We start from the raw sequence: 115343 nt of genomic DNA on the forward strand, positions 1-115343 counted from the left end.
GTGCGGCCTGATGCCCTCACCCCGGCCCTCTCCCACAGGGAGAGGGGGAAAACATAAAAGGGCCTTACGGCCCTTTTGTTTTATTTCGCGTCCAGGAACTGCACCGCTTTATCCGGGAAATCGGTAAACAAGCCGTCGACGTCCGCCTGGTGATACAGCAGGTCATAGAGCTGATTAACGTTAGTCGCGTACTCCGGCAGCTGATCCGCACGCACGGTGTACGGATGCACCTGCAGATGGCTGGCATGCGCCTCTTTCACCATCGCCGTCAGCTTCACCGCCCCCGGCTTCGAGCCTGCCGCCACCAGCATATGGTAATCCGGGCCAATACCGTCGGCGTACTGCGCAATCTGCGCCATCGCACCCGGCTGGAACATCCAGTCGTAGCTGTAGTTCACCCATTTGCCATCTGCCTGTTTCTGCTGGGTTTCATTCCAGTCGGTATAGGCGATGAGCTGCACCAGATTGAGATCCATACCCATCTTCGGTTCCAGCTCATTTTTAATGCGCTTCAGCTCGTTGGCGTCAAAACACTGCAGATAGATCTTATCCTGCTTGCTGGTATAGCCATATTCCTTCAGCACTTTCAGCGTGCTGGCAGCAATATCTTTGCCTTCCTGATGGTGGAACCACGGCGCTTTGATTTCCGGGTAGATACCGATATTTTTGCCGGTCGAGTGGTTCAGCCCCTGGACAAACTCAATCTCTTCTTCAAAGGTATGAATGCGGAAATCAGATTTTCCCATCGGGAAACGGCCAGGATAGGTTTGCACGTTCTTGCCCTCTTTCGGCTCAAAACCTTCGGTAAACTTCAACGACTTAATCTCGGCCAGGGTAAAGTCGATGGCGTAGAAACGGCCATCTTTACGCGCCCGCTGTGGGAAACGCTGGGCCACGTCAGTCACCCGATCGAGATAGTGGTCGTGCAACACCACCAGCCGGTCGTCTTTGGTCATCACCAGGTCTTGCTCAAGGTAATCCGCTCCCTGGGCGTAGGCCATCGCCTTCGCCGGCAGGGTATGTTCCGGCAGATAGCCGCTGGCCCCGCGGTGCGCGATGACCATTTTCTCTGCTGCGACGACACTGGAGCACAGCGCCGAACCGGCGAGGATCATGCCGCTCATCAGCGCGGTTAATTTCATGTTCATCATCGCCCCTTAAGCTTGTTTCAGCTGTTGGTGATGGCGACGTTCACCGAGCATCACGATAACCAGCAGGATAACCGCCAGCACGCTGCCGCCGATCATCACCATAAAACCGCCGTCCCAGCCAAAGAAGTCGACGGTATAGCCGACGATGGCGCTCGCCGCCACGGAACCGCCGAGATAACCGAACAGACCGGTGAAGCCCGCAGCGGTGCCGGCAGCTTTTTTCGGCGCCAGTTCCAGCGCATGCAGACCGATCAGCATAACCGGGCCGTAAATCAGGAAGCCAATGACGATCATACAGGCCATATCGACGCCCGGATTCCCCGGCGGGTTGAGCCAGTAAACAACGGTGGCGATGGTCACCAGGGTCATAAAGAACACGCCGGTGGCGCCGCGGTTGCCTTTAAACACTTTGTCCGACATCCAGCCGCACAGCAGCGTGCCCGGGATCCCAGCGTATTCATAGAGGAAGTAGGCCCAGGAGGATTTATCCAGCGCGAAGTGCTTCACCTCTTTCAGGTAGGTTGGCGACCAGTCCAGAATGCCGTAGCGCAGCAGATAAACGAAGACGTTAGCCACCGCGATGTACCACAGCAGCTTGTTCGGCAGAATGTATTGCATAAAGATCTGCTTCGCCGTCAGCTCTTCTTCGTGCTTTTCGCTATAGTCATCCGGATAGTCGTTTTTATACTCTTCAATCGGCGGCAGACCGCAGGACTGCGGGGTATCGCGCATCATCGCAAAGGCAAAAATCGCCAGCAGGATCGCGCCGAACGCCGGCATATACAGCGCCGCGTGCCAGTCGTTAAACCACGCCATCCCCAGCAGGAACAGCAGCGGCGGAATACCGCCGCCGACGTTATGCGCACAGTTCCACACCGAGACAATTCCGCCGCGCTCTTTCTGCGACCACCAGTGCACCATGGTCCGCCCGCACGGCGGCCAACCCATCCCCTGGAACCAGCCGCACAGGAACAGCAGCACGAACATGATCATGATGCTGGAGGTGGCCCACGGGACAAAGCCCATCACCAGCATCACCAGCGCGGCGAGGATCAAGCCGGCCGGCAGGAAAATGCGCGGATTCGAACGGTCAGAGACCGAGCCCATGATGAATTTCGAAAATCCGTAGGCGATGGAGATGCCGGAAAGGGCGAAACCGAGGTCGCCACGGGAGAAGCCCTGCTCAATCAGATAAGGCATCGCCAGGGCAAAGTTCTTACGAACCAGATAGTAAGCGGCATAACCAAAAAAGATGCCAATGAAAATCTGCCAGCGTAATCGACGATACAGCGGGTCGATCTCCGCTGCTGGCAAACGCGCTTTATGCGCGGCGGGTTTAAAAATACTTAACATATCAGCCTCCGTGGCCCTTGCTGTTTTCTACTGACGTCACGACAAAATCCCAGATTAATCACCCACTTCAAATATGGTCGCGATGGTAGGCAATACGTAGAGTTGATACTGTGAAACATCGCACAATTTGTTACAGAAATATGACAAAACGTTCCATTGTGAGCACAAAATCACATAACACGCTCAAATAACGCGCGAATATGCTCGAAATCAAACAATAACCTTACCGATTGTGGCTAAATGGCGTTAAACGAAAGCAGAGGAGCTGAAGATGACGGGACGCCTTGATAGCGAGGTCATTATCATCGGCGGCGGGGCAACCGGCGCCGGCATTGCCCGCGACTGCGCCCGACGCGGATTACGGACGCTATTAATTGAGCGCCATGATATCGCCACCGGGGCCACTGGCCGTAATCATGGGCTGCTGCACAGCGGCGCTCGCTATGCGGTGACCGACAACGAATCTGCCCGCGAATGCATCAGCGAGAACCGTATCCTGCGCCGCATCGCCCGCCACTGCATCGAACCGTCCGGCGGTCTGTTTATTACCCTGCCTGAAGATGACCTGGCGTATCAGCAGACTTTTATCAGCGCCTGCCAGCAGGCCGGCATTGAAGCTACCCCGCTCTCCCCGCAGGAAGCGCTGCGCCGGGAGCCCGCCGTCAACCCGACGCTGCTGGGCGCGGTGCAGGTTCCGGACGGCACCATCGACCCGTTTCGCCTCACGGCGGCCAATATGCTCGACGCCCGCGAACACGGCGCGCAGATCCTCACCGGCTGCGAAGTGACCGGCCTGCTGCGCCAGGGCGATCGCGTCTGCGGCGTCCAGGTATATGACCGTCAACTTCACCAGGCGCGTACCCTACACGCCGGGGTGGTGGTCAATGCCGCCGGGATCTGGGGACAGCGCATTGCGGAATATGCCGACCTGCGCATCACCATGTTCCCGGCGAAGGGATCGCTGTTGATCCTCGACCACCGGATTAACAACCTGGTGATCAACCGCTGCCGTAAGCCGGCCGACGCCGATATTCTGGTGCCCGGGGATACCATCTCGCTGATCGGTACCACCTCAATGCATATTCCTTATGACGACATTGACGACAACCGGGTAACGACGGCGGAAGTCGATACCCTGCTGCGCGAAGGCGAAAAGCTGGCGCCGGTCATGGGCCGCACCCGGATCCTCCGCGCCTACTCCGGCGTCCGCCCGCTGGTGGCCAGCGATAACGATCCCAGCGGGCGCAGCGTCAGCCGCGGCATCGTCCTGCTGGACCATGCCCAGCGTGACGGTATGGAAGGCTTCATTACCATCACCGGCGGCAAGCTGATGACCTATCGCCTGATGGCCGAGTGGGCCAGCGACGCCGTCTGTCGTAAGCTGGGAAACACCACCCCTTGTTCCACGGCCGAGACGCCGCTGCCCGGTTCACAGGAGCCAACGGAAAGTACCCTGCAAAAAATTATCTCCCTCCCCACCCCGCTGCGCGGCTCCGCCGTCTACCGTCACGGCGATCGCACTCCGGCCTGGCTTGGCGACAGCCGCCAGCACCGTAGCCTGGTCTGCGAATGCGAAGCCGTTACCGCTGGCGAAGTGAAATACGCGGTGGAAAACCTGGCGGTCAACACCCTGCTCGACCTGCGCCGCCGCACCCGGATTGGCATGGGCACCTGCCAGGGGGAACTCTGCGCCTGCCGCGCTGCCGGACTGTTGCAGCGCTTTAACGTCACCACGCCCGCGCAGTCATTAACCCAGCTATCGGCGTTTCTCAATGAACGCTGGAAGGGCGTTCAGCCCATCGCCTGGGGCGACGCGCTGCGCGAAAGCGAATTTACCCGCTGGGTCTATCTCGGCCTGTGCGGACTGCCACAGGAGCACCAGGATGAAGTTTGATTGCGCAATTGTCGGCGGCGGGCTCGCCGGCCTGTTGTGCGGGCTGGCGCTGAATCAGTACGGCCTGCGCAGCGTCATCATCAGCCGCGGGCAGAGCGCGCTGCATTTTTCCTCCGCGTCGTTAGACCTGCTCTCGGTGCTGCCCAACGGCGATAACGTTACTGACGTCGCGCAGGGGCTTCAGCAACTCGCTGAACAGCTTCCTGAACACCCTTATTCCCGGCTCGGCGCCGAGGCGGTACTCGAATACGCGACACAGACCGAAGCGCTGTTGGCCGCCTGCGGCGCGGTGATGCAGGGCGACGCGCGCCAGCCTCACCGACGGGTGACGCCGCTGGGGACGTTGCGCCCGGCATGGTTGTCACCACAAGAGGTTCCGCTGGCGCCACTGCCGCAGCAAGGCGTCTGCCTGGTGGGGATCAGCGGCTTTGCCGATTTTCAGCCGCATCTCGCCGCCGCTGCACTCGGGCAAACCGGCATCACCGCCGTGGCGGCGGAAATCGAACTACCGCTGCTGGATGTGTTGCGTGACAACCCCACCGAGTTTCGCGCCGCTAACATCGCCCGCGTGCTGGATGATGAGAATCTATGGCCGGCCCTGCATGCAGCGCTGCTGCCGCTGGCGCAGCAGCATGACCTGCTGATCATGCCCGCCTGTTTTGGCCTCGCCGACGATCGCCTGTACCGCTGGCTGCAGACGCGTCTGCCCTGCCCGCTGCGTCTGCTGCCGACGCTGCCGCCTTCGGTTCCCGGAATGCGTTTGCATTCTCAGCTGCAACGCCAGTTCATTCGCAGCGGCGGCACCTGGCTTGCTGGCGATGAAGTGGTGAAAATCAGCCATCGACAGGGCGCCGTCGAGGCCGTTTGGACGCGAAATCACGGCGATGTCGCGCTGCGTCCGCGTTTCACCGTGCTGGCCAGCGGCAGCTTTTTCAGCAACGGTCTTGTCGCCACTCGCGATAGCGTGCGCGAGCCGATCCTCGGCCTCGATCTACAGCAGACCCTGCCACGGGAAAGCTGGTACCAACGCGATTTCTTCGCCTCACAACCGTGGCAGCGCTTCGGCGTGAAAACCGATGCCCTGCTGCGCCCCCTGCTGGGCGGGCAGCCGTTCCATAATCTGTTTGCCATCGGCTCATTGCTCGGCGGGTTCGATGCCATTCAGCTCGGCTGTGGCGGCGGTGTCTGCGCCGTTACCGCGCTGCACGCCGCCGGACAGATCCACGCCCTTGCCGGAGGCCGGCCATGAACGATACCCGTTTTGAAAGCTGCATTAAGTGCACGGTCTGTACCACCACCTGCCCGGTAAGTCGGGTCAATCCACGCTATCCCGGCCCGAAACAGGCGGGGCCGGACGGCGAACGCCTGCGTCTGAAGGATGGTGCGCTGTACGACGAGGCGCTGAAGTACTGCATTAACTGCAAGCGCTGCGAGGTTGCCTGCCCGTCGGATGTGAAAATTGGCGATATCATTCAACGCGCCCGGGCACAGTACGGCCAGCAAAAGCCAACCCTGCGCGACGCCATCCTCAGCCATACCGACCTGATGGGCACCCTTTCCACTCCCTTTGCCCCCCTGGTCAACGCCACGACCGGTTTAAAACCGGTGCGCCGCCTGCTCGACGCGGCGCTTAACATCGATCACCGGCGTACGCTGCCGAAATATGGCTTCGGCACCTTCCGCCGCGCTTACCGCCAGCTCGCGGCCAGACAGGCGCAGTACCCTGAGCAGGTGGTCTTCTTTCATGGCTGCTACGTCAACTATAACCATCCGCAGCTGGGTAAGGATCTGATCCGCGTCGTCAACGCGCTGGGTACCGGCGTGCAGTTGTTATCGAAGGAAAAATGCTGCGGCGTGCCGCTGATCGCCAACGGCTTTTTTGACAAGGCGCGTAAACAGGCGCAGAGCAACGTCGCCGCGATGCGGGAAAACACGCTGCCGATCATCGCCACCTCCTCGACCTGTACCTTTACGCTACGTGATGAATACCCCCATCTCCTCGATGTCGACAACAGCGATCTCCGCGATCGGGTGGAGCTGGCCACCCGCTGGATCTGGAAACAGCTGGATGCCGGCAAGACGCTACCGCTGCGCCGGCTGCCGCTGAAGGTGGTCTATCACACCCCGTGTCATATGGAGAAAATGGGCTGGTCGCTGTATACCCTTGAGCTGCTGCGGCTGATCCCCGGCCTGCAGCTGGAGGTGCTGGATTCACAGTGCTGCGGCATCGCGGGCACCTACGGGTTTAAAACTGAGAATTATGCGGTATCCCAGGCTATCGGCGCCCCACTGTTCAAACAGATTGAGGAGAGCGGGGCCGACATCGTCGTGACCGACTGCGAGACCTGCAAATGGCAGATTGAGATGTCCACCAGCAAACGCTGCGAGCATCCGCTGACGGTACTGGCGCAGGCGCTCGCCTGAGCCCAGCGCCAGCCTCCGCCATCAATAGCTAATAGCTCGCTTTCTCCTGCGGCTGGGCGCTGACAGCTTTAAACATCGCCAGCCGGCGGTCCAACGCCTGGGTATACAGCATGGTATCCACCCCGACGGCGACGAAGTTGGCCCCCCAGGCAAGGCATTTTTCCGCCATCGCCGGGTCGACCGCCAGAAATCCGGCCGCTTTCCCCGCCGCGCGAATGCGCCGGATGCTCTGCTCGATCACCCGCTGCACGTCAGGATGGCTGGCATCGTCCGGGTGACCCAGCGAGGCGGAGAGATCCGCCGGACCGATAAACACCCCGTCAATGCCGTCAACCTCGAGAATCGCGTCCAGATTCTCCAGCGCGGTTCGGCTCTCAACCTGAATCAGCAGACAGAGTTCGTCATTCGCCTCCGCCATATAATTCTCCACCCTTCCCCAGCGCGCCGCTCTCGCCACGCCGGCGCCAACACCGCGGCTACCGATGGGCGGATAACGGGTCGCCGAGACCACTTCCCGCGCCTGCTCGGCGGTATCGACCATCGGCACCAGCAACGTTCTGGCGCCAATATCCAGCACCTGTTTTATCAGGCTGCGGTTGCCCTCGACCGGACGAATGACCGGCTGGCTGGCGTAGGGGGCGATAGCCTGGAGCTGATGATAAAGGTCCTGAATCGTGTTCGGCGCATGCTCGCCGTCGATCAGCAACCAGTCGTATCCCGAGGTCGCGGCGATCTCGGCCATGTAGGAGGAGGTCGAGCTCAGCCACAGGCCGATTTGCGTCTCGCCGCGCAATAGTCCCCGTTTAAAGGGGTTAGATAACAGTGCGTTCATCGCGATTCCTTAAATTAATGCTGTACGCTGCCGCGCTGGGGGACCGCGCGGGTGAGGCTTAATGAGAAGATGATGATCACTCCGACGATAGCGACGCCGGCCAGAGTTAACAGTCCGGCGGCGCTGCTGGCGAACAGGGTTTCGGCCTGCACGCGCACGATCGGCGCCAGAAAGCCGCCGATAGCGCCAAAGAGGTTAACGAAGCCAATCCCGGCGGCCAGCGCCGTGCCGGACAGCAGTTGCGTCGGCATCGTCCAGAAGACCGGCTGCACGGCAATCACCCCAACCGCCGCCACGCACAGCGCGATGATAGCCAGCACCGGCGCCACCAGTCCGGAAACCGCAATCCCGACCGCCGCCGCCAACAGCGTCAGCGCGGCAATATTGCGCCGCTCGCCGGTGCGATCGGAGTAGCGAGGGATAAGCCAGGTGCCAAACAGCGCTGCCACCCACGGGATAGCCGTCACCACCGAGGCAACGAAGCCAACTTTAGTGCCCAGCAGCGCAGCAACCTGGGTGGGCAGGAAGAAAATCAGGCCATAGACCGCCACCTGAATGGTCAGATAAATCAGCGCCAGCTGCCAGACCCGCCCGTTACGTAATGCATCGGACAGGCGCGAGGTGATCTTTTTCTCCTCCTCACGCGCCAGCTCGCCGATCAGCGCCTGTTTCTCCTCCATGCTCAGGAAGCGGGCACGCTGCGGCGAGTCGTCCAGCCAGAAGAACGTGAACGCTCCCGCGGCGACGGCGAGCAGGCCTTCAATCACAAACATCCAGAACCAGCCAGGATGGCCCATCAACCCATGCATCTCCAGCAGCGCACCGGATAAAGGCGATCCCAGCGTCAGGGCCAGCGGTGCCCCCATATAAAACAGCCCCATAATGCTGGCGCGGTTTTGCTGGGGAAACCACTGCGAAGTGAGGTAGATCATCCCGGGAAAGAAGCCCGCCTCCGCCGCGCCAAGCAGGGTACGCACCAGAAGAAACTTCGCTTCAGTGTCCGCCCAGGCCATCGCCGCCGACAGCACGCCCCACAGCAGCGTGGTGCAGCCGATCCATCTCCTGGCGCCAAATTTGCGCATCAGCAAATTGGCAGGCACCCCGAGAAAGGCATAAACCACAAAGAAAATCCCTGCCCCCAGCGCGTAGGCTTCGTTACTGAGTCCGGTATCGAGCTGGTACGTCTCCTTGGCAAAACCAATATTGGAACGGTCAAGAAACGCCAGCACGTACAGCGCCAGCATAAAGGGGATTAAGCGGGCGCGGTTTTTCTTCACCACGCTCTCCAGCAGAGTGTTACTCATCATAATATCCTCAGGCGCGGGCCGCCCGGCGGCCCGATGCAATCAGTGTTGATAAGGACGCTTCAGGTTGCAGTCGCGATTGAGCTCGACGCCAAAACCGGGTTTATCCAGGACCGATTTATGAATGCGCCCTCTCTCCGGCACCGGCTCGCCGAGCAGGATCGGGTCGAACTGCGGACGCAGCGTGGCGCAGTCCGGGCTGGTCATCAGAAACTCGCTGAACGGCGTGTTGGTGAAGGTGATCACCGCATGATGTGAGTACACCGACGAGCCGTGAGGCACCACCAGCTGCCCGCGCGCTTTGGCGATGGCCGCGATCTCCACCAGGGTGGTTAAGCCGCCGCACCAGCCGACGTCGGGCTGCATAATATCGATGCCGGTTTCCGACAGGGTGCGGAAGGACTGCAGTGTGCCGTGGTGCTCGCCGCTGGTCACCATCATCCCGGCCGGCGCCTGGCGCTTCAGCTCGCGATAGCCTTCATACTGCTGCGGCGGCAGGCACTCTTCGATCCACTTGAGGTTATAAGGGGCACAGGCATGGGCAAGTTTGGTGGCATAGTTAACGTCCTGGCTCATCCAGCAGTCCAGCATTAACCAGAAATCCGGGCCGCACTTTTCACGCATGTCAGCCACCATGGCGACGTCTTTGCGGATCCCGGCGTCACCATCGTGCGGCCCCCAGTGGCTGGGCATTTTACCGCCGATAAAGCCCATCTCCTGCGCCAGGTCCGGACGCGCGCCGGTAGCATAGAACTGAATTTCGTCGCGCACCGCCCCGCCCAGCAGTTTGTAGACCGGCAAGCCGACCACTTTACCGAACAGATCCCACAGCGCCAGGTCGACACAGGAGATGGTGTTCATCACCAGGCCGCCGGATCCCGCGTAGTAAAGGGTGGCGTTAAGCATCTGGTCATGGATCAGCTTGATATCGCTGACGCATTTGCCTTCGATAAAGCGGTTGAGATGTTTTTCCACGATAAAGCAGCCCATCTCCCCGGCCGTCGACACCGCAAAGCCGGTCTGTCCGTTGTCGGCTTCCACTTCCACAATCAGCGTGCCCAGCACGTTGATGCCAAAAGACTGGCGGGACTGCTCATACTCTTTATATTTGCTCATCGGGGTGGCGATATGATCGTCAATCCAGTGGTTAGCCCCCTGGTCGTGGTAATCGCCGCCGCCGGCGCCCTGCTCTGCCGTCGCGCCGCCAATAAACCAGGCGCGGACATGTTTAATTTTCGGTAGGGTCATGGTGTTCTCCTTATGATGAGGCGTGTTGTTCAAAGGGGCTTTTCCACCCCAGCAGACGGGAAATATCTTTCGCGCAGGCAATCGCCTTACCGGCCAGATAATCGCGATTGTCTTCATTGATTTGCAGACGGGTGCCCACCACCGAGATGGCGGCGGTCAGGTCGTTATTGGCGTTAAACACCGGCGCGGCCACGCAGCGCACATCGGGATAGTCCTCGCCATTATCAAAGCTCCAGCCTCGGGCGCGAATGCGCCCCAGCTCCTCCCGCAGCTGTTGAGCATCGGTGATGGTCGTTGGCGTGGCCCGCTCCCATTGCAGGTCTTCGATAATCGACGCCTGAACGCTGGCGGGCTGCCAGGCCAGCAAACATTTGCCGATCCCGGAGCGGTAAAGCGACAGGCTCTTACCTTCGTGCGAACGCACGCTAATGGTGGCGGGGGATTCAATTTTCAGAATGTAGTAGGCGTTACCCTGATCGATGATGCCCAGATGGCAAAGCAGGCCGCACTCGTCCATCAGCCGGGTGAGGCGCGGACGCGCCAGCTCGCGCAGGTCCATTTTGCTCAGCGCCTGCCCGGCCAGCTCCACCAGCTTGGTCCACAGGCAGTAGTTATCCTGATTATCCATACTGATGAAGCGCTGTTTTTTCAGCTCGCCCAGCAGCAGATAAACCGTGCTTTTCGGGATCCCCAGTTCGGCAATGATGGTGGCTGCGCTGCAGGGGCCAATGCGGCTGATTAAATTGAGGATCTCAATCGCGCGGGTCAGCGCCGGGACTTTCGTTGATTCCAACATACTGGACTCCAATCCTGAATACTGGAATCAGTGTTGCGATTGTGCGGGCGGTAAAGTGTGAGCGATATCGCGGGGCAATCGTTTTCCCGTATGCTGGACCATCCGCTGTAGATTATTGCGACTTAACGCACAGAATTTTTTCAGGAGAGTACAACAGGCTGGACGACCGACGCCCCGGTAAAACCAGGGCGCCGGGGGAATGACTTACAGCGAGAGGGAATCCACCACGTTAATCCAGCCGTGTTCGCTGGCCAGCGGTTGACCATTCAGCCAGCGACGCAGCATATTTAATGCCATCATGGCGCAGACTTCCTGGCGTACCGCCAGGCTGTGGCGGGTGACGCTAAACTTCACGCGCAGCGCGAAGGTGCCGTCAGGGGTGGCAAGGGCCACATTGAGGTGATTGTTCTCCTGGCCGCTCACCGCCAGGGCCAGACCGGCAAAATGGTTTATGCGCCGCTCGGCCGCCCAGCGAGCCGCCTGCGCCAGCGTCTCCTCCTGCGCCGGGACCACTTCGCTGGCCAGCAGCGGCGCACCGGCGCGGGATAGCTGTAGCGCCAGCAGGCCGCCGGTAAACTGCTCGCTGAGCGTCAGACTTAGCTGTCGCTCCTGCAGGCAGCGCGCAATCTGCGCCGGTAATCCTTCTGTTCCTTCGAAAATCAGGCTGTCGCCAGCCACCTTGCGGACTTCCGGCCACAGGGCCAGCATAGCGTCGCGCTGGTCAGCCGGTCCGGTTAGCTTGAGTTCAATAATCGGCATCGACGAGCGGTAGCCCATCACCACGCCCGGGGGCAGCGTCAACGGATTGAGGCTTTGCGCCAGCTCGCTCTCCGAGCGGCCAAAGGTGGTCAAACGCAGGCATACCGGTGGATCTGGCAGCGTAAAGCGCTGACGCAGACGCGGTAAAATCTCCTGCTCGACCATCACCTTAAATTCAGAAGGTACACCGGGGGTGAAAAACATCAGGCAGCGGTTGAGCTGGATAGCAAAGCCACAGGCCGTGCCGACCGGGTTATTGATCATCTCGGCGCTGGCGGGGATTTCCGCCTGCTTGCGGTTACTTTCCGCCATCGGCCGCCCGCGTTCGGCAAAGAAGCGGGTTATCGTCTCCAGCCACTCCGGATGCAAAATAAGCCCTTCGCCTTTCGCGGTAGCCGCGGCCAGCGCGCTCAGGTCGTCGCTGGTCGGCCCGAGGCCGCCGTTGACGATCAGCACATCGGCTTGTTCGCTGCGTTCGCGCAGAATCGCCACCAGCGCATCGAGATCGTCACCGACGGTATTGCGGCGCGTTAACGGTAACCCCTGATTAAAAAAGAAATCCGCCAGCCATGCTGCATTGGTATCAACGATTTGACCATGCAACACTTCATCGCCAGTGGACAGCATTTCCACATTCAACATTGCTCACTCCTTGCCTGCCAGATGGCAAATACTATAACGCAAAGCGGGATGCTGACGAGGAGGAAAATCTGGCGCGGCAAGAGGATACCGCGCCGGAGGAGATTAGAAGCTGGCGCTGGCGCCGATGTACGGGCCGTCGGCGATGGTGTTATCGCGGTTGCCATCTTTGCCCGCCAGGTTCAGATAGCGATAGCCTGCCTGGATGCTGAGCGGACGCATGATGGTCCAGCTGGCGCCGACGTTAGCTTCCTGATAGCTGTCAATGCCGCTGGAGAGGGAATCCGGAGAGTAGTAGTAATCGCCGTACAGGCGGAAGCTGTCGCCGATTTTCCACTGCAGGCCGCCGCCGACCGCTGCCGCATAGCCTTCATCGCCCTGTTTCGGATTGGTGTAAACGCCTTTGCCGCCTACGGTCGCGAGGAACGGCCCCAGCGGAATATTGAGTCCCAGGCCTAAACCCGCGGCGTCGCCGTCGTTATCGCTGTGCAGCCAGTTACCGGAGATGGCAAGGCCGGTAGACTCCGTGCCAAACCCGACGCCAAGATTGGTGTAATGCTCGCCTGCTTCACCGGTAACGCTAATCGCATGGGCCGCGGAAGAAACCAGCATGACGCCAGCCAGCGCCATAAAAATGCTTTTTTTCATTATTTACTCTATCCAGAAAATTAAAATCAAAGAAGTCCCGAAAAAACCTGAAAATTCTACTGCGCACCCGTCAGGAATCAATGACCTGGCGAAATGATTTTTCACAAGAGTGTAACCAGGTGCGTTTTTTTACGGCATCGGGCGTTGCCAGAATGACGAACAGCCCATTCAGCGCCATGAATATTCATGTTTATTATGATTAACGCTGATGCATTGACGAAAACAGGGAACTGACGCCGCACGATCGGCGCGGCGCGGTTGAAAAGGAAATAATTAATGCTGCAGCAGAGCCAGGCGCTCAGGTGCCAGACCGGTCAGTTTCGCTACCAGGGGCAGGTCAAGCCCGTTAGCGATCATCGCCCGGGCGATACGCTCCGCGGTCTGCTGCTCACCTTGCTCGATACCCTGCTCGATACCCTGCTGTAGGCCTTGTTCGAGGCCTTGCTTTAACCCTTGCTGATGGCCGCGATCTTCCAGAAACTGGGCAATATTCATGAGCGTCTCCTTATGCGGCCGCCGGGGTACGCTTTGCGCAAGATGGCGCAAAAAAGCGACCGGATCGGCGGCATTTCCTGCCTGTAACAGATAGTGCAGCAGCGTCTTTAGCTGCCTGCGGCTAGTGTATCCCAGTGCTAACAAGCTGACCAGTTGCTCGTGCAGGTCCATCATGTCACGCTGGCGAATATGCTTTTGCAGTAGCTCCAGCATCGCGACTCGCCGGTGGCGCATGATTTCATTGTCCGGAGTGGTCGTGATGTCGATTACGTGAAAATCCTTGCTATAAATCTGTCGCGCAACGTCCGGATCGGCAAAGCCTGCCAGCCAGCACATCGGGTAAGGCCAGGGCGAAACGCTGCCATGATAAAACAGCAGAGGGATAACCAGCGGCAGCTGCGTATGCCCCTTATCCAGATGGCGCTGCATCGCGGCGATGGCATAGCGCATCAGGCGAAACGCCATGTGGCGGTCCGCTGAACTTTGATGCTCAATCAGCAGATAGATATAGCCCTCACCCACCTGGGTGTGTAGCGAATAGAGGATATCGGAATGACTCGCCCGTAGCTCATCGTCAATAAAGCTCCCTGACTCCAGTTGCAGCGTATTCAGGTTGCATAACGCGCGCAGCGGTGCGGGGAGATGAATGTCAAGGAAGTCCTTTGCCGTCGCCCGGTGCGACAACAGGTGTTTAAATACGGCGTCATGCGGGGAATGGGGCGCCCTTTCCATGGCGAAACTCCATGCGATTATTTTCACCTAACTTAACACCCAACAGGGCCAGGGCCGCATTTCGCTTGCGGTTTACCGAGGCGGCTCGCAAACTATTTCATCGGCATACCGCCCCACCCCTGTGAAGGAGAAAAACCATGCGCCAAAGGACGATTGTTTGCCCGCTTATCCAGAATGAAGGCCATTATCTGCTCTGCAAAATGGCCGCCGACCGCGGGGTTTTTCCCGGGCAATGGGCCTTATCCGGCGGCGGCGTGGAGCCAGGGGAGCGTATTGAAGAGGCGCTGCGGCGGGAAATTCGCGAAGAGCTTGGCGAAAAACTCATCCTTACCCATATCGCGCCGTGGAGCTTCCGCGACGATACCCGCGTAAAAACTTACCCCGATGGTCGGCAGGAAACGATCTATATGATCTACCTGATCTTCGACTGTGTCAGCGCCAATCGCGACGTGACGATCAACGAGGAGTTTGACGAATACGCCTGGGTCAAAGCCGAAGATCTCAAAAACTACGATCTTAATGCCGCCACCCGCGTTACTCTCAGCCAGAAAGGGCTACTTTAGTCCAGCATACCGCGTTCAACCCACCCGGCGTTATGTCGCGGGATATGGCGGGTGGCTACGATACCGTAGTATACGTCTGCTGTCTGGCCCACTCGCGCAGCGCCTGGCGGGAAATCTTAATCCCACCGTTCTTTAACGTGTCCGGCAGCCGTAGCCAACGCACTGGCTGCTGAAAGCGCGCTAACCGCTCAGCGCTCCATGTCGCCAGCACGCTCAACTCGCAGCTGTCATCGCATTCCACCACCGCGACCGGGCATTGACCGTATTCGACATCATCCAGCGGTACAATGAACGCCTGTTGTACCTGCGGATGGGCGAGTATCACGCGCTCGACCTCTTCCGGTTGAATACCTTCGCCACCGCTAAAAAAAAGATTATCCAGTCGCCCAACAACCGTCAGCCGACCATTGTGTAACTCCCCGCGATCGCGCGTCGCAAACCAGCCTTCATCATTGGTTAATGGCAATAGCTGACCATCGCGCCAGTAACCCGCCGCCATACTCGACGCCCGCAGCCAGATCTCGCCGGCGACAATTTTCACCTCCCGCCCCGGCAGCGCTTCGCCCACATCCGCCTCGCCGTCGGCCTCCTTGGCACAGACCGTGGAAGCGAATTCGGTGAGGCCGTAGCCGCAGAAGCTGCGTATCCCCTGCGCTCGCGCCCTTTCGGTCAGGTCGACGGGGATCGCCGCGCCGCCAAGCAGCACCGCCTTGAGGGAAAGCGCAGCATCAGCATTCAGCAGGCGCCATAGCTGAGTCGGTACCAGTGAAGCATGGGTACAGCCCTGCAGCATCTGCGCCAGCGGTTGCTTGTCGCGCACCGTCAGCCGCGCGCCAGCCAGCAGCCAGCGCCAAATGATCCCCTGCCCGGAGACATGAAACAGCGGCAGCGACAGCAACCAGTCGTCTTCTGCGGCAAACGGCATCAGCGCCAGCACGCCAGCGGCGCTGGCCAAATGGGCGCGGGCGCTATGTACCGCCGCCTTCGGCAAGCCGGTTGAGCCGGAGGTCAACGTCATCGACACCAACCGTTCGCCATGCCAGCAAAGGGCATGGGCGCCTTCGGCCGCCTGCAGAGTTAACGCGGGTAAATCCCCCGGCAGCGCAGCGCCGTTAAGCACCAACTGATGCTGGACGGTTAACGCGGGCAGCAGCGCCTCCAGCAACACCGCTGGCAGCTGCGGATTCAGCGGCAGCACCCGCGCCCCGCACTGCAGCAATGCCAGCCAGGCGAGTAGCGTCTCCGGCTGGTTGTAGGCCCGGAGCGCCACGCCCTGACCTTCCATAACGCCCTGCGCGGCAAAGCCGGCCGCCAGCGCGTCAACCTGCGCGCATAGCTCACGCCAGGTAAGTAGCCGATCGTTCAGGCGTAACGCCTGCGCCTCACCGCGTAACTGCCGCCAGTGGCGCCAGGGCCAGTCGGAAAACATCACAGCAGTGGCTCCAGCGCATCAATGTCGATCATCGGCAGCGTACTTTCCGGCCACGGCCGTACCAGTTGGGCGCTCATCAGCGCCAGGGTGTCGAGTCCGGGGATGGTCTGCGGCGTCAGCCAGGCGGCAACCCGCGCCAGCTGGGTTAACCCGAGGCTGGACTCGATTGACGAGCTAATCACCGCGCTCAGCCCCAGGGCGTGTGCCGCGGCGACCTGTTGCTGGACCTTTTGTAAGCTGCCGGTCAGCGTCGGTTTGATGACCACCGCACGCACGCCAGGCTCGGCGACAAAGCGGAAATCCGCCTCGCGCAGGCTTTCATCCCAGGCGATAGCGATCCCCGTCTCTCGGCTAAAGGCCCGCGAGTCCTCCCGCGTTTTGCAGGGTTCTTCAAGAAACGCAATGCGTTGGCGATACGCGGGATTGACGTATTTGGCGAACTGCTGCGCTTTAAGCGGCGTCCACGCCCGGTTGGCATCCAGCCGCAGCTGGAGATCGGGGATGGCTTCCAGCAGCAGATTAACCACCATGCCGTCGCGTACCGCCTCCCACAGCCCCACTTTCACCTTAGCGACTTTCTCGCCGGGCATCGCCGCCAGTTTGGCGAACAGCTCATCCGGATCACCGGAACAGAGCGGCGCCGCGCGATAATCCGCTGCCTGCGGTAGTTCGCCGTAAAGCTCCGCCTGCGCGCAGCTAATACCAAAAGCGACAGAAGGCAGTGTGGGAAGCGGCGGTTCCGCGCCGTCGCGCCAGGGCTGCGCCCACGCCAGCAGCGCCGTTTGCGCGTCTTCCAGCGTCTCGTCACTGAATCCCGGCAGGGGAGAAATTTCCCCCCAGCCTTCGCGTTCATCCTCCTGCAGGCGGATGAACAGCCCGTCGCGGGTTTTTAACCGCCGTTCGCGTAGAACCACGCCCGCGTCCATTGGTATCTGCCAGCGGTAAACCTGCGAAACGCGCATTATGGATTCCGTTTAAATTTGCTGAAGTCCGGCTGACGTTTCTGGTTGAAGGCGTTGCGCCCTTCCTGCCCTTCTTCCGTCATGTAGAACAGCATGGTGGCGTTGCCCGCCAGCTCCTGCAGACCGGCCTGGCCGTCGCAGTCGGCGTTCAGCGCCGCTTTCAGGCAGCGCAGCGCCATTGGGCTGTTTTGAAGCATTTCACGACACCAGCGCACGGTCTCTTTTTCCAGATCCGCCAGCGGTACCACGGTGTTCACCAGCCCCATGTCCAGCGCCTGCTGGGCGTCATACTGACGGCACAGGAACCAGATTTCGCGTGCTTTTTTCTGCCCGACGATACGCGCCATATAAGAAGCGCCCCAGCCGCCATCAAAAGAGCCGACTTTTGGCCCGGTCTGGCCGAAGATGGCATTGTCCGCCGCGATGGTCAGATCGCACATCATCTGCAGCACGTGGCCGCCGCCGATAGAGTAGCCGGCCACCATCGCCACCACCGGTTTCGGGCAAGTGCGGATCTGGCGCTGGAAGTCGAGCACGTTGAGATGGTGAACGCCGGAGTCGTCCTGATAGCCGCCGTAGTCGCCGCGAACTTTCTGGTCGCCGCCGGCGCAGAAGGCTTTCTCGCCTTCACCGGTCAGCACGATGACCCCGATATTGTCGTCATAGCGGGCATCCGCCAGCGCCTGAATCATCTCTTTGACGGTCAGCGGGCGGAAGGCGTTGCGCACCTGCGGACGATTGATGGTGATTTTGGCAATCCCGTCAGTCGATTTTTGATAACGAATATCGGTATAGCCTTCTGAGCAATCGTGCCATTCAACGGGGGCGTAAAGCATTGCTTCATCAAGAGAGATCATAGAATGTCCTTCAGTTAACTTGCCAGAATCTGCGCCAGACAGGCAATCACCGCGGCGGGGTTGTCCCGGTGCGCGTTGTGTCCGGCATGGTGAATGATATGGGTATCGGCAGCGAGCGCTTGCGCGATGGCGCGAAACTTCGCGTCGCGTTCGCCGCAGAGGTAGTGAAAAGGAAAATCGCGAGCCTGCAGAGGCGCGCGCAGATCGGCCTGCCCGGCAAGGGAGGTTGCCTGCAGCATCGCCGCCAGCGTGGCGCCGTTATTGCGGCTACGTAAGGCAACCAATGACGCGCGCTGCACCGCATCCAGTGAGGCAAAAACCGGTTGCTGATACCAGTCGGCGAAGACCTGCGCTAACGGTTCGCGGCGAAAACGTTCTGCCCAGGCGCGGTCATTGCTGCGTCGCGCCAGCCGCGCCTCTTCATCCTGCAGGCCCGGGTGTCCGCCCTCGACAATCAGCCCGCGCAGTCCCGCACGCGGCTGGCAGGCGAAGTTCATCGCTACGCGGCCGCCCAGCGAGTAACCAATCAGCCAGTAGCTAAGGATGTTGTAACTATCAAGCGTACCCTGTAGCAGAATATTGACCCCGGCAAAGTCCTGTACCGCGATATCCGCGGAGCCGCCGTGGCCCGGCAGATCGAGATACAGACGCGGCCAGGCGGGAAAAGCGTCACCCACTTCACGCCACTCGTCGCGGTCGCCGGAAAACCCGTGCAGGAACACCAGCCAGGGATAGCCCGGCTGCCCGCCCTCAACCACTGCGTTTAGCGTCACAGGCGGCTTACCTGCGCCAGCAGCTGCTGGAGAGTCTGCGTGCCGTCGGTCTCGTTAACCGCCAGCTCAATCACCGTCGCCCCCGCCCTGCGCCAGGCGCCGGCTAGCGCTTCATCCAGCGACTGCCAGTCATCAGGGCAATGATAGGCCAGGCCGAACATCGCCGCCGCGTGGCTGAAATCAACATCCTGCGGCATTAAGTAGAACTGGCGACGCTCGTCCTCCGGCGTCGGTAGCATGGAGAAAATCTGTCCGCCGTTGTTATTCACCACGATCAGCACCAGCGGCGCCGACGCCTGGCGCAGCAGGGCCAGCGAGTTGAGATCGTATAAGGCCGACAGATCGCCGACGATCGCCAGCGTCGGCCGCGCACTGGCGCGCTGCACGCCGGCGGCGGTGGCGATTAAACCATCAATCCCGCTGGCGCCGCGGTTGCTGTAAACCGGATACCCGGCCGGTAGCTGCGCCAGGGCGTCGATCAGGCGCACCACCAGGCTGTTACCGACAAACAGTTGCCCCTGCTCCGGCAGATAGCGCCGAATACGCTGCGCCAGCTGCGCTTCGCCAAAAGGCTCATTGCTGGCAACCGCCGCCTCCCACGCCTGATGGGACAGCTCAGGGATCACCGTCGCCCACGGCTGACGTTTTTCCGCCGGATGCAGCTCAAGCCAGCGCTCAACGCTGGCGAGCAGACGGCGGCCGCGGTGCTGCGCCGGGTCGAGGCGGCCTGGCAGATTATCCACCAGCCAGTATTCATCCGGCTCGCAGGTGGCCTGCCACTGGAGGACGCGTTTGCCGGTCAGGCTGCTGCCGAGCTGCACCACGATCTGCGCCTGTGCCAGCTCGCCGACCGCTTTACCGTTGCCCAGCCACAGGTCGGCGCACGGCAGCGGCTGCCCGGTTTGCGACAGGACATCGCCAATCAGCGGCCAGCCCAGGGTTTGCGCCCACTCGGCCACTTTTTTACCTTCAGCCGCGCTCATTCTGCCCGCCACGACGACGCCGCGTTTTTGCCGCCAGAAGAACCAGTCGCGCTGTTTCTCACTCTCCATCTGTAGCGCCTGACGCAACCAGGGTTTATCGCTCTGCCACCAGTTGCCGAGCTGCTGCTGCCACTCCACGCCGGTCTCATCCATATCGCCATACAGCGGTTCGGCGAACGGGCAGTTGATATGCACCCCGCCGGCGTGCAGCTCGCCCAGCGCCTGGTCGATGGTCGAGACCAGCCAGCGGGCAGGAATATCCTGCGAGGGACGTGGCAAGGAGATCGTTTGCGAAGGGTGAGAAGCAAACATCCCCGGCTGGCGGATCGCCTGATTGGCGCCGCAGTCGATCAGCTCCGGCGGGCGATCGGCGGTCAACAGGATCAGCTTTTCACCGGTCAGCCCCGCCTCAATCAGCGCCGGATAGAGGTTCGCGGTGGCGGTGCCGGAGGTGACTATCACCGCCACCGGCTGCCGGCTGGCCTTCGCCAGGCCGAGCGCCAGATGGCCGAGACCACGTTCATCGAAATGGGTGTGATGGATAAAGGCGCGGTTTTCCGCCGCCGCCAGGGTTAAGGGTGTCGAGCGCGAGCCCGGCGCGATGCAGATATGCTGCACGCCATGGCGCGTTAAAGCTTCCAGGATCACCGCCGCCCAGCGTCGGTTAAATGCGCTTACTGACATGAAATTGTCCGGTATCAAATATTGATGCTAAGTATAGATAAGGCAAAGTGACGACGTTTTGATATGCATCGTCATTCCCGCCTTATGGACACAGCAGCGAGCGCAGCCCGGCCGCTTTGTTGTCAATCTCCTGCCACTCCTGCTGCGCATCGGAGCCGCTGACGATCCCCGCCCCGGCATACAACCGCAGGGTGTCGTGGTCCACTTTCGCCGAACGTAGCGCCACGCAAAACTCGCTTTGCGCCAGCGACAGATAGCCGGCGGACCCGGCATACCATTCGCGGGCAAAGGGTTCATGGCGCTGAATGAACGCCAGCGCCGCCCGACGCGGCAGGCCGGCCACCGCGGCGGTGGGCTGCAGCTGCAGCAGACAGCGGCTGTCGTCAGGCTCCGCCAGCTCGGTCCAGATACAGCGTCTGAGATGCTGTACCTTACGTAGCCTCACCACCTGCGGCGGCAGGACGTCCAGCGTCGAGGCCTCACTCTGCAGGCGCTGGCAGATATCCTCCACCACCAGCATGTTTTCCCGCTGGTTTTTGTCGTCTTTCATCAACCAGTCGGCCAGTTGCTGCGCCTTCGCGTCTTCCTGATGGTTCGCGACGGTTCCGGCCAGCGCTTCGGTGCGCAGCAGCGCGCCGCGCCGGCGCCACAGCCGTTCCGGCGTGGAACCGAAAAATGCCTGCCGGGCATTGAACGCCATCAGGAAATGAAAACAGTTAAGATTGCTGCGGCGGCTGGCCGCCATGATGCTCACGGCGTCCAGCGGGGCGGCAAACTGCAGGTCGGTTGCCCGCGCCAGCACTACTTTATCCATCTCACCGGCACTAATCGCTCGGGTCGCTCGCGTGATCATTGCCTGCCACTGAAGATAGTCGGATGAGTGGCGCTCGCTCAGCAGCGGCGGTATGGCGCCGGGTGTCGCCTGGGCGGTGGTCAGGCTGGCGAGAAAATCGCACGCCGTCGCGGCATCGTCGCGCAGAGAGATATCACTGTGGAGTACCAACCGCAGCACGGCCCTACCGCCGCACCGACGCCACTCCAGACGCGGCAGCACCAGGTTACCCTGCTGCGGTTCAAACGCATTCAGGCCGCAGATGCGCAGATCCTGCTGCCCGGTCTGGCGTAAAAAGCGGTTGGCCGCGTCGAGCGAGGGAAAGGTTTTTACCGCCCCCAGCGTCGCCAGCTCTTCATCGCCATTGCGCTGCTGCCAGTAAAACTGCGGCCACTGCGTCTGCTGGCCACACCACAGCAGCGGATCGAAGGCATCATTCAGCGGAAAGGTAATATCGATAATTCGCGTGCCGGGCGAGTCTGGAAAAGACTCACCCAGGCCGTCTTGCAAACGGGCCAGCGCAGTGGAAACAGACAGCACGCAAACCTCCACGGTAGTAAAACCCCACATTATAAGGGGTTCGACGGCGGAATAGCAGTACCCATGACGAGGGAGCGGATTTTATCTTACCCGCCCGCCAGGCCAGAATCGTATTCGGACGCAGGAATTAAGGGGTCAGACAGCGCGGTTTTCTCGCGCCATTCCGATGTGGGGGATGCCGTCCTCATCATAGACTTCGGTCACTGGCGTAAAACCGAAGTGGGCGTAAAAAGATTGCAGATGTGCCTGTGCCCCGAGGTAAATTGCCTTTTGTGGCCAGTGCTGCTGACAGCTGGCCAGCGCCTGCTCCATCAGCTGATAGCCAAGCTTCTCACCGCGGGCGGCCGGGCTGACGATGACCCGGCCAATCACCACCGGCGCAAACTCCTCTTCGCTTTTGAGGATCCGCGCGTAGGCCAGCAGTTCGCCATCGCGCCAGCCGAGCAGATGGCGATTTTCACCGACCAAATCATCGCCGTCGACATCCTGATAGGCGCACTGCTGCTCCACGACAAAGACTTCACTGCGCAATTTCAGCAGCGCATACAGCTGGGGAATGGAGAGTTCACTATGGTGGAGATCCTGCCAGGTCATCATCTGTAGCTCCTTATTGATATACTGATACTTTGCGACTCGCCCTGAGGACACTGGACGATGGAATTAACTTTTTTAGGAACATCCGCCGGGGTGCCGACCCGTACGCGTAATATGACGTCGATAATACTGAATTTGCAACAACCCACCAGCGCTGAAATGTGGTTGTTTGACTGCGGTGAAGGGACCCAACATCAGTTTCTTCGCACGCCCTATCACCCCGGCAAACTGAATAAAATTTTCATCACTCATCTGCACGGCGACCACCTGTTCGGCCTGCCCGGCCTGTTGTGCAGCCGCTCGATGCAGGGGAACTCTCTGCCCCTCACCCTCTACGGGCCAAAAGGGCTCAAAGAGTTTGTTGAGACCGCGCTGCGTCTGAGCGGTTCGTGGACCGATTATCCGCTCACCATCATCGAAGTCGGCCCCGGACTGGTGTTCGACGAAGAGGGCTATCGGGTGACCGCATTCCCGCTAAGCCATCCGGTGGAGTGCTACGGCTATCGCATTGAGCAGCATGACAAGCCCGGCACGCTCGACGCCGCCCAGCTGATTGCCGATGGCGTGCGCCCGGGACCGCTGTTCCATCAACTCAAGCTTGGTCAGCGCGTTGAGCTGGAGGATGGTCGGGTCATTGATGGCAGCCGCTATCTGGGGCCGTCGACGCCGGGTAAAACACTGGCGATTTTTGGCGATACCGCCCCCTGCCCGCAGGCGCTGGAGATGGCTCGCGGGGCGGATGTGATGGTCCACGAAACCACCCTTGAGCAGGCGATGGCGGAGAAAGCCAATAGTCGCGGCCACTCCTCAAGCCAGCAGACCGCGGCACTTGCCAAAGAAGCGGGGGTCGGCACGCTAATCGCTACCCACTTTAGCTCGCGCTACGATGCCGAAGGCTGCCTGCGTATGCTGGCGGAATGCCGGGAGATTTTCGCCAATACGCTACTGGCGGAAGACTTTATGGTCTATCGGCTGGCGTAAACCGCAGGCATAAAAAAACCGCCGACAAGTCGGCGGTTGATTCAGTTCACCAACAATTGATTACATCAGCGGCGTCGCCAGCTGCACGATACTAATCAGCGGCTGCGGCCAGATACCGAGCACCAGCACCAGCAGGGCAGAGATCAGCACCACGATACCGCCAGCGCTGTACTGCCAGTTCGACGGCGCATCGCGGTTCAGTTGCTCCGGTGCGCTCAGGTACAGACTCACCGCCACGCGCAGGTAGTAGTAGAGACCAATCGCCGAGCCGACAACCACCGCGGCAACCAGCCACCACAGGTGCGCATGCACACCGACGGCCAGCACGTAGAACTTACCGATAAAGCCGAGAGTCATCGGGATACCGGCGAGGGAAAGCATCATCACCGTCATTACCGCGGACAGAATCGGACGGTGCCAGAACAGACCGCGGTAGGAGAACAGCGAATCCGCATCCGGGCCGCGGTACGGGCTGGACATCAGGCTGACCACGCCGAACGCGCCGAGGCTGCTGAACAGGTAACCGGCCAGGTAAACGCCCACGGCTTCCATCGACATTTCACCGCTCTGCAGGGCGATCAGCGCCACCAGCAGATAACCGAGATGGGAGATGGAAGAGTAACCAAGCAGACGCTTAATGTTAGTCTGGCTCAGCGCCATCAGGTTACCGAAGATGATAGAGGCGAAGGCGATAAGCCCCAGCACCACGCGTACCGCTTCGCTGTTGCCCACCGGCATGTACAGGAACAGACGCATCACTACGCCGAAGATGGCAATCTTGCTGGCGGTCGCCAGGAAGGTGGATACCGGCGCAGGCGCGCCCTGGTAAACGTCCGGCGTCCACAGATGGAACGGCACCAGCGACAGTTTAAAGCCAAGACCGACAATCATCAGACCGAGGCCCGCCAGCAGCAGCGGCTCGTGCAGCGTATTGTCCGCCAGGCTTTTGCCCAGCGCGAGGAAGGACAGGTTGCCGGAATTCGCGTACACCAGCGCCATACCGAACAGCAGGAAAGACGAGGCTGCCGCGGAGAGGATGGTGTATTTGATGCTCGCTTCCAGCGAACGTTTCTGGCGGAAGGCGTAACCGACCAGGCCGAACAGCGGTAGCGAAATCAGTTCGATACCGAGGAACAGCGCCGCCAGATGATTCGCACCGGCCAGCAGAATGCCGCCCAGCGCGGCGATCAGCACCAGCAGGTAGAACTCTTCTTTGTTGTCCTTGTAACCCTCAAGCCACGGGTAGGCGAAAGTACAGGTCGCGAGGCTCGCCAGCAGCACCAGCCCGGTGTAGAGCATGGCGTAGCCGTCAACGCGGATCATCGGCGTGACGTCCATCGCCCCATTCTGGCCGACGAACCAGAGCGAGACCAGCGCAGCGTTAAGCCCGAGAACCGACAGCGTGGCATTGAGAAAATGATTGCGTCGCCACGCAATGGAGAGCATCACAACCACCACCGTCAAGCCGACGATCAGCAGCGGTAGCAGTGCGATCAGTTGTTGTGGAGTTATTGTCATGGCGAATTACGGCCTTGTAGTAGAAACAGAATTAACAAACCACTGCTGAATGTTGCTCATCGCAGCATGCGAGGTGTCGAGGATCGGCTGCGGGAAGAAGCCCAACAGCACCAGCAGCACCACCAGCAGCAGGATGATAGACAGTTCACGCAGGGACATCCCCGGCAGTTCTTTCGCCGCGATTTCGCTTTTCGCTTTACCGAAGTAAGCGCGATGCAGCATCGACAGCGAGTAAACGGAAGCGAATACCAGACCAAAGGTCGAGATAACAGTGATCACCGGCACCACTTTATAGCTGCCGAACAGGATCATAAATTCGCCGACAAAGTTACCGGTGCCCGGCATCCCCAGGGTGGCGACGGCGAAGAACATTGACATTGCCGGCAGCCATTTAATTTTGCTCCACAAACCGCCCATCTGACGCATATCGCGGGTGTGCAGACGTTCGTACAGCTGGCCGCACAGAATAAACAGACCGGCCGCGGACAGACCGTGGGCGATCATCTGAATCACCGCCCCCTGATAAGCCAGCTGGCTACCGGTGTAGATAGCAATCAGCACGAAACCCATGTGGGAAACGGAGGTATAAGCGATCAGACGTTTGATATCGGTCTGGGCGAAGGCCATCCACGCGCCGTAGAAGATACCAATCACGCCCAGCCACATGGCGATGGGCGCAAACTCGGCGGAGGCGTTCGGGAACAGCGGCAGCGCAAAGCGCAGCAGACCGTAGGCCGCGGTTTTCAGCAAGATGCCCGCGAGGTCGACGGAACCGGCGGTCGGCGCCTGGGAGTGGGCGTCCGGCAGCCAGCCGTGCAGCGGTACCACCGGCATTTTCACCGCGAAGGCGATGAAGAAGCCCAGCATCAGCAAGTATTCCACGCCGTGGGACATCGGCGTTTTCAGCAGATCTTCATAGTTGAAGGTCCACACGCCGGTGGCGTTGAAGTGGACGAAGGCCAGCGCCAGAATGGCGATCAGCATCACCAGACCGCTCGCCTGGGTATAGATGAAGAACTTGGTGGCCGCCGTGATACGCGTTTTACCGTCAGAGGCTTTGTGCCCCCACAGCGCGATCAGGAAGTACATCGGCACCAACATCATTTCCCAGAAGAAGAAGAACAGGAACATGTCGATGGCGAGGAATACGCCGATGACGCCGCCCAGGATCCACATCAGGTTGAGGTGGAAGAAGCCCTGGTATTTTTCGATTTCGCGCCAGGAACAGAGCACCGCCAACACGCCGAGCAGGCCGGTCAGCACCACCATCAGCAGCGACAGACCGTCAATCGCCAGATGGATGCTAATGCCGAAACGTGGGATCCACGGCAGCACGAATTCCGACTGCCACTGCGGAATACCCGCGGATTGCGTCAGAGAATAGCCGCCCTGCATCCACAGCTGCAGGCCAAGCACCAGCGTCAGTCCCATGGTAATCAGCGCAATCCAGCGCGGCATTTTCACGCCAAAGCGTTCAGTCTGCCAGCACAGGAAGCCGCCGATAAAGGGGATTAATATTAGCCAGGGTAATAACATGGCGATTTTTATTCCTTGTTAAAGTCCCGTTCAGGACCGATTTTCAACGAATTCGACTACATTCACGTTTGAGTGCGGTTTGTTGTGTCGGGTGGCGCTTCGCTTACCCGACCTACGGTTTCGTAGGCCCGGTAAGCGAAGCGCCACTGGGCAAAACCGCGCGCTCAAATCAACGCAGTACCATCAGCAGAGCCAGCACCACCACCGCGCCAATGCTCATTGAAGCCACATACCAGCGCAGATAGCCGTTCTCGCTCACCAGCAGACCTTTGCCTGCGAAGCGGGACAGAATCGCCGGGATATTCATCAACGAGTTCAGCGGATCGCTCTTCAGCAGCCAGGCAATGCCGAGGAATGGTTTCACGAACACTTTGTCGTATAACCAGTCGAAGCCCCAGGCATGGAACCACCAGGTACCGAAGAAGCGGCCAGGCGCGCTGTTGGCGATGGAGGTCACCAGGGTACGTTTACCCAGCCACAGCCATGCGGCGATCAGGATGCCGGCAATCGCGATAATCCCGGAGGCAATTTCCAGCGTCATGACACTACCGTGCGCAAGCTCAGTGGTCTGCGGCAGTACACCCTCCAGTGGCGGCACAATCAGCGCGCCAACGAAGGTGGACAGCACCAGCAGCACGATCAGCGGCAGATGATGGGTAATTCCCTTCCCTGCGTGCGCGTGAATTTGCTCTTTGCCGTGGAACACGATGAAAATCATACGGAAAGTGTACAGCGAGGTCATAAAGGCGCCGACCAGGCCCGCCACCATCAGATTGATATGGCCGTTGGCCATCGCGCCTGCCAGAATCTCATCCTTACTGAAGAAGCCTGCGGTGATAAGCGGCAGAGCGGACAGCGCCGCGCCCCCCACCAGGAAGCAGACATACACCAGCGGAATAGATTTGCGCAGACCGCCCATTTTGAAGATGTTCTGTTCGTGATGGCAGGCCAGAATGACCGAACCAGACGACAGGAACAGCAGCGCTTTAAAGAACGCGTGGGTCATCAGGTGGAAAATCGCCGCATCCCATGCCTGTACGCCCAGCGCGAGGAACATGTAGCCAATCTGACTCATGGTCGAGTAAGCCAGCACACGTTTGATGTCGGTCTGCACCAGCGCGGCGAAGCCTGCCAGCACCAGCGTTACCGCACCAACGATACCCACCAGATGCAGCACTTCCGGCGTCATCAGGAACAGGCCGTGGGTACGGGCAATCAGGTACACGCCCGCGGTCACCATGGTGGCGGCGTGGATCAGCGCGGAGACCGGCGTCGGGCCAGCCATCGCATCGGCAAGCCACGTTTGCAGCGGCAGCTGAGCGGATTTACCGACCGCGCCGCCGAGCAGCATCAGCGTCGCCCACTGCAGCGTGGTGCTGCCATTAGCGAAGTGCTGCGGCGCCAGCTCTACCATTTCACGGAAGTTCAGGGTGCCCAGTTCGTTATAAAGAATGAACAGCGCGAAGGCGAGGAACACGTCGCCGACGCGGGTGACCACGAACGCTTTCATCGCTGCGGCATTGTTCTTCGGATCGGTGTAGTAGAAACCGATCAGCAGGTAAGAACAGAGGCCCACACCTTCCCAGCCGAGGTACATCAACAGCAGGTTATCGGCCAGTACCAGAACGACCATGCTGGCGATAAACAGGTTGGTGTAGGCGAAAAAGCGAGAGTAGCCCTCTTCGCCGCGCATGTACCAGGAGGCAAACATGTGGATCAGGAAGCCGACGCCGGTAACCACAGAGAGCATGGTCAGCGACAGGCCATCCAGCACCAGGTTGAAGCCGATGTTGAAATCACCGACCGACATCCAGTTCCACAGCGGTACGCTGACCGCTTGTTTGCCGTTAGCGAAAAAGTCGACGCCGACGTACGCGGTGACCAGCGCCGCCAGGCCTACCGACCCCATGCCAACGGTGGCGGAAAGGTTTTCCGACCAGCGTCCACGGGAGAAGGCCAGCAGCACAAAGCCAATCAATGGCAAAAGAATGGTTAAGGCAAGCATGTTCATCCACGCAACTCACTTACTGAATCGATGTTCAGGTTCTGGCGGCGACGATGGAGCTGCAGCAGCAGCGCCAGGCCGATACTCGCTTCCGCAGCCGCGAGGCTGATGGCGAGGATATACATTATCTGACCATCTGCCTGGCCCCAGTAGCTACCCGCTACCACAAAAGCCAGCGCGGCGGCGTTAATCATGATTTCCAGGCTAATCAACATAAACAGCAGATTGCGGCGGATCACCAGCCCCGTCAGACCAAGCACAAACAGGATGGCCGCGAGGATCAGTCCATGTGTTAAGGGGATCATGCGTGTTCCTCCGTTTTTCTTTTGTCGCTGTCGTTCAGACGGTTGCTCAGCACCTCACCTGCACGCTCTTCGCGTCCAATGTGGAAGGCGACCACCAGGCCCGCCAGCAGCAGCATGGAGGCCAGCTCCACCGCCAGGACGTACGGCCCAAACAGCGCAATACCCACTTCTTTGGCGTTGATCGCCGCGCCGTCGATACCCTGGTCGTTAATGCCCAGGATAGCGTAAACGATAACCACCAGCAGCACCGCGGAAAGAATGGCCGGGCCAATCCAAATCCCCGGCTGCAGCCATTTGCGTTCCTGTTCAATTTCGCTGCCGCCCAGGTTGAGCATCATCACCACAAAGACGAACAGCACCATAATGGCCCCGGCGTACACGATGATTTCCAGCGCACCAGCAAAGTAAGCGCCCAGCGAAAAGAACACCCCGGCAATCGCCAGCAGCGAAATAATCAGGTACAGCAGCGCATGCACCGGATTGGTGTGGGTGACGACCCGCAAGGTTGCGAGGATGGCTATCAGGCCACAGATATAAAAAGCGAATTCCATTGCCCTCTCCTTACGGTAACAGGCTCTTGACGTCGATTGGCTTAGCTTCGTTTTCCGCTTCACCTTTATCTTTGCCGTCGATTGCCATACCCGCCATCCGGTAGAAGTTATATTCCGGGTATTTGCCCGGACCGGAAATCAGCAGATCCTCTTTTTCGTACACCAGATCCTGACGCTTGTATTCACCCAGCTCGAAGTCCGGGGTCAACTGGATCGCCGTGGTCGGGCACGCTTCTTCGCACAGGCCGCAGAAAATGCAGCGTGAGAAGTTGATGCGGAAGAACTCAGGGTACCAGCGGCCGTCTTTGGTCTCTGCTTTCTGCAGAGAGATACAGCCCACCGGGCAGGCTACCGCACACAGGTTACAGGCAACGCAGCGCTCTGCACCGTCCGGATCGCGGGTCAGCACGATGCGGCCGCGGTAGCGCGGCGGCAGATAGACCGGCTCTTCCGGATACATCCGGGTTTCACGTTTGGCGAAGGCATGCAGGCCAATCATCCAGATACTACGGACCTGGGTGCCGAACCCCACCAATAATTCTTTTAAGGTCATGTTCAATTCACCCCTTATTGCGCCTGCCAGAGAATGACAGCCGCCGTTACCAACAAGTTGACCAGCGTTAACGGCAGGCATACCTTCCAGCCAAAGGACATTACCTGGTCATAGCGCGGACGCGGTAATGATGCGCGGATCAAAATGAACATCATCATGAAGAACGCGGTTTTCAGCGCGAACCAGATGAAAGGAGGTAACCACGGGCCATTCCAGCCGCCGAAGAACAGCGTGACGATCAGCGCTGAAACGGTGACGATACCAATGTATTCACCCACGAAGAACAGACCGAATTTCATGCCGGAATATTCAATGTGGTAACCATCGGCCAGTTCCTGCTCCGCTTCCGGCTGGTCGAACGGATGACGGTGACACACCGCCACGCCGGCGATGGCGAAAGTCACGAAGCCGAAGAACTGCGGGATGACGTTCCACAGATGCGCCTGGTTGTTGACGATATCGGTCATATTGAATGACCCCGCCTGCGCCACCACGCCCATCAGGGACAGACCGAGAAACACTTCGTAGCTCAGGGTCTGCGCGGAAGCACGCATCGCCCCCAGCAGCGAGTATTTGTTGTTACTCGACCAGCCGGCGAACAGCACCGCATAGACCGCCAGGCCTGCCATCATCAGGAAGAACAGGATGCCGATGTTCAGGTCAGCCACCACCCACGTCGGGCTGACCGGCACGATAGCGAAGGCCAGCAGCAGCGAGGTAAAGGCGATAACCGGCGCCAGAGTAAAGATCACGCGATCGGAGAAGCGCGGGATCCAGTCCTCTTTGAAGAACATCTTGATCATGTCGGCGACCAGCTGCAGCGAACCGCCCCAGCCCACGCGGTTAGGTCCGTAGCGGTTCTGGAACAGACCGAGCAGACGACGCTCGCCGAAGCTCATGAACGCGCCACAGGTGACGACCACCAGCAGAATGACCACGGCCTTCAGGATGCTTAACAGAATGTCGATAAGATCCGGCGTTAACCAGCTCATGCTTTCGCCTCCTGCAGTGAATCAATACGCGATCCGGTCAGCACCGGCGCAATGCCCGGCATGCCCATCGGTAAGCCAACCTGTCCGGCGGTCAGGCCTTCAGAGATAACCAGCGGCAGACGCAGGGTCTGGCCTTCCACGCTAAAGGAGAGCATTGCCCCCGCGTTAACGCCCAGCTTCGCGGCATCCACCGGGTTCAGCTTGATGTACGGCTCAGGCATCCGGCTCTCGAACACCGGCGCGCGCTGAGACAGCTCATCGCTGCCAAACAGATGGTAGTACGGCGCGATACGCCATTTGCCCTCTTCCGCCTGGAAGCTGGCCGGCACCGCGGTGAAATACTCCAGCCCGTTGGCGGACGCTTCAAACAGTCGAACGCCCGGATCGCCATGACGCAGTTTCCCGCCCACTTCATCCTGGAACTTGTTCCATGCCTGCGGGGAGTTCCAGCCCGGCGCCCAGGCGAACGGGATCTGCGAACGTGGTGCGGACGGCTGATTGTTCCCTTCCATTGAGAAGGCGAACATCGTGTCTTTATCCTGCGGCTGACGCGGCTCATGCACGCTGATGTTGGCGCGCATCGCCGTACGGCCGCTGTAGCGGTGCGGTTCACGCGCCAGCTTCTGACCGCGAATGCGGAAGGTCGCATCCGGCGCGGCATCTTTAATGCCTGCCAGCTGCGGCAGTGCGGTAATCGCCGCATCGATGACATGGTCCAGCTGCGTCCAGTCAACCTGACGGTTGTTGACGGTGCTGTGCAGCGAATGCAGCCAGCGCCAGCTCTCCAGCATCACGGTTTTCGCGTCGTAGTAAGCCGGGTCGTAGACCTGGAAGAAACGCTGAGCGCGGCCTTCGTTGTTCACCACGGTCCCGTCGCTTTCCGCGAAGCTTGCAGCAGAGAGCACCAGGTGCGCTTTGTCCATAATCGCGGTGCGCTGATGGTCAACCACCATCACCAGCGGGGCTTTCGCCAGCGCAGCGTCAACGCGCGCAGCGGAAGCATGACGGTGAAGGTCGTTTTCCAGCACGATAACCGCGTCGGCGGCGCCGCTTTCCAGTTCGTCCAGCGCCTCTTCAAGTGAGCCGCCGCCGATCATGCCCAGACCGACGCTGTTCACCGCGCGGGCGACCATGGTCACGCCGACGTCGGCGCCGCGGCCTTTCAGGGCTTTTGCGACGTTAGCGGCGGCCTGGATGATCTCCATGCTGCCGGCGTTGGTTCCGGAGATAATCAGTGGTTTTTTCGCCCCGGCCAGCGCCTGAACGATAACATCGACTTTACCCTGCAGGTCATGGCTCAGGCCATCAACCGCCGGCGCGCTGTCATCCAGCGCATGGGCGATAGCGAAGCCCAGACGCGCCTGATCTTCCACCGGCGCGCGATAGGTCCACGCCGCGATGTCATCCAGGCGAGTGTCGTCGATATTAGTGACAAATAACGGATGCTTCGCGCGCTGTCCGATGTTGAGAATTGCCGCAATCTGCCAGTCGGCCACTTTCTGCGCCGCCGCCATTTCGCGAGCTTTCCCTTTCACCGCCTGGCGTACCGCCAGGGCAACGCGCGCGCCGGTCTGAGTAATATCTTCGCCCAGCACCAGTACCGCATCGTAGGATTCGATATCGCGCAGCGTCGGGGTATGGATCCCGCCTTCGCGCAGCACTTTGAGCATCATCTGCAGGCGCGCTTGTTCGCCTTTAGCGATGCCGGTATAGAAGTTTTCGCTACCGACCAGCTCACGCAGCGCGAAGTTGCTTTCAATGCTGGCGCGCGGAGAACCGATACCAATGACTTTCTTCGACTGGCGCAGGATATCCGCCGCCCCCTGCATCGCCTGTTCGGCGTTGAGCGCGATCAGATCGTCGCCACGGCGCTGAACCGGCTGACGCGGACGATCTTTGAGGTTTACGTAGCCATAGCCGAAACGACCGCGATCGCAGAGGAAGTAGCGGTTAACGGTACCGTTATAGCGGTTTTCGATACGACGCAGCTCGCCATAGCGTTCGCCAGGGCTGATGTTACAGCCAATGGAACACTGCTGGCAGATGCTCGGCGCAAACTGCATGTCCCACTTACGGTTGTAACGCTCAGAGTGCGTTTTATCGGTGAAGACGCCGGTCGGGCAAACTTCAACCAGGTTACCGGAGAACTCGCTTTCCAGCGTGCCATCTTCCGGGCGGCCAAAGTAGACGTTGTCATGAGCGCCATAAACGCCCAGATCGGTGCCATCGGCATAATCTTTATAGTAGCGAACGCAGCGGTAGCAGGCGATGCAGCGGTTCATTTCGTGAGAAATAAATGGCCCCAGATCCTGGTTGCGGTGGGTACGTTTGGTGAAACGATAGCGGCGGAAGCTATGACCGGTCATGACCGTCATATCCTGCAGGTGGCAGTTGCCGCCCTCTTCGCAGACCGGACAGTCGTGCGGGTGGTTGGTCATCAGCCACTCCACCACGCTTTCGCGGAACTGTTTCGCTTCGCCGTCGTCAATAGAAATAAAGGTGCCGTCGGATGCCGGAGTCATACAGGACATCACCAGGCGACCACGCGTGTCTTCCGCGTTCTGATATTGCTTCACCGCACACTGGCGGCAAGCACCGACGCTCCCTAGCGCCGGGTGCCAGCAAAAGTAGGGAATATCAAGACCAAGAGAGAGACAAGCCTCTAGCAGGTTGTCCGCCCCGTTGACCTCGTATTCTTTGCCGTCTACATGAATCGTAGCCATTTGCGTGCTTCCAAAAATAAAAAACCTTTAGATTACCAGCGCGTCTTAAGCAGGTTCGGCTGAATACCGTTAATTGCATGGGTATTGCTAAACTGCTGCTTAATGCCAGCCTCGAATTCTTCGCGGAAATACTTGATCGCGCTCTGCAGCGGTTCGACCGCACCCGGCGCGTGTGCGCAGAAGGTTTTACCCGGCCCGAGGAATCGACAGAGTTGCTCAAGCGTTTCGATATCGCCAGGCTGGCCTTCGCCGCGCTCCAGGGCGCGCAGGATCTTCACGCTCCACGGCAGTCCATCACGGCACGGCGTACACCAGCCGCAGGACTCGCGGGCAAAGAACTCTTCAAGGTTGCGCACCAGCGAGACCATGTTGATCTCGTGGTCAACGGCCATCGCCAGCGAGGTGCCCAGACGGCTGCCCGCTTTACCAATGCTTTCGAACTCCATCGGCAGATCGAGGTGCGCTTCGGTCAGGAAGTCGGTCCCTGCCCCACCCGGCTGCCAGGCTTTAAACTTCAGGCCATCGCGCATGCCGCCGGCGTAATCTTCGAGGATCTCACGCGCGGTAGTGCCGAACGGCAGCTCCCAGACGCCCGGATTCTTCACCCGGCCGGAGAAGCCCATCAGCTTGGTGCCAGCATCTTTGCTAGTGGAAATGTTCTGGTACCACTCGACGCCGTTGGCGAGGATCGCCGGCACGTTGCACAGGGTTTCCACGTTGTTGACGCAGGTCGGCTTGCCCCACACGCCGGAGCTCGCCGGGAACGGCGGCTTGGAGCGCGGGTTAGCACGGCGACCTTCCAGGGAGTTGATCAGCGCCGTCTCTTCACCGCAGATATAGCGCCCTGCCCCGGTGTGCACGAACAGTTCGAAGTCAAACCCGGTGCCAAGGATGTTTTTCCCCAACAGGCCCGCTTCGGTGGCTTCGGCAATCGCGCGACGCAGATGCTGTGCCGCTTCGATATATTCGCCGCGCAGGAAGATGTAGCCGCGGTACGCTTTCAGCGCAAACGCGGAGATCAGCATGCCTTCCACCAGCAGGTGCGGCAGTTGCTCCATCAGCAGACGGTCTTTATAGGTGCCCGGCTCCATTTCGTCGGCGTTACACAGCAGGTAACGGATGTTCATGGATTCGTCTTTCGGCATCAGGCTCCACTTCAGACCCGTGGAGAAGCCCGCGCCGCCGCGCCCTTTCAGGCCAGCGTCTTTTACCGCATTAACGATTTCATCCGGCGCCATCCCGGTCAGGGCTTTACGTGCCCCTTCGTAACCGTTTTTGCTGCGATACTCGTCCAGCCATACCGGCTGCTTGTCGTCGCGCAGACGCCAGGTGAGCGGATGCGTTTCCGCAGTACGAATTACGGTTTTCATTTGTACTGCTCCAGCAGGTCAGGAATTGCCTCCGGCGTCAGATGACTGTGAGTGTCCTCATCAATCATCATGGTCGGTCCCTTGTCGCAGTTGCCCAGGCAGCAGGTCGGCAGCAGCGTGAAGCGGCCATCGAAGGTGGTCTGCCCTGGCTTGATATTGAGCTTCTTCTCAATCGCAGCCTGAATACCCTGATAGCCGGTAATGTGGCACACCACGCTGTCGCAGTAGCGGATCACGTGACGGCCAACCGGCTGGCGGAAAATCTGACTGTAAAATGTTGCCACGCCTTCGACGTCGCTGGCCGGGATCCCCAGCACATCGGCGATCGCATAGATCGCGCCATCCGGCACCCAGCCGCGCTGTTTTTGGACAATTTTCAGCGCTTCGATGGACGCCGCACGCGGGTCTTCGTAGTGGTGCTTCTCGTGCTCAATAGCCTCACGCTCAGCCGCACTCAGCTCAAAAGCCTCGGTTTGTGGTTGTTGATTCTCGTGCATAATTAGCGGTCCACGTCTGACATAACAAAATCGATACTACCCAGATAAACGATCAGGTCGGATACCAGGCTGCCGCGGATCGCCGACGGGATCTGCTGCAGATGCGCAAAGCTCGGCGTACGCACGCGGGTACGGTAGCTCATGGTGCTGCCGTCGCTGGTCAGGTAGTAACTGTTAATCCCTTTGGTCGCCTCAATCATCTGGAAGGATTCGTTGGCCGGCATCACCGGGCCCCACGATACCTGCAGGAAGTGGGTGATCAGGGTTTCGATATGCTGCAGCGTGCGCTCTTTCGGCGGCGGCGTGGTCAGCGGATGATCCGCTTTGAACGGGCCTTCCGGCATATTATCGAGGCACTGCTGAAGAATGCGCAGGCTCTGGCGCAGCTCTTCGACTTTCAGCATCACACGGGTGTAGCAGTCAGAAACGCCACCGCCGGTCGGGACTTCGAAGTCGAAGTTTTCGTAACCAGAATAAGGACGCCATTTACGCACGTCGAAGCCGATACCGGTGGCGCGCAGGCCTGCGCCGGTGGTGCCCCACTCCAGCGCCTCTTTGGCGGTGTAAGCGGCAACGCCTTTGGAACGGCCAATCAGAATGGTGTTGCGCAGCGCGGCTTTCTCGTAAGAATCCAGACGCTTCGGCATCCACTCGAGGAATTCCCGCAGCAGGCGATCCCAGCCGCGCGGAAGATCGTGGGCAACGCCGCCGATGCGGAACCACGCCGGGTGCATACGGAAACCGGTGATCGCCTCCACCAGATCGTAGATTTTCTGCCGGTCGGTAAAGGCGAAGAAGACCGGCGTCATCGCGCCGACGTCCTGAATAAAGGTCGAGATATACAGCAGGTGGCTGTTGATGCGGAACAGTTCAGACAACATCACGCGGATCACGTTGACGCGATCCGGCACGGTGATCCCGGCCAGTTTTTCCACCGCCAGCACGTACGGCATCTCGTTGACGCAACCGCCGAGATATTCGATGCGGTCAGTGTACGGGATATAGCTGTGCCAGGACTGGCGTTCGCCCATCTTCTCGGCGCCACGATGGTGGTAACCGATGTCCGGCACGCAGTCGACGATCTCTTCGCCATCCAGCTGCAGAATAATACGGAATGCACCGTGGGCAGACGGGTGGTTCGGACCGAGGTTGAGGAACATGAAGTCCTCGTTGTCGGTGCTGCGCTTCATGCCCCACTCTTCCGGTTTGAAGGTCAACGCTTCCATCTCCAGATCCTGCTTGGCTTTGGTCAGCTCAAACGGATCGAATTCGGTAGCGCGCGCCGGATAGTCTTTACGCAGCGGATGGCCTTCCCAGGTCGGCGGCATCATGATGCGGCGCAGATTCGGGTGGCCATCGAAGGTCATGCCAAACATTTCCCAGGTTTCACGCTCATACCAGTTGGCGTTGGGGAACAGTTTGGTGAAAGTCGGCAGATGCAGATCGTTTTCAGACAGCGCCACCTTGAGCATGATGTCGCGGTTGCGGTCGATAGAAATCAGATGATAGAAAACGGAAAAATCCGCGGCGGGCAGGCCATCGCGGTGCGTGCGCAGACGTTCGTCCATGCCGTGCAGGTCAAACAGCATCACGTAAGGCTTCGGCAATTTCTTCAGGAAATCACCCACCTCAAGCAGTTGCTCACGCTTCACCCACACCACTGGTACGCCGGTGCGGGTTGGCTGAACGGTAAAGGCATCCGGCCCAAAGCGGTTGCGCAGTTCGCCGATCACCGGGTCATCGAGGTGATCGCGGGTTTGCCAGGCTGGTGCGGCGTCATGCGCGGTTAAATCGGTCATATTGTTCACCATTGCAAAAGGTCCGTGGTGACTGCCGGGCGAGACTTCGCGTTGTTGTAGATTGATTTGCGAAGTGGTATTCCCGCCCGCAGGCGCAAATTAAATCTCGTCCGGCGTCCGCAGATTGGTCACTGCAATACGTTCGCCGCGTTTACGCTCGCGTTCCGACTGCATATTGGCGCGATAAACGCCCTGATCGCCAACCACCCATGAGAGCGGACGACGTTCTTTACCAATGGACTCCTGCAGCAGCATCAGCGCCTGCATGTAGGCCTCCGGACGCGGCGGGCAGCCCGGGATGTACACATCGACCGGAATGAATTTATCCACGCCCTGGACGACAGAATAGATGTCGTACATGCCGCCGGAGTTAGCGCAGGCGCCCATGGAGATCACCCACTTCGGCTCCAGCATCTGATCGTACAGACGCTGAATAACCGGCGCCATTTTGGTAAAGCAGGTTCCAGCGACCACCATCAGGTCCGCCTGACGCGGAGAGGCGCGCAGAACTTCTGCCCCAAAACGCGCAACGTCATGCACCGCAGTGAATGACGTCACCATTTCCACATAACAGCAAGAAAGGCCGAAGTTATACGGCCAAATTGAGTTCTTACGGCCCCAGTTCACCATGTCATGCAGCGCGTGCTCGAGTTTCCCCATATACACGCTTTTGTTGACTTCCTGCTCCAGGGGGTCGGTGACGATCTCCTGTTTCTGCAGGGGGTAACGGTCGTTCTCACCGTTAGGATCTATGCGGGTGAGCGTATAATCCATCTTATTGCCTCGCTTTTACTGCATATGACGGTTAGTGGGACTGTCTGTTTCCGGATTAACCAGCGTGCGACGGGAACGCGCAGGCGTCCAGTCCAGTGCGCCGATGCGAACGAGATAAACCAGACCAGCCAGTAGCACTAAAATGAAAATTGCGGCTTCCACAAAGCCGACCCAGCCGCTCTCGCGGATAGAAGTCGACCATGCGTAGAGATACAGGGCTTCCACGTCGAAGATAACGAAGAACATGGCAACCAGATAAAACTTCGCAGAAAGACGTAAGCGGGCCGAACCAACGGAGTCGATCCCCGATTCAAACGGCGTGTTTTTGCTACGCGCGCGCGCGCGACCGCCAAGGTACCAGCCGCCGACGAGCATGAGGCAGCACAGGCCGATAGCGATGATGAGAAATATAGCGAATGCCCAATGATGAGCGATGACTTCAGTGGATGTTGACATACGCATTGCTTAACCAAAAAAGTGTAGCGCCAAAACCCTCTGCTCTTACTGGCAGATGAACGCCACAGCGTTTCACGGGAGGAGTAAAAAAAACCGTGCAAAAAAGCGTCCCTGGTTGATGTGAGAAGCCCAGATGCCGTGGCTTTTTACCCCTTTCTTTAACCTTTTGTCAACTTTAACAAAAGTTTTCATAACATTAATTTACATTGGAATCTTTTCATTAACATTAAATGCCCTTTTATGCGAAATAACCTTGCATACTGTTCGGTTTTAGTGTTGTTGAATCGTGTCCGTTTCCGTCGTAAATCAAAAATCCCTTCTATTTTGACAGGATTTAGCCTCGATTCCTCCCCCCAAAGAGGGGTATTTTCTTGATCTGTGACACGGTTTTGTTAATTACCCTAGGAAATCGGCAACAATCCGTCCGGTTTTTTAACATTAGCAGGAAGTGTTGAAAGTGCAGGGAAAAGTCGACAAGGTGAGCGCTCGGTCACGCCAATACGCTGATTTTTCAGGAAAGAAATAAAAAAAACATTCAAAACATCAATAATAGTGCAAAAAAAAGAGCCACCAGGCGGGAAACCCTCCCCTGAGGCTCTTTTTGCCCACTTACATTCTGTTACCAGTTTTTGTGATCTTTGTTAGCAAAATTGCCCTCACAAAATGAAGGTGTTATCTCCCTCTTCCGGGGTAAGTGCCGGCCCCGTTCGCCAGGGGTCGCTCTCCTGACTCAGCGACTGAAAAATCACCTGCGGCAGCTCGCTCGCTGTCTGTGGATTGCAACTCACCACATACCGGGTATCCGGCAGGCTCGGCAATCCATCGCTGATGCCAGCCACGCGCAAATCGGGGCTCATCATTTCGACGGGTCGCGCGGTGACGCCCAGCCCAGCTTTGACCGCCGCTTTCACCCCGGAGAGAGACGAAGCGCCATGGGCCAGATGCCACGAGACGCGGGCAGCCTCCAGCGCGGCAATAATATCCTGGCGGAATGGACCTGGCTCTTCGAGCAGGATCAGGGGAATAGACTCCCCCTTCGCCAGCACATATTCCGCCGCACAGTACCAGAGGGTCGGTGACGTTCTCAGGGTGAAAGAGGTAAAGCCGGGAGGCTGATGGGTGGTCAACGCCAGATCAATCAGCCCCTCGGCCAGCATCGTCATAATTGCGGCATGAGGATGGACTTTGATCTCCAGCGTCATTCTGGGATAGAAGCAGCCGATGCGGTTTAACAAAAACGGCAGGATGGTATCAGCCGTTTCTTCCGAGGCACCGATGGTCAGTCCCCCCTGCAGGCTGCCATACATTAACGACATGCAGGCCTCATCGTTAAAGCGCAGGATTTTGCGAGCATACCCCAGCAGCTGGATCCCCTGCTCAGTGAGCAGTTTATTACGCCCGTGGCGGGCAAAAAGCTCTTTGCCAACCAGTTGTTCGAGGCGTTGCATTTGCTGGCTGACCGCGGACTGGGTACGACACACTGCGGCGGCGGCAGCGGCGAAGGTGTTCAAATCAGCGACTGCCACAAAGGTGCGCAGCAGATCGAGATCAAGGTTGAGTATCGGACGTGTTGTATTAATCATATTTCTTCACTTACAGGTGGCTAACGCTGACCTGCCTTGTTGATGCTTTACGCCAGGTTTCCGGCTATTCCCTGAGCCTCGTGCTCACCGTCAGATGGCGGATAAACAACTGGACGAACGTTATTACATGCTAAAGTACTCGTCTGGGCAAATGCGCAGAACCACGGAGTAATATATTGTTCGTATTTCTCATTGTTATTTATTACCACAGTCAGTCAGGCGTCATACGTCGCGCCGAAAAACTGGCCAGTGGTGGTGAGAAAGCCTCTCTTCCACCGCACGTTTACGCAGGGAAGGATGAACAACAAAATTCTGCAATAACAATATATTAAGTATCAATTCAACCGGTGTGCTTACCGGATACCACTGATATTAACGGCGATATTCTAACCGATTCCCGTCCTTTTTATAAGCCTAAATAAGGATTAACTCAGATAATTTTAAATTTTTTTCAACATTTTATATAAATTAACAAACCTCAGATTATTACCTGTCAAAAATAATAATAATGCACTCGTACGCTGTTTTTTATTGATATTATTTAACATCCAAATTACAAATGAGCCGATATTGCATTAAGGATAGCGTTTTTTAGCCCACCAACATTCTTCGTTCGCCCCTCTCCCTCACAAACAAACCAGATAAATGATGGCAAAAACGGCATATCGTCTACATATACGACCAAAAAACCACCATAAACAGGTAGAACATACAATCTAAAACCGTAAGCGGCAGATAAATCAATTACGCTTAAAATCCTGTGTTAGCAAAATCTTCTCCTGCAAAGCCTTCAAAACAGCGGGGATGCGGAGTACATTGTTCCGTGCTGACTTCCACGGCAGGGAGTGGCGATAACAGCTAAAAGGTCAAGATTCATGTCCCCCATCGAAAAATCCAGCAAGTTAGAGAACGTCTGTTACGACATCCGTGGCCCGGTTCTGAAAGAAGCGAAACGTCTTGAGGAAGAAGGCAATAAAGTTCTGAAACTGAACATCGGCAACCCGGCGCCATTCGGCTTCGAGGCCCCTGACGAGATCCTCGTCGACGTCATCCGCAATCTGCCTACTGCCCAGGGTTACTGCGATTCGAAAGGGTTGTACTCGGCGCGCAAAGCCATCATGCAGCATTACCAGGCCCGGGGAATGCGTGATGTCACGGTAGAAGATATTTACATCGGCAACGGCGTGTCCGAACTGATTGTGCAGGCGATGCAGGCGCTGTTAAACAGCGGCGATGAGATGCTGGTTCCCGCGCCGGACTACCCGCTGTGGACGGCGGCGGTGTCGCTTTCCAGTGGCAAAGCGGTCCACTATCTGTGTGACGAATCCGCTGACTGGTTCCCGGATCTTGACGATATCCGCGCAAAAATCACGCCGCGCACCCGCGGGATCGTGATCATTAACCCCAACAACCCCACCGGCGCGGTCTATTCCAAAGAACTGCTGCAGGAGATCGTCGAGATCGCCCGGCAGCATAACCTGATTATTTTCGCCGATGAGATCTACGATAAGATCCTCTACGACGAAGCCCAGCATCACTCGATTGCTGCTCTGGCGCCGGATCTGCTGACCGTGACCTTTAACGGACTGTCGAAAACCTACCGTGTTGCCGGATTCCGTCAGGGGTGGATGGTGCTGAATGGCCCGAAAAAACACGCGAAGGGCTATATCGAAGGCCTGGAGATGCTGGCGTCGATGCGTCTGTGCGCCAACGTGCCGGCACAACATGCTATCCAGACGGCGCTAGGCGGCTACCAGAGCATCAGCGAATTCATCATCCCCGGCGGGCGCCTGTATGAACAACGCAACCGCGCCTGGGAGCTGATCAACGATATTCCGGGCGTCTCCTGTATGAAGCCAAAAGGCGCGCTGTACATGTTCCCGAAAATTGACGCCAAACGCTTCAATATTCACGACGACCAGAAAATGGTGCTCGACTTCCTGCTACAGGAGAAAGTACTGCTGGTACAGGGCACCGCGTTCAACTGGCCGTGGCCGGATCATGTGCGCATTGTGACGCTGCCTCGTGAAGACGACCTGGAGATGGCGATCTCCCGCTTTGGCCGCTTCCTCTCCGGCTACCACCAGCTTTAATCGCTCCGCCGCCGGCATTTGCATCCGGCGGCGATCCCTGCGCACAATGGAACCCGATGTTGTCACTGATTAAGGGTTCCTATGAGTCAGAGTCATTTCTTTGCCCACCTCTCCCGCCTGAAACTGATCAACCGCTGGCCACTGATGCGCAACGTGCGCACCGAAAATGTCTCCGAACACAGTCTGCAGGTGGCGATGGTCGCCCATGCGCTGGCGGCAATTAAAAACCGCAAATTTGGCGGCCAGGTCAACGCCGAACGTATTGCCCTGCTGGCGATGTACCATGACGCCTCCGAAGTATTAACTGGCGACCTCCCTACCCCGGTGAAATATTTCAATTCCCAGATTGCCCAGGAATATAAGGCGATTGAGAAAATTGCTCAGCAAAAGCTGGTGGATATGGTCCCTGACGAGCTGCGCGATATTTTCGAGCCGCTGATTGATGAGCATCACTACAGTGAGGAAGAGCAGTCGATCGTTAAACAGGCTGACGCCCTCTGCGCTTACCTGAAGTGCCTCGAAGAGCTGTCTGCGGGTAACAACGAATTTCTGCTGGCCAAAGGCCGTCTGGAAAAGACGCTGGCGTCGCGGCGAAGCGCAGAGATGGATTACTTTATGCAGGTGTTTGTCCCGAGCTTCCAGCTGTCGCTGGATGAAATAAGTCAGGATTCGCCACTGTAATTTTTCAGGCCGGGCAGCGGTTGCGCCCTACCCGGCCTGACACCCTTAAAACGGAAACAGCACCGGGATCAGCAGTACGCAGACCACCATCACCAGTACGGTGAAGGGCACGCCAATCTTCACAAAGTCGCTGAAGGAATACTTACCCGGGCCAAGCACCAGGGTGTTGACCGGCGAGGAAACCGGAGTCATAAACGCCGCCGAAGCCGCCATCGCCACCACCATGGCAAAAGGATAGGGCGACACCCCCATCGACTTCGCCGCTGCCAGGGCTATGGGCGCCATCAGGACCGCGGTCGCGGTATTAGAGATGAACAGGCCTATCGCCGCGCACATTACAAACAGGCAGCCGAGCATCAGATAAGGCCCCTCGCTTCCGGCGACGTCCATCAGTCCCTTGACCACCAGATCTACCCCACCGGTTTTCTGCAGCGCCAGGGCAAACGGCATCATCCCGACAATCAAAATAATGCTCGGCCAGTGGATCGCCTTATAGGCGCTTTCGGCGTTGATGCAGCGGAATTTCCCCATCAGCAGGCAGGCGATGATCGCGGCAATCGGATTGGGAATTTCATCGGTGAGCATCAGGGCTACCATCAGCACCAGACAGAAAATCGCGTGCGGAGCCTGGCTGTGCGCCGGCGAAGCGTCATCCACTTCAACCGGCATATTGAGCACCACGAAATCCCGCCCACGCTTCGCCAGCAGGGCAATTTGCCGCCAGTTACCGACCACCAGCAGGATATCGCCGAGCTGCAGCGGCTCATCGACCACGGAACCATCCATCGCCTCGCCATCGCGCTTCATGCCGACGATATTGAGACCAAACCGGGTGCGGAACGCTATCTCACGCACCGTTTTCCCAATCATCTCCGAATCCGGGATCAGCGACACCTCCGCCATGCCCACATCCAGCGCCTGATCGGCAAAATACTCGCCGCGCAGCACCATCGGCTCGAGCATCTGCTCACCACAGAACTGGCGTAAGTCGACATCGGAGGCGGACATATCGATCAGCAGGACGTCACGGGCGCGGAATTCCGATACCCCGTTGACGTTAACAATCACCCGACGGAACCGCCGCCAGCGTTCGACGCCGATGACGTTGGCACAGTACCGCTCACGCAGTTTTAAATCATCAAGACGCTGGCCGATCATCGGCGAACCAGGACGGATCGCCAGCCGGCGGGCGCGGCCAGTGAGGTGATATTCGCGGATCAGATCGCGGAAGGTGCTTCTTTTACGGCCATCACGCGCGGATTCGCCATTCTCTGTCTTCAGCATAAAGCGCACCGCCAGCATATAGACGATGCCAAGGATCAGCACCACCAGGCCAATCGGCGTGACGCTGAAAAAGCTGAAGCCGTGCAGCCCTTCGCGCAGCAGTTCACTGTTGACCACCAGATTGGGGGGCGTTGCGACCAGGGTCATCATCCCGCTGATAAGCCCGGCAAAGCTGAGCGGCATCATCAGCCGCGAGGGAGAGGTATTCATCCGCGCCGACACGCTGAGCACCACCGGAATGAAAATGGCGACCACCCCGGTTGAACTCATAAACGCACCCAGCCCGGCGACGGTGAGCATCAGGTAAACCAGCATCTTGGTTTCGCTGTTGCCCGCCACACTCACCAGCCACGCCCCCATCTTGGTGGCCACCCCGGTACGAACCAGGCCATCACCGATAATAAACAGGGCGGCAATCAGGATCACGTTAGGATCGCTGAACCCGGAAAAGGCTTCATTCAGCGTCAGCGTGCCGCTGAGGACGAAGGCGACAATGACCATCAGGGCGATAGCATCCATGCGCACCTTGCCGGTAGCAAACAGCACAACCGCGATAGCCAGAAGGGATAAAACCCAAATCAATTCACCGTTCACAACGTTTCCTTGTCACAAGTGGGAGTCGACATAGTGGCATAAAAAAGCCCCGGCAACGCGGGGCGAAATCATACGTTTACGCTTTAAGACGTACATTAACATAGCCGTCCGCCTGGCGTTCGACCACCAGATCGTCCAGGCTGCTCAGCACGAGGTCGGCTTCATCCAGTCGAGGGGCATCGGCAGGCACGTTGACCGCGATGGTGCGACACCCCGCCGCCAGGCCGGACAGCAGCCCCGCCGGCGCATCTTCTACCACCGCGCACTGGTCAGCCGGCAGCCCCAGCCGCTCGGCGCCAAGCAGATAGGCATCCGGCGCCGGTTTCCCGTGTTTCACCTGCTCAGCGGTGATGAAGACCTCCGGCATCGGCAGGCCCGCCGCGCGATGACGCGCATGGGCCACCGGCACTGACCCGGAAGTCACAATCGCCCATGGGATCCCGGTCTCATTGAGGGTATTCAGCAGGGTTAACGCCCCCGGCAGAGCGACAATGCCCTCGATATCAGTGGCTTCAATCTGCTCGAGGAAGCGGAATTCGGCCTGGATATCCTCCTCGCTGCGACCCGGCATGAAATGGCGAATAGAGGTAATGGCCTGCTTGCCGTGAATAAAACTGAGAATTTCATCAGGGTCAATGGCGAAACGATCGCCCCACTTACACCATGAACGCTCCACCACCGGCAAGGAATCCACCAGCGTCCCGTCTAAATCGAACAGGAAACCTTTACACTGCACGGGCACCTCCCTCAGGCATTGATAATTTGGTTAATTTCATTACTGCTCAGGTGATACTGGCGCGGACAGGCGTGCCAGACGCTCAGCATCCGCTGATATTTCTCCCACATCGGGGTCTGCGAGTTAAAGCCATGAGTGCCGGCGTCAAAATGGCTGTAGCGGCCTTCAATATTGACCATAAAGCGAACATAGCCGAGAAAACGCGCTTCGGTGGCGGCATCAAAGCCAAGGAAAGTGACGCGACGCTCATCGATACCCGCCGCGTCTTTCAGGTTGGTCCAGGAGACGTGTAGCGCGTGGTACATCTCCATGATATCGATAACGGTACGGCAGGTTTCTTCCGTCAGCTGGCCAAACTCGCGGTCCAGTTCGCGCATCTGCAACCCATACCCACGCTCAATGATGGTTTGCAGACGACGGTAGCGTTCCGCATTGTCCGGGTCGAGCATCGTCATCATTTTGTACTGATTGGATAAAATCAGACGCTGCGCATTGGTCATTTCCATGTTGTGACTCCTGTAGCACGGTAGGGCGTGAAATAAAGAAGGCGCATAAATCATGCGCCTTCTTTTATATGCGTTTTCCGTAGTGAATTACAAATCATCAAGGAAAGTTTTATCCAGTTGTTTGAAGGCGCGCTTAAGCGTGTCAGCCAGCGCCTGATAATCGGGCTTGCCTTCGACCGGCGCCAGCGCCTGTCCCGCCTCCTGCAGTTTGCCGCGCACTTCGTAGAACCAGTTAAGAATGGAGGGTGGCAACGGCGTGACCGAACGCTTACCCAACCACCATAGTCCCTGCATCGGCAGGCTCAGCGCAAATAGCGCGGTGGCGACCGCAGGACCCAGCTGGCCCCCCAGAGCTATCTGCCAGCACAGCGTAAAAATGGCGATCGGCGGCATGATGCGGGTCGCATAGCGGGTGGCACGAATAATGCGGTTTTCGATAAACACCGGCGCGAGGCGCTTGTCGAGAGGCCAGGTCTTTGCGTAATGCTGCCCGCGGTTGAACAAGCGAAAGAAGCTAACGGGGCGTTTCTCAGGGGTCGACATGGCTTTACCTCAACTTTACATATAAAACTTAAAAAATTCGTGCAAAACACCAACTATGCATGACAACGTTCAAAAGATTTTGGCAAAGGATGCCGCAATCAGGTATCCTGTGCCCGCCTGAAAGGGCGGATAGACTCTTTTGCCAGGCTAGTCAAATTATCGCATATTCTGCCATTGGCTGAAAATTATGCAAAATGGCATAAAATCAAATGTACTTCTCTCATCGTGCCCGAAAACAGAACAAGGCATGATGTTAATCATAAATGTCGAGGTCATCCTGCGCTACGCTAATGACACACTGACGTTTTTTTAGCCACGTATCATAAAAAGGTACTTCCATGTCGAGTAAGTTAGTACTGGTTCTGAACTGCGGTAGCTCCTCTCTGAAATTTGCTATCCTTGATGCCGTTAACGGTGACGAATATCTGTCCGGTTTAGCGGAATGCTTCCACCTGCCGGAAGCCCGTATCAAATGGAAAATTGACGGCGGCAAACAAGAAGCTGAATTAGGCGCCGGTGCCGCGCACAGTGAAGCACTGAACTTTATCGTTAACACTATTCTGGCACAAAAACCAGAACTGTCTGCTCAGCTGACCGCAATCGGCCACCGTATCGTACACGGCGGTGAAAAATACACCAGCTCCGTGGTGATCGACGAATCTGTGATTCAGGGTATTAAAGACGCTGCGTCCTTCGCACCGCTGCATAACCCGGCACACCTGATCGGCATCGCTGAAGCGCTGAAATCCTTCCCGCACCTGAAAGACAAAAACGTGGCAGTATTCGATACGGCATTCCACCAGACCATGCCGGAAGAATCCTACCTCTACGCCCTGCCGTACAGCCTGTATAAAGATCACGGCGTTCGTCGTTACGGCGCGCACGGCACCAGCCATTTCTATGTAACTCAGGAAGCCGCTAAGATCCTGAACAAGCCAGTGGAAGAACTGAACATCATCACCTGCCACCTCGGCAATGGTGGTTCTGTTTCCGCTATCCGTAACGGTAAATGCGTTGATACCTCCATGGGTCTGACGCCGCTGGAAGGTCTGGTGATGGGTACTCGCTCAGGCGACATCGACCCGGCTATCATCTTCCATCTGCACGACACCCTGGGCATGAGCGTTGACGCGATCAACAAAATGCTGACCAAAGAGTCTGGCCTGCTGGGTCTGACCGAAGTCACCAGCGACTGCCGCTACGTGGAAGACAACTACCAGGAAAAAGCGGATGCTAAGCGTGCAATGGACGTTTACTGCCACCGTCTGGCGAAATACATCGGCTCCTACACCGCGCTGATGGACGGCCGTCTCGACGCCGTTATCTTCACCGGTGGTATCGGTGAAAACGCCGCGATGGTGCGTGAACTGTCGCTGGGCAAACTGGGCGTACTGGGCTTCGAAGTTGACCACGAACGTAACCTGGCTGCCCGTTTCGGCAAGTCTGGTTTCATCAACAAAGAAGGCACCCGTCCTGCCGTGGTTATCCCGACCAACGAAGAACTGGTCATCGCGCAAGACGCCAGCCGTCTGACCGCTTAATTCCACACCGCCAGCCATAACCTTCAATAATTCGAGCTGCAGGAAGGCGGCGACGCAGCAAATCCCCGGTCACGTACACAGCGTACGCGACCGGGGTGAGCAAGTAGAGCCAACGCGCATGCAACTTGAAGTATGACGGGTAGCTGGTGGTGCTGTTTTGTATCCCGCCTGATACTGGCGGTAACGAAAGAGGATATACCGTGTCCCGTACTATCATGTTAATTCCTACCGGTACCAGCGTAGGCCTGACCAGCGTCAGCCTCGGTGTGATCCGTGCTATGGAACGCAAAGGCGTTCGTCTGAGCGTCTTTAAACCTATCGCTCAGCCGCGTTCCGGTGGCGATGCGCCAGACCAGACCACCACCATCGTTCGTGCCAGCTCCTCCACCACCACCGCCGCTGAACCGCTGAAGATGAGCCACGTTGAATCTCTGCTCTCCAGCAATCAGAAAGATGTGCTGATGGAAGAGATCATCGCCAACTATCACGCGAACACCCAGGACGCGGAAGTGGTACTGGTGGAAGGTCTGGTGCCGACCCGTAAGCATCAGTTCGCCCAGGCGCTGAACTTTGAAATCGCCAAAACGCTGAACGCGGAGATCGTCTTCGTGATGTCGCAGGGCACCGATACGCCAGAACAGCTGAACGAGCGTATTGAACTGACCCGCAACAGCTTTGGCGGCGCGAAAAACACCAGCATTACCGGCGTTATCGTCAACAAACTGAATGCACCGGTCGACGAGCAGGGCCGTACCCGTCCTGACCTGTCCGAAATCTTCGACGACTCGTCGAAAGCGAAAGTCGTGAAGATCGATCCGGCTCAGCTGCAGAAAGGCAGCTCCCTGCCAGTGCTGGGCGCGGTGCCGTGGAGCTTCGATCTGATCGCCACCCGCGCGATCGACATGGCGCATCACCTGAATGCCACCATCATTAACGAAGGCGACATCAACACCCGTCGCGTGAAATCCGTGACCTTCTGTGCGCGCAGCATCCCGCACATGCTGGAGCACTTCCGCGCAGGCTCTCTGCTGGTCACCTCGGCAGACCGTCCTGACGTGCTGGTCGCGGCCTGCCTGGCCGCGATGAACGGCGTGGAAATCGGCGCCATCCTGCTGACCGGCGGCTATGAAATGGACGCGCGCATCAGCAAGCTGTGCGAACGTGCCTTCGCCACCGGCCTGCCGGTGTTTATGGTCAATACCAATACCTGGCAGACCTCCCTGAGCCTGCAGAGCTTCAACCTCGAAGTACCGGTTGACGATCACGAGCGCATCGAGAAAGTTCAGGAATACGTGGCCAACTACATCAACGCCGACTGGATCGAATCGCTGACCGCGACCTCCGAGCGCAGCCGTCGTCTCTCCCCGCCAGCCTTCCGCTACCAGCTGACCGAGCTGGCGCGCAAAGCCGGCAAACGCGTTGTCCTGCCGGAAGGCGACGAACCGCGTACGGTGAAAGCCGCCGCTATCTGTGCGGAACGCGGCATCGCCACCTGTGTGCTGCTGGGTAACCCGGATGAGATCAACCGCGTTGCCGCAGCGCAGGGCGTTGAGCTGGGCGCGGGTATCGAAATCGTCGACCCGGAAGTGGTTCGCGAAAGCTACGTGGCTCGCCTGGTCGAACTGCGTAAGAGCAAGGGCATGACCGAAGCAGTCGCTCGCGAGCAGCTGGAAGACAACGTGGTTCTCGGCACCCTGATGCTGGAACAAGACGAAGTCGACGGCCTGGTGTCCGGCGCGGTTCACACTACCGCCAACACCATTCGTCCGCCGCTGCAGCTGATCAAAACCGCACCGGGCAGCTCGCTGGTCTCTTCCGTATTCTTCATGCTGCTGCCGGAACAGGTTTATGTCTACGGCGACTGCGCGATCAACCCGGATCCGACGGCAGAACAGCTGGCGGAAATCGCCATTCAGTCCGCTGACTCCGCGATTGCCTTCGGGATCGAACCGCGCGTAGCGATGCTCTCCTACTCCACCGGTACCTCCGGCGCGGGTAGTGATGTTGAGAAAGTCCGCGAAGCGACCCGTCTGGCGCAGGAAAAACGTCCTGACCTGATGATCGATGGCCCGCTGCAGTACGACGCCGCCGTCATGGCTGACGTGGCGAAATCCAAAGCGCCGAATTCGCCGGTTGCTGGCCGCGCGACCGTGTTCATCTTCCCGGATCTGAACACCGGTAACACCACGTACAAAGCGGTACAGCGCTCTGCCGACCTGATCTCCATCGGGCCGATGCTGCAGGGTATGCGCAAGCCGGTCAACGACCTGTCTCGTGGCGCGCTGGTTGACGATATCGTCTATACCATCGCTCTGACCGCGATCCAGTCAGCTCAGCAGCAGAATTAATTCCCCGCTGAGATAAAAGCAAAAGGCAGCCAGATGGCTGCCTTTTTTCATCACGAGGCGAGCAGCTGTTGCTGCTGCGGGATAGCGAAATTACTCGCCCTCTTCCGCGTCATCATACTCATTACCCGCGTTACGGGTCATCCACAGCGCCAGCGCTTTCAGCGAGTCCGGCGTGAACTCATCGCAGCGGGCAGTGATCTCTTCCGGCGTTAACCAACACACCTCGCTGACCTCTTCTTCCTGCAACGCAAATGGCCCATGCGAGACGCAGCTGAACAGGCTTCCCCAGACGCGACAGAACTTATCTTCGTAATAAAACTGACCGTGATCGGCAAACGGTACTCCCGCGATGCCTAACTCTTCTTCGGCCTCGCGACGGGCAGACTCCAGCAGTTGCTCATCGGCCTGAACGACGCCGCCGGCGGTCGCATCCAGCATGCCCGGATGAAAGTCTTTTGTCTCGGTGCGTCGCTGCACCAGAATTTTTCCCATTCCGTCGTGAACGACGATATAGGTCGCCCGGTGACGCAGGCACTGCGCGCGCATCTGCTCGCGGCTGGATTGTGCTATCACCTCATTGTTTTCATTAACAATATCGACCCATTCTGTGCTTGCCAAATGATTCTGTTCCGCCATCAGGAAACCTTACTTTGAAAGCGCTCTCGCGGCGCGTCTTTATGATTGAGGGCTAAATTACGGGTAAATTGCGACCTCTGCAATAACCTGATTATCATTGAGTGCTAAAACCTGCAGACGCCCCTCATCCAGCAACCCATAGCTGGCGGAATATCCCCCTTTCGGGATACTCACTGAGCCAGGATTAAACAGGTAGATCGCACCGCGTTTTTCCGCGGCCGGAATATGAGTATGGCCATAAGCCAGAACATCACCAGCGTCCAGCGGCGGCAAATTTTCCGGGCTATAAAGATGGCCATGGGTCAGAAACAGGCGGTAGCGTTCGCTGAGCACCTGTTGCCAGGGCGCGGTCATTGGAAAACGAAGCAGCATCTGATCCACTTCGCTGTCGCAATTGCCGCGAACGGCAATAATGCGCTCCGCCACGCTGTTAAGCCGCTCGGCCACCTCCGCCGGCGCATACCCTTCCGGCAGCGCATTGCGTGGCCCGTGATTGAGCACATCGCCGAGAATAATAAGCCACCTGGCGCCGCTTTGCGCGAACCGTTCAAGCACGCGTTCCGTAGCGGGCAGCGAACCATGAATATCGGAGGCAAACATCAGTTTCATAGATTCCATCTCCACTGGTTACGATGCCACTATGATAGCGGAAGCGCGGCGGGCGATCAGCCTGCGCGTTTGGCGGAAAGCGCCACGTAACGCTGGATTGAAGCCCGCTGCCACTGGAAAGTCGCATAATCGGCCAGCGCCTCCGGCACCTCATCGCCATTGAGAACCAGACGATTGAGCATCAGCGCCAGGTCGGCGTCGGCAATAGACCATTCGCCAAATAAATTTTGCCCGCCGTGAGCCAGTAGCGTGGCGGCGGTAGCAAACAGTTTTTCCGCAGATTGCTTGCCTGCCTCGCTGAGGGCCGGCATTTTCACCCCGCCAAACACCACGGCGGTGGATCGCTCTTCACGAATCGGCACCAGATCGCTGCGCAGCCACGCCTGGATCTGCCGGGCGCGGGCGCGTTTTTGCAGGTCATGCGGGTAAATGCGCTCCCACTCCGGCGGGGCGAAACGCTCATCCAGATACTCGGTAATCGCCGAGGACTCGCTCAGCGCGAAATCATCAACCTCCAGCAGCGGTACGCGACGGGTGGCGGCATAGCCCGTCCAGCCAGCCTGCAGATGTTCGCCGCGGTTCAGATCGACGGTTTTAAGGCTAAAAGGCAGGCTTTTTTCCTGCAGAGCGACATAGACAGACATCACATACGGTGAGAAAAAATCGGCATCGGACCACAGGGTAATCACTGGCTGGCTCATGGCTTCCTCAAGGGGGGTAGACAGGACAATAAGCCAACATAGCCTGGCTTGCCGGCGATGTCACTGCTCGTCCGCGCGTCAGCATCAAGTGGCTGCCTCCAGAGCGACGCGCCGCTCGCGGATTTCCTCCCGGGTTGCGCAGCTTCACCTATACTCGAACAGTTTGCGACCCACGACGGCGGGAAATATTATGATCGATCTCTACTATGCACCCACCCCAAACGGCCACAAAATCACCTTGTTTCTCGAAGAGGCGCAGCTGGCCTATCGGCTAATCCGGGTCGATATCGGCAAAGGGGAACAGTTTCATCCGCAGTTTCTGGCGATTTCGCCGAATAACAAAATCCCGGCGATTGTCGACCACATGCCTGCCGATGGTGGAGCGCCGTTGAGCGTCTTCGAATCCGGTGCCATCCTGCTCTATCTGGCGGAGAAAAGCGGCAAACTGCTGAGCGGTGAACTGCGGACGCGCTATATCACCCTGCAATGGCTATTCTGGCAGGTCGCCGGTCTTGGGCCGATGCTGGGGCAAAATCAGCATTTTACCCACTCGGCACCGCAAACAGTGCCCTACGCCATTGAACGTTTTCAGGTGGAAACCCAGCGACTGTACAGGGTTCTCAATCACCGCCTTGAAGCCAGTCCGTGGCTTGGCGGCGACCATTACAGCATCGCCGATATTGCCGCCTGGCCCTGGGTCAACAGCCATGTCCGACAGCGTATCGATCTGGCGAACTATCCGGCGGTACATAACTGGTATGAGCGCATTAAGCAGCGGCCGGCGACGATTGAAGCAATGCTAAAAATTCAGCCTTATTAACCCCCTGCTCGCCCGTCGCGCTTTGTTGTATGATTGCAGGACTTACAACACGGAGGAAGCCTGCAATGTCTCAACCAGACGCCATTATTCGTATTAAGAACCTGCGCCTGCGTACTTTTATTGGAATTAAAGAGGAAGAGATCGCCAACCGCCAGGACGTGGTGGTGAATGTTGCGATTCACTATCCCGCCGATAAGGCACGCGACAGCGAAGACATCAATGATGCGCTGAACTACCGCACCATTACCAAGCGCATCATCAGTCATCTTGAGAATGGCCGTTTCTCGCTACTGGAAAAATTAACTCAGGATGTGCTGAATATCGCATGCGAACATCACTGGGTCACATATGCTGAAGTGGAGATCGATAAACTTCATGCGCTGCGCTATGCCGACTCGGTGTCGATGACCATGAGCTGGCGGCGATAACGATGTCAGGGAGGTGGTATGAAGATCCTGCTTACGGGTGGCACCGGCCTGATTGGCCGACATCTGATACCCCGGTTGCTGGAGCTGGGGCATAGCGTCACGGTATCCACACGGCATCCGGATACCGCCCGCGCCCGCCTCGATCCGCGCGTCACGCTGTGGCGCGATTTCGAAGGCCATCACCACCTCAACGATATTGATGCCGTCATCAATCTGGCAGGCGAGCCCATTGCTGATAAACGCTGGACAGCCGAGCAGAAACAACGCTTGTGCCATAGCCGCTGGGATCTCACTCAGCGGCTGGTTGGCCTGATCCACGCCAGCGACACGCCTCCCTCCGTGCTGATCAGCGGTTCCGCCACCGGCTACTATGGCGATCTCGGCGAGGTGGTGGTGACCGAAGAAGAGCCACCGCACAATGAGTTTACCCATAAGCTTTGCGCCCGCTGGGAACAAATTGCCTGCGAAGCGCAAAGCGAACAGACCCGCGTCTGCCTGCTGCGCACCGGTGTGGTACTGGCCCCGCGGGGTGGTATTCTCGGCAAAATGACGCCCGCCTTTAAGCTCGGCCTCGGCGGGCCCATCGGCAGCGGCAGACAGTACCTGGCCTGGATCCATATCGACGATATGGTTAACGGCATTCTGTGGCTGCTGGATAACGATTTACGCGGCCCGTTCAATATGGTTTCTCCCTATCCGGTGCATAACGAACAGTTCGCCCACGCGCTGGGTCATGCGCTCAATCGACCAGCCATTTTCCGCGTTCCTGCCGCCGCTATCCGCCTGCTGATGGGTGAATCCGCCGTCCTGGTGCTCGGTGGCCAGCGCGCGCTGCCTAAGCGTCTGGAAGCCGCTGGCTTCGCCTTCCGCTGGTACGATCTGGACGAAGCGCTCAAGGATGTGCTGAGCTAATGGCTAAACGGGGGAGCATTGGCTCCCCTGATTCCCTCCAACTGGACACTGCCTCGCAACGTTTTTTTCTTCTGTTCCCTTCACCGCGTTGATTGTGAAGTGTATTCCAACGTCAAATGACTTCTTCTGCCATAACGTCCTGGCGATGCTTTTATCGCCAAAAATGTTGACGCCCGTCAACACTCCTTTTATTCTGAGCAGGACATCGCGATGAAGGAACATCCGGACAAACATATCAGGGCCGCCATCGCCAGAGCGTTGGCGGAGGGCTGGATAGTGATACCCGCGGGCAGAAGCAGCCACTGCTTTGCGCGGCTGATTTGCGGGATAGCCGAACACCGTCAGCACATGATGAGCATATGGTCGACGCCTGCGTCACCTGAAAATCATGCCCGGCAGATCATCAGAATGATCGAACGCTGCTCGCTTTCAGCGACGGACCGTATCACGCACACGCATAAGGAACGCTAAACGATGCCGCTTTTTAATTTTACGCTGACGCTTTCCGGCGTCACCAGCCAGACGCCAGGACTGGAAGATGCGCTCTTTGCCGCAGGCTGTAGCGATGCGCTGATCTGCTTCTACGGCACTGCGGTCTACCTGGAATTTGATCGCGATAGCGAATCTCTCGAGCAGGCGGTACTGTCCGCAATCCGCGACGTTGAATCCGCCGCGCTGCCCCAGGTCCGTGTGGAATCGGTAGATTCAACGCTGGTGGGGCTGAGCGATATCGCCGAACTCACTGGCGTCTCCCGCCAGGCTATCGCCATGCTAAAAGAAGGCACTCGCGGTAGTGGGCGTTTTCCCGGGCCGGTCCAGCGGGTTACAGGCAACTCCCCGCTATGGCGCTGGAAAACCGTCGTTGACTGGCTGGTCGCGGAGAAGCGCCTCGCCGCCGATTCTACGCTGGTGGCTCATGCTCAACTCCTGGATAGCCTCAACCTGGCGCTGCAGCTTCGTAGTATCCCGGACAACCAGCGCGTACAGGGACATCTGAAACTCCTGAGTTCATCGCCAGCCGGCCGCTGACTGGCCGGTTCGCCGGTGTAATCAGAAGAAGCAAAGTGGTAAGGTGGACCTTCCTTTCTCCGTATTGACTGCTTTATGACGACAATAACCACGCCGCGCCTTTCGCTTACCCGCTTTGTTGCCGCCGACTGGCCCTTTTTTCTGCGCCTGCGTCAGGATCCGCAGGTGATGCGTTTCATGGGGGAAGTGTTAAGCGAGACGGCGCTGCGCAGCGTGTTTGCCAGCCGCTGTGCCGATCCCGGGGTGTTTGTTTTGCGAGATAAACGCGGCGACGCACTGGGCGATATTGGGCTACGCATCAGTCCGAAAAATCCGCACGAGGCTGACGTCGGCTACGCCCTGCTGCCGCAGGCCCAGGGAAAAGGCTACGCCAGCGAAGCGCTGCGCGCGCTCTGCGATTATGGTTTCAGCACGCTGGGCGTGCTGGCCATCAATGCCTGGGTGCTGGGAGAAAATCGTGGCTCATCGCGTCTGCTGGAGAAACAGGGCTTTGTGCGCACCCAGGTGCTGGAGAAAGCCTATCATCTGAACGGCGTCGATTACGATGACTGGATCTATCGGCTGGAGCGTGAATCTCACCCGACGCCCACAGACGCCGGGTGAAGCATTTATTTCAGCGAACCTTTCAGAAACTGCTGCAGGCGCGGGCTTTTCGGCGCGCCAAACAGCGCGTCCGGATGCCCTTCTTCTTCAATTTTGCCCTGATGCAGGAAAATAACATGCGAAGAGACGTGGCGGGCAAAGCCCATTTCGTGGGTCACCACCACCATGGTTTTTCCCTCTTCCGCCAGCTGCTGCATGATACGCAACACTTCGCCCACCAGTTCCGGATCCAGCGCTGACGTCGGCTCATCAAACAGCAGCACTTCCGGCTCCATCGCCAGCGCGCGGGCAATAGAGACACGCTGCTGCTGGCCGCCGGAGAGATGTACCGGGTATTTCGCCTGCTGACGTTCGTCAATCCCGACCTTGGCCAGGTATTTTACCGCGCGATCGCGCGCTTCTTGTTTGCTTAAGCCCAGCACCTGAATCGGCGCCTCCATGACGTTCTCCAGCACCGTCATATGGCTCCACAGATTGAAATGCTGGAACACCATGGTCAGGCGAGTACGCAGCAGACGCAGTTGGTTCTTGTCAGCCACCTTCAGCTGGCCGTCTTTATCCCGCACCAGGCCAATATTCTGGCCACTGACGACGATCGTGCCCTCACTCGGTTTTTCGAGGAAGTTAATGCAGCGCAAAAAGGTGCTTTTCCCGGAACCCGATGAACCAATGATACTGATCACGTCCCCGGCTTTCGCCTGCAGGGAGACGCCCTTCAGCACCTCGTGTTCTCCATAGCGTTTGTGTAGATCGATAACGTTTAATTTATTGTCGGACATGGCGTTCTCAATGCGTCGAAGAAGGTTTGATATGCTGCAACCAGCGCTTTTCCGCTTTACGGAACAAGCTAATCAGCACATACGAGATAATTAAATAGAGCACCGCGGCGATGCCAAAGGCAGTGAACGGCTGATAAGTCGCGGAGTTGATATCGCGGGCGATTTTCAGCAGATCCGGCACCGTAGCGGTAAACGCCAGCGCGGTGGAGTGCAGCATCAGGATCACTTCGTTACTGTAGGCCGGTAGCGCAATGCGCAGCGCGGAAGGCAGAATAATGCAGCGGTACAGTTTGACGGACGAGAAGCCGTAGGCCCGTGCCGCTTCAATTTCTCCGGCGGGTACTGAGCGGATCGCCCCAGCGAAAATTTCAGTGGTATAGGCGCAGGTATTCAGGGTTAACGCCAGCACTGTGCAGTTTAGCCCGCTACGGAAAAAAGCGTTCAGCAGCTCCGTGCCTTTGACGATTTCCAGGGTATACATGCCGGAGTAAAAAACCAGCAGTTGCACATACAGCGGCGTGCCGCGAAAGATGTAAGTGAACAGCCAGATGGGGAACTGGATAAATTTATTGCTTGAGACGCGGCCGATCGCCAGAAACACCGCCATAACGCCGCCCATCACCACCGAGGCGATCAGCAACCATAAGGTTATTGCCACGCCGGTAAAGCGATAGCCGTCGGTCCACAGCAGTGATTTCCAGTACTCCTGAATAATTTCAATCACAGGTCAGCCCTCTTCACGCCAACGGTATAGCGGCGTTCGAGCAGCAGCAGTACGCCATTAGAAAGGGTGGTAAACACCAGATAAATCAGGCCGCAGACGATGGCGAAGTAGAACGGCTGCCAGGTGCTTTTCCCGGCCAGCTGCGTGGCTTTGACCACATCCTCCAGACCCAGCAGCGAGACCAGCGCCGTTGCCTTGAGGATAACCTGCCAGTTGTTGCCGATCCCCGGCAGCGCGTAGCGCATCATCGCCGGGAACAGAATACGCCGGAACGTCTGCCCGCCGCTAAAGCCGAAGGCGGTAGCCGCTTCGATATGCCCCTTTGGCACCGCAAGGTAGGCGCCGCGGAAGGTTTCCGTAAAATAGGCGCCATAGATAAAGCCGAGGGTGATAATCCCGGCGATCATCGGATCGATATCAAACTGCGTCATGCCCAGCGCATCAGTGACGCTGTTTAGCGCAATCTGCAGGCCGTAGAAAATCAGCAGCATCAGCACCAGGTCGGGGACGCCGCGAATCAGTGTGGTATAGCCTTCAAACACCAGCGCCAGAGGACGATTGCTCGATAGCTTCGCGCCAGCGCCGGCCAGCCCGATCAGGATCGCAATAACGACCGAGCTCAGCGCAAGCTCCAGGGTGACGAGCGCACCCTGCAAAATAACCTGTGAAAACCCATACAGCATGCTGCCTACCCTGTCTGTCATTCACCACTGCGCGTGAAACGCACGCGCAGTGGTGAGGCGTGAGAATTATTCGCCGTATACGTTAAAATCGAAGTATCTTTTCGCCAGTTTGTCGTAGGTGCCGTCCTTACGCATCTCTGCAAACGCCTTATTCAGCGCTTCACGCAGTTCGTTGTCTTCCTTACGCAGCCCCATACCGGTGCCGACGCCGAACAGCTTCTCATCTTTAATCGATGGTCCGCCAAACTGGTAATCTTTACCAATAGGCTGTTTCAGGAACCCTTCACTGGCCGCGACCTCATCCTGGAACGCGGCGTCGATACGGCCGGCGGTCAGGTCGGAATAGATATTGTCCTGCCCCTGATAGGAGACAATTTCGATACCTTTCGGCGCCCAGTGCTCATTACCATAGGTTTCCTGAGTCGTCCCCTGCAGCACGCCCACGCGCTTACCTTTCAGCGTGGCCAGATCCGGCGTTACCGGGCTGCCCTTTTTCACCACCAGACGCGAATCTGCCGCGTACAGCTTGTCGGTGAAGGCAATTTCCTGCTGGCGCTTTTCGGTAATCGACAGCGAAGACATAATCGCGTCGATTTTCTTGGCTTTTAAGGAGGGGATCAGTGCATCCAGCGGGTTTTCAACAAAGGTACATTGGGTATTAATACGCTTACACAGCTCTTTTGCCAGATCGATATCAAAACCCACCAATTCCCCCTGCGCATTCTTCGATTCGAAGGGGGCATAAGTCGGATCGGTGCCAATACGAATTTTTTGCGGAATGGCGGCAAAGACCGTGGAAACGCTGGAAAGGGCCAGCGCTAAAGAGAGAGACAACGCCAGTTTTTTCATAACTATCCTCGACAGACTGTCATTCTAACGGGTTTATTAGAACTATTTACGCCAGTTATCGTGCCATTATTCGCCCCTTGAGGGCAAAGATTTATGCACCAGAAAGGCCGATTTTTTGCATCAGAAACGCTTAACTATGCATTTTTTAGCCAAAAAACTGGCTGCTTTTGCACTGAAATGATCCACAGCGTTTTTTGTTGCACCGTTCTGGGGCAGGATCACGAGTATGGCATCAGGCCCACACTATCGTGCGGGCCTGCAGCAGTCTTAGTCGCCGTAAACGTTAAAATCGAAGTATTTCTTCGCCATTTTGTCGTAGGTGCCGTCTTTACGTATCTCGCCCAGCGCTTTATCAAACGCGGCTTTCAGTTCGACGTCGGCCTTACGCAGACCGATACCGGTACCATCGCCAAAGTACTTTTTATCTTTCACCGCCGGGCCGGCGAAGGCGAAATCTTTCCCGGCAGGCTGTTTCAGGAAGCCTTCGCTGGCGGCGACTTCATCCTGCAGCGCCGCATCCAGACGGCCAGCAGCGAGGTCTGAATAGATCAGATCCTGGTTCTGGTAGGCCACCACGTCAACGCCCTGGCTGCGCCAGCGGTCGTTGGCATAGGCTTCCTGAGTAGAACCTTGCAGCACCCCGACGTGCTTGCCTTTCAGCGCCTCCAGCGTCGGCTGGATCGGCGACCCTTTGGCGGCGATCAGACGCGAGTCAGCGGCATAAAGCTTGTCAGAGAAGGCGATCTCTTGCTGACGCTTCTCGGTGATGGAGAGCGAAGAGATAATGGCGTCAATTTTCTTCGCTTTGAGGGAGGGGATCAGGGAGTCAAAATCACTGCCGACCCAGGTACATTTCACCTTAATTCGGGAGCACAGCTCATTGCCTAAATCGATATCAAAACCCACAAAGTCCCCTTTTGCGTCTTTCGACGAAAATGGCGCATAGGTCGCGTCAGTGCCAATGCGAATGCTCTGCGGCAGAGCAGCAAACACGCTCGCCGTGCTGCTCATTCCCACGAGTAAAGAGAGAGCCAGAATCGTCTTCTTCATACAGTACCCTTAAGTGTCGTGATGTGGTGCGTTGCTTGTTATGGTGATTGCCGATCAATCCTGCAGTTTTTGTGCCATCTTCCCGGTGCGTGCCGGGAACAGGGTTAAATTTGTTAAAATAAAGTTGCAGGATTGTCTTGGAAGGGAAGATACCAGCATTACTGGCGAAACCGCAGTGCCTCAGCGCAAAAAGACGAAATAAATGTCGAGGATTTGATCGGGACGACAAATTTGCACCACCGCGGCGCAAGCGTACATTGAATGCACTTATTTAGTGCAATCCTGTGCCCCCTGCCAGCGGGTAAACAGGTCTTGAGACAGGCTAATATCGAACTGATCGAGCACCCGATTGACAGTCTGGTTGATGACATCATCCAGGCTTTGCGGCCGGTGATAAAAGGCCGGCACCGGTGGCATAATGACCGCCCCGAGCTCCGCGGCCTGAACCAGCAATCGCAGATGGCCGAGATGGAACGGCGTTTCCCGCACGCAGAGCACCAGCGGACGACGCTCCTTCAGCACGACATCGGCCGCCCGCGTCAGCAGGCCATCCGTATAGCTATGGACAATGCCAGAGAGCGTTTTCATTGAGCAGGGTAAAATCACCATCCCGGCGGTTTTAAACGAACCGGAAGAGATACTGGCGGCGATATCGCGGGCGTCATGCACCACATCGGCCAGCGCCTGCACGTCGCGCACGCTGAAGTCGGTCTCGAGGGCCAGCGTTTGCCGCGCCGCCTGGCTGAGGATCAGATGGGTTTCAATCTCCGGCACACCCCGCAGCACCTGCAGCATCCGCACGCCATAGATAGCGCCGCTGGCGCCAGAAATGCCAATAATCAGTCGTTTCACGTTCTGTTACCCCTTGCGCGTGTGCCGCAGACTTTGCCGGATTATAGCCTCTGGCGCAACCATTGAGGCACCGCCAATGGGATAAAAAAAGGCCCGCCGTCCCTCAGGAACGGCAGGCCCGCGATGCGCGAAGGGGTTAACCCTCGTTGTGCATCTCCAGATTTTCGACTTCGTTCTGCAGCTGTACCGCTTTGGCATCATCGTTACGCAGGGAGTCAAGGTAGTCGAGGTACTGTTGGTCGACATCCCGGGTGACGTACACGCCGTTGAACACCGAGCATTCAAACTGTTGAATATCCGGGTTCTCCGCGCGCACCGCGTCGATCAGATCGTTAAGATCCTGGAAAATCAGGCCATCGGCGCCGATGATCTGGCGGATCTCATCCACTTCGCGGCCATGGGCGATCAGTTCGTTGGCGGTCGGCATATCGATACCATAAACGTTCGGGAAACGAATTTCCGGCGCAGCGGAGGCCAGATAAACCTTTTTCGCCCCAGCTTCGCGCGCCATCTCAATGATCTGCTCAGAGGTGGTGCCGCGTACAATGGAATCATCGACCAGCAGCACGTTCTTATCGCGGAATTCCGCACGGTTGGCGTTGAGCTTACGACGAACAGATTTACGACGCAGCTGCTGACCCGGCATGATAAACGTCCGGCCGACGTAGCGGTTCTTCACGAAGCCCTGACGATAAGGTTTGTCGAGAATGCGGGCGATTTCCAGAGCGATATCGCAGGAGGTCTCCGGGATCGGGATAACGACGTCAATATCCAGATCTTCCCACTCACGGGCAATCTTTTCGCCCAGCTTAGTCCCCATGTTGACGCGGGCGCTGTAGACGGAAATTTTGTCGATAAACGAGTCCGGACGGGCAAAATAGACGTACTCGAACAGGCACGGGTTGCTGACCGGATTATCGGCACACTGACGGGTAAACAGCTGGCCTTTCTCGGTAATATAGACCGCTTCGCCCGGTGCGACATCGCGCAGGAATTCAAAACCAAGCGTATCGAGCGCCACGCTTTCGGACGCCACCATATACTCGGTGCGGCCGTCGCCAACGTCACGTTTACCCAGCACCAGCGGACGAATGCCGTTGGGGTCGCGGAAGGCCACCATGCCATGACCGATAATCATCGCCACGCACGCATACGCGCCGCGGATCTGGCGGTTGGTCGCCGCAATCGCAGCGAAGATGTTGTCCGCTTCCAGCGGGTAGTGGCGGAAGTTATCCAGCTCACTGGCGAAAATATTGAGGAGGATTTCGGAATCAGAGGTGGTATTGATATGGCGGCGTTTTTCTTCAAACAGCTTTTTACGCAGCTCGTGTGCGTTAGTCAGGTTGCCGTTATGCGCCAATGTGATGCCATACGGCGAGTTAACGTAAAACGGCTGTGCCTCGGAGGCGCTGGAGCTGCCCGCCGTAGGATAACGCACGTGGCCAATACCCATATTGCCCTGCATACGCTGCATGTGGCGGGCTTCGAATACGTCGCTTACCAGCCCGTTAGCCTTACGCAACCGGAAGCAGTTGTTGGCATCAATGGTGATGATGCCAGCGGCATCCTGTCCACGGTGCTGGAGCACCGTTAGCGCATCATAAATCGACTGGTTAACCGGCATAACACCGGCGATACCGACAATACCGCACATACGTCTTTTCCTCGTTCAGCAACGACCCAAAGTCTATACTTTAGGCAAGAAACTTGACGAGCTTTGCAGGTATTCAAAAAACCATCTGATGACGGGGGTAAAATAGGGAATAAACTGCGACTGATGCCAGTCATCGCTCTTCGCCATCCCGGTAAAAGTGTCAAGGAAGAACAAGATAGCGGCGATGATCAGCACCCCACGTAGCGCGCCGAAGCAGATCCCCAATACCCTGTCGGTACCTGACAAACCGGTCTTCTCCACCAGCTGACCTATCACATAGTTCACGATAGCGCCAACGATGAGCGTCACGATAAACAGCGCCGCAATAGCAATCCCATTTCGAACCCGTTCATCCTCAAAGCCCGTAAACCAGACAGACAGGTCAGCGTAGTAATGGCTGGCGACATAAAACGCGCAACCCCACGTCACTAACGATAAAGCTTCGCGAACAAAGCCGCGGATCAGGCTGACCAGGCAAGAAAGACCCAGCACCGCCATAATGGCGTAATCAATCCAGACCATATACGTCCCACGATTTACGCCCTGTCGTCCAGTTCGGGGCGCATTCTAACAGAAAAAGAAAACGTTTGCGTAGGGATTTCCATGCCCTACAGAAATAAAAATGGCGCTGAAAAAACATTCAACGCCAGACTGCCTTTCGCCTCTTCAGGGCGGCTGAGACAGGGTTTGCGGGGCGTTTCTCCCCGCAACGTTCTCTCCGCATTGCGAAAAAAACAATCAGTTTGGGGTGAAGCCCATCACGACCCCGCTGAGTCCGGAGATCTGTTGCAGATCGCCCAGTTGGCCTTTCAGCTTGTCTTTTGACGCATCCGGGCCGACGAGGATGCGGGTAATTTTACCCTGTACCGGCGTCGAAGGCGACGTATAGACTTTGAAACCCGAGGCCCGTAGTTTACCGACAATCTCATTCACTTTATCGGCGTTCTTCAACGCGCCCAGTTGAACCACATAGGCTTTGCCGGTCGGCGCCGGCAGGGCCGCCTGCTGCTGCGGTGGCTGTTGCTGCTGCGGCTTAACCGGCGGCGGCGTTGGCGTCGCGGCCTGCTGTTGCGGCTGTGGCTGTGGCTGTGGTTTCGGCTGCGGCTTGGGTTGCGGTTTCGCGGCCACCACCGGCTCCTGAACGTCATCGAAGCTGTTGCTGTTCACCGGAATACGCGACGGATCTAACGATGGCGCGGCGGCATCGCCCGCCCGCACCTCTTCCGCCGCCCCTTCCGGCGGTTGCGAAGGCAACGCCTGGGTCGCCGCTGGCAACATATCCGGTTCATCGCGATCGCCCGGTTTCGGCACCAGTGGGATCGCGGCAAACTCATCCTGGTAATGCTTTTTCTGCCCGTCCAGCAGCCCTGGCAGGATAATCACCCCCAGCGCCACCAGCACGATTGTCCCGACTAAACGGTTCTGAAACTTACTCGCCACCGATTCTCCCCGCGTCTATCTCTTCCATTACCTGCGCTACGGTGTGAAATGAACCACACACCAGCACGGTATCTTCCACTTTAGCGTCAGCCATGGCCGCATGCCACGCCTGCGCCACGCTGGTATAGACTGTGCCGCCACGCAAATGTTCCACCAGTTGCTCCGCCGTCGCTCCGCGCGGGCCTTCCAGCGGCGCACAGTACCAGGCATCGACTTCCGGGGCCAGATTGGCCAGCGTGCCGGCAATGTCCTTATCATGCAGCATACCAATAACCGCCAGCACGCGTCCCGTTTTCGCTAACGTTTTGAGACGCCCGGCGAGATAGGCCGCCGCGTGTGGGTTATGCGCTACATCGAGGATCACCCGCGGGGCGTCGCTGATTATCTGAAAGCGTCCCGGCAGCATCGCATCGCGGATCCCATCGCGGAGGATAGTCTCATCGACAGCAAGCCCGCTGGCGCGCAGCGCCGCCACGGCCGTCGCCGCATTCGGCAACGGCACCTGAGGCAGCGGCAGGCGGCTTAACGCCCCGTCCCCGTCGTGGAAGGACCATGTTTCGCCCTCCACCTCATAGCGCCAGTCGACGCCGCGGCGCTGGAGCAGCGCGCCTTTCTCGCTGGCCACGTCGGCAATGGTGTGCGGCATATCCGGCTCCCCCACCACCGCCGGTTTACCAGCACGAAAGATACCCGCTTTTTCCCGGCCGATACTTTCGCGATCCGGCCCCAGCCAGTCGGTATGATCGAGGGCGATGCTGGTGACCACCGCCACGTCAGCATCCACGATGTTAGTGGCGTCGAGACGGCCACCCAGCCCTACCTCAAGGATCACCACGTCCAGCTGCGCCTGCTTAAACAGCCACAGCGCCGAGAGCGTGCCGTACTCAAAATAGGTCAACGAGATGTCACCGCGCGCCGCTTCGATTTCAGCAAACGAGGCCGTATGCGCCGCCTCCGGTAGTTCAGCTCCCTGAATGCGCACGCGTTCGGTGTAGCGCACCAGGTGCGGGGAGCTGTAAACCCCCACTTTATAGCCGGCCGCCATCAGGACGGTTTCCAGGGTACGGCAGGTGGTGCCTTTGCCATTGGTGCCAGCAACCGTAAAGACAAACGGTGCCGGTTTGACGATAGCCATCTGCCCGGCGACCTCGCTGACGCGCGCCAGCCCCAGGTCGATGGTTTTACTGTGCAGATGTTCCAGATAAGAAAGCCACGTAGCCAGGGGCGACGTGGCCTGAGGAATAGGATCTTTTTCCATGATGCCCGCAAGAATTGACGGTTAACGCGTATGAATAAAAAAGGGCAGCGCCGCCAGGCCCTGCCCTCTGCTTTATCAGGCCTCTGGTTCCTGATCCGGTGCCGGCGGCACCACCACGCCTTCATTAGGCGCTTCCGAAGCGGGAACCGGCGCCGGCAGGTTCATCAGCTTCGCCAGAATGCTGGCCAGCTTGAGACGCATTTCCGGGCGGCGAACGATCATATCAATCGCCCCTTTTTCAATCAGGAACTCACTGCGCTGGAATCCCGGCGGCAGCTTCTCGCGTACGGTCTGCTCAATCACGCGAGGACCGGCAAAGCCGATCAGCGCTTTCGGCTCGGCAATGTTCAGATCGCCCAGCATCGCAAAGCTCGCCGATACGCCGCCCATGGTCGGGTCGGTCAGCACGGAGATGTACGGTAATCCGCGCTCCTGCATTTTTGCCAGCGCGGCGGAGGTTTTCGCCATCTGCATCAGCGACATCAGCGCTTCCTGCATACGGGCACCACCGGAGGCGGAGAAGCAGATCAGCGGGCAGTTGTCTTCCAGCGCCTGCTCCACCGCGCGCACAAAGCGTGCACCGACGACGGAACCCATCGAGCCCCCCATAAAGGAGAACTCAAAGGCGGCGGCAACCACCGGCATCTCATAGAGCGTACCTTTCATCACCACCAGCGCGTCTTTCTCGCCCGTCTCTTTCTGAGCGGACGCCAGGCGGTCTTTGTATTTTTTTGAATCGCGGAACTTCAGCACATCTTTTGGCTCAAGTTCGCTACCCAGTTCTACCAGAGAACCTTCATCCAACAGGCTATGCAGGCGATTACGCGCCGACATGCGCATATGGTGATCGCACTTAGGACAAACCTCCAGGTTGCGCTCCAGCTCGGCGCGGTAGAGTACCTGACCGCAGCTGTCGCACTTGGTCCATACACCCTCAGGAATGCTCGCCTTGCGGGTGGGAGTGATGTTGCTTTTAATTCGTTCAATCCAGCTCATTGATAACCTTTCTGCCTGAACCTGGTCGATGCCAGTTTTGTCGTAAGGGGCGCATAATGCCATTTTTGCCTCTTACAGACCATGAATGTTGCACATTAAATCATATCATCCCGGAACATGGGATAAAAAAGTGGTCAAACCGCTGCGCGTGACGACACATGGCCGTCACACGCAGCGCAGGGCGAGCTACTTCGCCTGCTTTGACGCTGCCCGCTTATGGCGGATGATTTCAATCACGCCGGGCAGGACGGAGAGGACGATGATCGCCACAATCAGCAGCTTCAGGTTCTCCTGCACCACCGGCAGATCGCCAAACAGGTAGCCAGCGTAGGTGAACAGCAACACCCACAGCAGCGCCCCGACCACGTTATAGGCTGCAAAATGACGATAGGACATATGCCCCATTCCCGCCACAAACGGCGCGAAGGTTCGGACTATCGGCACAAAGCGCGCCAGGATAATGGTTTTTCCGCCGTGACGTTCATAGAAGCTATGGGTTTTATCCAGATAGCTACGACGGAAAATCTTCGAGTTCGGATTACTGAACAGCTTCTCGCCGAACAGCCGGCCAATAGTGTAGTTAACCGCATCACCGACTATGGCCGCGATAATCATCAGCAATACCATCAGGTGAACATTGAGATCGTTGGTCGGCAGCGCCGAGAGCGCGCCCGCCACGAACAGCAGGGAATCGCCCGGCAGGAACGGCGTCACCACCAGCCCGGTTTCGCAGAACAGAATCAAAAACAGAATGGCATAAACCCAGACGCCGTACTGGGCAACCAGTTCGGCAAGGTGCACATCAATATGCAGGATGAAATCAATTAAAAAGTGAATCAAGTCCATATTTGTCTTTACCCTTAATGACCCTATTAGTCCGCCAGAAACAGCGGGCCCATTGGCAGCACCGGTAAATCATAGTGGGCCGGGTAATCCACCGACACCAGATACAACCCTTCCGCTTTTGCCGTTGCCGCAGCGAGCGTCCTGTCTTTTGCTGCCAGCAGTTCTGCCATCCAGCTCTCCGGCTGGTTTCCGGCGCCGACTTCCATCAGGCTGCCCACAATATTCCTGACCATATGATGTACAAAGGCGTTTGCTTTGATATCCACCACCACATAAGCACCGTAGCGGGTAACGTTAATATGCATCACGTTTCGCCACGGGGTGCGCGACTGACACTGCACCGCGCGAAACGAGGTAAAGTCATTCTCCCCCAGCAGACACTGCGCAGCGCGCTGCATACGCCCGGCGTCGAGCGGCTGGTGAAAATGCGTGACGCCCTGGCTCAACACCGCCGGGCGCAGGCGATGATTATAGATAACGTAACGATAGCGTCGCGCTGTGGCGCTGAACCGGGCGTGAAAATCCGCCGGCACATGTTTAACCCAACGCACCGCGATGTCACCAGGTAAATTCGCATTTACCCCCAGCGTCCAGGCGGCATCTTTACGCTGCGCCCGGGTTTCGAAATGCACCACCTGGCCGGTGCCATGGACACCGGCGTCGGTGCGACCGGCGCAAAATACGCTTACCGGTTCGTTAGCCACCTGCGACAACGCCTTTTCCAGCTTCTCCTGCACGCTGCGCACTTCGTTTTGCCGCTGCCAGCCATAATATTTGCTGCCGTCGTACTCGATGCCCAGCGCGATTTTATAGATCGGCTGTTGCTCCATCTCAGACATCAGTACAGGTACTCCTCAATCAGCTTCTCGGCGATCTTCACCGCCATCAGCGCGCCACCGAAGCGGACGTTATCCGCGACGGACCAGAACTGAATCTGCTCCGGCATGCCGTAATCGTTATGCACACAGCCGATGGAGAGACGGGCATTGCCGGAAGCGTCGCCAACCTGAGTTGGGAATTCGCCCTCTTCAGAAAGCTCAATTTCCTCGCCGCGAGTAAAGGCGTCGCGCGCCTCTTCCGCTGCCAGCGGACGCATCGCTTCAAAGTTCACCATCTGCGCATGGCCGTAGAAGACCGGCGACTGAACGACGCTGGCGGAAATCATCAGCCCGTCATCCTGAAGGATTTTGCGCGCTTCATCGACGATACGCCGCTCTTCGCGCACGCTCCCTTCACGATCCGGCAGCAGCGGTAGCATATTAAATGCCAGCTGGCGGCCAAAGAAATCGTCTTCATCGACGGGGATCCCATTCAGCAGCTTGGCGCTCTGCCCTGCCAGCGCATCCACCGCTTTTTTCCCGCGTCCCGAGGCGGAGAGCAGGTTGGTGACGCTGATGCGCGACAATCCGCCCTGATCGATAAGTGGCTTGAGTGCCGTCAGCAGCTGGCTGGTCAGACTATTGGGCACCGCGATCAGGTTGCGATTGCGGTAGTCGCCCAGAACGAACGGGTTCACGTCCGGCACCACCAGCGGCACGTCCGGCTCCAGCGCGAACAGGCCGCTGAGATCGATAACCAGACACCCGGCGTTGGTGGCGTCTTCGATATACGCCGCGCTGGCTTCGACGCCGGCAGCGAAGAAGGCCAGCTGGGCCTGGGTCCAGTCAAACTCGGCGGCGTCCTTGACGATCACCGACTTGCCACCAAAACGCAGATGTTCGCCCGCGCTTTCATTGCGCGCCAGAGCAAAAATCTCCCCCACCGGGAACTGGCGTTCAGCAAGAGTTTCGAGCAGGGCTTCGCCTACGGCGCCCGTTGCGCCCAGTACGGCAATATTCCAGCCTTCAGACATGGTGGTTTACTCCAGAAATAAAGCGGCCCTGCCGGAGTATCCGGCAGAGGCATTAAGAAGACATTAACGAACAGAATGATGCACGGCGTTAAAACCGAGCTGGCGCAACAACGTCGCCGCCTGCGCATCGCTGCACTGCACATACAGCGAAGACCATTCGCGGCGTTCCTGATAGTTTTTACGCAGCTTGTCGAATTCACCGGCGACGCCCGCCACCTTCCGCAGCGGCGCATCATCGCGGCGCACATCATACACCAAATGGACCAGTCTTTTCAGCGTCGGCTGATCGAGCGGGCCATGCAGGGTGATGCGGCCAAATTCCGGCGCCGGCAGCAGGGTATCCAGCGCCACCTGCTGCGGATGGCCAATAAAGGCGCTGTAGGCTTCAAAAACCTGCGTCGTCCCGCGCGCTTTCCCTTCGAGGGTGTAGCCTGCGATATGCGCGGTACCGATATCCACTCGCTTAAGAAGCTCTACGTTAAGATCCGGCTCCGGCTCCCAGACGTCCAGCACCACGCTCAGTGGCTGTCCAGCTTCCAGCCGTTTCAGCAGCGCGGCGTTATCGACCACCGGTCCGCGGCAGGCGTTAATTAAAATCGTTCCAGGCTTCAGACGGCTAATCAGCGCTTCATCCGCCAGATGCAGGGTTTTATACGGTCCTTCTTTATACAGCGGAGTATGGAAGGTCAGTACATCGGCTTCCTGAACCAGCGCATCGAGGGAGCGGAAATCGCCTTCGTCTCCGCGATCGGCGCGCGGCGGATCGCAGAGCAGCGTTTTGATCCCCAGCGCTTCCAGCCGTTTTTGCAGTCGTCCACCGACGTTGCCGACGCCAACGATCCCGACGGTACGATCGCGCAGCGCGAAACCGTCGCGTTCGGCCAGCATCAGTAGCGATGAAAAGACATACTCCACCACCGCAATGGCGTTGCAGCCGGGCGCCGCGGAGAAACCAATCCCTGCCTGCTGCAGCCACGCCTGATCGACGTGATCGGTGCCTGCGGTAGCGGTACCGACGAACTTAATGGCCTTGCCGGAGAGCAATGCTTCATTGACCCGGGTGACCGATCGCACCATTAATGCATCCGCATTGGTCAGAGCATCGGCCGGAACCGGACGGCCTGGAACCGCTTGCACATCGCCTAAACGGCTAAAAAGCTCACGGGCATAGGGCATATTTTCATCAACGAGGATTTTCACAGTTCAGTACCTGTCTGAGAACGAGAGTTAACCGGGGAAGTGTGCCATAATCTGGCCGCCAGGCATACTCATCACCTGGTTCCAGCACCGCGATATCGAAAGGATGAATCATGACGCACCCTCTTGCAGATATGCCAGACCGTCCTCCGGGGCGAGGTCCATCAGGCACTGCCGCCACCGGCGAACCTTCGCTTTCCATGCAGCAACGCACCGTCCTGGAGCGACTGATCACGCGCCTGGTGGCGCTGACCTCGCAGCAGAATGCGGAAGTGTGGGCCTGCGTCAAGCATGACCTCGGACTGAAAGGCGATACCCCCCTGCTGGCCCGCCATTTCAACGCCGCGGAGACGAGTCTCAATCAGCGTTTAACCACGGCTCAGGATAATCATCATCATCGCCAGACGCTGGCACAGCTCAGCGATCTGCTGGGTCAAGGCAATAACCGTCAGGCGGTCAGCGATTATATTCGTCAACATTATGGGCAAACGGCGCTGCATGCGCTAAGCCAGCCGCAGCTGGAGAACATTCTGCACCTGCTGCAGCGCGGCCAGCTCTCGATCCCGCAACCGCAGCAGCGTCCCGCGACCCTGCGCCCGCTCTTGCCGGCGGAGCACAACACGCTTAATCAGCTGGTGACTAAGCTGGCGGCTGCCACCGGCGAACCGAGCAAGCTGATTTGGCAGTCCATGCTGGAACTTTGCGGCGTCAAATCCGGAGAGCTGATCCCGGCGACGCACTTCACGCCGCTTTCATACTGGCTTCAGGCGCGACAAACGCTGAGTGCGCAAAGCTCGCCCACGCTCACCTCGCTGCAGGGAGCGCTCAAGCAGCCGCTGGAGGCCGCAGAGTGGCAAAAGATTGTCGACTTTGCTCGTCGCAGCTGGCAGGTCACCCCGCAGACGACGCTGAGCCCAGCGCAGATCCTGGCGCTGTTGAATAAGGTGTTTGTGCTGCGGGTAGCCCGCGCTCAGGAGACGCTGGCCATCCCGCAGGAGAAGCCCGCGCCGAAACGAGCGTGGGCCGCTAAGCCGTGGCAGCTGGCGCTGGGCGGTGTGCTGATCCTGCTCCTTCTGCTGTGGTGGCTGCTGTAGCCCACGCCGCAGGAAAGCGCGCCCGCCTCATGCGGGCGCCCGTTAAGTGATTTGCCGGTTACCACCACACCTCGGCCTGAACGCCAATCATAAACTCATCTTTGCTTTCGTCGTTGAACGCAAACTGCGACAACTGGTTATCGAGAATATTGATATACGTTCCATAGAAGCGAATTTCAGGACGTGACCCCAGCAGGCTCGGCCCAACCTTCAGCGCATGGTACAGCGTCGTTTTATACGCTGACTCCTTCAGATCGTCGCCCTGACGGGTGTTGTTTTTCTGGGTAAACCACCCCAGCTCGACCCCGGTCTGGTTCCAGGTGTCCCATATCCACGCCGGGCGGATCACCGCGCGCAGGCTGTCGAAATCGCTGTGCGCCCCGCTTTCATAGCTATACACATCATTGCCATGGGCCCACACCAGCGAATTGGCCATGATAATGCGATCGGCGAGATACATTTCCCCCTGTGAAATCAGGCGCCAGGCCACGCCGTTGGTATGATCGCCATAGTAATAGCGGCCGCTGGCCATGGAGTTACTGGCGCCGGAGAAATTGGCGAAACTGCTGGCGTACGAGTTGTTCGCCACCTGCAGCGTAAATTCGTTAAAGCCCTTGCGCTCTAGTTCCTGACGAATAATGGCGGTGGCCATCCAGGTATCTTTGAACCGGAAGTAGCTGTTGTTATCTTCGTTTCTCTCCTGCTCGTCATTTTTATTAGCGAACGCATATTTGCCCATTAGCGACAAAGAACCCGACTGCCACAGGGGAATATTACGATAGCGCAGGTCGACTGAGTTGGTGTTCATCTGGGTGGTTTGCGTAAAATCACGAGAATACACGTCGACATCGTTCCGGCTGACGGAAGCATCCAGCTGGCCAACCCCCAGCGCCCAGTTCTGGATCCCGACCCCGGCCGCAACGTCGGTGGTCAGTGACTTCCAGTCCAGCATCTGAATTTCATACTCGGGCAGTTTATGTTTGCCGACCCAGAAATCTGCCTCTGGCGCGAACGGCAGGAAACCTTTGGTGGTCAAATAAATATCACTAAACTGCAAAATGCTGTCGTTATCTTTGCCACCAAACCAGGCGTCGTTATACTGCTCGCCGACGTTACCGTCGTAAGTCACGACGGCATTCGCCGTTTTGCCATCCTGGTTATAGACCCGCTGATTCAACGTTAAGTCGAACCAGCCACTCATTTCATTACCAAAACGGCCCAGCGAGCCCGGGGCGTAGGTCTGCGACGATCCGTGATTTGACGTTCCCCAGCCGGAACGGAAGTATCCCTGGTAGCTAAAGCCGATATCGTCTTTAACAAATTTGCTGATGTCCTTCAGGGTGACGCTTTCCAGTTTCGGTTTCTGGCCTTCGGTATCAATAACCGCCACCTGCTGAGTGGCTTTGACCTGCACCGGGGCCGCTTTTTTACTCAGTTCATTATTTTCATTGGCTATATTTTCTGCAACCGGCGACGTTGCTGTCGGATAACCCGTCGTGACATGGCGTTTTTCATTATCCTTAATACTTTTTTGTAATTCGGCCACCTTGCCTTTATAGGTCGATAATTGTGATTGCGTTTTTTGTAGCTCTTTTTTATTCGCCGAAAGTTCAGACTCCAGTAATTCCAGACGCTGTTCAATGGTTAATTTAGCCGCCATCACATCACTTGTCGAAATAGCCAGCAGTACCGATAAAGACAATAAGCTCACCTTCAATTGACTTGAATACATAGGGTACCTTTACATATTGTTATAATTGGCCTTCAGCCAGAACGGCTGAAGGCGGGTAAATCAGGCGGAGCGCTCCTGGCGCAGGGCAATAATTTCTTTGGCTAAATCCTGGCACAGCATCGCGGTCATTAAGTGATCCTGCGCGTGCACCAGAATAAGGTTAACGGTGATTTTTCCGCAGCCTTCGTCCTGACCTATCAACGCCGTTTGGATCTTATGCGCAGCCCGACAGGCCGCTTCCGAGCTGGCCATCAAATCCGCTGCCCGCTCCCATTCCCGCTGCCGGGAGGCGGCAATCGCCTCCATGGCGTCTGAGCGCGCCTGACCGGCATAAATCAGCAACTCCATGACCGTACTTTCATCTGCAAACATCGCCATCCTCCTGATCCGTCGCGGCCGCGGTATTGACCTTGTTAGCGGCAATCACAAACGGTAAGTAAACCAATGTTGAAACCGCGAGACACAGAATGCCGACAAACAGCGCCAGCCAGTTGCCGCCAGTGCCAAAGAAGGCGATAAGCGGCCCGGGCGTGGTCCAGGGTACGGCGTAAGCAATCGGCGGAATAAACTCCATGCTAATAAAGAAATAACCGATCAGTGAATTCACAAATGGCACCAGAATAAACGGGATCACCAGGATAGGGTTAAGCACAATCGGCAGGCCAAACATCACCGGTTCATTGATGTTAAACAGGCCCGGCACGAAGGCCATTTTTGCCAGGTCACGGTAATCTTTGCGTCGGGAGGCAATAAAGATGGCCAGTAACAGGCCCAGCGTCATACCCGACCCGCCGCAGTTAGCAAACGCATCATTGATGCCGGTCCAGGTAATGGGGTACGGCGCTCCCCAGGTGCTGCCATGCGAGGCGGCATAGGAGAGATTTTCGAGGTTGGCTTCCGAGAAGATGGTCTCGCGGATGGCAGCCACGGTATTCGGCCCATGGATCCCCAGCACCCAGAGGAAATTCGCCACCAGTCCCAGCACCAGAACGGTCACAATGTTGGTCCCCATATCCTTCAGTGGCGCCTGAATAAGGGTATAAATCAGATCATTAAGACCATTCGGCGAAATACGCGTCAACAGATAGTTGAGGATCGAAAAGAAGATCATCACGAAGAAAATCGGCAACAACACCTTAAAGGAACGCGCCACCGCCGGCGGCACCGCTGCTGGCATCGTGATGGTCACCCTTGGGTTGCGCGCCAGGCGGCAAAAGACTTCGCTGGAAATCAGCGCGACGATAATCGCCACAAACAACCCCTGCGGGCCAAGATATTTGGTCGCCAGATAGGCCTGGCCATCAATGATGGTATAAGGGGTGTACACCACGAAAAAGGCGCCGATCGCCGTCAGGCCGCACAGGAGATCGTCCTGCTGATAGCTGATCGCCATATTGCGCGCCACCAGAAAGGTGATCAATATCGCCATGATATTGACCGAACCGTTCATTACCGGGGTGAAAATCTGCTGCGCCTCCGCGAGATGGGGGAATATCGACCCTAAATGCAGAATACTGGCGATAAATCCGTCAGGCGACAAAATAGCAAAGTTGATAAGAATAATCAGCGAACTGGCCATGACGATGGGAAACGAAAGAATAAACGCATCGCGAATCGCTGAAACGTGGATCTGAGAATTTAACTTAATCGCGACAGGCACGAGGATTTTTTCCATGCCACGCTCAAAGGTATCCATGAAACTCATGACGAACCCTTATTCATAATAATTTATTAACGTCATCGTGTTTTTTAGCCGCAGCAGCCCAGGGCAGCAACAAAAGTACCCACACGATAACGGGGATAAATGAGAAAACTATCGGTTTGCCAATAATGCCAGCGCACTTTCCAGAACGGCTTTACCGTCCATTTGCCCATAATATTTCATGTCAATCACCGCCACCGGCATTTTCCCCTGAGCCACCTCTTCTATTTCCTTTTTTTGAAAACGGACCTGCGGCCCTAAAAGGACGACGTCCACTTCATTGTCCTTAATCTTTTCTTTGGCTTCAGAAATAGCCAGCGCATTGATATTAACCTGAGCCTGGATATTTTCAGCCTGCTCCTGCATTCTTTTCACCAGCATACTGGTCGACATTCCCGCCGCACACACTAACAATATATTTTGCATTACCCCTTCCTGTTTTACTGATGACCTCAATTGACGAGCACTTTAATAATTGTTAATTTTCTTAACCGCGGTTTTGATCACAGTTAGCCATCCTGAAGTGGTGCAGAAGCAAAGCAAAAAATGAACGTCTTGCCCTGTATTTAACAACATACGATAGCAAGGCCATGTTTCCAAAGGGATTATGGAGGTTCAAAAGTGGTTTACAAAAATATCGTCAATTTGCTTAAAAACAAAATTAATAGCCCGTTCTACAACATTGGCGATCTTCTGCCGGCCGAAAAAGAGTTGGCAGAACTTTATGATGTTTCACGCAATACGTTACGTAAAGCGCTGAAAACGCTGGAAGAGGATGGTTTAATCGAACGCCGACATGGCTCAGGCACATGGATTAGAAATAAGCATTTCCAGGCGTCGGTGACGCATTTAGACAGTTTTACCGAAATTGCCCGTAATCAGGGAAAAACGCCCTCCAGCCAGATCCTCAAATTTGAGTTACAGCCAGCGTCGGAGGAAATTGCCCGTGGACTGCAATTGCAGCATGGCGAAGCGGTATATTATGCTAAAAGATTGCGTTTTATCGATAATATCGCCATGCAATTAGAGGAAACCTGGCTCTCCGCGACCCGTTTTCCCGACCTGACCATCGCACATATGAAGAAATCGAAGTTTTCATATATAGAAAACGAATGCGGAGTAAGAATAAATGGATGTTACGAATCAATAGTGCCGGTGCTCCCAACGCCTGAGCTGGCAACTCTCCTGCATATCAGCGCCAAAGATCCGATTATCCGCATGCAGACGCAGGCGATTGATGAACACCACCAGCCTATCGATTACTCCATTCTGTATACTAATATGTTCGAATTCCAGGTGAAGTATTACCTGCCGCGGCAGACGGCGCCCGGCCTGCCCGCGGGCAAGGCCGGACAATAACCTAACCCTGGCGGCGGAAAGAGACGAGGGTGACGATAATCCCCAGCGCCGCGCAGAGAGCACCAGCAAGGAACACCGACGAGTAACCCAGCGAGGTCGCCAGCAGGCCGGTCAGCGGCCCGGTCAGGCCATAGGAGATATCCTGAAAGGCCGCATAGCCGCCGAGCGCGGTGCCGCGCACCTGCGCCGGGACGCGCTTCACCACCTCCACGCCGAGTGACGGGAAAATCAGTGAGCAACCGCATCCGGTTAGCGCCGCGCCAGCCAGCGCCAGCCAGGCATTCGGCGCCAGCCCCAGCAGCGTCAGACCAACCGCCTCTATCAGTAACGAGACCATCGCCACCCTGACGCCGCCAAACCGGTCCGGCATCCAGCCGAACAGAATACGCATCAGCACAAAGGCACCGCCAAACGCCGTCAGGGTAAAGCCGGCCATCGGCCAGTTATGACTGGCGAAATAGAGGGAAACGAAGGTGCCGATCACCGCAAAACCAACGCCCTGCAGGCCCAGACCAATGCCTGGCCGCCAGATCATACCGATGACGCCCCATAATGAAGGGCGCTCGCCACCGTGAGCCGCCACTTTGCGTACGGTTCCGTTAATGAGCCAGGCGACGAGCGGTAATCCCATGGTGACGCAGGCCAGCACCGCCACGCCAAAATGGCTATAGATCAATAACCCCAGTGGGGCGCCCACCGCCAGCGAGCCATACATCGCCATGCCGTTCCATGACATCACTTTGCCGGAGCGAGCCGGCCCCACCAGCCCCATCCCCCAGCTCAGGTTACCGGTCAGCAGCTGGCTTTCGCCAAACCCGAGGATCAGGCGGCCCAGCAGCAGCAGGCCAAGCCTGGCGAGCACCGGCAGCGGCAGTAGCGCAGCGGCAAGCCATGCCGCGCCGGCCAGGGCACAGGCCAGCATCCCTTGCAGGACGGAGCGTTTGGCGCCGTACTGGTCTGCCAGGCGCCCGGCGTAGCCGCGGGTCAGAACGGTAGCGAGGAACTGGATCCCGACCGCCACGCCAACCACGGTGTTGCCAAATCCCAGCTCCTGATGGACAAAGAGCGGGATCACCGGCAGCGGCAAACCAACGGTCATGTAGGTCAAAAAGACGGCAAACGTAATACGGAAAAGCGAAAAATTCGCTGAGGAATGGGATGTTGTTTCAGTAACTGCGGACATGCATTACTCCAGATTCGCAGAGTAAGGCGAGCAAAGCGACACGCCCCCTCCACCTGATTATCAGGGTTAAGGCGCGTTGGTTGACGTTAAACGCTTACGCATTAGTGGAGAGACTAATGGATCCGCCAGCAGTGTGCCTGCAGGCCCTTACCCTGTCAAGATAACAAAAAAGGGGAGCCGGTGGCTCCCCTCTGCACTTCGCATGCTGATTAGGCGTTGTATTTACGCATCACCAGCGTGGCGTTGGTGCCGCCGAAGCCGAAGCTGTTGGACATCACGGTGGTCAGTGTAGCGTCAGTCGGCTTGGTGACGATGTTCAGGCCGGCAGCCTGCTCGTCCAGCTCTTCGACGTTGATGCTCGGCGCGATAAAGCCGTGCTCCAGCATCAGCAGGGAGTAGATGGCTTCCTGTACGCCCGCCGCGCCCAGCGAGTGGCCGGTCATCGCTTTGGTTGCCGAGATAGCCGGGCTGTTGTCGCCGAACACTTCACGGATAGCACCCAGCTCTTTCACGTCGCCGACCGGAGTAGACGTACCGTGGGAGTTCAGGTAGTCAATCGGGGTATCAACGCCGTGCATCGCCATCTGCATGCAGCGCACTGCGCCTTCGCCAGACGGGGCTACCATGTCAGCGCCATCGGAGGTTGCGCCGTAGCCGACGATTTCGGCATAGATGTGCGCGCCACGCGCCAGGGCGTGTTCCAGTTCTTCCACGACGACCATACCGCCGCCGCCGGCGATAACGAAGCCATCACGGTTCGCATCATAGGTACGGGACGCTTTTTCCGGGGTGTCGTTGTATTTGGTGGACAGTGCGCCCATGGCGTCGAATTCGCAAGCCATTTCCCAGCACAGCTCTTCGCCGCCGCCGGCAAAGACGATATCCTGTTTGCCCAGCTGGATCTGCTCTACCGCGTTACCGATGCAGTGGGCGGAAGTGGCGCAGGCCGAGCTGATGGAGTAGTTAACGCCGTGGATTTTGAACGGCGTGGCGAGGCAGGCGGAAACACCGGAAGCCATCGCTTTGGTGACCACATACGGGCCCACGGCTTTCAGACCACGCGGGCTACGCATGGCATCAGCGCCGAAGACCTGGAATTTCGGGGAGCCGCCGCCGGAGCCTGCAATCAGGCCAACACGCGGGTTGCTCTGGTATGCTTCCGGCGCCAGACCTGCGTCGGCAACGGCCTGTTCCATGGACAGGTAAGCATAGATGGAAGCGTCGCTCATAAAGCGCACTACTTTGCGGTCAATGAGGCCAGTGGTATCCAGTTTGACGTTGCCCCATACGTGGCTGCGCATCCCTGAATCTTTAAGCTCCTGAGAGAAAGTGATCCCTGAACGTCCTTCACGCAGAGATGCCAGGACTTCCTGCTGGTTATTACCGATGCTGGAAACGATGCCCAAGCCAGTAATCACTGCACGTTTCATTCAATACCTCTGTAAGTCGCACTATTTTAAGTTTCGTGTCGCACGATAGCGTACACTTGTACGCCGAACAAGTCCGATCAGACAATTTATGTATAAATTTGCGCCCTCAGGCACACATCGTTAAGATCGTGCTACGCCTTGTGATTCGAGTAACTTACGTGAAACAAAACGTCATACAACCAGCCAACCTGGAATTCAACGCTGAGGGTACACCTGTTTCCCGAGATTTCGACGATGTTTACTTTTCCAATGACAATGGTCTGGAAGAGACGCGCTACGTTTTTCTCGGTGGAAATCACCTGCCGGAGCGCTTCGCCAGCCACTCTCGGCCACTGTTTATCGTCGCGGAGAGCGGCTTCGGCACCGGTCTCAATTTCCTGACCCTCTGGCAGGCGTTTGACGTTTTTGTTCGTGATAACCCGGACGTTACCCTGCAAAGGTTACATTTCATCAGTTTTGAAAAATATCCACTGAAGGCTGAAGATCTCCGCCTGGCGCACCAGCGCTGGCCAGAGCTGGCTCCGTGGGCGGAGCAACTGCAGGCGCAATGGCCGTCGGCCTTCGGCGGATGCCATCGTCTTCTGCTCGACGGCGGACGGGTGACGCTCGATCTGTGGTTTGGCGATATCAACGAGCTGACCAGGGAACTGGATGAGTCACTGAACCAGCAGGTGGACGCCTGGTTTCTTGACGGCTTTGCCCCGGCCAAAAATCCCGATATGTGGACTCAGGATCTGTTTAACGCCATGGCGCGCCTGGCGCGGTCTGGCGGGACACTGGCTACCTTCACTTCCGCTGGTTTTGTCCGTCGCGGTTTGCAGGAGGCCGGCTTTACCATGCGTAAAAGCAAAGGCTTCGGCCGCAAACGGGAGATGCTGACCGGTGAGATGGCGCAAGCGCTGAGCTTTCCTGCGCGCGCGCCCTGGTTCGCTCGCAGGAGCAGCGATGCCCGCGAGGCAGCCATCATCGGTGGAGGGATCGCCAGCGCCCTGCTCTCCCTCGCGCTGCTGCGCCGAGGCTGGCAGGTGACCCTCTACTGCGCCGACGACGCCCCGGCACAGGGCGCCTCCGGCAATCGCCAGGGCGCACTGTATCCGCTGTTAAGCCAGCACGATCCGGCGCTGGCTCGCTTTTTCCCGGCGGCCTTTACCTTCGCCCGCCGAATGTATGACGCGCTACCGGTGATGTTCGATCATCAATGGTGCGGCGTCACCCAGCTCGGCTGGGATGAAAAAAGCGCGCACAAAATCGCCCAGATGCTGGCGCTGAATTTACCCCCGGACATCGCCTGCGCGGTGACGGCGGAACAGGTTGTCGGGCTGACCGGCGTCGATACCGGCTGCGGCGGCATCACCTATCCGGCCGGCGGCTGGCTGTGCCCGCAGCAGCTCACCGCCGAGCTGCTGGCGCTGGCGGCAACTCGCGGCCTGCACGTGCGCTATGGTTATCACGTCGAAACGCTCAGCATGGAGGGCGATGGCTGGCTGCTCAATCAGCAGCGCTATCATCAGGCGGTGGTGCTGGCGAACGGCTACAGCATCGCGGATTTTGCGCAAACCGCCCAGCTGCCGGTCTACCCTGTTGGCGGCCAGGTCAGTCATATTCCCACCACCCCGCAGCTTTCCGCCCTGCGCCAGGTGCTGTGCTACGATGGCTACCTGACACCGCAGAATCCGCACAATCAGCAGCACTGCATTGGCGCCAGCTACCATCGCGGGAAGACCGACACCACCTTCAGTGAGGAAGATCAGCAGCACAACCGGCAACGGTTGATCGACTGCTTCCCGGAGGCGGACTGGGCGCAGGACGTGGATATCAGCGCCAATGACGCCCGCTGCGGTGTACGCTGCGCCACCCGCGATCACCTGCCAATGGTCGGTAACGTGCCGGACTATCAGGCAACATTGACGCAATACGCCAGCCTCCACGAACAGCAGGATAACGCCGGTCGCGCGCCGGTCTGTCACAACCTGTTTATGCTTGGCGCGCTCGGATCGCGGGGTCTCTGCACCGCGCCGTTAAGCGCTGAGCTGCTGGCGGCGCAGATGAGCGCTGAACCGCTGCCGCTGGATAGCGATACCCTGGCGGCGCTGAATCCGAATCGTCTGTGGGTGAGAAAACTGCTGAAGGGAAAAGCGGTGAAATAAAACCATGAGGGCAGGCAATTTCCCGGGTACGGCTGACGCCTGACCCGGGCTACAACATGGCTCAGGCCTGATTTTTCGCCTGTTGATACAGGTTACGCCACATCCCCTGCACCAGAATTTGGTCCGGCGGCGACAGTTCGCCAGCGCTGATGGCCTTCTCCAGGCTCTGGCTGACCTTACTGTTTACCGCTTCAGCAGAATGCTCGCCCTCCCCTTCCAGCTCAGCCACCGCCAGCGTCAGGTGGCCGCGCAGATAACCGCCGGCAAACAGTTCATCATCACTGGCGTGGTCTACCATGTTGTCAATCAGCGCCAGAATGCGTGATTCAAACTCCGCGATCATCATCTTACCTCTTGTCATGTAATGTGTGGCCTTAGTGCAGGTCTTCCGGCCACGGAAAGTGTTCCGCCGTCAATGTCGGCGTTTGATAATAATGTTGCAATGCGCGAATAAAACGCGCCGGACGTTCGGGGATCCCTTGTTCAAGCAAAGTCATCACCCGAGCATGGACCCGGCGCTGGAAGGCGATGCGATCGGGCTCAACGTCTCCTTCCAGATTGTCACAGCTGACGTTAAACGGAAATCCCGCCGCCACGCAGAACAGCCACTCATAGGCCTGCGGTTTCACCTCGACGTCCTCAAACTGGCTTTGAGTCATCGCATCGCGGCCGTCCGGGCAGTACCAGTAGCCAAAATCGACTTGTTCGCGGCGCGCTTTGCCGGCGACACACCAGTGAGAAATCTCGTGCAGGGCGCTGGCAAAAAAACCGTGCGCAAACACGATACGGTGATAGAGCGTGTCGTCATCGGCCGGAAGGTAGATCGGCTCATCGTCGCCTTTTACCAGGCGAGTATTAAAATCTTCGGCAAAGCAGCTGTCGAAGAGGTCAATCAGCTGCTGATGATGGTGTTGCTGTTGCATTAATGAATTCCCAACCACTGCAAAATCTCAGCCCCGTGGCTGTCATAGAGGAGCTTCGCGCTCATCACCGCCGAGACGATAACGATCATCGGCCGGATCAGCGACTGCCCTTTACTCAGCACCAGCCGGGAGCCGGCGCGAGCGCCAATAAACTGGCCGGCCATCATCACAAAGCCGGTGGCCCAGATGACCTTCCCGCCGATGATAAACAGCAGCAGACCGCCGAGGTTTGAGGTCGCGTTCAGCAGTTTGGCATGGGCCGTCGACTTCGCCAGGTTAAACCCGGCCAGGGTGACAAAAGCCAGCGCATAAAACGAACCGGCGCCGGGGCCAAAAAAGCCGTCATAGAATCCTACGCTGCCGCCAGCGACCAGCGCAAACGGCAGACCGTACAGTCGACGCTGACGATCCGCTTCGCCCAGTTTCGGCATCAGCAGGAAATAGAGGCCAATCCCGATAACCAACAACGGCAGGATCTGCTTCAGAATATCGGTCTGGACGTGCTGTACCAGCAGCGCACCGGCGGTTGAGCCAATAAAGGTCATCAGAATATTCAGCTTCTGATCGGCGAGGCTGACCACCTTACGGCGGACAAAATAGAGGGTCGCCGATAGCGACCCGCCGCAGGCCTGCAGCTTATTGGTCGCCAGCGCCTGGGCCGGCGGCATTCCTGCCGCCATCAGCGCCGGCACGGTCAGTAAGCCCCCGCCTCCGGCCAGTGAATCAATAAAACCGGCCAGGATGGCGACAAAGAAAAGCACAACCAGCACCAGCGGCGATACGGCAAACAACTCGATAAAACTATCCATTACAGCACATGCTCATCCAGTAGCGCCTGACAGGAAGGCGGCAACGGCGGCGGCGTCTTCTTCACAGGTGGGGTAGACCCGGGTTTAGGTGGTTCGAACCAGCTTTGTAGCTCCGCCCCGCAGCCATCTCCAGCCGGCGGCGGCGCCTGCTCTTCGCATTCAAGGCTCCCTGCCGGACAGCGCAGACGAACATGCATATGGGCGCGATGCTGGAACCAGGGACGGACTTTACGCAACCACTGACGGTCGCTGCCCGCGTCCAGGCACAGCTGCTGTTTAATCGCCGGGTTGACGAAAATACGGGTGACCTCGCTATCTTCCGCCGCCAGCTTGATCAGCTGGCTGATTTGCGGGCTCCACAGCGACGGTACTACGCGCTTGCCGTCGCTGGCGACCAGATCCAGCGCCTGCGGCTTCAGCAACTGAGACGATGTCCAGCGCGTTTGCGGCAGCTGGAGGAAGATATCGACATCCAGGCCCGTCTGGTGACTGGCGTGACCGCCGTTGAAGCGCCCACCCGCCGGCATCCCCATGTCGCCAATCAGCACGGTTCCCATTCCTTTATTGTGCACCTGATTACTCAGGCGCTGAATAAACTGAACCAGATCCGGATGACCGAAGTAGCGACGCTGATCGGTACGCATCACCTGATAGCCGGTGGCGCTCAGAGGGAGCGCCTCGGCGCCCACGATACAGCCATTAGAAAATGCGCCGATCGACTGGGCACTGCCGCCAATCGGCTGAGATATTTTCTGCCACGGCGTCGCGGCCAGGCTGCTGGCGCTGGCCAGCAGCGCGAGCAGTGCGATAACGGTGTTTTTCATGGTTACCAGCGTGGAATTGTCGTCGTCACATCGCCATTCTGCGCGCGCTGACGCATAAAGTGATCCATCAGGACGATCGCCAGCATCGCCTCAGCAATCGGTACGGCGCGAATGCCGACACACGGATCGTGACGCCCTTTGGTGATCATCTCCACTTCTTCGCCAAAGCGGTTAATCGTATGACCGGGCACGGTAATACTGGAGGTAGGTTTCAGCGCGATATGGGCAACGATCTGCTGTCCGCTGCTGATGCCGCCAAGAATGCCGCCGGCGTGGTTGCTCTGGAATCCATCTTTGGTGATTTCATCGCGGTTTTCGCTGCCACGCAGCTTCACCACGTCGAAGCCGTCGCCAATTTCCACCCCTTTCACGGCGTTGATACTCATCAGCGCGTGGGCAATATCGGCATCCAGGCGATCGAAGACCGGCTCGCCGAGGCCCGGCGGTACACCGTCAGCCACCACCGTCACTTTCGCACCAATGGAGTCACCCTCTTTTTTCAGGCCGCGCATCAGTTCATCCAGGGCGTCGATTTTATCCGGGTCCGGGCAGAAGAACGGATTCTGCTCGACCTGATCCCAGTCTTTGATGGCCAGCGGAATATCACCCATCTGCGTCAGGCAGCCGCGAATGACAATGCCGAACTTCGCGGCGAGGAATTTTTTGGCAATCGCCCCGGCCGCCACGCGCATCGCCGTTTCACGGGCGGAGGAACGACCGCCGCCGCGATAGTCACGCAGACCATACTTTTGCTCGTAGGTGTAATCGGCATGGCCCGGACGGAACAGATCTTTGATCGCGCCGTAATCCTGCGAACGCTGATCGGTGTTCTCAATCAGCAGACCGATACTGGTCCCGGTGGTAACGCCTTCGAAGACGCCGGAGAGAATTTTGACCTGATCCGGCTCGCGACGCTGCGTGGTGTAACGCGAGGTGCCCGGGCGACGACGATCGAGGTCGTGCTGCAGGTCGGCTTCGGTCAGCGGGATGCCCGGCGGCACGCCGTCGACGATGCAGCCCAGCGCCAGGCCGTGCGATTCGCCGAAGGTAGTGACGCGAAAGAGTTGTCCAATTGTATTTCCTGCCATCACGGCTCCAATCTTTTTCGTTATGTTGGCGTGTTGTTTTTTTAGTCTTTATAAATACCGAAGTGCACGCGGGCGTCAATCAGCTGCTGTTTGGTCAGCATAAAGACGCCGTCGCCGCCGTTATCAAACTCAAGCCAGGTAAACGGCACGTCCGGATATTGCTCCATCAGATGTACCATGCTGTTACCGACTTCACAAATCAGAATCCCGTCATCGCTGAGATAATCCGGCGCGTTGCCGAGGATGCGGCGCGTCAGCTTCAGGCCGTCGCTACCGGAGGCCAGACCCAGCACGGGCTCATGCTCATACTCTTCCGGCAAATCGGCCATATCCTCTTCATCCACGTACGGCGGATTGGTGACGATCAGATCGTACTGCAGCTTCGGCAGATCGCGGAACAGGTCGGAGCGGATCGGCGTCACCTGATGGATCAGCCCGTGGGACTCAACGTTATGCTCGGCGACGGCCAGCGCGTCCAGGGAGATATCCACAGCGTCGACTTCGGCTTCCGGGAAGGCATAGGCGCAGGCGATGGCGATGCAGCCGCTGCCGGTGCACATATCAAGGATATGCTGTGGCTTATGGTTAATCAGCCCGGCAAACTGGTTGTTGATCAGTTCGCCAATCGGGGAGCGCGGCACCAGCACCCGCTCATCGACGTAAAACTCATGCCCACAGAACCACGCTTTGTTGGTCAGATAGGCGACAGGAATGCGCTCGTTCACGCGACGGATCACCCGCTCAACGATGCGGTGTTTCTCGCTGGAGGTCAGACGCGCAGTGCGCATATCTTCCGGGATATCCAGCGGCAGGTAGAGCGACGGTAGCACCAGCTGTACTGCCTCGTCCCACGGGTTATCAGTGCCGTGACCGTACCAGATATTAGCGGCGCTGAAACGGCTTACCGCCCAGCGCAGCATGTCCTGAATGGTATGCAGCTCATTGACTGCCTCATCAACAAAAATTTTATCCACGACAACCTCCAGGGCACACTCTGCTATAAATTCGGCGGCTAGTGTGCCATGAAGACGGCGATAAATCAGCATTCTTGCGTAGGGTGGCCGGGGAAAAAACAGGTTTTCCTTGCCCGAAGGGATATTGAGTCGGGTAAACTAGCGCAAAGTATTAATGAGAGCGGACAATGAAAAAGAAGACATCGCTAAGCGAGGAGGATCAGGCGCTGTTCCGTCAGCTGATGACCGGCACGCGAAAGATCAAGCAGGACACCATCGTTCACCGCCCGCAGCGCAAGAAAATCACCGAGGTTGCCCCGAAGCGTTTGCTGCAGGAACAGGCCGATAACAGCCACTATTTCTCCGATGAGTTTCAGCCGCTACTGAATACCGAAGGCTCAACGAAATATGTCCGCCCCGACGTCAGCCATTTTGAGCTGAAAAAGCTGCGCCGTGGGGATTATTCGCCGGAACTGTTTCTCGATCTGCATGGGCTCACCCAGCAGCAGGCCAAACAGGAGCTGGGCGCGCTGATTGCCGCCTGCCGCCGCGAACATGTGTTTTGCGCCTGTGTGATGCACGGGCACGGCAAACATATTCTCAAACAGCAAACCCCGCTGTGGCTGGCGCAACACCCGCATATTATGGCGTTTCACCAGGCACCAAAAGAGTACGGCGGTGACGCCGCACTGCTGATACTGATTGAGGTAGAGGAGTGGCAACCGCCGGAGCTGCCTTAACGGCGGGCTCCGGGGCCGTCAGATGGCGTTGGCCATCTTGAGATTGCAGGGGCTTTTCTGCCAGAGGTATTCACCCTTGCCGTCGGCGTCCAGCGTCACGCAGGCGATAGCCGAGGTGGTGAACATCGGAGGCGTTTCCCCCGGACACAGCTCTGAGACCAGGTACCCCACCAGCGGCAGGTGGGAGACGACCAGCGCCGTCGCCACGCCTTCATTCGCCAGCGCCTGCAGATAGGCGCTAACCAGGCCTACGTCGCCGCACGGCGTGAGTTCCGGCATCACGTCGACATGTTTCGGCAGGTTCATGCACTCCCCAACAATATCCAGCGTCTGTTCTGCACGCAGATAGGGACTGACAAGAACGCGCTCAATATCCACTTTTTGACCTTTCAGCCAGGTTGCCATCTGACGAGACTCATCACAACCGCATACGGTTAATGGACGAACTGAGTCGCTGGCTGCATCGAGGGCAGCGTCGCCGTGACGCATAATAAAAACTTGCATATTGCACCGCTTTTGTTAACCAGAAGCACCGTAGTTTGGCCTGCGAAGACAATACGCAGGTGACCCGGTGGCCGGGCATTGTGCCTGATCCATTCAACGAATGAAACGCTGTTTTTTACCTCAATGGCGTAAGTATAGTCAATCATTGTTTACAAAACAGCCAATCAACAGCGTCATCCGCAGCCGGATTTATCTTCTTTGACCACAACTTAGGTCAGCCGTTCATCCGCTGGCCAAAAGGTTGTCCCCTGTTCGGCCATGCGTAATAAAGTGTCACAGGGTGTAAAACGTGGGCCGTACTGGGCGGCCAGGCGCTGCAGGATCGCGGCTACTTCACCCGCGCCGATAGTATCCATATACCGGAACGGGCCGCCAAGAAATGGCGGAAACCCTATACCAAAGACGGCGCCGATATCGCCATCGCGCGCGCTACGGATAATCTGCTCATCAAAGCAGCGCGCCGCCTCGTTAAGCATCATCATCACACAGCGTTCCGCCACCTGCTGCGCGGACAGCCGCGACTGGGGGCGGTCGATGCCGAGCAGCGAATAGACTGCCGGGTCGGGCCGTTTTTTGCTTTTACGCCCTTTTGTCTCATAAAGATAGAAACCACGATTATTTTTTCTACCTTTGCGATCGTCCTTCAAAATCGCGTCAATGATGTTTGCAGGTGGGCTAAAACGTTCTCCAAACGCGCTCTCCAGCACGGGGATAATTTTGGTGCCGGTATCGATGCCAACCTCATCCAGTAGCTGGATTGGCCCTACCGGGAAACCGAATTTAACCAGGGCCTTATCAATCTCTTCAACCGGTTCGCCCTCCACCAGCAGGCGCATCGCTTCATTGATATAGGGCGCGAGGATGCGGTTCACATAGAAGCCCGCTTTATCCGCCACCACAATCGGCGTTTTCCCCTGACGTTTAGCCAGTTGCACCACGGTAGCGATAGCCTGCGGATCGGTTCCCTTATGCGGGATCACTTCAACCAGCGGCATTTTTTCCACCGGACTGAAGAAATGCAGGCCGATCACCCGCCCGGGGCGACGGGCCTGGGCGGCAATATCGCCTATCGGTAACGATGAGGTGTTCGACGCAAAGATGGTCTGCGGCCCGCAATATTGCTCCACTTCGCTGACCATCCGCTGCTTCAGGGCCAGGTCCTCAAATACCGCCTCGATCACCACGTCGCGATGAGCAAAGCCCTGATAGTCGGTGGCGCCGGAGATCATCGCCATCTGGCGATCGCGCTCACTGGGGCGCAGACGACGCTGGCGGACCTGTTTATTCAGCAGATCCCAGCTGTACTTTAAGGCATGGTTAATGCCACGCGGCTGGATATCTTTAATGCGCACCGGCAGCCCGCCCTTACAGGCGGTCACATAGGCGATCCCCCCGCCCATCAGGCCGCCGCCCAGCACCGCAATGCTCGTCAGCGGTCCGGGCTCGGCTTCAGCGCCACGGTCTTTTTTCAGATCGGTACTGGCAAAGAAGATCGATCGCAGCGCTTGCGACTGCGGGGTCATCGCCAGTTCGCCAAACGCGCGAGCTTCTTCGGCGTAACCGCTGCTGCAACCGTGGGCCAGGCCATTCTCGACAACCTGCAGAATTCGCTTCACCGCCGGATAGTTCCCCTGGGTCTTGCGCTGCGTTTGTTTGCCAACGAAATGGAATAACAGATGGCGGCCCAAAGGCCCCGCCAGCACGCGTTCGCGTACGGGCATATCCCGGCTGGCCGGTCGCCCCTTCAGCGCCAGCGCCACCGCCGCCTGCAATAAAATCGCCTGCGGAACCACCTCGTCCACCAGACCGGCCTTCAGCGCCTGGCGCGCACGCAGTTGCCTGCCGGTAAGCATCATATCCAGCGCCGTACTGACGCCAATCAGCCGCGGTAAACGCTGCGTCCCCCCGGAGCCCGGCAGCAGGCCAAGCTGCACTTCCGGCAAACCGAGTCGGGTTTTTTCGTCATCGCTGCAGATCCGGCCATGGCAGGCCAGCGCCAGCTCCAGACCGCCGCCGAGGCAGGCACCGTGGATGGCGGCAATCACCGGGATCGACAAGCCATGGATCTCAGCCATAATCTGCTGTCCCTGGCGCGCCAGCGCTTCCGCTTCCTGCGCGCTGCGGCAGCGGGCAATCATGTTAATGTCTGCGCCGGCGATAAAGTTATCCGCTTTGGCGGAGATAAACACCACGCCGCGCACCGACTTATCATCACGAACCTGACGTATCAGCCCCCGCACCTGATTGCCGAACTCAGCTTTCAGGGTATTCATTTTCTCACCTGGGGCATCGATGGTGATCACCGCGATCTTGTCCGCACGGACCTCAAGCTTAAAAGCGGAAACAGCATCCATTATTCAGCCTCCACGATCATCGCCGCACCCAGACCACCTGCCGCGCAGGCCGTCACCAGACCGAATCCCCCGCCCCGTCGCCGCAACTCATGCAGCGTCTGGGTGATCATCCGCGCGCCGGTGGCAGCAAAAGGATGACCATAAGCAATAGATCCGCCGAGGACGTTAAACTTGCTCTCATCCACCTCACCGGTGGCCTGCGAGCGTCCCAGCACTTCACGAGCAAAGCGCTCGCTTGCCAGACACTGGAGATTGGCCAGCGTCTGCGCAGCAAAAGCTTCGTGCATATCAATAAGCGTCAGATCCGCCAGCGTCAGACCTGCCCGCTCCAGCGCCAGCGGCGTGGACCATGCGGGCCCCAGCAGCATATCCTGCCAGACGTCGATGGCGGTAAAGGCATAGCTGCGCAGATAACCCAGCGGCGTCAGACCCAGCTCTTTGGCCCTGGACTCGGTCATCAGGATCACCGCCGCCGCGCCGTCCGTCAGCGGCGTGCTGTTGGCTGCGGTGACGGTGCCATGTTTGCGGTCAAAGGCAGGGCGTAACTTTTGGTAATCTGCGAGGGTTGAATTTTTACGAATATTGTTGTCCTGCTCCAGCGGCTCGCGAAAGGGGGGCGCGTAGGCGGTCATCACCTCGGCTGACAACTTTCCCTCTTCCCAGGCTTTGGCCGCCAGTTGGTGCGACCGATGCGCCAGCGCATCCTGTTGTTCCCGGGTGATTCCCCAGCTTTTCGCCATCTGCTCGGCGGTATCGCCCATCCGCAAACCGGTTGAATATTCCGCCACTGCCGGGGGGACCGGCAGCAGGTCGCGCGGCCGCAGACGTGAAAATAGCTTCAGTTTCTGGCTCAGCGTGCGGGCCTTATTGGCATCCACCAGCGTGCGGGCCAGCGTTTTACTGACTCCAATGGGCAACACAGAGGAGGAGTCGGCGCCGCCGGCGATACCGGCGCGGATGGTGCCAGCCATCAGGCTTTCAGCGACATTCGCCACGGCCTGGAAGCTGGTGGCGCAGGCGCGGCTGACGCTGTAGGCATCGGTGTGCACGCTCATTCCGGTGCCGAGCACGATTTCCCGGGCGATATTTGGCGCTTCCGGCATCTGCACCACCTGACCAAATACCAGCTGCTCAATGACGTCCGCGGGAATGTCACTCCGGGCGAGCATTTCGCCAACGACCATTTTTCCTAAATCAACGGCCGGAACGCCATGAAAAACCGTTGCCTGGCGCGCAAATGGCGTGCGTAAACCCCTGACAATGGCAATGCGATCGCCCTGACGGGTGATAAGCGGTAATGCCTGACTCATAACGCTCCCCTGTTAAGCAAAACAATCAAGTGGTCTGACCTGATAACAGTCTTAACTAATTTTTTACATTAAGCCAATCGGGGAAGCGAAAAATTGCGAGCCAAAACACACTGAATAGAAAGGTAACGCCCCTTCTACGGGGCGTTAAACGGAGGGATTAACGTAATCCTAACTGGAAGATCAGCGATTCGGCTTCGCAGCTAAAAATAAAATCGATATCCAGCTGTACGCCGCCGTCAACGTCGGTGAAGGTCGGGTTGATTTTGCACGGTTCAGATTGCACATTACGCGCTTTCTCGCTCAGCACAGCGAGCGTTTGCTCCGCTTCAGCGCGGTTGGTGAACACGCGGCTGTATGAGGCGGTGCAGTCGGTGTTGTCCACAATGGTACCAACATCCATACAGCAGCATACCGGGGTTTCATCAGCGCTACATTTACTCATCGTAGATTTCCTCTGTATAGGCACCTTCGGTGCCAGACAAATAATGTGCCTATTTTACGCCCTGCCCCCGGTGAGCCTCCAGCCGAGAATCGCCATCACCGCGTTAAGTGACAGAAATCACACTTAAAAATGATCTAAAACAAAAATCACCCTTTCTGGCCCTTACTCCCCCCGACAATTTTGCCAGCTGGATCGCGTTTCTGTTATCACAATTGAAAAACTTCATAAACAAACTTGCAACAACTCATCTGGTCAGACCTATACTCAGCGCACTGGTCTGATTTCTCTGTTGTAACACAGACCCTACACTTCCGCGCTTCTGTTACGGCATGTAACATAGTTTAAAAAAAAATAACTCAATGAGGTTATGGGCATGAGCCAGAAAACCCGCTTTACCCAATCTGCCCTTGCAGTGGCTGTAGCACTTGTTTCTACCCAGGCCTGGTCAGCAGGCTTCCAGCTCAACGAATTCTCTTCATCAGGGCTGGGTCGGGCCTATTCCGGTGAAGGGGCTATCGCAGACGATGCAGGCAATGCCAGTCGTAACCCGGCATTAATTATGATGTTTGACCGTCCAACTATGTCGGCGGGCGCCGTTTTTGTTGACCCGGGTGTCAATGTCTCCGGCACCTCTCCCACCGGCAAGAGCCTGAATGCGGACAATATCGCTCCGACGGCGTGGGTACCCAACTTCCACTTTGTCGCGCCGATTAACGATCAATTCGGTTGGGGGGCATCCATTACCTCTAACTACGGCCTGGCAACGGAATACAACGACGACTATGCGGCTGGCAGCATGGGCGGTAAAACCGACCTGACTACCGCTAACTTCAACCTGAGCGGCGCCTACCGTCTCGACAGCAGCTGGAGCTTTGGCTTAGGTTTTGACGCGGTCTACGCCAAGGCGAAGATCGAGCGCTATGCAGGTGACCTGGGTCAGATTGTTGCAGGCTCTGGCGCGCTGCCGCCAGCGCTGGCAGGCCAGGTGGCGAAGATCCCTGCCGACACGCAGATCGCCCATCTTAACGGTAACGCCTGGGGCTTTGGCTGGAACGCCGGTATTCTCTATGAGCTGGATAAGAACAACCGCTACGGTTTTACCTACCGTTCCGAGGTAAAGATCGACTTCGACGGTAACTACCGCAGCAGCCTGCCGGCGGCCTATAACCAAATCCTCGGCAACTTCGGTCTGCCAGCGGGCACTAACGGCCAGACCACCGGCGGTTCACTGACCCTTAACCTGCCGGAAATGTGGGAGCTGTCGGGCTATAACCGCGTGGCGCCGCAGTGGGCGGTCCACTATAGCCTGACCTACACCAGCTGGAGTCAGTTCCAGGAGCTGAAAGCCACCGGCAGCAACGGCCAGACGCTGTTCTATAAAGAGGAAGGCTTTAAGGATGCTTACCGCATCGCGCTGGGGACCACGTATTATTACGACGATAACTGGACCTTCCGCACCGGTATCGCCTTCGATGACAGCCCGGTGCCGGCCAACAACCGCTCCATCTCCATTCCTGACCAGGATCGCCTGTGGCTGAGCGCGGGTACCACTTACGCGTTCAATAAGGATGCGTCGGTTGACGTCGGTCTTTCCTATATGCACGGCCAGCACGTTGAAATTAAGGAAGGCCCATATACCTTCCGTTCCGAAGGGACCGCCTGGCTGTACGGCGCCAACTTCAACTACCGCTTCTGATAAGCCGCGCGCAACAAAAAAGGGTGAACAACATGTTCACCCTTTTTTTATCGTTCGCAGATTACTGTGAATCAATGTCTTTCAGTTCATCCTGAATAGCCTGGGCATTCGGGTTGTCCGCCGGGGTCAGCTTACCGCCGTTGGCAATAAAGTCATGACGCTGGAAGTAAGCTTCACGCACCAAAATGTAAGGATCGGAAGACTGACGCAGCAGACCGTCGGAATCCAACAGCTGAGCACGCGTTTCAATGCCTTCGACAGCCCATTTGCCAATCGACATCGGCCAGGTCAACCAGGAGAGCACCGGGTACAGGCCATCGGCCATATCACCGCCTTCATCGCGCAGCGTAAAGCTACCGTAGAATGGCAGTTGCACATACGGACCATAGCCGACGCCATAATGGCCGAGCGTGCTGCCGAAACGATGCGGTTCAACGCGCTGCAGCTGCGGATTCGCCATGCCCGCGACATCGATCAGACCGCCCATCCCGAGGATGGTATTCAGGAAGAAACGGGTAAAGTGCACCATACCTTTATAGGGGTCGCCCTGCAGGAAGGAGTTCACCATTACCGCCGGCTCTTCCAGGTTGCTGGTGAAGTTGCTTAAACCATTGCGCGCTGGCTGCGGAACATAGTCACGCCATGCCACTGCCACCGGGCGAAGCACGTAAGGATCAACCACGTTAAAGTTGAAATTGAACATCGTGCGGTTAAACCCTTCTAACGGGTCTGAACGCCCCTGCGGCTGATCGCCAGAGCTGGAACTGGCACATCCCACCAGCAATGTGGCGCCAAGCGCAAGCGCCGACAGGCGATAATTCATAGGTGTCTCCCTGGTTTTTATGGCTATCGCGAGTTGCCATCCATGACGGAAAGACAACGTTTCCGCCCGTATAGATGTGAGCGATTGTAACAGCACGTTGAACGATGTCTATATCACCCAAGTTGTTGATTTGATCATAGCCTGGGAATAACGAGATCGCGGGGCTCCTATTCTACCGGAGCAACAAAAATCTGACGTTACCATTTTTGCGATTTCAGAGTATGCCCAGCCAGACGGCAGGGAAAGCCGCTACGCTATAACTATATAGATTGATAGCGAGGGCCACGAAATGGATGAACTAGACAATAACAAATTAAAACCAGCGGATGACGAACGAGAAGTCGAAAGTGAAGAAAAACAGCGCGGAGAGGAAATAGAAGTGGATGAAGATCGCCTGCCCTCGCGGGCGATGGCCATCCATGAACATATTCGCCAGGAAGGGGAAAAAGAGATGGAGCGCGATGCGCTGGCCCTGCTGTGGTCAGCCATTGCGGCCGGTCTGTCGATGGGCGCCTCCCTGCTGGCAAAAGGCATTTTTCACGTCAAACTGGAGGGGCTCCCGGGCGGGTTTTTACTGGAGAATCTCGGGTATACCTTCGGCTTTATTATCGTGATCATGGCCCGCCAGCAGCTGTTCACGGAAAATACGGTTACCGCCGTACTGCCGGTGATGCACAATCCCACCCCAGGTAACGTCGGTTTGCTAATGCGGTTATGGTCAGTGGTTCTGGCTGGCAACCTCATCGGTACCGCAGTGGCCGCATGGGCCTTCAATTTTATGCCCGTCTTTGATGAACCAACTCGTCAGGCCTTTGTCAGCATCGCCGAAGACGTAATGAAAAACGGCCCGACGGAGATGTTCGCTAATGCGATTATTTCCGGCTGGCTGGTCGCCACCATGGTCTGGATGTTTCCTGTCGCCGGTGCGGCCAAGATCGTGGTGATTATTCTCATGACCTGGCTTATCGCCCTGGCGGATACGACTCATATCGTGGTGGGATCGGTCGAGATCCTTTATCTGGTGTTTAACGGAAGCCTGCCCTGGAGCGACTTTATCTGGCCGTTCGCCCTGCCGACGCTGGCGGGAAATATCTGCGGCGGGACCTTCATCTTCGCACTGCTGAGCCATGCGCAGATCCGTAACGATATGAGCAGCAAGCGAAAAGCGGAAGCCCGCGCCCAGGCGGCGGAGAACGCCAAAAACGCCGACCGGGCATAAAAAAGCGCCCTGAGTGGCGAGGGTTTAAGCAGTCAGACGGTATGGCTCTTACTCAGGCGGGCAAAAAACGCTATACTCGCACCGCCTTGTCCCCTTAGTTAAATGGATATAACGAGCCCCTCCTAAGGGCTAGTTGCAGGTTCGATTCCTGCAGGGGACACCATATAAACGTTGCCCGCTATTTCCCACCATTACCTAAACGCCAGCCATGGCATATTCTTCTCGCCATCATAATTTGCCGAAATTATCCACGTGTGGATTAGCCAGGACAGGAAGGGGCGCCCCAGTCAATCGCACAGACAATAAACCGACAAAAACGCGCATTCTGCGTACAATACCCTTTGGCTTACGCCTTAATAAGCCACTATCCCATTGCAACCTTCTCTGGACGATACAGGAGCCAGGCGTTGATATGAAACAGATTACCCTCAGCGATATGCAGCAGCAGAGCGAAGCGGCGGCCAGTGCCCCGCGCTTGCGTGCCCATCGCAATTTTCATCCCGAACTAAATGACCCGGTACAACGCCTCGCTATTGCGATGGAACCCGGTACCTATATCCGTCCGCACCGGCACAGACATACTTTCGAACTTTTGCTGCCGCTGAAAGGCCGCTTTGTGGTACTGAATTTTGATGATAATGGCGTAGTCACCCGCCGGGTGGTGCTGGGTGAAACCTGTACAGCGCTGGAAATGGAAGCCGGTACCTGGCATACGGTGCTCTCGCTCGACCCGGGCGGGATGGTTTTTGAAGTTAAGCAAGGTGCTTATCAACCGCTTGCCGAAGTTGACACCATGGCCTGGGCGCCTGCCGAAGGCCAACCGGGCACCGCAGAGATGATGGCATGGTATGCCATCGCTCAGCCGGGTGACCGTTTCCTGTCAACGCCGCAATAACATCAGATATATCAAACAGATGCCACAGTCGTCTGTTTGATTCTCCCCATCCGGCCATAAAGTTTGTCGAATTGACCGCGACTTTCTTCACACTTCGCGCATACTCACCTTCCGCATTCCTGCTAAAAAGAGAGAAATGGTTATAGTCAGTAAACTATTTTTCTCTACGAATAAGAGATGATAAGATAACGGGATAAAGTAAATACCTGGCAGAACAATAACAGTAGTCAATTTATCGATATATTATTCTCAATGTGAATGGATTTTATTAATCAGCTAAAGGACGTCAGCGGAAAGAATAAATCATTGTAATCGGCTCACTGTTGCTGACCATGACAATTTATTTTTCATCGACATACAATTTTTATGAATATAACAGAACGGAACATCTGGAAGCTAAATAATTTACCGCCAATGGAGTATTGTTCTCTTGCCCGGGCGCAAAAATTATTAAACTGCGAACTTGAAGACATTCTTCACTGGCATGATATTGGCGCGATCAATCTCTGTCTGAAACTCAACCCGACGCGGGGAACCTTAAAAATAGCCGTCCTTTCTCACCAGGAAAAAGACGTGACCGCCGCGCTGAATCCGCTTGCCGCCGAGGCTGTGGAGACTTTCTGGTCACCCCACTCCCATATCCGCAGCATTCTGCGGCTTGATGGCGATATTCCGATGATGGAAACATTACGCGGAAATACGGTGACGCAGTTTAACGTAAAAGTGTCCGCCTCCGGACTTTGGCACCCACATTGTCGGAATTTAATGGCGCTACTGGAGGCGCCTGATGATATTCTTTACGAAAACAGACTCAGCATGATGCTGCCCGACAAACCGTTTGTCTATTGTCATTTCATTCCGGATGAAGACGAATACACTGCTATATCATTGAACCGCATCTATATCACCAGCCAGGTCATTGAGAAAATATACGCTCACAGTATTAGCGCCCGGCCTATGGACGTGACAAAAAATTCGCTGCTGGAACAAACCAGTTACATCCATCAGGAATTAACCGTCCTGCCGCAAAATGAGGTATTGCTGGAATTTATCCATTATCTTATTCAGTCTCATACCGTATTTAATGAGAAGTTGCAGAATATGGCCGAGCCAGATAAGACCCAGCTCTTTCATCACGTACTGGAAAGGCTCAAAGAAGAGGGCATGCTCCGGGAGAATACCCTGCCCAATGAGGCCGATATCCTCAGCGAAGCCGATCGTTAGTCCAGGCTCGCCGGCAAGTGACGCAGGTCCTCATACAGGGGCCTGGCGGTTTTCCAGCTCAAGCGTTACCGCGATCTCCCGCGCCAGCGCGATGAATTCGCGCGCCGCAGCGCTCTGCCACGCCCCCTGGCGCTGGAGCAAACAGGCCGTTCGCTGCAGCAGCGCGGGTTTAAGCTCAATAGCCACGAGGTCATCATACTGTCCGGCGATCGCCGCCGGCAGTAGCGTCGCGAGCGGCGTGCCGCGAATAACCGTTAGCACGGCGCCGATCGAATTCGCCTCCATCCGCACGTCAGGTTCGAGCCGATGACGGCGACAATAGCGGTCGATTTGTTCCCGGGTGGCAAACTCGCTGCTCAGTAAAATCAGCGGCTGTGCGTCAAGAGCCTGCAGCTGCAGGTGGCTCTCCTGAGCCAGCGGATGCGCGCGGCTCACCACCAGCGCGAGGGTTTCCGTCAGCAGCGGCTGAACCACAATATCCCGCGAGAGGCTCTCGTCAAAAGCAATTCCCACATCCAGTTCATCCTCCAGGAGCATCGTTTCCATCCGCTCCTGGTTCATCTCCTGGATAAGCAATTTCACTCCGGGGTAGCGTCGATAGTACGCCTCCACCAGCGGCCCCAGCATGTAAGTGGTAAAGGTCGGCGTCATGGCGATGCGGAGTTTACCACGCTGCAGATCTTCTGTGTCGTGCAGGGCGCGCCGCCCCTCCTCAAGATCGCGTAACGCGCGGCGGGCATACTCCAGCCAGATCTCTCCGGCATCGGTCAGGCGGGTATAACGACCAGAGCGGTCGAAGAGCTGAACCTCCAGCATCGCTTCCAGCTGGCGGATCTGCTGTGACAGCGCAGGCTGGGAGACATGGAGCGCCGCGGCGGCGCGGGTAAATCCACGATGTTCTGCCACGGCGATAAAGTAGGAAAGATGGCGCAGGAGCATCTGCTTACCTATAAGCAATTCGAATTGGGTTCATCATAAATAAGTCTTTTAACTTATGAAATAAGATACGTACCCTCTGGCTACCATCCTCTGCGTTTTTCACCATCAACATCATCTTGTGCAGGAGTGACTATGTCCGCTCACGATCGCTATCTCCAGCGCGCATTAGCGCTGGCAAACCAAAACATCGCTGACGGTGGCCGCCCCTTCGGCGCCGTACTGGTGCGGCATGATGAGATTGTCGCCGAAGGCGTCAATACTTTTCATCTGAACGGTGACCCAACGGCGCATGCCGAACTGAACGCCGTTCGCGATCTTGCCGCCAGACAGGGAAGCGCGGTGCTGCGCGAATGCGTCATCTATGCCAGCGGGCAACCTTGTCCTATGTGCCTGAGCGCACTCTATCTAACCGGCGTGCGGGAAGTATTTTTCGCCAACAGTAATCAGGATGGCGAACCCTTTCAACTCTCGACCGCCGCGATTTATCAGCAGCTGCAGCAGCCGCTGTCCCGGCAGACGCTGCCGATCCACCACTGCCCGCAGCCGGAGGGGCCGGCACTTTATCAGCGCTGGGCGGAACAGCAACCATGAAGCCCATGCAGCGACAGAATCTAATGCTGTGTGTCCTGGTACTCATCGGGATAAACATGCGTCCGCTGCTCACCTCGATAGGCCCCTTGCTGCCTGACATCCGCGCCGCCAGCGGGATGAGCTATACCCTGGCCGCGCTTCTCACCGCCCTGCCGGTCATCGCGATGGGCGTGCTGGCGCTGGCCGCTGGCTGGGTCGATCGCACTGTTGGTCAAAACCGCAGCATTGCATTGAGCCTGCTGATTATCGCGGCGGGCGCCCTGCTGCGGGAAATCGCCCCACATAGCGGCTTGCTGCTCAGCAGCGCCCTTGCGGGGGGAATTGGCATCGGTATTATCCAGGCCACCATCCCGGCGGTGATTAAGCGCCTATTCGCCCGGCGTACGCCGCTGGTGATGGGACTATGGTCGGCGGCGCTGATGGGCGGCGGCGGGTTAGGCGCCGCGTTCACGCCATGGCTGGCGTCGCACAGTGCGGCCTGGCACCAGGCACTGGCCTGGTGGGCGCTCCCTGCGCTACTGGCTCTGCTCGGCTGGCTGGCGATTTGCCGGCAATTGCCCCGCGCACCACATCAGACCAGCGCTTCCCCCCGGGGCGCGATTATTGGCCAGCGTCGCGCCTGGACGCTGGGACTCTATTTCGGACTGATGAATGCCGGCTACGCCAGTCTGATCGCCTGGCTGCCGCCCTACTATATCCAGCTTGGCGACAGCGCCCAGTACAGCGGCTCGCTGCTGGCGCTGCTGACCGTTGGGCAAACCGCGGGGGCGCTACTCCTGCCAACACTGGCTCGTCAGGATGATCGACGCCAGCTTCTGCTGTTCGCTCTGGCGCTACAGCTCATTGGCTTCTGCGGCTTCATCTGGCTGCCGCAGCACGTCCCAGCGCTGTGGGCCATCGCCTGCGGAGTGGGTCTGGGTGGCGCCTTTCCCCTGTGCCTGGTGCTGGCGCTGGATCACGCCGGACAACCGGCGGTAGCCGGCCGGCTGGTGGCGTTTATGCAGGGTATCGGATTTATCATCGCAGGCCTCTCCCCCTGGCTTTCCGGCCTGTTGCGTAGCCTGAGCGGGAACTACACGCTTGACTGGTCCTGGCATGCGCTCTGCGTCCTGCTACTCATGGCGCTCACACTGCGCTTTATCCCGGCTCACTACCCGGCCGAGTGGCGGCTGCGCGCCTCTGACCAGCATTAAATCGGCGGCGGCGCGTGGCAAAGAATTTGCGCGCGCCCTCGCTGGCCGTCCTCCATTTTGCCCATCGCCAAAATCCGTTTTGACAGCGTCGCTGGCGTGAAATTTATTACCGAGTGAAATTAATGTGTCGCCGAATCACGACACTCGTAAGTAACTAAAAATTAATAAAAAAATGCCCCTTGTTTCCCTCATTTTTTAGGCGTACATTAGCGCCATCTGGAGCACAAAGCGCACAGAATTGCGAGCTGCCGCAGCGTGATTTTTCACCCGCGACAGCTCAGGAAAAACAGAACAATTAATTCATTTGAACGTCGCATAAGCGCGTGGAGTGATGAATCGTGAAATACTTCTTTATGGGCCTCTCTTTTATGGTCATCGTTTGGGCCGGTACTTTTGCCCTGATGATCTAGACTGCAGCGGTGTCAAAAAAAACGGGAGCCCACTGGCTCCCGTTTTTGTTATGGCGTATTCGCCGAAGCGCTAGCTCGCGGCGGGCAGCAAACCATCTGCGCGGAACATCGCCTTGATGCCGCGGATTGCCTGGCGCGTACGGTCCCGGTTTTCAATCAGCGCGAAACGGACGTGAGTATCGCCATAGTCGCCAAAGCCTATCCCCGGCGAGACGCAGACCTTCGCTTCATTAAGCAACTTTTTCGCAAACTCCAGCGAGCCCATGGCGGCGTAAGGTTCCGGTATTTTCGCCCAGACGTACATGGACGCTTTCGGACACTCCACCATCCAACCAGCTTCGTGGAGCCCTTTCACCAGCACATCGCGACGGCGCTTATATTGTTCGGCGATTTCACGCACGCACTGCTGATCGCCCTCAAGGGCAGCGATCGCCGCCACCTGCAGCGGCGTGAACGTGCCATAGTCGTGATAGCTTTTGATGCGAGCGAGGGCATTCACCAGGGTCTTATTGCCGACCATAAAGCCAATGCGCCAGCCGGCCATGTTATAGCTTTTCGACAGGGTAAAGAACTCGACGGCGACATCACGCGCGCCGGGCACCTGCATGATGGAGGGCGCTTTCCAGCCGTCATACACGATATCGGCATAGGCCAGATCGTGGACGACCAGGATGTCATACTGCTTCGCCAGGGCGACGACCTTTTCAAAGAAGTCCAGCTCGACGCACTGCGCGGTCGGATTCGAGGGAAAGCCAAGGATCATCATCTTCGGCTTCGGATAGCTCTCGCGGATGGCACGTTCCAGCTCGTTAAAGAAATCCACCCCTTCCACCAGCGGCACCGAGCGCACCTGCGCCCCGGCAATCACCGCGCCATAGATGTGAATCGGATAGCTGGGGTTTGGCACCAACACCGTGTCGCCATGATCCAGAGTCGCCAGCATCAGGTGTGCCAGCCCCTCTTTCGAACCAATGGTGACGATCGCTTCCGATTCCGGATCGATGTCAACGTTATAGCGTTCTTCATACCAGCGTGAAATGGCGCGACGCAGGCGCGGGATCCCCCGCGAGGTAGAATAACCATGGGTGTCAGGCCGTTGGGCAACGGTGCAAAGTTTTTCCACGATATGCGGCGGCGTCGCGCCATCGGGATTGCCCATGCTGAAATCAATAATATCTTCGCCGCGCCGGCGCGCAGCCATTTTCAGTTCAGCAGTAATATTAAAAACGTACGGAGGGAGACGATCGATACGCGTAAAACGGCGTTCAGGACTGGATTCAGCCATAGGTTCCTCTAATTAACGTTAGCGCCCGGACCGTCCGAGCGACGCTGCCGCTGTTGCGGCTCGTTTAGAAAATAACCTGAAAAAAATCATGTTGTCGAGAGGCATGATGAAAAATATTCTCTGGCGAAAAAAACGGGTATCGACCGCAGTAAATGCGGCTGTGCGTCGCCGGAATAATTCAGAGTTGCATAAGTGTGATAACACATTGATATCTTTCTTATCACAGATATTTTTCGTTAAAAGGCAAGACTGCGGCTATCGCGGTGCTCACCCATTAATCCCCTTTAAAAAGCATGCCTTTTCCTCATTATATTTCTGCGGCTGGTCTTCTGCCGTCAGGTTTTTTATCATGTTCTTTTCTGGCCACTGACGCGGCGCACCCATGCACGAAATTTTTACGATGATGCTGGCGGTCTATGATCGTGCGGCCCTGATGCTTATTTGCCTGTTTTTCCTCATTCGCCTGCGCCTGTTCCGCGAACTGTTGCATAAGTCGGCCCATACGCCGAAAGAGCTGCTGGCCGTAACCGCCATTTTCTCGCTGTTCGCCCTGTTCAGCACCTGGTCCGGCGTCCCGGTGGAAGGTTCGCTGGTGAATGTGCGCATTATCGCCGTCATGTCTGGCGGGATCCTGTTTGGTCCGTGGGTAGGGGCAATTGTCGGGGTAATTGCCGGCGTACACCGCTACCTGATTGATATCGATGGCGTCACCGCCGTGCCCTGCTTTATCACCAGCATTGTCGCAGGCCTGCTGTCAGGATTGATTAACCGTAAAGTGGCCCGCGATCAACGGTGGAAAATCGGCATTCTGGCCGGCATGGTGTGTGAGACCCTGACCATGATTCTGGTGGTGGTCTGGGCGCCTTCCCTGAGCCTCGGCCTGGATATCGTCTCTAAAATTGGTATCCCGATGATCCTCGGCAGCGTCTGCATCGGTTTTATCGTGCTGCTGGTGCAGAGCGTGGAAGGGGAAAAGGAGGCCAGCGCGGCGCGGCAGGCAAAACTGGCGCTCGATATCGCTAACAAAACCCTGCCGCTGTTTCGTCACGTTAACAGCGATTCTCTGCGCCAGGTATGCGAGATTATCCGCCGCGACATTACCGCTGACGCGGTGGCGATCACCAATACCGAGCATGTGCTGGCCTACGTGGGCGTGGGGGAGGCCAACTATCAACACCACGACGATGTCATCAGCCCTACCACCCGGCAGGCGATTCGTTATGGGAAAATCATTATAAAAAACAATGATGAAGCCCACCGCACGCCGGAGATCCACTCCTTGATGGTGATCCCGCTGTGGGAAAAAGGGGTTGTGACCGGCACGCTAAAAATTTATTACTGCCACGCCCATCGCATCACTTCGACGCTGCAGGAGATGGCGATTGGCCTGTCGCAAATAATCTCCACCCAGCTGGAAGTCTCCCGCGCCGAACAGCTGCGCGAGATGGCCAACAAAGCGGAGCTGCGCGCCCTGCAAAGCAAAATTAACCCGCATTTTTTATTCAATGCCCTGAACGCGATCTCCTCCTCGATTCGCCTTAATCCAGACACCGCGCGCCAGCTCATTTTTAATCTGTCGCGCTACCTGCGCTATAACATCGAATTAAAAGACGATGAGCAGATTGATATCAAACGAGAGCTGTATCAGATCAAAGATTATATCGCCATTGAACAGGCGCGATTCGGCGACAAGCTGACGGTCATCTATGATATTGACGACGATGTCAGCTGCGTGATCCCGAGCCTGCTTATCCAGCCGCTGGTGGAGAATGCCATCGTTCATGGTATCCAGCCCTGTAAAGGCAAGGGGGTGGTGACGATCGGCATTAACGAGTGCGGCAATCGGGTTCGCATCAGCGTTCGCGACACTGGCAACGGCATCGATCCCGCCGTGGTCGCTCGCGTGGAAGCCGACGAAATGCCGGGAAATAAAATTGGTCTGCTTAACGTTCATCACCGGGTGAAGCTCCTCTACGGCGAGGGGTTGCATATCCGCACCCTGACGCCAGGAACAGAAATCGCCTTTTATGTCCCCAATCACCACACGCCGCAGGCGCTGACGGAGTCTCTGTTGTCATGAGCGGAGAAAAGATGAAAGTTATTATTGTGGAAGATGAGTTTCTGGCTCAGCAGGAGCTCTCCTGGCTTATCAACACCCACAGCCAGATGGAGATCGTCGGCAGCTTTGACGACGGCCTGGACGTGCTGAAATTTCTCCAGCACAACAAGGTCGATGCCATTTTTCTCGATATCAATATTCCGTCGCTGGACGGGGTTTTGCTGGCGCAAAACATCAGCCAGTTTGCCCATAAGCCTTTTATCGTCTTTATCACCGCGTGGAAAGAGCACGCCGTGGAAGCCTTTGAGCTGGAGGCGTTTGACTACATCCTGAAGCCCTACCAGGAGTCACGCATCATCAATATGCTACAAAAGCTAACCGCCGCCTGGCAGCAGCAAAATAACGTCGCTGCGGGAGCGACCAGCGCGGCGCCACGAGAAAACGACACCATCAATCTGATAAAAGATGAACGAATAATCGTCACCAGCATCCATGATATTTATTATGCTGAGGCGCATGAAAAGATGACTTTCGTCTATACCCGCCGGGAGTCATTCGTCATGCCGATGAACATCACCGAATTCTGCAGCAAACTGCCCACCGCACATTTCTTTCGCTGCCACCGCTCGTACTGCGTGAATCTCAGCAAGATCCGCGAAATTGAGCCGTGGTTTAACAATACCTATGTGCTGCGCCTGCGCGACCTTGAATTTCAGGTGCCGGTGAGCCGCAGTAAAGTGAAAGAGTTTCGCCAGCTGATGAATCTGTAGAGGCGGGAAGTCCCGCCATCCGGGCTACGACGGCAGCCCGGGAGGGATGCGCTTATAACACCTGGCCCAGCGTCTGACGCAGATGCGCACCGGAGCCCAGCAGGCCCGGGTTTTCATGCACGATCAGGTAAACCGGAATATCCTGAACATAAGCTTTGAAACGGCCTTTGTCTTCAAAACCGCCGCGGAAGCCGGAGGCTTTAAAGAACTCCAGGAAGCGCGGCACGATGCCCCCGGCGATATACACGCCACCAAAGGTCCCGAGAGTCAGCGCCAGGTTTCCGCCGAAGCGGCCCATAATGACGCAGAACAGCGATAGCGCCCGGCGACAGTCGGTACAACTGTCCGCCAGCGCTCGCTCGGTGACCTCGCGCGGCTGCAGGTTTTCCGGCAGGCGGCCATCAGATTTCACAATCGCGCGGTACAAATTGACCAGTCCGGGACCCGAGAGCACGCGTTCTGCGGAAACATGCCCCAGCTCGGCGCGCAGCTCTTCCAGAATAATCCCCTCTTCTTCGCTGTTCGGCGCAAAATCGACATGACCGCCTTCGCCCGGCAGGCTGACCCAGCGCTTGTCAACGTGCACCAGATGCGCCACGCCAAGCCCGGTTCCGGCGCCATAAACGGCGATCGGTTTGCCCGCTACCGGAGCGCTGCCGCCAAACTGGATGAGGTGCTCGGCTTTCAGCATCGGGATGGCCATGGAAACGGCGGTAAAATCGTTAATTATCTCCAGATGGGCAAAGCCAAGGTTGCGCTTCATTTCAGCGATGGAGAATGCCCAGGTATGGTTGGTCATCGCTACCCAGTCGCCGGTGATCGGGCAGGCAATGGCGATACAGCCTTCGTTGACGGTCACCTGGTGCTCCTCCAGATAGACGCGCACCACCGCCTCCAGACTGGAATAATCGAGCCCGGAATAGGTCTTAGCACGAGAGATCTCTCCGCTCGCCAGATCACATAGCGCCAGGCGGGCGTTGGTCCCCCCGACATCTCCTACTAAAGCAAATTTTGTCATTCCGTTACGGCTCCGCTAAAGTCAAAATAATTCTTTTGGCACACTGTAAATTCATGGCGGCTTAACAACAACGTCCAACGCGCAGACGCCCCTTGTTTAGCGACACAGGTCACATTTAGTTTGTAATCTATGCAAGGTAGTCTGTAAACGACGCCTCGGATATCAGACGCCGCCTTAACTTTATCGTTTCAGCACCATTTGCATCGACGGCCCCTACCGACGAAGGCAAAGTAGTGCTTCAGAACTTTGACAAGGACATTTTCATGCTCCATCCTCGCGCCAGAACAATGCTGATCCTGTCGGTGCCGGCCATCCTGATAGGTATCGCCTGCAGTCTGATCCTGATCGGCGCGATGAAGGTTGCCGCGCTGCTACAGCGCGTGCTGTGGAGCAATCTGCCCACCCAGTTGGGGATGAGCGCTGACAGCCAGCTATGGATTATCGCCATGCTCACGGCGACAGGGATCGCCGTGGGCCTGGTCGTCCGCTACAGCCCGGGACACGCCGGGCCGGATCCGGCCACCGAATCGCTCATTGGCGCCCCCATTGCCACCGGCGCGCTGCCCGGGCTGCTGGCCGCGCTGATCCTCGGCCTTGCCGGCGGCGTCAGTCTCGGCCCGGAGCATCCGATTATGGTGGTGAATATTGCGCTGGCCGTCGCCGTCGGTTCACGGCTGTTTCCGCGCGTCAGCTCGCTGGACTGGACCATCCTAGCGGCCTCAGGCACTATTGGCGCCCTCTTCGGCACCCCGGTGGCCGCCGCGCTGATTTTTTCGCAAACCCTCAACAGCAGCAACGAGTCGCCGCTGTGGGATCGCCTTTTTGCGCCGCTGCTTGCCGCCGCCGCGGGCGCGCTGACGACCGGGCTGTTTTTCCACCCGCATTTCACGCTGCCGATCCCCCATTATGGCCAGATGCACTTCGTCGATATCATCAGCGGCATGATCGTCGCTCTGATTGCTATCGCCGTCGGCATGGTGGCCGTCTGGTGTCTGCCGCGCCTGCACGCCCTGATGCATCGCCTGAAAAATCCCATCCTGACGCTGGGCATCGGCGGGCTGCTGCTGGGGATCCTGGGGACTATTGGCGGGCCCTTAACGCTGTTTAAGGGGCTGGATGAGATGCAGCAGCTGGCTTTCAGCCAGACGCTAACCGCCGCGGATTTTCTGCTCATCGCGCTGGTCAAACTGGCTGCCCTGGTGCTCGCCTCCGCCAGCGGTTTCCGTGGTGGGCGGATTTTCCCGGCGGTCTTCGTCGGGGTGGCGCTGGGGCTGATGCTGCATGCCCACGTGGACGCTGTACCAGCGGCGATCACCGTCTCCTGCGCGATCCTCGGCATGGTGCTGGTCGTCACCCGCGACGGCTGGCTTAGCCTGTTTATGGCCGCCGTGGTGGTCCCGGATACGACGCTGCTACCGCTGCTGTGCATTGTGATGCTCCCGGCCTGGCTGCTGCTGGCCGGGAGGCCGTTGATGATTGCCAAACGCCATACCGACTAAACGCGGCTGTTTCGTTCCTCCAGCGCCTGCGTCACCGCACGCAGGAAATCGGGGATATCCATTTTCGGTAGCATCACTTCGACCAGGGTAAGGGTATCGGAGGTGATGCTTTCCGCCATCGCTTCCCGTAGCTCAGCCGTGTGCGTGACCCGCCAGCAGCGAGAAACAACGTCCGGGGCGAAGGCTTCCGGCAGTCGCTGCCAGTCCCACAGGGCGATGTCATTGTAGCGCTGCTCAGGGCCATGAATCGCCCGCTCCACGGTATACCCTTCGTTATTCAGCAACAGAATAAGCGGTTTTTGCTTATCGCGAAGCATAGAGCCCATCTCCTGAATCGTGAGTTGGGCGGCGCCATCGCCGACGATCAGCACCACCCGCCGCTCTGCCGCCGCGGTTTGCGCGCCATAGGCGGCCGGGAGGGTAAAACCAATCGACCCCCACAGCGGCTGAACGATCAGCGATGCCTCAGAGGGAAGCTTCAGCGCCGCGATGCCAAACGCCGCCGTCCCCTGATCGGCGAGGATAATATCGCCGGGGCGCAGCGCATCCTGCACCGTCGACCAGAAATTCTTCTGGGTTAACTCACCTTCGGCCTCCTCTTCCACTTCCGGCGCCACGACCTGAGGCGCCGCCCACTCCGCCGCCAGCGGGGCGGAAAGCGTCATTAATGCAGCCAGAGCTTGATCCATCGGCACGCCGCTGAACCAGTGGTCGCCCACCCTGACGGCGAAGGGCTGGATCTCTATGGTCTTCTCCCGCGCCAGATGCTGGGTGAATCCCGCGGTGATAGTGTCGGTGAAGCGCGTGCCAATGCAGATGATGGTGTCGGCGTTTTCAATCGCCTCCCGGGTCTGTGGGGCGCTGGCGATCCCGCTGTAGGTCCCGACAAACCCGCGCTGCTGCTCATCAAACAGCCCCTTTCCCATTAGCATGGTGGCATGGGAGATGGGGGTTTTCGCCACCCACTCCCGGAGCGTGTTCTGCAGGCCATAGCGTTGCGCCAGGAAATCAGCCAGCAGAGAAATGCGTCGGCTGCCCCGCAGCAGGCGGCTGGCATGATCGCGGAACCCCGCGAGCTGGTTTTCATCCGCCGTAGCGGCCTCCACCAGCAAGCGCTGGGCCGGGGCAATCGCTGCCGCTCTGGCGACATCGGCCGGCAGCATCAGATAGCCCGGCCGATGATGCGTCAGCATGTCGCGCAGGACACGGTCGATTTCATGGCAGGCATTGCCGGCGGTCAGCAGCGCCTGGCTGCAGGTGATCTGCTCGCTCATGCGGGCGAAATGGCGAAAATCCCCATCGCCCAGGGTATGGTGCAACAGTTCGCCGCGCTGCTGGGCGCCGGTAGAGGGCGCGCCGACGATATGCAATACCGGAATATGTTCCGCATAGCTACCCGCAATGCCGTTTAGCGCGCTCAGTTCGCCGACGCCGTAGGTGGTCAGCAGCGCACCGGCCCCTTTGATGCGCGCATATCCGTCAGCGGCATAGGCCGCATTCAGCTCGTTGGCGCAGCCGACCCAGCCTAATGCGCTGTGCGCGATGACGCGATCGAGAAACTGTAAGTTGTAATCTCCCGGCACGCCGAACAAGCGGTCAATACCGCAGTCGACGAGGCGATCCAGCAGATAATCCCCAATAGTGTAGGTCGGTTGCATGTCCATTATCCTCATTTTGGTGCAGGTGTAATTTGAGTATTGAATAAGCGATCCGCCTGTCCAGAAGGGGGACGATAAAGCCGGTGTAAAGCAATAGTTACGCCCAAAAAGCAGTGTACTCCATGCAGAACATTGATTAGTGTAAACGTATACACACCCTGTTTTATCTGCGGAGGAAGAATGGTTTACCAGGCAAGCACCACGCGATATCAAACGATGGAATATCGTCGCTGCGGTCGCAGCGGCCTTCAGCTCCCGGCGATTTCTCTCGGCCTGTGGCACAACTTTGGCGACGAAACGCGGGTGGAGACCAGCCGGCAGATGCTCCTGCACGCGTTTGACCTTGGCATCACTCATTTTGACCTGGCCAACAACTATGGGCCGCCGCCGGGTTCAGCAGAGAGCAATTTTGGCCGCATTCTGAAAGAGGCGCTCCTGCCCTATCGCGATGAGTTGATTATCTCTACCAAAGCGGGCTACACCATGTGGGACGGCCCTTACGGCGACTGGGGTTCACGTAAATATCTGGTGGCCAGTCTTAACCAGAGCCTGCAACGCATGGGGCTGGAGTATGTCGATATTTTTTATCATCACCGTCCGGACCCACAGACCCCCCTGACGGAAACGATGCGTGCGCTCGATCACCTTGTACGCCAGGGGAAAGCGCTTTACGTCGGGATCTCCAACTATCCGCTGGCCCAGGCGCAGGAAGCGGTGAAGATCCTTAACGACCTCGGTACGCCCTGCATCATTCACCAGCCCCGTTACTCGATGTTCGAACGCAGTGCGGAAGAGGGGTTGCTGGATTTTCTGCAGACGGAAGGGGTGGGAAGTATAGCGTTTTCACCGCTGGCCGGCGGACAGCTTACCGATCGCTATCTGAACGGTATCCCGGCCGACTCTCGCGCCGCCAGCAGCAGTCGTTTTCTGCAGCCGGAGCAACTGACCGCCGCCCGATTAGAAAAAATTCGTCAGCTAAATACGATGGCGGAAGAGCGCGGGCAGAAGCTGTCGCAGATGGCGCTGGCCTGGGTACTGCGCAAGGAGAAAGTGACCTCCGTGCTGATCGGCGCCAGCAAAACCACGCAGCTGGATGATGCTGTCGGGATGCTGCAGAATCGTCACTTCAGTGCCGAGGAATGCGCGGCCATCGATGCCATCCTTGCGCTGTAAAGCAAATGTTACTTTAGCAAAAAGTGCTCTTTTCGGCGCTTTCGGAGTTCGTCCGATGCGGCGGGTCTTTACCGGCCCGTAATATCAGGTTAACAGGCCGCTTACGGCCCCGATCGTGAAGGAGAAGAGTATGTTCAGGTCACTGATTCTGGCAGCAGTACTGCTGGCCGCAGCGCCACTAGTTGCTAACGCTGGTGAAATCACCCTGCTGCCATCGATAAAATTACAAATTGGCGATCGTGACAATTACGGTAACTACTGGGACGGTGGCGGCTGGCGCGACCGTGATTACTGGCGTCGTCACTATGAATGGCGTGATAACCGTTGGCATCGTCATGACAACGGCTGGCACCGCGGCTGGGACAAGGGCAAAGATAAAGCCTGGGAGCGCGGCTATCGTGCTGGCTGGAGCGACCGCGACGACCGCCGTGGCGGCTGGGGACGAGGCCCGGGCGGACGTGGGCATGGACATGGACATGGCCATCACTAGCAGACTTAAAGGGGAGCCCATTGGCTCCCCTTAATGTTATCCAGCACGAGTAATGAACTACGCCACGCCGAGCAACGATCCCACGATTAACCAGCCGTTCAGGCTCACGACAATAGCGACAATTGCCCAGCCAGTGCCTCTCACCCAGCGAGTGTTCACCAAATCCCCCATGAGTTTCGCATCGTTGGTGAATATCAGCAGCGGCACCAGGGCAAGCGCAATACCAAAACTCAGCAGCACCTGACTCATCACCAGGATACGCGTAGGATCCAGCCCCAGCAGGATCACCACAAACGACGGCAGCATGGTGACCGCCCGACGAAACCACAGCGGGATATGAAAGCGGATAAACCCCTGCATGACGACCTGCCCTGCCAGGGTACCCACTACCGTCGACGACAAACCGGCTGCGACCAGGCTGAGACCAAAGATGGTCGCCGCCGCGTGGCTCAACAGTGGCTCCAGCGTTCTGTATGCCTGATCGAGATCGGCGACGCCGGTATGGCCGTTGAAATGGAATGCCGCCGCGGCGGTCGCCATCATCGCCAGGTTGACGAACCCGGCAATGGTCATGGCAATCGCCACATCCCAGCGGGTCGCGTTATAGCGTTCTTTCCGCGTACCGCCGTGCAGATGCTGGGTAAGCGAGGAATGTAAGTAGATCACGTGCGGCATAATGGTCGCCCCCAGCACCCCGGCGGCTAAGAATACCGCCTCGCCGCTGGGCAGCGTAGGGATCACCAGCCCTTTTGTCAGGGGGGCCAGCGCGGGCTGAGAAAAGATCAACTCCACGACATAGGCCACGGCGACAAACAGCAGCAGCCCGCCAATCACCTTCTCCAGCGGTTTTTGCCCGCGCCGCTGCAGCATCAGGATAAGGAAGGTCGCCACCCCGGTCAGCACCGCCCCCTGCAGAAGCGACACGCCCAGTACCAGCTTAAAGCCAATCGCGGCGCCGATAAATTCAGCCAGGTCGGTGGCCATCGCAATGATTTCCGCCTGCACCCAATAGAACCACACCACCGGGCGCGGGTAATGGTCACGGATCTGCTCGGCCAGATTTTTGCCGGTGGCAATGCCCAGTTTGGCAGAGAGCACCTGGATCAGCATCGCCATCAGGTTGGCCCATACCACGACCCACAGCAGCTGATAGCCAAAGCTGGCGCCAGCCTGAATATTAGTGGCGAAATTACCGGGATCGATATAGCCAATGGCAGCGACGAAAGCGGGCCCCATGAGGGCGAGCTTCACCTTGCGCGCGGCGCGACTACTGCTATTCTCAACGCGACTGCTAGTCATCTTCTGCCTCTGGAAATATAGCCTTTGCTATGTTTCATGCTATCAAAATGCGAATGATTATCAAGTTCATTTAAAATGGAGATAATGATTGCTGTGATAGGCGGGAACAATAGCTGGCCGGAAATGAAAAACGGGCGTTAGAACACGCGAGCGTGCCCAGTACTAAGAGTAGTACAAGAATGCAACTTTTAAAACCTTTACGTAACATAACAAAAGTGGATGTTTGATCACTATTTTTGCCATTGGTCACAGTTCCTTGCAATAGTGTGCAATTGATCTCGTTTTCTTTAAAGCCGTTGCATAGAATGTGCACGGAAATTTAACCTGCCTCATATTTGGAGCAACTATGGACCGCGTCTTGCATTTTGTCCTCGCGATCGTTGTGGTGGCTATACTGGCCCTGTTGGTCAGTCACGACCGTAAAAAGATCCGTATTCGTTATGTTGTTCAACTGCTTGTCATCGAAGTCCTGCTGGCCTGGTTCTTCCTGAACTCCGATATTGGTCTGGGTTTTGTGAAAGGCTTCTCTGAGATGTTTGAAAAACTTCTCGGATTTGCCAACGAAGGGACAAACTTCGTGTTCGGCAGCATGAACGATAAAGGTCTAGCCTTCTTCTTCCTTAAGGTTCTGTGCCCTATCGTCTTCATTTCCGCGTTGATCGGTATTTTGCAGCATATTCGTATCCTGCCGATTGTCATCCGCGCCATTGGTACCGTCCTGTCGAAAATCAACGGTATGGGCAAGCTGGAGTCCTTCAACGCCGTGAGCTCGCTGATCCTCGGTCAGTCGGAAAACTTTATCGCCTATAAAGATATTCTCGGCAAAATGTCGCGCAACCGCATGTACACCATGGCGGCGACGGCGATGTCCACCGTGTCGATGTCCATCGTAGGCGCGTACATGACCATGCTGCAGCCGAAGTATGTCGTCGCGGCGCTGGTGCTCAACATGTTCAGCACCTTTATCGTTCTGTCATTGATTAACCCGTACCGTGTGGAAGAGAGCGAAGAAAATCTGCAGATGTCGAATCTGCACGAAGGTCAGAGCTTCTTCGAAATGCTGGGCGAGTACATTCTGGCAGGCTTTAAAGTCGCGATTATTGTGGCGGCGATGCTGATCGGCTTCATCGCGTTGATCTCGGCGCTGAATGCCCTGTTCGCCACCGTGACCGGCTGGTTCGGCTACAGCATCTCCTTCCAGGGGATCCTCGGCTATATCTTCTACCCGGTTGCCTGGGTAATGGGTGTGCCGGCAAGCGAAGCGCTGCAAGTGGGCAGTATTATGGCCACCAAACTGGTCTCCAACGAATTCGTCGCCATGATGGATCTGCAGAAAATCGCCTCGACGCTCTCTCCGCGCGCGGAAGGCATTATCTCTATCTTCCTGGTCTCCTTCGCCAACTTCTCGTCTATCGGCATCATCGCCGGGGCGATCAAAGGTTTGAACGAAGAACAGGGCAACGTGGTTTCTCGCTTCGGTCTGAAGCTGGTCTACGGCTCCACGCTGGTTAGCGTGCTGTCCGCCTCGATTGCGGCACTGGTTCTGTAACAGGCGCCAGTCATCTGAGCCGGGCAATGCCCGGCTTTTTTTTACCCGTCATTCGCCCAACGGCTGAGGCTTACCAACCAGGTAACCCTGCAGATAATTCACGCCCAGTTCCAGCAAGCGCGCTTTTTGCGGTTCGCTTTCGACGTATTCCGCCACCACGCTCATCTGTTTCGCCCGCGCCATCTCGACAATTGATTTCACCATGATAGCATCCAGCGGGTCCGTCAGAATGTCGCGGACGAAGCAGCCGTCAATCTTAATGATATCGGCCTGCAGATGCTTCAGTCGTTCATAGTTCGCATAACCGGTGCCAAAGTCATCAATGGCGATAGCGCAGCCAAACGCGCGCAGCGCTTCGAGATTTTGCTGGCTGGTGTCGGCATTGGAGAAGGCCTGCTCTTCGGTCACCTCAATGGTGATAAGATCTGGCGAAATGCGATAGCGTTGAAACAGCGCGATAATCTGCGCTGCGCTGTCCTTTTGCATCAGGGTTGAAGGCAGCAGGTTAACCGAGAATCGCTGGCCAGGATGCAGATGGAGCGCACTGAACAGGGTCTCCAGCACCAGCATGTCAAAACGCTGGCTGAGGTTAAACTGCACAATCAGCGGGATAAACTGATCCGGCATAATGACGCTATCGCCACAGCGCATGCGCGTGAGGATTTCATGATAGCCCTCCCCCTCCGCATTTTGAATCGGTTGCGCATAGAGCACCAGCGCTCGCTCTTTGAGAACCTGCTTGACGCGCATCAGGAGGCGTACCTGCTCGGTGGTTTGATCCACCACCAGTTCCTGCTCCTCATCCAGCGCCAGCACCCGACGTTCACTGCCCGCCTGTTCGGAAAGCCAGCTGAGCTGACCCAGCATCTGGTGCAACGTCTCACCCTGGCCGTCGTCACGGCTCCATGCCGCGCCAAACTCCAGATCCAGCGGCTGATTATGCCAGCTGAACTTTTTATGGTTGAGGATCGCGACCATATGGTTCAGCCGCGCAGCAGGGTCCGGTCCGTCGAGTACGAGGATCAATTCGCTGCCGGGCACCTGGAAGACTTTATCCGTTGCCCCCAACAGCGGCTGCAGCGCCCGGATGATTTGCCGTTTACAGTCCACACCCATCATCAGACCATAATGCCGGCTAAGAAAATCGAGATTATCGATACGCAAGCTGCAGATAGCCTGCAGAGGACCGCTCTGCAAATGACTCACCAGTGCACGAAGGTTAGGTAAACCCGTCAGCGGATCCTCCTCTGCCTGGCTACGCCAGCGGCGTTTATTACGGTCGCTGCGCGCATAGATGTCGGCCATATAAAACAAACAGATAGTGAAGGAGATCAGGACCGACAGCACAAAGGATAATGAATACTCGCTCTGGACACCCTGGAGAAAGTTTTTATTATATACCACCAGCAAAAAGGCCGAGACAGACCATGAAATACGCAGCAATGCATGACCAATCCGGCTAATCCCGATGAAATAGACAATAAAAATGACCGGAACTAAATAACCGGCAATAAATTCAGACTGATACGGCGCGCACAGTAACGTTAATAACACTGCCAGCGAGATAAACCAATATAGGGTAAAGGAACGATGTTTGGGTGCCAGCCACGGTAAACATTCCTGTCGCCAAAAGCGGCGAGCATAGCGCGGATTGATAACCATCCGCATTGGATAATAAAGAAACGTCGTAAAAATTAATGCCGCGCTGATTAAACTTTGGATATCTATTACGGTATAAATCAACGGCATACTACCAAAGTAACTGGTAATAGATAATGGAAACGCAAAATATTGCCCGGCGAGGTACATGGTGATTTTCAGCAGCACCGGCGCGAAGAAGCCGCCCCAGAAGATCCGTGCCCCCATATGTTTCGCCGTGGGACCACAGCGCCAGCGCTTGCCCACCATCAGGCGTAAAACAGCGCAGGAGACAAACACAGCAAACAGCTGACAAAAGAGCAGAATAAGCGCCTGCGGTAGCGTTAATTCAATGAGAAAGCTATTGGTGATAGCAAATGCGAGAATTAATGGTGCAATCGCATAGCGGCCAAAAATAAAAATAACGGAAAACATCACACTGATTGGCAGCCAGGCAATATAAATAGAATTGCCCTCAATAACCGTTTGCGGTGAAATAAAACGGGCCAGTGGAATGGCAGCTAAACAGATGATAAAGGCCAGCAGAGTTTTTTTGATATTAATGTTAATTTTATCAAGCATTATTGTTAATTAAAACTCCGGCAACCGCATTACGTTTAATGGGGAAATGTTATGTTGCTTATTTAGGGCAGGCAAGGTGAATTATCAGGAAAAAGTCTGAAATTACTTTCGATTTTAATAGCTGGAGATTAACTGACTTAACCAGAAAGTGCTTTACAAGAAAACAGCTAAAAGCAAAAACCCCCGCCGAGGCGAGGGTTCTGAATTTTGGTGGAGCTAAGCGGGATCGAACCGCTGACCTCTTGCATGCCATGCAAGCGCTCTCCCAGCTGAGCTATAGCCCCACAGGACCTCTTTACGAACCAAATCTGCTGGGTGCAGAATTTGGTGGAGCTAAGCGGGATCGAACCGCTGACC

Annotated in this window: 109 protein-coding genes and 3 tRNA genes (1 of these 112 cut by a window edge); 34 read left to right on the forward strand and 78 right to left on the reverse strand. The window is 57.4% G+C overall.

The window, feature by feature from the left end:
* Window positions 1-80 precede the first annotated feature (80 nt).
* Together glpQ and glpT are read right to left on the reverse strand one after the other, a co-directional pair.
* Complete coding sequence (gene glpQ, locus CWM58_RS12525) at window positions 81-1148, reverse strand: glycerophosphodiester phosphodiesterase (RefSeq protein WP_100681037.1); 1068 nt, start codon at window positions 1146-1148, stop codon at window positions 81-83.
* 9 nt (window positions 1149-1157) lie between these two features.
* Window positions 1158-2504 carry a glycerol-3-phosphate transporter gene (gene glpT / locus CWM58_RS12530; RefSeq protein ID WP_100631088.1) on the reverse strand — a complete coding sequence of 449 codons (1347 nt, stop codon included), beginning with the start codon at window positions 2502-2504 and terminating at the stop codon, window positions 1158-1160.
* Between the two features lie 271 nt (window positions 2505-2775).
* Between glpT and glpA the strand changes: the two genes are divergently transcribed.
* From glpA to glpC, 3 genes are read left to right on the forward strand one after another with little or no spacing between them, the layout of a single operon-like run.
* Window positions 2776-4398, forward strand: coding sequence for an anaerobic glycerol-3-phosphate dehydrogenase subunit A (gene glpA / locus CWM58_RS12535; protein ID WP_061153814.1), 1623 nt, complete (start codon window positions 2776-2778; stop codon window positions 4396-4398).
* Window positions 4388-5647 (forward strand): glycerol-3-phosphate dehydrogenase subunit GlpB, encoded by a 1260-nt coding sequence (gene glpB / locus CWM58_RS12540; protein ID WP_061153813.1) that lies wholly within the window; start codon window positions 4388-4390, stop codon window positions 5645-5647. The genes glpA and glpB overlap by 11 nt, the downstream gene beginning before the upstream one ends.
* Window positions 5644-6822 carry an anaerobic glycerol-3-phosphate dehydrogenase subunit GlpC gene (glpC, locus tag CWM58_RS12545; protein WP_100681038.1) on the forward strand — a complete coding sequence of 393 codons (1179 nt, stop codon included), beginning with the start codon at window positions 5644-5646 and terminating at the stop codon, window positions 6820-6822. Before glpB ends, glpC begins: the two co-directional genes overlap by 4 nt.
* 28 nt (window positions 6823-6850) lie before the next feature.
* Here the strand turns inward: glpC and yfaU are convergent, their stop codons facing one another.
* The 7 genes from yfaU to CWM58_RS12580 all read right to left on the reverse strand — a co-directional run bounded on the left by yfaU (window position 6851) and on the right by CWM58_RS12580 (window position 14275).
* Entirely contained in the window at window positions 6851-7654 is an 804-nt protein-coding gene (gene yfaU / locus CWM58_RS12550; protein ID WP_100681039.1) for a 2-keto-3-deoxy-L-rhamnonate aldolase, read from the reverse strand.
* A gap of 14 nt (window positions 7655-7668) precedes the next feature.
* Window positions 7669-8958 carry an MFS transporter gene (locus CWM58_RS12555; protein ID WP_100681040.1) on the reverse strand — a complete coding sequence of 430 codons (1290 nt, stop codon included), beginning with the start codon at window positions 8956-8958 and terminating at the stop codon, window positions 7669-7671.
* Between the two features lie 42 nt (window positions 8959-9000).
* On the reverse strand, window positions 9001-10206 hold the full coding sequence (gene rhmD, locus CWM58_RS12560) for an L-rhamnonate dehydratase (RefSeq protein WP_100681041.1): 1206 nt from the start codon (window positions 10204-10206) through the stop codon (window positions 9001-9003).
* 10 nt (window positions 10207-10216) lie between these two features.
* The gene (locus CWM58_RS12565; RefSeq protein WP_100681042.1) at window positions 10217-11002 is read right to left on the reverse strand and encodes an IclR family transcriptional regulator; all 786 of its coding nucleotides are present in this window, start codon (window positions 11000-11002) and stop codon (window positions 10217-10219) included.
* 204 nt (window positions 11003-11206) lie between these two features.
* A complete protein-coding gene (locus CWM58_RS12570; RefSeq protein ID WP_061153807.1) occupies window positions 11207-12403 on the reverse strand; it encodes a nicotinamide mononucleotide deamidase-related protein YfaY in 1197 nt (398 codons plus the stop codon).
* 102 nt (window positions 12404-12505) lie between these two features.
* The gene (locus CWM58_RS12575) at window positions 12506-13048 is read right to left on the reverse strand and encodes a YfaZ family outer membrane protein (protein WP_061153806.1); all 543 of its coding nucleotides are present in this window, start codon (window positions 13046-13048) and stop codon (window positions 12506-12508) included.
* Window positions 13049-13321: 273 nt separating this feature from the next.
* Complete coding sequence (locus CWM58_RS12580; protein ID WP_061153805.1) at window positions 13322-14275, reverse strand: Rpn family recombination-promoting nuclease/putative transposase; 954 nt, start codon at window positions 14273-14275, stop codon at window positions 13322-13324.
* 137 nt (window positions 14276-14412) lie between these two features.
* Between CWM58_RS12580 and nudI the strand changes: the two genes are divergently transcribed.
* A complete protein-coding gene (gene nudI, locus CWM58_RS12585) occupies window positions 14413-14838 on the forward strand; it encodes a nucleoside triphosphatase NudI (RefSeq protein ID WP_074387952.1) in 426 nt (141 codons plus the stop codon).
* Window positions 14839-14893: 55 nt separating this feature from the next.
* Here the strand turns inward: nudI and menE are convergent, their stop codons facing one another.
* The 7 genes from menE to CWM58_RS12620 form a co-directional block, all read right to left on the reverse strand.
* Window positions 14894-16270, reverse strand: coding sequence for an o-succinylbenzoate--CoA ligase (gene menE / locus CWM58_RS12590; protein WP_100681043.1), 1377 nt, complete (start codon window positions 16268-16270; stop codon window positions 14894-14896).
* Window positions 16267-17232 (reverse strand): o-succinylbenzoate synthase, encoded by a 966-nt coding sequence (gene menC / locus CWM58_RS12595; protein WP_100681044.1) that lies wholly within the window; start codon window positions 17230-17232, stop codon window positions 16267-16269. The genes menE and menC overlap by 4 nt, the downstream gene beginning before the upstream one ends.
* A complete protein-coding gene (gene menB, locus CWM58_RS12600; RefSeq protein ID WP_100681045.1) occupies window positions 17232-18089 on the reverse strand; it encodes a 1,4-dihydroxy-2-naphthoyl-CoA synthase in 858 nt (285 codons plus the stop codon). The genes menC and menB overlap by 1 nt, the downstream gene beginning before the upstream one ends.
* 14 nt (window positions 18090-18103) lie before the next feature.
* Entirely contained in the window at window positions 18104-18862 is a 759-nt protein-coding gene (gene menH, locus CWM58_RS12605) for a 2-succinyl-6-hydroxy-2,4-cyclohexadiene-1-carboxylate synthase (RefSeq protein WP_100681046.1), read from the reverse strand.
* Window positions 18859-20529: a 2-succinyl-5-enolpyruvyl-6-hydroxy-3-cyclohexene-1-carboxylic-acid synthase gene (gene menD / locus CWM58_RS12610; RefSeq protein WP_100681047.1), complete on the reverse strand. Its 1671-nt coding sequence runs from the start codon at window positions 20527-20529 to the stop codon at window positions 18859-18861. Before menD ends, menH begins: the two co-directional genes overlap by 4 nt.
* An 82-nt stretch (window positions 20530-20611) precedes the next feature.
* Window positions 20612-21901 (reverse strand): isochorismate synthase MenF, encoded by a 1290-nt coding sequence (gene menF, locus CWM58_RS12615; RefSeq protein ID WP_061153799.1) that lies wholly within the window; start codon window positions 21899-21901, stop codon window positions 20612-20614.
* 135 nt (window positions 21902-22036) lie between these two features.
* On the reverse strand, window positions 22037-22498 hold the full coding sequence (locus CWM58_RS12620; protein WP_100681048.1) for a GNAT family N-acetyltransferase: 462 nt from the start codon (window positions 22496-22498) through the stop codon (window positions 22037-22039).
* Window positions 22499-22555: 57 nt separating this feature from the next.
* On the opposite strand from CWM58_RS12620, the gene rnz reads away from it, so the two are divergent.
* A complete protein-coding gene (gene rnz, locus CWM58_RS12625; RefSeq protein ID WP_061153797.1) occupies window positions 22556-23476 on the forward strand; it encodes a ribonuclease Z in 921 nt (306 codons plus the stop codon).
* 60 nt (window positions 23477-23536) lie between these two features.
* Here rnz and nuoN read toward each other — a convergent pair whose 3' ends face one another.
* The 14 genes from nuoN to CWM58_RS12705 form a co-directional block, all read right to left on the reverse strand.
* Complete coding sequence (nuoN, locus tag CWM58_RS12630) at window positions 23537-24994, reverse strand: NADH-quinone oxidoreductase subunit NuoN (RefSeq protein ID WP_008803951.1); 1458 nt, start codon at window positions 24992-24994, stop codon at window positions 23537-23539.
* Window positions 24995-25000: 6 nt separating this feature from the next.
* Window positions 25001-26530 (reverse strand): NADH-quinone oxidoreductase subunit M, encoded by a 1530-nt coding sequence (nuoM, locus tag CWM58_RS12635; RefSeq protein WP_061153795.1) that lies wholly within the window; start codon window positions 26528-26530, stop codon window positions 25001-25003.
* A gap of 169 nt (window positions 26531-26699) precedes the next feature.
* Window positions 26700-28541, reverse strand: a complete 1842-nt coding sequence (nuoL, locus tag CWM58_RS12640; protein ID WP_008803949.1) for an NADH-quinone oxidoreductase subunit L — start codon at window positions 28539-28541, stop codon at window positions 26700-26702.
* Window positions 28538-28840, reverse strand: coding sequence for an NADH-quinone oxidoreductase subunit NuoK (gene nuoK, locus CWM58_RS12645; RefSeq protein ID WP_002913148.1), 303 nt, complete (start codon window positions 28838-28840; stop codon window positions 28538-28540). Before nuoK ends, nuoL begins: the two co-directional genes overlap by 4 nt.
* On the reverse strand, window positions 28837-29391 hold the full coding sequence (gene nuoJ / locus CWM58_RS12650; RefSeq protein ID WP_061153793.1) for an NADH-quinone oxidoreductase subunit J: 555 nt from the start codon (window positions 29389-29391) through the stop codon (window positions 28837-28839). The genes nuoK and nuoJ overlap by 4 nt, the downstream gene beginning before the upstream one ends.
* Before the next feature lie 10 nt (window positions 29392-29401).
* Window positions 29402-29944 (reverse strand): NADH-quinone oxidoreductase subunit NuoI, encoded by a 543-nt coding sequence (gene nuoI / locus CWM58_RS12655; RefSeq protein ID WP_008803948.1) that lies wholly within the window; start codon window positions 29942-29944, stop codon window positions 29402-29404.
* 14 nt (window positions 29945-29958) lie between these two features.
* Window positions 29959-30936: an NADH-quinone oxidoreductase subunit NuoH gene (gene nuoH / locus CWM58_RS12660; RefSeq protein WP_002913156.1), complete on the reverse strand. Its 978-nt coding sequence runs from the start codon at window positions 30934-30936 to the stop codon at window positions 29959-29961.
* A complete protein-coding gene (gene nuoG / locus CWM58_RS12665) occupies window positions 30933-33659 on the reverse strand; it encodes an NADH-quinone oxidoreductase subunit NuoG (RefSeq protein WP_100681049.1) in 2727 nt (908 codons plus the stop codon). The genes nuoH and nuoG overlap by 4 nt, the downstream gene beginning before the upstream one ends.
* A 32-nt stretch (window positions 33660-33691) precedes the next feature.
* Window positions 33692-35029 carry an NADH-quinone oxidoreductase subunit NuoF gene (gene nuoF / locus CWM58_RS12670; RefSeq protein ID WP_061153791.1) on the reverse strand — a complete coding sequence of 446 codons (1338 nt, stop codon included), beginning with the start codon at window positions 35027-35029 and terminating at the stop codon, window positions 33692-33694.
* On the reverse strand, window positions 35026-35526 hold the full coding sequence (gene nuoE / locus CWM58_RS12675; protein WP_002913160.1) for an NADH-quinone oxidoreductase subunit NuoE: 501 nt from the start codon (window positions 35524-35526) through the stop codon (window positions 35026-35028). The genes nuoF and nuoE overlap by 4 nt, the downstream gene beginning before the upstream one ends.
* A gap of 2 nt (window positions 35527-35528) precedes the next feature.
* Complete coding sequence (gene nuoC / locus CWM58_RS12680; RefSeq protein ID WP_074387942.1) at window positions 35529-37337, reverse strand: NADH-quinone oxidoreductase subunit C/D; 1809 nt, start codon at window positions 37335-37337, stop codon at window positions 35529-35531.
* A gap of 87 nt (window positions 37338-37424) precedes the next feature.
* Window positions 37425-38099 (reverse strand): NADH-quinone oxidoreductase subunit NuoB, encoded by a 675-nt coding sequence (gene nuoB, locus CWM58_RS12685; protein WP_002913178.1) that lies wholly within the window; start codon window positions 38097-38099, stop codon window positions 37425-37427.
* Between the two features lie 15 nt (window positions 38100-38114).
* On the reverse strand, window positions 38115-38561 hold the full coding sequence (gene nuoA / locus CWM58_RS12690; RefSeq protein ID WP_002913181.1) for an NADH-quinone oxidoreductase subunit NuoA: 447 nt from the start codon (window positions 38559-38561) through the stop codon (window positions 38115-38117).
* Window positions 38562-39211: 650 nt separating this feature from the next.
* Window positions 39212-40138: a LysR family transcriptional regulator gene (locus CWM58_RS12705; protein WP_061153790.1), complete on the reverse strand. Its 927-nt coding sequence runs from the start codon at window positions 40136-40138 to the stop codon at window positions 39212-39214.
* A gap of 875 nt (window positions 40139-41013) precedes the next feature.
* On the opposite strand from CWM58_RS12705, the gene alaA reads away from it, so the two are divergent.
* Window positions 41014-42231 (forward strand): alanine transaminase AlaA, encoded by a 1218-nt coding sequence (gene alaA / locus CWM58_RS12710; protein WP_008803944.1) that lies wholly within the window; start codon window positions 41014-41016, stop codon window positions 42229-42231.
* A gap of 81 nt (window positions 42232-42312) precedes the next feature.
* Entirely contained in the window at window positions 42313-42912 is a 600-nt protein-coding gene (gene yfbR / locus CWM58_RS12715; protein ID WP_002913188.1) for a 5'-deoxynucleotidase, read from the forward strand.
* Window positions 42913-42957: 45 nt separating this feature from the next.
* Here the strand turns inward: yfbR and CWM58_RS12720 are convergent, their stop codons facing one another.
* The 4 genes from CWM58_RS12720 to yfbV form a co-directional block, all read right to left on the reverse strand.
* Complete coding sequence (locus CWM58_RS12720; RefSeq protein WP_008803943.1) at window positions 42958-44790, reverse strand: SLC13 family permease; 1833 nt, start codon at window positions 44788-44790, stop codon at window positions 42958-42960.
* A 76-nt stretch (window positions 44791-44866) separates the two neighbouring features.
* Window positions 44867-45526 carry a sugar phosphatase gene (locus tag CWM58_RS12725; RefSeq protein ID WP_100681050.1) on the reverse strand — a complete coding sequence of 220 codons (660 nt, stop codon included), beginning with the start codon at window positions 45524-45526 and terminating at the stop codon, window positions 44867-44869.
* Window positions 45527-45537: 11 nt separating this feature from the next.
* Window positions 45538-46032 (reverse strand): YfbU family protein, encoded by a 495-nt coding sequence (locus CWM58_RS12730; RefSeq protein ID WP_012540982.1) that lies wholly within the window; start codon window positions 46030-46032, stop codon window positions 45538-45540.
* A gap of 87 nt (window positions 46033-46119) precedes the next feature.
* The gene (gene yfbV, locus CWM58_RS12735) at window positions 46120-46575 is read right to left on the reverse strand and encodes a terminus macrodomain insulation protein YfbV (RefSeq protein ID WP_061153788.1); all 456 of its coding nucleotides are present in this window, start codon (window positions 46573-46575) and stop codon (window positions 46120-46122) included.
* 338 nt (window positions 46576-46913) lie between these two features.
* Between yfbV and ackA the strand changes: the two genes are divergently transcribed.
* Complete coding sequence (gene ackA / locus CWM58_RS12740; protein ID WP_061153787.1) at window positions 46914-48116, forward strand: acetate kinase; 1203 nt, start codon at window positions 46914-46916, stop codon at window positions 48114-48116.
* 200 nt (window positions 48117-48316) lie between these two features.
* Window positions 48317-50464: a phosphate acetyltransferase gene (gene pta, locus CWM58_RS12745; protein WP_061153786.1), complete on the forward strand. Its 2148-nt coding sequence runs from the start codon at window positions 48317-48319 to the stop codon at window positions 50462-50464.
* A gap of 90 nt (window positions 50465-50554) precedes the next feature.
* Here pta and yfcD read toward each other — a convergent pair whose 3' ends face one another.
* Genes yfcD through yfcF form a run of 3 tightly spaced genes read right to left on the reverse strand, consistent with a single transcriptional unit; the run spans window position 50555 to window position 52410 of the window.
* Window positions 50555-51100: an NUDIX hydrolase YfcD gene (yfcD, locus tag CWM58_RS12750; protein WP_012540981.1), complete on the reverse strand. Its 546-nt coding sequence runs from the start codon at window positions 51098-51100 to the stop codon at window positions 50555-50557.
* Between the two features lie 57 nt (window positions 51101-51157).
* A complete protein-coding gene (gene yfcE / locus CWM58_RS12755) occupies window positions 51158-51709 on the reverse strand; it encodes a phosphodiesterase (RefSeq protein WP_061153785.1) in 552 nt (183 codons plus the stop codon).
* 56 nt (window positions 51710-51765) lie between these two features.
* Complete coding sequence (gene yfcF, locus CWM58_RS12760; RefSeq protein WP_061153784.1) at window positions 51766-52410, reverse strand: glutathione transferase; 645 nt, start codon at window positions 52408-52410, stop codon at window positions 51766-51768.
* 190 nt (window positions 52411-52600) lie between these two features.
* On the opposite strand from yfcF, the gene yfcG reads away from it, so the two are divergent.
* The 6 genes from yfcG to CWM58_RS12790 all read left to right on the forward strand — a co-directional run bounded on the left by yfcG (window position 52601) and on the right by CWM58_RS12790 (window position 56202).
* A complete protein-coding gene (gene yfcG / locus CWM58_RS12765; protein WP_100681051.1) occupies window positions 52601-53230 on the forward strand; it encodes a GSH-dependent disulfide bond oxidoreductase in 630 nt (209 codons plus the stop codon).
* Window positions 53231-53295: 65 nt separating this feature from the next.
* Window positions 53296-53658: a dihydroneopterin triphosphate 2'-epimerase gene (gene folX, locus CWM58_RS12770; protein ID WP_002913200.1), complete on the forward strand. Its 363-nt coding sequence runs from the start codon at window positions 53296-53298 to the stop codon at window positions 53656-53658.
* A gap of 18 nt (window positions 53659-53676) precedes the next feature.
* Window positions 53677-54570, forward strand: a complete 894-nt coding sequence (locus CWM58_RS12775) for a TIGR01777 family oxidoreductase (protein WP_061153782.1) — start codon at window positions 53677-53679, stop codon at window positions 54568-54570.
* Between the two features lie 210 nt (window positions 54571-54780).
* Complete coding sequence (locus tag CWM58_RS12780; RefSeq protein ID WP_074387936.1) at window positions 54781-55041, forward strand: hypothetical protein; 261 nt, start codon at window positions 54781-54783, stop codon at window positions 55039-55041.
* A 3-nt stretch (window positions 55042-55044) separates the two neighbouring features.
* Window positions 55045-55599, forward strand: coding sequence for a helix-turn-helix transcriptional regulator (locus CWM58_RS12785; RefSeq protein ID WP_061153780.1), 555 nt, complete (start codon window positions 55045-55047; stop codon window positions 55597-55599).
* Window positions 55600-55674: 75 nt separating this feature from the next.
* Complete coding sequence (locus CWM58_RS12790; RefSeq protein ID WP_100681052.1) at window positions 55675-56202, forward strand: GNAT family N-acetyltransferase; 528 nt, start codon at window positions 55675-55677, stop codon at window positions 56200-56202.
* A 5-nt stretch (window positions 56203-56207) separates the two neighbouring features.
* Here CWM58_RS12790 and hisP read toward each other — a convergent pair whose 3' ends face one another.
* From hisP to argT, 5 genes are all read right to left on the reverse strand, one after another.
* Window positions 56208-56981: a histidine ABC transporter ATP-binding protein HisP gene (hisP, locus tag CWM58_RS12795; RefSeq protein WP_008803931.1), complete on the reverse strand. Its 774-nt coding sequence runs from the start codon at window positions 56979-56981 to the stop codon at window positions 56208-56210.
* 7 nt (window positions 56982-56988) lie between these two features.
* Entirely contained in the window at window positions 56989-57705 is a 717-nt protein-coding gene (locus CWM58_RS12800) for an ABC transporter permease (RefSeq protein ID WP_061153778.1), read from the reverse strand.
* On the reverse strand, window positions 57702-58388 hold the full coding sequence (locus CWM58_RS12805; RefSeq protein WP_061153777.1) for a histidine ABC transporter permease HisQ: 687 nt from the start codon (window positions 58386-58388) through the stop codon (window positions 57702-57704). The genes CWM58_RS12800 and CWM58_RS12805 overlap by 4 nt, the downstream gene beginning before the upstream one ends.
* A gap of 66 nt (window positions 58389-58454) precedes the next feature.
* Window positions 58455-59237: a histidine ABC transporter substrate-binding protein HisJ gene (gene hisJ / locus CWM58_RS12810; RefSeq protein ID WP_100681053.1), complete on the reverse strand. Its 783-nt coding sequence runs from the start codon at window positions 59235-59237 to the stop codon at window positions 58455-58457.
* A gap of 267 nt (window positions 59238-59504) precedes the next feature.
* Window positions 59505-60287 carry a lysine/arginine/ornithine ABC transporter substrate-binding protein ArgT gene (gene argT, locus CWM58_RS12815; protein ID WP_100681054.1) on the reverse strand — a complete coding sequence of 261 codons (783 nt, stop codon included), beginning with the start codon at window positions 60285-60287 and terminating at the stop codon, window positions 59505-59507.
* Window positions 60288-60327: 40 nt separating this feature from the next.
* Here argT and CWM58_RS28570 point away from each other — a divergent pair, with 40 nt between their 5' ends.
* Window positions 60328-60489 (forward strand): hypothetical protein, encoded by a 162-nt coding sequence (locus tag CWM58_RS28570; RefSeq protein ID WP_012540975.1) that lies wholly within the window; start codon window positions 60328-60330, stop codon window positions 60487-60489.
* Between the two features lie 65 nt (window positions 60490-60554).
* On the opposite strand, the gene CWM58_RS12820 is transcribed toward CWM58_RS28570, so the two are convergent.
* The 10 genes from CWM58_RS12820 to pdxB all read right to left on the reverse strand — a co-directional run bounded on the left by CWM58_RS12820 (window position 60555) and on the right by pdxB (window position 70385).
* Window positions 60555-61139, reverse strand: coding sequence for a UbiX family flavin prenyltransferase (locus tag CWM58_RS12820; RefSeq protein WP_061153775.1), 585 nt, complete (start codon window positions 61137-61139; stop codon window positions 60555-60557).
* A gap of 136 nt (window positions 61140-61275) precedes the next feature.
* A complete protein-coding gene (gene purF, locus CWM58_RS12825) occupies window positions 61276-62793 on the reverse strand; it encodes an amidophosphoribosyltransferase (RefSeq protein ID WP_100631067.1) in 1518 nt (505 codons plus the stop codon).
* Window positions 62794-62826: 33 nt separating this feature from the next.
* Window positions 62827-63315, reverse strand: a complete 489-nt coding sequence (gene cvpA / locus CWM58_RS12830) for a colicin V production protein (RefSeq protein ID WP_002913214.1) — start codon at window positions 63313-63315, stop codon at window positions 62827-62829.
* Window positions 63316-63531: 216 nt separating this feature from the next.
* On the reverse strand, window positions 63532-64233 hold the full coding sequence (gene dedD, locus CWM58_RS12835; protein ID WP_061153773.1) for a cell division protein DedD: 702 nt from the start codon (window positions 64231-64233) through the stop codon (window positions 63532-63534).
* A complete protein-coding gene (folC, locus tag CWM58_RS12840) occupies window positions 64223-65491 on the reverse strand; it encodes a bifunctional tetrahydrofolate synthase/dihydrofolate synthase (protein WP_100681055.1) in 1269 nt (422 codons plus the stop codon). The genes dedD and folC overlap by 11 nt, the downstream gene beginning before the upstream one ends.
* A 75-nt stretch (window positions 65492-65566) precedes the next feature.
* A complete protein-coding gene (gene accD / locus CWM58_RS12845; RefSeq protein ID WP_061153771.1) occupies window positions 65567-66487 on the reverse strand; it encodes an acetyl-CoA carboxylase, carboxyltransferase subunit beta in 921 nt (306 codons plus the stop codon).
* 186 nt (window positions 66488-66673) lie between these two features.
* Window positions 66674-67333 carry a DedA family protein gene (locus CWM58_RS12850; protein WP_061153770.1) on the reverse strand — a complete coding sequence of 220 codons (660 nt, stop codon included), beginning with the start codon at window positions 67331-67333 and terminating at the stop codon, window positions 66674-66676.
* Between the two features lie 26 nt (window positions 67334-67359).
* Window positions 67360-68172: a tRNA pseudouridine(38-40) synthase TruA gene (truA, locus tag CWM58_RS12855; protein WP_100681056.1), complete on the reverse strand. Its 813-nt coding sequence runs from the start codon at window positions 68170-68172 to the stop codon at window positions 67360-67362.
* Window positions 68172-69185 (reverse strand): aspartate-semialdehyde dehydrogenase, encoded by a 1014-nt coding sequence (locus CWM58_RS12860; RefSeq protein ID WP_074387931.1) that lies wholly within the window; start codon window positions 69183-69185, stop codon window positions 68172-68174. Before CWM58_RS12860 ends, truA begins: the two co-directional genes overlap by 1 nt.
* A gap of 63 nt (window positions 69186-69248) precedes the next feature.
* Window positions 69249-70385, reverse strand: a complete 1137-nt coding sequence (gene pdxB, locus CWM58_RS12865) for a 4-phosphoerythronate dehydrogenase PdxB (RefSeq protein WP_165785780.1) — start codon at window positions 70383-70385, stop codon at window positions 69249-69251.
* Between the two features lie 110 nt (window positions 70386-70495).
* Here pdxB and flk point away from each other — a divergent pair, with 110 nt between their 5' ends.
* Entirely contained in the window at window positions 70496-71476 is a 981-nt protein-coding gene (flk, locus tag CWM58_RS12870; RefSeq protein ID WP_100676078.1) for a flagella biosynthesis regulator Flk, read from the forward strand.
* Window positions 71477-71534: 58 nt separating this feature from the next.
* On the opposite strand, the gene CWM58_RS12875 is transcribed toward flk, so the two are convergent.
* The 4 genes from CWM58_RS12875 to CWM58_RS12890 all read right to left on the reverse strand — a co-directional run bounded on the left by CWM58_RS12875 (window position 71535) and on the right by CWM58_RS12890 (window position 75336).
* Window positions 71535-73208, reverse strand: a complete 1674-nt coding sequence (locus CWM58_RS12875; RefSeq protein ID WP_100681057.1) for a carbohydrate porin — start codon at window positions 73206-73208, stop codon at window positions 71535-71537.
* A 60-nt stretch (window positions 73209-73268) separates the two neighbouring features.
* Window positions 73269-73580 (reverse strand): PTS lactose/cellobiose transporter subunit IIA, encoded by a 312-nt coding sequence (locus CWM58_RS12880; RefSeq protein ID WP_061153764.1) that lies wholly within the window; start codon window positions 73578-73580, stop codon window positions 73269-73271.
* Window positions 73567-74913 carry a PTS sugar transporter subunit IIC gene (locus tag CWM58_RS12885; protein WP_100681058.1) on the reverse strand — a complete coding sequence of 449 codons (1347 nt, stop codon included), beginning with the start codon at window positions 74911-74913 and terminating at the stop codon, window positions 73567-73569. The genes CWM58_RS12880 and CWM58_RS12885 overlap by 14 nt, the downstream gene beginning before the upstream one ends.
* A 108-nt stretch (window positions 74914-75021) precedes the next feature.
* The gene (locus tag CWM58_RS12890; RefSeq protein WP_100676076.1) at window positions 75022-75336 is read right to left on the reverse strand and encodes a PTS sugar transporter subunit IIB; all 315 of its coding nucleotides are present in this window, start codon (window positions 75334-75336) and stop codon (window positions 75022-75024) included.
* 195 nt (window positions 75337-75531) lie between these two features.
* Between CWM58_RS12890 and CWM58_RS12895 the strand changes: the two genes are divergently transcribed.
* Entirely contained in the window at window positions 75532-76269 is a 738-nt protein-coding gene (locus CWM58_RS12895) for a GntR family transcriptional regulator (RefSeq protein WP_061153761.1), read from the forward strand.
* A 1-nt stretch (window position 76270) separates the two neighbouring features.
* On the opposite strand, the gene CWM58_RS12900 is transcribed toward CWM58_RS12895, so the two are convergent.
* Window positions 76271-77452 (reverse strand): MFS transporter, encoded by a 1182-nt coding sequence (locus tag CWM58_RS12900; RefSeq protein WP_100631062.1) that lies wholly within the window; start codon window positions 77450-77452, stop codon window positions 76271-76273.
* A 209-nt stretch (window positions 77453-77661) separates the two neighbouring features.
* Complete coding sequence (fabB, locus tag CWM58_RS12905; protein WP_061153759.1) at window positions 77662-78882, reverse strand: beta-ketoacyl-ACP synthase I; 1221 nt, start codon at window positions 78880-78882, stop codon at window positions 77662-77664.
* Window positions 78883-79040: 158 nt separating this feature from the next.
* Here fabB and mnmC point away from each other — a divergent pair, with 158 nt between their 5' ends.
* Window positions 79041-81029 (forward strand): bifunctional tRNA (5-methylaminomethyl-2-thiouridine)(34)-methyltransferase MnmD/FAD-dependent 5-carboxymethylaminomethyl-2-thiouridine(34) oxidoreductase MnmC, encoded by a 1989-nt coding sequence (gene mnmC / locus CWM58_RS12910; RefSeq protein ID WP_100681059.1) that lies wholly within the window; start codon window positions 79041-79043, stop codon window positions 81027-81029.
* A 61-nt stretch (window positions 81030-81090) separates the two neighbouring features.
* Here the strand turns inward: mnmC and CWM58_RS12915 are convergent, their stop codons facing one another.
* From CWM58_RS12915 to prmB, 6 genes are read right to left on the reverse strand one after another with little or no spacing between them, the layout of a single operon-like run.
* Window positions 81091-81372 carry a YfcL family protein gene (locus CWM58_RS12915; protein WP_100681060.1) on the reverse strand — a complete coding sequence of 94 codons (282 nt, stop codon included), beginning with the start codon at window positions 81370-81372 and terminating at the stop codon, window positions 81091-81093.
* Between the two features lie 31 nt (window positions 81373-81403).
* On the reverse strand, window positions 81404-81952 hold the full coding sequence (locus CWM58_RS12920) for an elongation factor P hydroxylase (RefSeq protein WP_100681061.1): 549 nt from the start codon (window positions 81950-81952) through the stop codon (window positions 81404-81406).
* Complete coding sequence (locus CWM58_RS12925) at window positions 81952-82761, reverse strand: sulfite exporter TauE/SafE family protein (protein WP_061153756.1); 810 nt, start codon at window positions 82759-82761, stop codon at window positions 81952-81954. The genes CWM58_RS12920 and CWM58_RS12925 overlap by 1 nt, the downstream gene beginning before the upstream one ends.
* Window positions 82761-83585, reverse strand: coding sequence for a penicillin-insensitive murein endopeptidase (gene mepA / locus CWM58_RS12930; RefSeq protein WP_061153755.1), 825 nt, complete (start codon window positions 83583-83585; stop codon window positions 82761-82763). Before mepA ends, CWM58_RS12925 begins: the two co-directional genes overlap by 1 nt.
* Before the next feature lie 2 nt (window positions 83586-83587).
* On the reverse strand, window positions 83588-84673 hold the full coding sequence (gene aroC, locus CWM58_RS12935) for a chorismate synthase (RefSeq protein ID WP_061153754.1): 1086 nt from the start codon (window positions 84671-84673) through the stop codon (window positions 83588-83590).
* A gap of 41 nt (window positions 84674-84714) precedes the next feature.
* Window positions 84715-85647 carry a 50S ribosomal protein L3 N(5)-glutamine methyltransferase gene (gene prmB, locus CWM58_RS12940; protein ID WP_100681062.1) on the reverse strand — a complete coding sequence of 311 codons (933 nt, stop codon included), beginning with the start codon at window positions 85645-85647 and terminating at the stop codon, window positions 84715-84717.
* Window positions 85648-85814: 167 nt separating this feature from the next.
* Between prmB and smrB the strand changes: the two genes are divergently transcribed.
* Complete coding sequence (smrB, locus tag CWM58_RS12945) at window positions 85815-86366, forward strand: endonuclease SmrB (protein WP_061153753.1); 552 nt, start codon at window positions 85815-85817, stop codon at window positions 86364-86366.
* Between the two features lie 18 nt (window positions 86367-86384).
* Here smrB and sixA read toward each other — a convergent pair whose 3' ends face one another.
* From sixA to CWM58_RS12965, 4 genes are all read right to left on the reverse strand, one after another.
* On the reverse strand, window positions 86385-86870 hold the full coding sequence (gene sixA / locus CWM58_RS12950; protein ID WP_008803906.1) for a phosphohistidine phosphatase SixA: 486 nt from the start codon (window positions 86868-86870) through the stop codon (window positions 86385-86387).
* A gap of 209 nt (window positions 86871-87079) precedes the next feature.
* The gene (gene fadJ / locus CWM58_RS12955; RefSeq protein WP_100681063.1) at window positions 87080-89224 is read right to left on the reverse strand and encodes a fatty acid oxidation complex subunit alpha FadJ; all 2145 of its coding nucleotides are present in this window, start codon (window positions 89222-89224) and stop codon (window positions 87080-87082) included.
* Window positions 89224-90534 carry an acetyl-CoA C-acyltransferase FadI gene (gene fadI, locus CWM58_RS12960; RefSeq protein WP_008803904.1) on the reverse strand — a complete coding sequence of 437 codons (1311 nt, stop codon included), beginning with the start codon at window positions 90532-90534 and terminating at the stop codon, window positions 89224-89226. Before fadI ends, fadJ begins: the two co-directional genes overlap by 1 nt.
* Window positions 90535-90691: 157 nt before the next feature.
* Window positions 90692-90976, reverse strand: coding sequence for a YfcZ/YiiS family protein (locus CWM58_RS12965; RefSeq protein WP_100681064.1), 285 nt, complete (start codon window positions 90974-90976; stop codon window positions 90692-90694).
* 373 nt (window positions 90977-91349) lie between these two features.
* On the opposite strand from CWM58_RS12965, the gene fadL reads away from it, so the two are divergent.
* Window positions 91350-92672 (forward strand): long-chain fatty acid transporter FadL, encoded by a 1323-nt coding sequence (fadL, locus tag CWM58_RS12970; protein WP_165785782.1) that lies wholly within the window; start codon window positions 91350-91352, stop codon window positions 92670-92672.
* Window positions 92673-92733: 61 nt separating this feature from the next.
* On the opposite strand, the gene mlaA is transcribed toward fadL, so the two are convergent.
* Window positions 92734-93495 carry a phospholipid-binding lipoprotein MlaA gene (gene mlaA / locus CWM58_RS12975; RefSeq protein WP_008803901.1) on the reverse strand — a complete coding sequence of 254 codons (762 nt, stop codon included), beginning with the start codon at window positions 93493-93495 and terminating at the stop codon, window positions 92734-92736.
* Window positions 93496-93784: 289 nt separating this feature from the next.
* On the opposite strand from mlaA, the gene CWM58_RS12980 reads away from it, so the two are divergent.
* From CWM58_RS12980 to CWM58_RS12995, 4 genes are all read left to right on the forward strand, one after another.
* Window positions 93785-94714 (forward strand): formate/nitrite transporter family protein, encoded by a 930-nt coding sequence (locus tag CWM58_RS12980; RefSeq protein WP_100681066.1) that lies wholly within the window; start codon window positions 93785-93787, stop codon window positions 94712-94714.
* Window positions 94715-94802: 88 nt separating this feature from the next.
* Window positions 94803-94877: transfer RNA gene (locus CWM58_RS12985), tRNA-Arg, on the forward strand.
* Window positions 94878-95126: 249 nt separating this feature from the next.
* A complete protein-coding gene (locus tag CWM58_RS12990; protein ID WP_061153748.1) occupies window positions 95127-95609 on the forward strand; it encodes a WbuC family cupin fold metalloprotein in 483 nt (160 codons plus the stop codon).
* Window positions 95610-95975: 366 nt separating this feature from the next.
* The gene (locus CWM58_RS12995) at window positions 95976-96833 is read left to right on the forward strand and encodes a hypothetical protein (RefSeq protein WP_100681067.1); all 858 of its coding nucleotides are present in this window, start codon (window positions 95976-95978) and stop codon (window positions 96831-96833) included.
* A 30-nt stretch (window positions 96834-96863) separates the two neighbouring features.
* On the opposite strand, the gene cynR is transcribed toward CWM58_RS12995, so the two are convergent.
* On the reverse strand, window positions 96864-97772 hold the full coding sequence (gene cynR / locus CWM58_RS13000) for a transcriptional regulator CynR (protein ID WP_074387915.1): 909 nt from the start codon (window positions 97770-97772) through the stop codon (window positions 96864-96866).
* Between the two features lie 132 nt (window positions 97773-97904).
* On the opposite strand from cynR, the gene CWM58_RS13005 reads away from it, so the two are divergent.
* The 3 genes from CWM58_RS13005 to ypdK all read left to right on the forward strand — a co-directional run bounded on the left by CWM58_RS13005 (window position 97905) and on the right by ypdK (window position 99966).
* Window positions 97905-98363, forward strand: a complete 459-nt coding sequence (locus CWM58_RS13005) for a nucleoside deaminase (RefSeq protein WP_061153745.1) — start codon at window positions 97905-97907, stop codon at window positions 98361-98363.
* Window positions 98360-99556 (forward strand): CynX/NimT family MFS transporter, encoded by a 1197-nt coding sequence (locus tag CWM58_RS13010; RefSeq protein WP_100681068.1) that lies wholly within the window; start codon window positions 98360-98362, stop codon window positions 99554-99556. The genes CWM58_RS13005 and CWM58_RS13010 overlap by 4 nt, the downstream gene beginning before the upstream one ends.
* 338 nt (window positions 99557-99894) lie before the next feature.
* Window positions 99895-99966, forward strand: coding sequence for a membrane protein YpdK (gene ypdK, locus CWM58_RS13015; RefSeq protein ID WP_099119320.1), 72 nt, complete (start codon window positions 99895-99897; stop codon window positions 99964-99966).
* Window positions 99967-100036: 70 nt separating this feature from the next.
* Here the strand turns inward: ypdK and alaC are convergent, their stop codons facing one another.
* Both alaC and CWM58_RS28575 read right to left on the reverse strand, forming a co-directional pair.
* Complete coding sequence (gene alaC / locus CWM58_RS13020; protein ID WP_008803894.1) at window positions 100037-101251, reverse strand: alanine transaminase; 1215 nt, start codon at window positions 101249-101251, stop codon at window positions 100037-100039.
* Between the two features lie 267 nt (window positions 101252-101518).
* On the reverse strand, window positions 101519-101635 hold the full coding sequence (locus CWM58_RS28575; protein WP_162677109.1) for a hypothetical protein: 117 nt from the start codon (window positions 101633-101635) through the stop codon (window positions 101519-101521).
* Here CWM58_RS28575 and CWM58_RS13030 point away from each other — a divergent pair.
* The gene (locus tag CWM58_RS13030) at window positions 101634-103331 is read left to right on the forward strand and encodes a sensor histidine kinase (RefSeq protein WP_008803893.1); all 1698 of its coding nucleotides are present in this window, start codon (window positions 101634-101636) and stop codon (window positions 103329-103331) included. The two genes, CWM58_RS28575 and CWM58_RS13030, sit on opposite strands and share 2 nt — an antisense overlap.
* A gap of 11 nt (window positions 103332-103342) precedes the next feature.
* Window positions 103343-104080, forward strand: a complete 738-nt coding sequence (locus CWM58_RS13035; protein ID WP_012967486.1) for a LytR/AlgR family response regulator transcription factor — start codon at window positions 103343-103345, stop codon at window positions 104078-104080.
* Window positions 104081-104132: 52 nt separating this feature from the next.
* Here CWM58_RS13035 and glk read toward each other — a convergent pair whose 3' ends face one another.
* A complete protein-coding gene (glk, locus tag CWM58_RS13040; RefSeq protein ID WP_100681069.1) occupies window positions 104133-105098 on the reverse strand; it encodes a glucokinase in 966 nt (321 codons plus the stop codon).
* Window positions 105099-105361: 263 nt separating this feature from the next.
* Here glk and CWM58_RS13045 point away from each other — a divergent pair, with 263 nt between their 5' ends.
* A complete protein-coding gene (locus CWM58_RS13045; RefSeq protein WP_100681125.1) occupies window positions 105362-106597 on the forward strand; it encodes an ion channel protein in 1236 nt (411 codons plus the stop codon).
* On the opposite strand, the gene CWM58_RS13050 is transcribed toward CWM58_RS13045, so the two are convergent.
* Window positions 106594-108255 (reverse strand): alpha-keto acid decarboxylase family protein, encoded by a 1662-nt coding sequence (locus tag CWM58_RS13050; RefSeq protein WP_100681070.1) that lies wholly within the window; start codon window positions 108253-108255, stop codon window positions 106594-106596. The genes CWM58_RS13045 and CWM58_RS13050 overlap by 4 nt on opposite strands.
* Window positions 108256-108435: 180 nt before the next feature.
* Here CWM58_RS13050 and mgrA point away from each other — a divergent pair, with 180 nt between their 5' ends.
* Both mgrA and CWM58_RS13060 read left to right on the forward strand, forming a co-directional pair.
* The gene (gene mgrA, locus CWM58_RS13055; protein WP_100681071.1) at window positions 108436-109428 is read left to right on the forward strand and encodes an L-glyceraldehyde 3-phosphate reductase; all 993 of its coding nucleotides are present in this window, start codon (window positions 108436-108438) and stop codon (window positions 109426-109428) included.
* Between the two features lie 130 nt (window positions 109429-109558).
* On the forward strand, window positions 109559-109918 hold the full coding sequence (locus CWM58_RS13060) for a DUF2502 domain-containing protein (protein WP_061153739.1): 360 nt from the start codon (window positions 109559-109561) through the stop codon (window positions 109916-109918).
* A 57-nt stretch (window positions 109919-109975) separates the two neighbouring features.
* On the opposite strand, the gene CWM58_RS13065 is transcribed toward CWM58_RS13060, so the two are convergent.
* Entirely contained in the window at window positions 109976-111217 is a 1242-nt protein-coding gene (locus CWM58_RS13065) for an Nramp family divalent metal transporter (RefSeq protein ID WP_100681072.1), read from the reverse strand.
* Window positions 111218-111563: 346 nt separating this feature from the next.
* Between CWM58_RS13065 and nupC the strand changes: the two genes are divergently transcribed.
* Window positions 111564-112766 carry a nucleoside permease NupC gene (gene nupC / locus CWM58_RS13070; protein ID WP_012540950.1) on the forward strand — a complete coding sequence of 401 codons (1203 nt, stop codon included), beginning with the start codon at window positions 111564-111566 and terminating at the stop codon, window positions 112764-112766.
* Between the two features lie 48 nt (window positions 112767-112814).
* On the opposite strand, the gene CWM58_RS13075 is transcribed toward nupC, so the two are convergent.
* The 3 genes from CWM58_RS13075 to CWM58_RS13085 all read right to left on the reverse strand — a co-directional run.
* Complete coding sequence (locus CWM58_RS13075) at window positions 112815-114986, reverse strand: EAL domain-containing protein (protein ID WP_100681073.1); 2172 nt, start codon at window positions 114984-114986, stop codon at window positions 112815-112817.
* A gap of 208 nt (window positions 114987-115194) precedes the next feature.
* Window positions 115195-115270, reverse strand: a tRNA-Ala gene (locus CWM58_RS13080).
* 41 nt (window positions 115271-115311) lie between these two features.
* Window positions 115312-115343 (reverse strand) — tRNA-Ala (locus tag CWM58_RS13085); it runs 44 nt beyond the window's last position.

Origin of the sequence: Klebsiella sp. H-Nf2, assembly GCF_002806645.1 — a bacterium.
In the GTDB taxonomy this organism is placed as follows: Bacteria; Pseudomonadota; Gammaproteobacteria; order Enterobacterales; family Enterobacteriaceae; genus Klebsiella; species Klebsiella variicola.

Excerpts from the sequence above, each read along its gene's own strand:
- glpQ (WP_100681037.1), bottom strand. The coding sequence starts at position 1,148 with ATGAACATGAAATTAACCGCGCTGATGAGCGGCATGATCCTCGCCGGT.
- glpT (WP_100631088.1), bottom strand. The coding sequence starts at position 2,504 with ATGTTAAGTATTTTTAAACCCGCCGCGCATAAAGCGCGTTTGCCAGCA.
- glpA (WP_061153814.1), top strand. The coding sequence starts at position 2,776 with ATGACGGGACGCCTTGATAGCGAGGTCATTATCATCGGCGGCGGGGCA.
- glpB (WP_061153813.1), top strand. The coding sequence starts at position 4,388 with ATGAAGTTTGATTGCGCAATTGTCGGCGGCGGGCTCGCCGGCCTGTTG.
- glpC (WP_100681038.1), top strand. The coding sequence starts at position 5,644 with ATGAACGATACCCGTTTTGAAAGCTGCATTAAGTGCACGGTCTGTACC.
- yfaU (WP_100681039.1), bottom strand. The coding sequence starts at position 7,654 with ATGAACGCACTGTTATCTAACCCCTTTAAACGGGGACTATTGCGCGGC.
- CWM58_RS12555 (WP_100681040.1), bottom strand. The coding sequence starts at position 8,958 with ATGAGTAACACTCTGCTGGAGAGCGTGGTGAAGAAAAACCGCGCCCGC.
- rhmD (WP_100681041.1), bottom strand. The coding sequence starts at position 10,206 with ATGACCCTACCGAAAATTAAACATGTCCGCGCCTGGTTTATTGGCGGC.
- CWM58_RS12565 (WP_100681042.1), bottom strand. The coding sequence starts at position 11,002 with ATGTTGGAATCAACGAAAGTCCCGGCGCTGACCCGCGCGATTGAGATC.
- CWM58_RS12570 (WP_061153807.1), bottom strand. The coding sequence starts at position 12,403 with ATGTTGAATGTGGAAATGCTGTCCACTGGCGATGAAGTGTTGCATGGT.
- CWM58_RS12575 (WP_061153806.1), bottom strand. The coding sequence starts at position 13,048 with ATGAAAAAAAGCATTTTTATGGCGCTGGCTGGCGTCATGCTGGTTTCT.
- CWM58_RS12580 (WP_061153805.1), bottom strand. The coding sequence starts at position 14,275 with ATGGAAAGGGCGCCCCATTCCCCGCATGACGCCGTATTTAAACACCTG.
- nudI (WP_074387952.1), top strand. The coding sequence starts at position 14,413 with ATGCGCCAAAGGACGATTGTTTGCCCGCTTATCCAGAATGAAGGCCAT.
- menC (WP_100681044.1), bottom strand. The coding sequence starts at position 17,232 with ATGCGCGTTTCGCAGGTTTACCGCTGGCAGATACCAATGGACGCGGGC.
- menB (WP_100681045.1), bottom strand. The coding sequence starts at position 18,089 with ATGATCTCTCTTGATGAAGCAATGCTTTACGCCCCCGTTGAATGGCAC.
- menD (WP_100681047.1), bottom strand. The coding sequence starts at position 20,529 with ATGTCAGTAAGCGCATTTAACCGACGCTGGGCGGCGGTGATCCTGGAA.
- CWM58_RS12620 (WP_100681048.1), bottom strand. The coding sequence starts at position 22,498 with ATGATGACCTGGCAGGATCTCCACCATAGTGAACTCTCCATTCCCCAG.
- rnz (WP_061153797.1), top strand. The coding sequence starts at position 22,556 with ATGGAATTAACTTTTTTAGGAACATCCGCCGGGGTGCCGACCCGTACG.
- nuoN (WP_008803951.1), bottom strand. The coding sequence starts at position 24,994 with ATGACAATAACTCCACAACAACTGATCGCACTGCTACCGCTGCTGATC.
- nuoM (WP_061153795.1), bottom strand. The coding sequence starts at position 26,530 with ATGTTATTACCCTGGCTAATATTAATCCCCTTTATCGGCGGCTTCCTG.
- nuoL (WP_008803949.1), bottom strand. The coding sequence starts at position 28,541 with ATGAACATGCTTGCCTTAACCATTCTTTTGCCATTGATTGGCTTTGTG.
- nuoK (WP_002913148.1), bottom strand. The coding sequence starts at position 28,840 with ATGATCCCCTTAACACATGGACTGATCCTCGCGGCCATCCTGTTTGTG.
- nuoJ (WP_061153793.1), bottom strand. The coding sequence starts at position 29,391 with ATGGAATTCGCTTTTTATATCTGTGGCCTGATAGCCATCCTCGCAACC.
- nuoI (WP_008803948.1), bottom strand. The coding sequence starts at position 29,944 with ATGACCTTAAAAGAATTATTGGTGGGGTTCGGCACCCAGGTCCGTAGT.
- nuoH (WP_002913156.1), bottom strand. The coding sequence starts at position 30,936 with ATGAGCTGGTTAACGCCGGATCTTATCGACATTCTGTTAAGCATCCTG.
- nuoG (WP_100681049.1), bottom strand. The coding sequence starts at position 33,659 with ATGGCTACGATTCATGTAGACGGCAAAGAATACGAGGTCAACGGGGCG.
- nuoF (WP_061153791.1), bottom strand. The coding sequence starts at position 35,029 with ATGAAAACCGTAATTCGTACTGCGGAAACGCATCCGCTCACCTGGCGT.
- nuoE (WP_002913160.1), bottom strand. The coding sequence starts at position 35,526 with ATGCACGAGAATCAACAACCACAAACCGAGGCTTTTGAGCTGAGTGCG.
- nuoC (WP_074387942.1), bottom strand. The coding sequence starts at position 37,337 with ATGGTGAACAATATGACCGATTTAACCGCGCATGACGCCGCACCAGCC.
- nuoB (WP_002913178.1), bottom strand. The coding sequence starts at position 38,099 with ATGGATTATACGCTCACCCGCATAGATCCTAACGGTGAGAACGACCGT.
- nuoA (WP_002913181.1), bottom strand. The coding sequence starts at position 38,561 with ATGCGTATGTCAACATCCACTGAAGTCATCGCTCATCATTGGGCATTC.
- CWM58_RS12705 (WP_061153790.1), bottom strand. The coding sequence starts at position 40,138 with ATGATTAATACAACACGTCCGATACTCAACCTTGATCTCGATCTGCTG.
- alaA (WP_008803944.1), top strand. The coding sequence starts at position 41,014 with ATGTCCCCCATCGAAAAATCCAGCAAGTTAGAGAACGTCTGTTACGAC.
- yfbR (WP_002913188.1), top strand. The coding sequence starts at position 42,313 with ATGAGTCAGAGTCATTTCTTTGCCCACCTCTCCCGCCTGAAACTGATC.
- CWM58_RS12730 (WP_012540982.1), bottom strand. The coding sequence starts at position 46,032 with ATGGAAATGACCAATGCGCAGCGTCTGATTTTATCCAATCAGTACAAA.
- yfbV (WP_061153788.1), bottom strand. The coding sequence starts at position 46,575 with ATGTCGACCCCTGAGAAACGCCCCGTTAGCTTCTTTCGCTTGTTCAAC.
- ackA (WP_061153787.1), top strand. The coding sequence starts at position 46,914 with ATGTCGAGTAAGTTAGTACTGGTTCTGAACTGCGGTAGCTCCTCTCTG.
- yfcD (WP_012540981.1), bottom strand. The coding sequence starts at position 51,100 with ATGGCGGAACAGAATCATTTGGCAAGCACAGAATGGGTCGATATTGTT.
- yfcE (WP_061153785.1), bottom strand. The coding sequence starts at position 51,709 with ATGAAACTGATGTTTGCCTCCGATATTCATGGTTCGCTGCCCGCTACG.
- yfcF (WP_061153784.1), bottom strand. The coding sequence starts at position 52,410 with ATGAGCCAGCCAGTGATTACCCTGTGGTCCGATGCCGATTTTTTCTCA.
- yfcG (WP_100681051.1), top strand. The coding sequence starts at position 52,601 with ATGATCGATCTCTACTATGCACCCACCCCAAACGGCCACAAAATCACC.
- folX (WP_002913200.1), top strand. The coding sequence starts at position 53,296 with ATGTCTCAACCAGACGCCATTATTCGTATTAAGAACCTGCGCCTGCGT.
- CWM58_RS12775 (WP_061153782.1), top strand. The coding sequence starts at position 53,677 with ATGAAGATCCTGCTTACGGGTGGCACCGGCCTGATTGGCCGACATCTG.
- CWM58_RS12780 (WP_074387936.1), top strand. The coding sequence starts at position 54,781 with ATGAAGGAACATCCGGACAAACATATCAGGGCCGCCATCGCCAGAGCG.
- CWM58_RS12785 (WP_061153780.1), top strand. The coding sequence starts at position 55,045 with ATGCCGCTTTTTAATTTTACGCTGACGCTTTCCGGCGTCACCAGCCAG.
- CWM58_RS12790 (WP_100681052.1), top strand. The coding sequence starts at position 55,675 with ATGACGACAATAACCACGCCGCGCCTTTCGCTTACCCGCTTTGTTGCC.
- hisP (WP_008803931.1), bottom strand. The coding sequence starts at position 56,981 with ATGTCCGACAATAAATTAAACGTTATCGATCTACACAAACGCTATGGA.
- CWM58_RS12805 (WP_061153777.1), bottom strand. The coding sequence starts at position 58,388 with ATGCTGTATGGGTTTTCACAGGTTATTTTGCAGGGTGCGCTCGTCACC.
- hisJ (WP_100681053.1), bottom strand. The coding sequence starts at position 59,237 with ATGAAAAAACTGGCGTTGTCTCTCTCTTTAGCGCTGGCCCTTTCCAGC.
- argT (WP_100681054.1), bottom strand. The coding sequence starts at position 60,287 with ATGAAGAAGACGATTCTGGCTCTCTCTTTACTCGTGGGAATGAGCAGC.
- CWM58_RS28570 (WP_012540975.1), top strand. The coding sequence starts at position 60,328 with ATGGTGATTGCCGATCAATCCTGCAGTTTTTGTGCCATCTTCCCGGTG.
- purF (WP_100631067.1), bottom strand. The coding sequence starts at position 62,793 with ATGTGCGGTATTGTCGGTATCGCCGGTGTTATGCCGGTTAACCAGTCG.
- cvpA (WP_002913214.1), bottom strand. The coding sequence starts at position 63,315 with ATGGTCTGGATTGATTACGCCATTATGGCGGTGCTGGGTCTTTCTTGC.
- folC (WP_100681055.1), bottom strand. The coding sequence starts at position 65,491 with ATGGAAAAAGATCCTATTCCTCAGGCCACGTCGCCCCTGGCTACGTGG.
- accD (WP_061153771.1), bottom strand. The coding sequence starts at position 66,487 with ATGAGCTGGATTGAACGAATTAAAAGCAACATCACTCCCACCCGCAAG.
- CWM58_RS12850 (WP_061153770.1), bottom strand. The coding sequence starts at position 67,333 with ATGGACTTGATTCACTTTTTAATTGATTTCATCCTGCATATTGATGTG.
- truA (WP_100681056.1), bottom strand. The coding sequence starts at position 68,172 with ATGTCTGAGATGGAGCAACAGCCGATCTATAAAATCGCGCTGGGCATC.
- CWM58_RS12860 (WP_074387931.1), bottom strand. The coding sequence starts at position 69,185 with ATGTCTGAAGGCTGGAATATTGCCGTACTGGGCGCAACGGGCGCCGTA.
- flk (WP_100676078.1), top strand. The coding sequence starts at position 70,496 with ATGACGCACCCTCTTGCAGATATGCCAGACCGTCCTCCGGGGCGAGGT.
- CWM58_RS12875 (WP_100681057.1), bottom strand. The coding sequence starts at position 73,208 with ATGTATTCAAGTCAATTGAAGGTGAGCTTATTGTCTTTATCGGTACTG.
- CWM58_RS12880 (WP_061153764.1), bottom strand. The coding sequence starts at position 73,580 with ATGTTTGCAGATGAAAGTACGGTCATGGAGTTGCTGATTTATGCCGGT.
- CWM58_RS12885 (WP_100681058.1), bottom strand. The coding sequence starts at position 74,913 with ATGAGTTTCATGGATACCTTTGAGCGTGGCATGGAAAAAATCCTCGTG.
- CWM58_RS12890 (WP_100676076.1), bottom strand. The coding sequence starts at position 75,336 with ATGCAAAATATATTGTTAGTGTGTGCGGCGGGAATGTCGACCAGTATG.
- CWM58_RS12900 (WP_100631062.1), bottom strand. The coding sequence starts at position 77,452 with ATGTCCGCAGTTACTGAAACAACATCCCATTCCTCAGCGAATTTTTCG.
- fabB (WP_061153759.1), bottom strand. The coding sequence starts at position 78,882 with ATGAAACGTGCAGTGATTACTGGCTTGGGCATCGTTTCCAGCATCGGT.
- CWM58_RS12915 (WP_100681060.1), bottom strand. The coding sequence starts at position 81,372 with ATGATCGCGGAGTTTGAATCACGCATTCTGGCGCTGATTGACAACATG.
- CWM58_RS12920 (WP_100681061.1), bottom strand. The coding sequence starts at position 81,952 with ATGCAACAGCAACACCATCATCAGCAGCTGATTGACCTCTTCGACAGC.
- CWM58_RS12925 (WP_061153756.1), bottom strand. The coding sequence starts at position 82,761 with ATGGATAGTTTTATCGAGTTGTTTGCCGTATCGCCGCTGGTGCTGGTT.
- mepA (WP_061153755.1), bottom strand. The coding sequence starts at position 83,585 with ATGAAAAACACCGTTATCGCACTGCTCGCGCTGCTGGCCAGCGCCAGC.
- aroC (WP_061153754.1), bottom strand. The coding sequence starts at position 84,673 with ATGGCAGGAAATACAATTGGACAACTCTTTCGCGTCACTACCTTCGGC.
- smrB (WP_061153753.1), top strand. The coding sequence starts at position 85,815 with ATGAAAAAGAAGACATCGCTAAGCGAGGAGGATCAGGCGCTGTTCCGT.
- sixA (WP_008803906.1), bottom strand. The coding sequence starts at position 86,870 with ATGCAAGTTTTTATTATGCGTCACGGCGACGCTGCCCTCGATGCAGCC.
- fadJ (WP_100681063.1), bottom strand. The coding sequence starts at position 89,224 with ATGGATGCTGTTTCCGCTTTTAAGCTTGAGGTCCGTGCGGACAAGATC.
- fadI (WP_008803904.1), bottom strand. The coding sequence starts at position 90,534 with ATGAGTCAGGCATTACCGCTTATCACCCGTCAGGGCGATCGCATTGCC.
- CWM58_RS12965 (WP_100681064.1), bottom strand. The coding sequence starts at position 90,976 with ATGAGTAAATGTAGCGCTGATGAAACCCCGGTATGCTGCTGTATGGAT.
- fadL (WP_165785782.1), top strand. The coding sequence starts at position 91,350 with ATGAGCCAGAAAACCCGCTTTACCCAATCTGCCCTTGCAGTGGCTGTA.
- mlaA (WP_008803901.1), bottom strand. The coding sequence starts at position 93,495 with ATGAATTATCGCCTGTCGGCGCTTGCGCTTGGCGCCACATTGCTGGTG.
- CWM58_RS12980 (WP_100681066.1), top strand. The coding sequence starts at position 93,785 with ATGGATGAACTAGACAATAACAAATTAAAACCAGCGGATGACGAACGA.
- CWM58_RS12990 (WP_061153748.1), top strand. The coding sequence starts at position 95,127 with ATGAAACAGATTACCCTCAGCGATATGCAGCAGCAGAGCGAAGCGGCG.
- CWM58_RS12995 (WP_100681067.1), top strand. The coding sequence starts at position 95,976 with ATGAATATAACAGAACGGAACATCTGGAAGCTAAATAATTTACCGCCA.
- cynR (WP_074387915.1), bottom strand. The coding sequence starts at position 97,772 with ATGCTCCTGCGCCATCTTTCCTACTTTATCGCCGTGGCAGAACATCGT.
- CWM58_RS13005 (WP_061153745.1), top strand. The coding sequence starts at position 97,905 with ATGTCCGCTCACGATCGCTATCTCCAGCGCGCATTAGCGCTGGCAAAC.
- CWM58_RS13010 (WP_100681068.1), top strand. The coding sequence starts at position 98,360 with ATGAAGCCCATGCAGCGACAGAATCTAATGCTGTGTGTCCTGGTACTC.
- alaC (WP_008803894.1), bottom strand. The coding sequence starts at position 101,251 with ATGGCTGAATCCAGTCCTGAACGCCGTTTTACGCGTATCGATCGTCTC.
- CWM58_RS13030 (WP_008803893.1), top strand. The coding sequence starts at position 101,634 with ATGCACGAAATTTTTACGATGATGCTGGCGGTCTATGATCGTGCGGCC.
- CWM58_RS28575 (WP_162677109.1), bottom strand. The coding sequence starts at position 101,635 with ATGGGTGCGCCGCGTCAGTGGCCAGAAAAGAACATGATAAAAAACCTG.
- CWM58_RS13035 (WP_012967486.1), top strand. The coding sequence starts at position 103,343 with ATGAAAGTTATTATTGTGGAAGATGAGTTTCTGGCTCAGCAGGAGCTC.
- glk (WP_100681069.1), bottom strand. The coding sequence starts at position 105,098 with ATGACAAAATTTGCTTTAGTAGGAGATGTCGGGGGGACCAACGCCCGC.
- CWM58_RS13045 (WP_100681125.1), top strand. The coding sequence starts at position 105,362 with ATGCTCCATCCTCGCGCCAGAACAATGCTGATCCTGTCGGTGCCGGCC.
- CWM58_RS13050 (WP_100681070.1), bottom strand. The coding sequence starts at position 108,255 with ATGCAACCGACCTACACTATTGGGGATTATCTGCTGGATCGCCTCGTC.
- mgrA (WP_100681071.1), top strand. The coding sequence starts at position 108,436 with ATGGTTTACCAGGCAAGCACCACGCGATATCAAACGATGGAATATCGT.
- CWM58_RS13060 (WP_061153739.1), top strand. The coding sequence starts at position 109,559 with ATGTTCAGGTCACTGATTCTGGCAGCAGTACTGCTGGCCGCAGCGCCA.
- CWM58_RS13065 (WP_100681072.1), bottom strand. The coding sequence starts at position 111,217 with ATGACTAGCAGTCGCGTTGAGAATAGCAGTAGTCGCGCCGCGCGCAAG.
- nupC (WP_012540950.1), top strand. The coding sequence starts at position 111,564 with ATGGACCGCGTCTTGCATTTTGTCCTCGCGATCGTTGTGGTGGCTATA.
- CWM58_RS13075 (WP_100681073.1), bottom strand. The coding sequence starts at position 114,986 with ATGCTTGATAAAATTAACATTAATATCAAAAAAACTCTGCTGGCCTTT.